This window comes from Nocardia sp. NPDC004718 (genome assembly GCF_053601535.1).
The window spans coordinates 57672-173014 of the sequence record NZ_JBSGCA010000003.1 but is presented as its reverse complement, the minus strand read 5'-3'; the positions used below and the strand labels follow the sequence as shown (position 1 = coordinate 173014).

81 protein-coding genes, 4 tRNA genes and 1 pseudogene (2 of these 86 cut by a window edge) are annotated in these 115343 nt (G+C 67.1%); 45 read left to right on the top strand and 41 right to left on the bottom strand.

All coding sequences use genetic code 11. The features are described from left to right. The 5 genes from lysX to ACWEH3_RS04105 all read left to right on the top strand — a co-directional run. Window positions 1-445, top strand: the end of a protein-coding gene (gene lysX, locus ACWEH3_RS04125; protein WP_450026012.1) for a bifunctional lysylphosphatidylglycerol synthetase/lysine--tRNA ligase LysX. Its footprint begins 2882 nt before the window's first position; the window shows 445 of its 3327 coding nt (coding positions 2883-3327); its start codon lies beyond the left edge, outside the window; its stop codon occupies window positions 443-445. 100 nt (window positions 446-545) lie between these two features. Next, the gene (locus tag ACWEH3_RS04120) at window positions 546-758 is read left to right on the top strand and encodes a hypothetical protein (RefSeq protein ID WP_355073325.1); all 213 of its coding nucleotides are present in this window, start codon (window positions 546-548) and stop codon (window positions 756-758) included. A gap of 140 nt (window positions 759-898) precedes the next feature. Next, the gene (locus ACWEH3_RS04115; protein WP_450026010.1) at window positions 899-1513 is read left to right on the top strand and encodes a histidine phosphatase family protein; all 615 of its coding nucleotides are present in this window, start codon (window positions 899-901) and stop codon (window positions 1511-1513) included. Between the two features lie 119 nt (window positions 1514-1632). Further along, window positions 1633-1926: a hypothetical protein gene (locus tag ACWEH3_RS04110; RefSeq protein WP_450026008.1), complete on the top strand. Its 294-nt coding sequence runs from the start codon at window positions 1633-1635 to the stop codon at window positions 1924-1926. A gap of 219 nt (window positions 1927-2145) precedes the next feature. After that, window positions 2146-2499 carry a hypothetical protein gene (locus ACWEH3_RS04105; protein WP_450026006.1) on the top strand — a complete coding sequence of 118 codons (354 nt, stop codon included), beginning with the start codon at window positions 2146-2148 and terminating at the stop codon, window positions 2497-2499. A gap of 69 nt (window positions 2500-2568) precedes the next feature. On the opposite strand, the gene ACWEH3_RS04100 is transcribed toward ACWEH3_RS04105, so the two are convergent. The 4 genes from ACWEH3_RS04100 to aroQ all read right to left on the bottom strand — a co-directional run bounded on the left by ACWEH3_RS04100 (window position 2569) and on the right by aroQ (window position 11217). Continuing rightward, window positions 2569-3468 (bottom strand): cutinase family protein, encoded by a 900-nt coding sequence (locus ACWEH3_RS04100; RefSeq protein ID WP_450026004.1) that lies wholly within the window; start codon window positions 3466-3468, stop codon window positions 2569-2571. 319 nt (window positions 3469-3787) lie between these two features. Beyond that, window positions 3788-5257, bottom strand: a complete 1470-nt coding sequence (locus tag ACWEH3_RS04095; RefSeq protein WP_355073333.1) for a glutamate synthase subunit beta — start codon at window positions 5255-5257, stop codon at window positions 3788-3790. Next, window positions 5250-9902, bottom strand: a complete 4653-nt coding sequence (gltB, locus tag ACWEH3_RS04090; RefSeq protein WP_450026499.1) for a glutamate synthase large subunit — start codon at window positions 9900-9902, stop codon at window positions 5250-5252. The genes ACWEH3_RS04095 and gltB overlap by 8 nt, the downstream gene beginning before the upstream one ends. Before the next feature lie 739 nt (window positions 9903-10641). Beyond that, on the bottom strand, window positions 10642-11217 hold the full coding sequence (aroQ, locus tag ACWEH3_RS04085; RefSeq protein ID WP_450026501.1) for a gamma subclass chorismate mutase AroQ: 576 nt from the start codon (window positions 11215-11217) through the stop codon (window positions 10642-10644). Window positions 11218-11442: 225 nt separating this feature from the next. On the opposite strand from aroQ, the gene ACWEH3_RS04080 reads away from it, so the two are divergent. Together ACWEH3_RS04080 and ACWEH3_RS04075 are read left to right on the top strand one after the other, a co-directional pair. Then, window positions 11443-13146: a DUF4407 domain-containing protein gene (locus ACWEH3_RS04080; protein WP_452358263.1), complete on the top strand. Its 1704-nt coding sequence runs from the start codon at window positions 11443-11445 to the stop codon at window positions 13144-13146. A 91-nt stretch (window positions 13147-13237) separates the two neighbouring features. Further along, complete coding sequence (locus ACWEH3_RS04075) at window positions 13238-14788, top strand: adenylate/guanylate cyclase domain-containing protein (protein WP_450015840.1); 1551 nt, start codon at window positions 13238-13240, stop codon at window positions 14786-14788. Between the two features lie 134 nt (window positions 14789-14922). On the opposite strand, the gene ACWEH3_RS04070 is transcribed toward ACWEH3_RS04075, so the two are convergent. From ACWEH3_RS04070 to ACWEH3_RS04060, 3 genes are all read right to left on the bottom strand, one after another. Continuing rightward, window positions 14923-15507, bottom strand: a complete 585-nt coding sequence (locus ACWEH3_RS04070) for an isochorismatase family protein (protein ID WP_450015842.1) — start codon at window positions 15505-15507, stop codon at window positions 14923-14925. Beyond that, window positions 15504-16829: an MFS transporter gene (locus ACWEH3_RS04065; protein WP_450015844.1), complete on the bottom strand. Its 1326-nt coding sequence runs from the start codon at window positions 16827-16829 to the stop codon at window positions 15504-15506. The genes ACWEH3_RS04070 and ACWEH3_RS04065 overlap by 4 nt, the downstream gene beginning before the upstream one ends. Before the next feature lie 268 nt (window positions 16830-17097). Next, entirely contained in the window at window positions 17098-18636 is a 1539-nt protein-coding gene (locus ACWEH3_RS04060; protein ID WP_450015846.1) for an MFS transporter, read from the bottom strand. Window positions 18637-18721: 85 nt separating this feature from the next. Here ACWEH3_RS04060 and ACWEH3_RS04055 point away from each other — a divergent pair, with 85 nt between their 5' ends. From ACWEH3_RS04055 to add, 6 genes are all read left to right on the top strand, one after another. Beyond that, window positions 18722-19261, top strand: coding sequence for a TetR/AcrR family transcriptional regulator (locus tag ACWEH3_RS04055; RefSeq protein WP_450015848.1), 540 nt, complete (start codon window positions 18722-18724; stop codon window positions 19259-19261). A gap of 16 nt (window positions 19262-19277) precedes the next feature. Further along, window positions 19278-20150, top strand: coding sequence for a hypothetical protein (locus tag ACWEH3_RS04050; RefSeq protein ID WP_450015850.1), 873 nt, complete (start codon window positions 19278-19280; stop codon window positions 20148-20150). After that, the gene (locus ACWEH3_RS04045) at window positions 20147-21196 is read left to right on the top strand and encodes a DUF4129 domain-containing protein (protein ID WP_450015852.1); all 1050 of its coding nucleotides are present in this window, start codon (window positions 20147-20149) and stop codon (window positions 21194-21196) included. The genes ACWEH3_RS04050 and ACWEH3_RS04045 overlap by 4 nt, the downstream gene beginning before the upstream one ends. A gap of 55 nt (window positions 21197-21251) precedes the next feature. Further along, window positions 21252-22229, top strand: coding sequence for an AAA family ATPase (locus ACWEH3_RS04040; RefSeq protein WP_355073352.1), 978 nt, complete (start codon window positions 21252-21254; stop codon window positions 22227-22229). A gap of 3 nt (window positions 22230-22232) precedes the next feature. Continuing rightward, window positions 22233-23528: a DUF58 domain-containing protein gene (locus ACWEH3_RS04035; protein ID WP_450015854.1), complete on the top strand. Its 1296-nt coding sequence runs from the start codon at window positions 22233-22235 to the stop codon at window positions 23526-23528. 72 nt (window positions 23529-23600) lie between these two features. Beyond that, entirely contained in the window at window positions 23601-24620 is a 1020-nt protein-coding gene (add, locus tag ACWEH3_RS04030) for an adenosine deaminase (protein WP_450015856.1), read from the top strand. Here add and ACWEH3_RS04025 read toward each other — a convergent pair. Beyond that, window positions 24599-25399 (bottom strand): RDD family protein, encoded by an 801-nt coding sequence (locus ACWEH3_RS04025; RefSeq protein ID WP_450015858.1) that lies wholly within the window; start codon window positions 25397-25399, stop codon window positions 24599-24601. The genes add and ACWEH3_RS04025 overlap by 22 nt on opposite strands. A 43-nt stretch (window positions 25400-25442) precedes the next feature. Here ACWEH3_RS04025 and ACWEH3_RS04020 point away from each other — a divergent pair, with 43 nt between their 5' ends. After that, on the top strand, window positions 25443-26468 hold the full coding sequence (locus tag ACWEH3_RS04020; protein WP_450015860.1) for a stage II sporulation protein M: 1026 nt from the start codon (window positions 25443-25445) through the stop codon (window positions 26466-26468). A gap of 807 nt (window positions 26469-27275) precedes the next feature. On the opposite strand, the gene ACWEH3_RS04015 is transcribed toward ACWEH3_RS04020, so the two are convergent. After that, window positions 27276-28691 carry a hypothetical protein gene (locus ACWEH3_RS04015; protein ID WP_450015862.1) on the bottom strand — a complete coding sequence of 472 codons (1416 nt, stop codon included), beginning with the start codon at window positions 28689-28691 and terminating at the stop codon, window positions 27276-27278. 97 nt (window positions 28692-28788) lie between these two features. On the opposite strand from ACWEH3_RS04015, the gene ACWEH3_RS04010 reads away from it, so the two are divergent. Beyond that, window positions 28789-28941: a hypothetical protein gene (locus ACWEH3_RS04010; protein ID WP_450015864.1), complete on the top strand. Its 153-nt coding sequence runs from the start codon at window positions 28789-28791 to the stop codon at window positions 28939-28941. On the opposite strand, the gene ACWEH3_RS04005 is transcribed toward ACWEH3_RS04010, so the two are convergent. The 4 genes from ACWEH3_RS04005 to ACWEH3_RS03990 are packed head-to-tail and all read right to left on the bottom strand — an operon-like array spanning window position 28942 to window position 33197. After that, entirely contained in the window at window positions 28942-29709 is a 768-nt protein-coding gene (locus ACWEH3_RS04005; RefSeq protein ID WP_450015866.1) for an SDR family NAD(P)-dependent oxidoreductase, read from the bottom strand. A gap of 31 nt (window positions 29710-29740) precedes the next feature. After that, entirely contained in the window at window positions 29741-30715 is a 975-nt protein-coding gene (locus ACWEH3_RS04000) for a hypothetical protein (RefSeq protein WP_450015867.1), read from the bottom strand. Continuing rightward, window positions 30712-32151 carry a pyridoxal phosphate-dependent aminotransferase gene (locus tag ACWEH3_RS03995; protein ID WP_450015869.1) on the bottom strand — a complete coding sequence of 480 codons (1440 nt, stop codon included), beginning with the start codon at window positions 32149-32151 and terminating at the stop codon, window positions 30712-30714. Before ACWEH3_RS03995 ends, ACWEH3_RS04000 begins: the two co-directional genes overlap by 4 nt. After that, the gene (locus ACWEH3_RS03990; protein WP_450015871.1) at window positions 32148-33197 is read right to left on the bottom strand and encodes a helix-turn-helix transcriptional regulator; all 1050 of its coding nucleotides are present in this window, start codon (window positions 33195-33197) and stop codon (window positions 32148-32150) included. The genes ACWEH3_RS03995 and ACWEH3_RS03990 overlap by 4 nt, the downstream gene beginning before the upstream one ends. 653 nt (window positions 33198-33850) lie before the next feature. Between ACWEH3_RS03990 and ACWEH3_RS03985 the strand changes: the two genes are divergently transcribed. From ACWEH3_RS03985 to ACWEH3_RS03960, 6 genes and pseudogenes are all read left to right on the top strand, one after another. Further along, a complete protein-coding gene (locus ACWEH3_RS03985; protein WP_450015873.1) occupies window positions 33851-34180 on the top strand; it encodes a hypothetical protein in 330 nt (109 codons plus the stop codon). A gap of 270 nt (window positions 34181-34450) precedes the next feature. Continuing rightward, a complete protein-coding gene (locus tag ACWEH3_RS03980) occupies window positions 34451-36175 on the top strand; it encodes a hypothetical protein (RefSeq protein ID WP_450015875.1) in 1725 nt (574 codons plus the stop codon). Beyond that, window positions 36175-36510: pseudogene (locus ACWEH3_RS03975) on the top strand (WXG100 family type VII secretion target); the annotation flags it as partial. The gene ACWEH3_RS03980 and the pseudogene ACWEH3_RS03975, both read left to right, overlap by 1 nt. A gap of 762 nt (window positions 36511-37272) precedes the next feature. Beyond that, complete coding sequence (locus tag ACWEH3_RS03970) at window positions 37273-56253, top strand: prolyl oligopeptidase family serine peptidase (RefSeq protein ID WP_450016045.1); 18981 nt, start codon at window positions 37273-37275, stop codon at window positions 56251-56253. Window positions 56254-56413: 160 nt separating this feature from the next. Continuing rightward, complete coding sequence (locus ACWEH3_RS03965; RefSeq protein ID WP_450015877.1) at window positions 56414-57796, top strand: hypothetical protein; 1383 nt, start codon at window positions 56414-56416, stop codon at window positions 57794-57796. Window positions 57797-57939: 143 nt separating this feature from the next. Next, on the top strand, window positions 57940-58368 hold the full coding sequence (locus ACWEH3_RS03960) for an ester cyclase (protein ID WP_450015879.1): 429 nt from the start codon (window positions 57940-57942) through the stop codon (window positions 58366-58368). A gap of 96 nt (window positions 58369-58464) precedes the next feature. Here the strand turns inward: ACWEH3_RS03960 and ACWEH3_RS03955 are convergent. Then, window positions 58465-58547 (bottom strand) — tRNA-Leu (locus tag ACWEH3_RS03955). A 225-nt stretch (window positions 58548-58772) separates the two neighbouring features. Between ACWEH3_RS03955 and ACWEH3_RS03950 the strand changes: the two genes are divergently transcribed. From ACWEH3_RS03950 to ACWEH3_RS03915, 8 genes are all read left to right on the top strand, one after another. After that, complete coding sequence (locus tag ACWEH3_RS03950; protein ID WP_450015881.1) at window positions 58773-60176, top strand: FhaA domain-containing protein; 1404 nt, start codon at window positions 58773-58775, stop codon at window positions 60174-60176. Window positions 60177-60381: 205 nt separating this feature from the next. Next, complete coding sequence (locus ACWEH3_RS03945; RefSeq protein WP_014980860.1) at window positions 60382-60849, top strand: FHA domain-containing protein FhaB/FipA; 468 nt, start codon at window positions 60382-60384, stop codon at window positions 60847-60849. Continuing rightward, complete coding sequence (locus tag ACWEH3_RS03940; RefSeq protein ID WP_450015883.1) at window positions 60846-62360, top strand: PP2C family protein-serine/threonine phosphatase; 1515 nt, start codon at window positions 60846-60848, stop codon at window positions 62358-62360. Before ACWEH3_RS03945 ends, ACWEH3_RS03940 begins: the two co-directional genes overlap by 4 nt. Next, window positions 62360-63844, top strand: coding sequence for an FtsW/RodA/SpoVE family cell cycle protein (locus ACWEH3_RS03935; RefSeq protein WP_450015885.1), 1485 nt, complete (start codon window positions 62360-62362; stop codon window positions 63842-63844). Before ACWEH3_RS03940 ends, ACWEH3_RS03935 begins: the two co-directional genes overlap by 1 nt. Beyond that, on the top strand, window positions 63841-65307 hold the full coding sequence (locus tag ACWEH3_RS03930; RefSeq protein ID WP_450015887.1) for a peptidoglycan D,D-transpeptidase FtsI family protein: 1467 nt from the start codon (window positions 63841-63843) through the stop codon (window positions 65305-65307). The genes ACWEH3_RS03935 and ACWEH3_RS03930 overlap by 4 nt, the downstream gene beginning before the upstream one ends. Before the next feature lie 37 nt (window positions 65308-65344). Beyond that, window positions 65345-66865, top strand: coding sequence for a protein kinase domain-containing protein (locus tag ACWEH3_RS03925; RefSeq protein ID WP_450015889.1), 1521 nt, complete (start codon window positions 65345-65347; stop codon window positions 66863-66865). Beyond that, a complete protein-coding gene (gene pknB / locus ACWEH3_RS03920) occupies window positions 66862-68763 on the top strand; it encodes a Stk1 family PASTA domain-containing Ser/Thr kinase (protein WP_450015891.1) in 1902 nt (633 codons plus the stop codon). The genes ACWEH3_RS03925 and pknB overlap by 4 nt, the downstream gene beginning before the upstream one ends. Before the next feature lie 107 nt (window positions 68764-68870). After that, entirely contained in the window at window positions 68871-69290 is a 420-nt protein-coding gene (locus ACWEH3_RS03915; protein ID WP_450015893.1) for a CBS domain-containing protein, read from the top strand. 201 nt (window positions 69291-69491) lie between these two features. On the opposite strand, the gene ACWEH3_RS03910 is transcribed toward ACWEH3_RS03915, so the two are convergent. Continuing rightward, on the bottom strand, window positions 69492-70172 hold the full coding sequence (locus ACWEH3_RS03910) for a RibD family protein (protein WP_450015895.1): 681 nt from the start codon (window positions 70170-70172) through the stop codon (window positions 69492-69494). Next, the gene (locus tag ACWEH3_RS03905; protein WP_450015897.1) at window positions 70169-70813 is read right to left on the bottom strand and encodes an aminodeoxychorismate/anthranilate synthase component II; all 645 of its coding nucleotides are present in this window, start codon (window positions 70811-70813) and stop codon (window positions 70169-70171) included. Before ACWEH3_RS03905 ends, ACWEH3_RS03910 begins: the two co-directional genes overlap by 4 nt. A 97-nt stretch (window positions 70814-70910) precedes the next feature. Between ACWEH3_RS03905 and crgA the strand changes: the two genes are divergently transcribed. Together crgA and ACWEH3_RS03895 are read left to right on the top strand one after the other, a co-directional pair. Then, window positions 70911-71174, top strand: a complete 264-nt coding sequence (gene crgA, locus ACWEH3_RS03900) for a cell division protein CrgA (RefSeq protein WP_039803465.1) — start codon at window positions 70911-70913, stop codon at window positions 71172-71174. Window positions 71175-71263: 89 nt separating this feature from the next. Next, the gene (locus tag ACWEH3_RS03895) at window positions 71264-71749 is read left to right on the top strand and encodes a PH domain-containing protein (protein WP_450015899.1); all 486 of its coding nucleotides are present in this window, start codon (window positions 71264-71266) and stop codon (window positions 71747-71749) included. Window positions 71750-71815: 66 nt separating this feature from the next. On the opposite strand, the gene ACWEH3_RS03890 is transcribed toward ACWEH3_RS03895, so the two are convergent. Further along, window positions 71816-72688 carry a rhomboid family intramembrane serine protease gene (locus ACWEH3_RS03890; RefSeq protein ID WP_450015901.1) on the bottom strand — a complete coding sequence of 291 codons (873 nt, stop codon included), beginning with the start codon at window positions 72686-72688 and terminating at the stop codon, window positions 71816-71818. Between the two features lie 4 nt (window positions 72689-72692). After that, a complete protein-coding gene (locus ACWEH3_RS03885; protein WP_450015903.1) occupies window positions 72693-73220 on the bottom strand; it encodes a peptidylprolyl isomerase in 528 nt (175 codons plus the stop codon). A 106-nt stretch (window positions 73221-73326) separates the two neighbouring features. Here ACWEH3_RS03885 and ACWEH3_RS03880 point away from each other — a divergent pair, with 106 nt between their 5' ends. After that, on the top strand, window positions 73327-73539 hold the full coding sequence (locus tag ACWEH3_RS03880) for a hypothetical protein (RefSeq protein ID WP_450015905.1): 213 nt from the start codon (window positions 73327-73329) through the stop codon (window positions 73537-73539). A gap of 15 nt (window positions 73540-73554) precedes the next feature. Here ACWEH3_RS03880 and ACWEH3_RS03875 read toward each other — a convergent pair whose 3' ends face one another. The 3 genes from ACWEH3_RS03875 to ACWEH3_RS03865 all read right to left on the bottom strand — a co-directional run bounded on the left by ACWEH3_RS03875 (window position 73555) and on the right by ACWEH3_RS03865 (window position 77171). Then, on the bottom strand, window positions 73555-74403 hold the full coding sequence (locus ACWEH3_RS03875; protein ID WP_355073401.1) for an ABC transporter permease: 849 nt from the start codon (window positions 74401-74403) through the stop codon (window positions 73555-73557). Beyond that, window positions 74400-75401, bottom strand: a complete 1002-nt coding sequence (locus ACWEH3_RS03870; protein ID WP_450015907.1) for an ATP-binding cassette domain-containing protein — start codon at window positions 75399-75401, stop codon at window positions 74400-74402. The genes ACWEH3_RS03875 and ACWEH3_RS03870 overlap by 4 nt, the downstream gene beginning before the upstream one ends. Window positions 75402-76232: 831 nt before the next feature. Next, the gene (locus ACWEH3_RS03865) at window positions 76233-77171 is read right to left on the bottom strand and encodes an acyl-CoA dehydrogenase family protein (protein ID WP_450015909.1); all 939 of its coding nucleotides are present in this window, start codon (window positions 77169-77171) and stop codon (window positions 76233-76235) included. Between the two features lie 221 nt (window positions 77172-77392). Between ACWEH3_RS03865 and ACWEH3_RS03860 the strand changes: the two genes are divergently transcribed. Then, window positions 77393-78097 (top strand): YoaK family protein, encoded by a 705-nt coding sequence (locus tag ACWEH3_RS03860; RefSeq protein WP_450015911.1) that lies wholly within the window; start codon window positions 77393-77395, stop codon window positions 78095-78097. Window positions 78098-78141: 44 nt separating this feature from the next. Beyond that, window positions 78142-79326 (top strand): hypothetical protein, encoded by a 1185-nt coding sequence (locus tag ACWEH3_RS03855; RefSeq protein WP_450015913.1) that lies wholly within the window; start codon window positions 78142-78144, stop codon window positions 79324-79326. A 33-nt stretch (window positions 79327-79359) separates the two neighbouring features. Here ACWEH3_RS03855 and ACWEH3_RS03850 read toward each other — a convergent pair whose 3' ends face one another. The 4 genes from ACWEH3_RS03850 to ACWEH3_RS03835 form a co-directional block, all read right to left on the bottom strand. Beyond that, entirely contained in the window at window positions 79360-80178 is an 819-nt protein-coding gene (locus ACWEH3_RS03850) for a C40 family peptidase (RefSeq protein ID WP_450015915.1), read from the bottom strand. A gap of 329 nt (window positions 80179-80507) precedes the next feature. After that, window positions 80508-81299 carry a hypothetical protein gene (locus ACWEH3_RS03845; RefSeq protein ID WP_450015917.1) on the bottom strand — a complete coding sequence of 264 codons (792 nt, stop codon included), beginning with the start codon at window positions 81297-81299 and terminating at the stop codon, window positions 80508-80510. Next, window positions 81299-82024 carry a ParA family protein gene (locus tag ACWEH3_RS03840; RefSeq protein ID WP_450015919.1) on the bottom strand — a complete coding sequence of 242 codons (726 nt, stop codon included), beginning with the start codon at window positions 82022-82024 and terminating at the stop codon, window positions 81299-81301. Before ACWEH3_RS03840 ends, ACWEH3_RS03845 begins: the two co-directional genes overlap by 1 nt. A gap of 310 nt (window positions 82025-82334) precedes the next feature. After that, window positions 82335-82407: transfer RNA gene (locus tag ACWEH3_RS03835), tRNA-Ala, on the bottom strand. A 239-nt stretch (window positions 82408-82646) separates the two neighbouring features. Between ACWEH3_RS03835 and ACWEH3_RS03830 the strand changes: the two genes are divergently transcribed. Both ACWEH3_RS03830 and ACWEH3_RS03825 read left to right on the top strand, forming a co-directional pair. Beyond that, the gene (locus ACWEH3_RS03830; RefSeq protein ID WP_450015921.1) at window positions 82647-83309 is read left to right on the top strand and encodes a TetR/AcrR family transcriptional regulator; all 663 of its coding nucleotides are present in this window, start codon (window positions 82647-82649) and stop codon (window positions 83307-83309) included. Window positions 83310-83409: 100 nt separating this feature from the next. Continuing rightward, window positions 83410-83482 (top strand) — tRNA-Ala (locus tag ACWEH3_RS03825). Between the two features lie 62 nt (window positions 83483-83544). Here the strand turns inward: ACWEH3_RS03825 and ACWEH3_RS03820 are convergent. From ACWEH3_RS03820 to dnaA, 10 genes are all read right to left on the bottom strand, one after another. Then, on the bottom strand, window positions 83545-83805 hold the full coding sequence (locus ACWEH3_RS03820) for an LppP/LprE family lipoprotein (RefSeq protein ID WP_450015923.1): 261 nt from the start codon (window positions 83803-83805) through the stop codon (window positions 83545-83547). Window positions 83806-84944: 1139 nt separating this feature from the next. Next, window positions 84945-85018, bottom strand: a tRNA-Ile gene (locus ACWEH3_RS03815). Between the two features lie 222 nt (window positions 85019-85240). Continuing rightward, window positions 85241-86440 carry a DUF3566 domain-containing protein gene (locus ACWEH3_RS03810; RefSeq protein WP_450015925.1) on the bottom strand — a complete coding sequence of 400 codons (1200 nt, stop codon included), beginning with the start codon at window positions 86438-86440 and terminating at the stop codon, window positions 85241-85243. Window positions 86441-86479: 39 nt separating this feature from the next. Continuing rightward, complete coding sequence (gene gyrA, locus ACWEH3_RS03805) at window positions 86480-88996, bottom strand: DNA gyrase subunit A (protein ID WP_450015927.1); 2517 nt, start codon at window positions 88994-88996, stop codon at window positions 86480-86482. Between the two features lie 70 nt (window positions 88997-89066). Continuing rightward, window positions 89067-91112 carry a DNA topoisomerase (ATP-hydrolyzing) subunit B gene (gene gyrB, locus ACWEH3_RS03800; protein WP_450015929.1) on the bottom strand — a complete coding sequence of 682 codons (2046 nt, stop codon included), beginning with the start codon at window positions 91110-91112 and terminating at the stop codon, window positions 89067-89069. A 311-nt stretch (window positions 91113-91423) separates the two neighbouring features. Continuing rightward, window positions 91424-92335, bottom strand: coding sequence for an alpha/beta fold hydrolase (locus ACWEH3_RS03795; protein WP_450015931.1), 912 nt, complete (start codon window positions 92333-92335; stop codon window positions 91424-91426). A 133-nt stretch (window positions 92336-92468) separates the two neighbouring features. Next, window positions 92469-93038 carry a DUF721 family protein gene (locus ACWEH3_RS03790; protein WP_356963232.1) on the bottom strand — a complete coding sequence of 190 codons (570 nt, stop codon included), beginning with the start codon at window positions 93036-93038 and terminating at the stop codon, window positions 92469-92471. Between the two features lie 350 nt (window positions 93039-93388). Continuing rightward, complete coding sequence (recF, locus tag ACWEH3_RS03785; protein WP_450015934.1) at window positions 93389-94669, bottom strand: DNA replication/repair protein RecF; 1281 nt, start codon at window positions 94667-94669, stop codon at window positions 93389-93391. A 243-nt stretch (window positions 94670-94912) separates the two neighbouring features. Further along, entirely contained in the window at window positions 94913-96088 is a 1176-nt protein-coding gene (gene dnaN, locus ACWEH3_RS03780; protein ID WP_450015936.1) for a DNA polymerase III subunit beta, read from the bottom strand. An 884-nt stretch (window positions 96089-96972) separates the two neighbouring features. Further along, window positions 96973-98901: a chromosomal replication initiator protein DnaA gene (dnaA, locus tag ACWEH3_RS03775; protein ID WP_450015938.1), complete on the bottom strand. Its 1929-nt coding sequence runs from the start codon at window positions 98899-98901 to the stop codon at window positions 96973-96975. Between the two features lie 634 nt (window positions 98902-99535). On the opposite strand from dnaA, the gene rpmH reads away from it, so the two are divergent. The 9 genes from rpmH to ACWEH3_RS03730 all read left to right on the top strand — a co-directional run bounded on the left by rpmH (window position 99536) and on the right by ACWEH3_RS03730 (window position 107484). Then, the gene (gene rpmH / locus ACWEH3_RS03770) at window positions 99536-99679 is read left to right on the top strand and encodes a 50S ribosomal protein L34 (RefSeq protein ID WP_006550910.1); all 144 of its coding nucleotides are present in this window, start codon (window positions 99536-99538) and stop codon (window positions 99677-99679) included. Window positions 99680-99700: 21 nt separating this feature from the next. Further along, window positions 99701-100132: a ribonuclease P protein component gene (gene rnpA / locus ACWEH3_RS03765; protein WP_450015940.1), complete on the top strand. Its 432-nt coding sequence runs from the start codon at window positions 99701-99703 to the stop codon at window positions 100130-100132. Further along, on the top strand, window positions 100129-100527 hold the full coding sequence (yidD, locus tag ACWEH3_RS03760) for a membrane protein insertion efficiency factor YidD (RefSeq protein WP_356963229.1): 399 nt from the start codon (window positions 100129-100131) through the stop codon (window positions 100525-100527). Before rnpA ends, yidD begins: the two co-directional genes overlap by 4 nt. A 4-nt stretch (window positions 100528-100531) precedes the next feature. Then, the gene (yidC, locus tag ACWEH3_RS03755; protein ID WP_450015943.1) at window positions 100532-101611 is read left to right on the top strand and encodes a membrane protein insertase YidC; all 1080 of its coding nucleotides are present in this window, start codon (window positions 100532-100534) and stop codon (window positions 101609-101611) included. 115 nt (window positions 101612-101726) lie between these two features. After that, window positions 101727-102278 (top strand): Jag family protein, encoded by a 552-nt coding sequence (locus tag ACWEH3_RS03750; protein WP_450015945.1) that lies wholly within the window; start codon window positions 101727-101729, stop codon window positions 102276-102278. Between the two features lie 142 nt (window positions 102279-102420). Further along, window positions 102421-103212 (top strand): 16S rRNA (guanine(527)-N(7))-methyltransferase RsmG, encoded by a 792-nt coding sequence (rsmG, locus tag ACWEH3_RS03745; RefSeq protein WP_450015947.1) that lies wholly within the window; start codon window positions 102421-102423, stop codon window positions 103210-103212. Between the two features lie 1250 nt (window positions 103213-104462). After that, window positions 104463-105419 (top strand): ParA family protein, encoded by a 957-nt coding sequence (locus tag ACWEH3_RS03740; RefSeq protein WP_379250117.1) that lies wholly within the window; start codon window positions 104463-104465, stop codon window positions 105417-105419. A 70-nt stretch (window positions 105420-105489) separates the two neighbouring features. After that, window positions 105490-106503 (top strand): ParB/RepB/Spo0J family partition protein, encoded by a 1014-nt coding sequence (locus ACWEH3_RS03735; RefSeq protein WP_356963227.1) that lies wholly within the window; start codon window positions 105490-105492, stop codon window positions 106501-106503. A gap of 252 nt (window positions 106504-106755) precedes the next feature. Then, window positions 106756-107484: a GNAT family N-acetyltransferase gene (locus tag ACWEH3_RS03730; protein WP_450016048.1), complete on the top strand. Its 729-nt coding sequence runs from the start codon at window positions 106756-106758 to the stop codon at window positions 107482-107484. A gap of 71 nt (window positions 107485-107555) precedes the next feature. Here ACWEH3_RS03730 and ACWEH3_RS03725 read toward each other — a convergent pair whose 3' ends face one another. The 6 genes from ACWEH3_RS03725 to ACWEH3_RS03700 all read right to left on the bottom strand — a co-directional run. Further along, window positions 107556-108749: a peptidoglycan-binding protein gene (locus ACWEH3_RS03725; protein ID WP_450015949.1), complete on the bottom strand. Its 1194-nt coding sequence runs from the start codon at window positions 108747-108749 to the stop codon at window positions 107556-107558. A gap of 147 nt (window positions 108750-108896) precedes the next feature. Continuing rightward, window positions 108897-109229: a thioredoxin gene (gene trxA / locus ACWEH3_RS03720; protein ID WP_450015951.1), complete on the bottom strand. Its 333-nt coding sequence runs from the start codon at window positions 109227-109229 to the stop codon at window positions 108897-108899. A 56-nt stretch (window positions 109230-109285) separates the two neighbouring features. Next, a complete protein-coding gene (trxB, locus tag ACWEH3_RS03715) occupies window positions 109286-110296 on the bottom strand; it encodes a thioredoxin-disulfide reductase (RefSeq protein WP_450015953.1) in 1011 nt (336 codons plus the stop codon). A gap of 108 nt (window positions 110297-110404) precedes the next feature. After that, complete coding sequence (locus tag ACWEH3_RS03710; RefSeq protein ID WP_450015955.1) at window positions 110405-111178, bottom strand: hypothetical protein; 774 nt, start codon at window positions 111176-111178, stop codon at window positions 110405-110407. Between the two features lie 102 nt (window positions 111179-111280). Continuing rightward, the gene (gene sigM / locus ACWEH3_RS03705) at window positions 111281-111862 is read right to left on the bottom strand and encodes an RNA polymerase sigma factor SigM (RefSeq protein WP_355073765.1); all 582 of its coding nucleotides are present in this window, start codon (window positions 111860-111862) and stop codon (window positions 111281-111283) included. Window positions 111863-112152: 290 nt separating this feature from the next. Then, window positions 112153-115343 carry the 3' portion of a murein biosynthesis integral membrane protein MurJ gene (locus ACWEH3_RS03700; RefSeq protein ID WP_450015957.1) on the bottom strand. It continues 676 nt past the right edge of the window, so the window shows 3191 of its 3867 coding nt (coding positions 677-3867); the start codon falls outside the window, past its right edge; it ends in the stop codon at window positions 112153-112155.

Genomic DNA, 115343 nt, shown 5'->3' with positions numbered 1-115343 from the left:
AAAGGCCGAGGTGCCCTGTCAGCACGGCTGGGACGCCGGACAGGTGGTGCTGGAGATGTACGAGCACTTGGTCGAATCCCACACCCAGGAGCCGACTTTCTACATAAACTTCCCGACTTCGGTGTCCCCGTTGACCAGACAGCACCGCAGCATCCCGGGCGTGACCGAGCGCTGGGACCTGGTCGCCTGGGGTGTCGAACTCGGCACCGCCTACAGCGAACTCACCGATCCCGTGGAACAGCGCCGCAGGCTCACCGAGCAGTCACTGCTCGCGGCCAACGGTGATCCCGAGGCGATGGAACTCGACGAGGACTTCTTGCAGGCGCTCGAGCACGCCATGCCGCCGACCGGCGGGCTCGGCATGGGCGTGGACCGGATCGTCATGCTGATCACCGGACGCAGCATCCGCGAGACACTGCCGTTCCCCTTGGTGAAACCACGCTGACCGAGCCTTCGTCCTGGAAGGATCCTCATCGAACGAATCGGACCGCTACCCTTGGAGATTCGGCCCCGGGAGGAGGCCGCGACACCAAAGGGGTTCCGATATGTACCTTGACCTGCTGACGAACGCGAGTCTGCTGGACCACACCGTATGGGCCAGCCCCGACACGTGGAACTCCGCGCTCGAGTTGGCCGCCAAAAAGAAGAAGAGCAGGGGCGGCGGCGGGCTGATCATCGGCGCACTCTGCTGCCTGCTGGTGGTCGCCCTGATCATCGGCGGCATCTACCTGCTGACCAAGCGCAGGAAGAACAACTAACGGCAGACACCGACGGCCCGGCTTCTCGATACGAACCGGGCCGTCCTCGCTGTGGTCTCAGGCGCGCTCGGATGCCAGCCGGACGAAGGGTCGATGGGGCCGGATGGAGTGGGCCAAGGGTATGCGGCAGAGTGGGGTGGGTGCAGTTGATTCTCGTTCGCCATGCCCAGCCGGTCCGGATGCTGACTTCGGGTGGGCCCGCCGATCCGGAGTTGGCCCCGGTGGGGCTGGAGCAGGCCGAGCGGGTGCCTGCGGCTCTCGGCCATCACCGGATCTCCCGGGTGGTGAGCAGCCCGCAGCGCCGGGCGCGGGAGACGGCGGCGCCGACCGCCACGAAACTGGGGCTCGGCGTCGATGTCGTCGACGACCTCGCCGAATACGATCGCGATCTACCGGCCTACATCCCCATCGAGGACGCGAAGGTCGAATTCCGCGACGCCTATGACCGGATCAAGGCCGGGCATCTTCCGGTGCAGGTGGACGGTGCGGCATTCAAGGCCAGGGTGTACGCCGCGGTCGCCGATATCGTCGCGGCCACCGATCCGGCCGACACTGTCGTCGCGTTCGCGCACGGCGGTGTGATCAACGTGCTGCTGCAAGAGGTCCTCGGGCTGGAGAGGCCGCTGACCTTCCCCATCGACTACTGCTCGATCACCCGCATCCTCTTCTCCCGCACGGGGCGCCGCACGGCCGCCACCGTGAACGAGAACGGGCACGTCTGGGACCTGTTGCCCCGCAATATCGCCTCGAGCTGAGCACTCACAGAGGATTGCCAGGCCGATCGCACCGGTGTCCCAGTCACGGAAACTGAGATAGGCCACGTGAGCCGCTCCGATCAGCGAAAACTGCTACTCCACTGCGGCGTCTGGCCCGGGTGGCCGTGGCAGGCGCGCTGATCGCACTCCCGCTGGCCGCCATCGCGTCGACCGCATCCGCCGAGACTCCCACGGCCCCTGGCGTGGTACAGGTGGTGGCCGCACCGCAGCAGGTCGCCGACCACGACCGCCCCTTCGACCGTGACGGGCGGCATGACGATCAGGGCCGTGGGCCGAACGACTGCCCCGGGCGCGGACCGAACGACGGCCCCGGCCATGGGCCGGACAACGGCCCCCGGCAGGATGCTCCACCGCCGCAGCAGCAGTTCCTGCCGCCGACCGGATCGAGCTAGCCACCGCCGTTTCGAAAGGGCCCACCTCCGAGTTCGCAGGTGGGCCCTACGTTTTGGGTGCCTGCTCAGACCATGTCGGCGATCCGCTGCTCGCTACGCGCTGAGTTATTCACAGCCGATTGCCAGGCCCGTCGCACCGATGTCCCAGTGACCGAACCTTCGATAGGACCGGTGAGCCGCTGCCGAACGGCGACTCACGGTTCGAGAGAAAGGAATTCCGTGTCGCTCTCCAAAACCGTTACGCCGCTGCGGCGTCTGGCCGGGGTCGCCGCGGCCGGTGCGCTGATCACCGTCCCGCTCGCGGCCCTCGCGGCGACCGCGTCCGCCGAAACCACCGGCGGCCAAGCGCAGATCCAGCTAGTGGACGCGCCGCAGCAGGGCGCCGACATCGACGGCGGACCCCGCCATTTCGAACGTTTCGAACGACATGACGGGCCGGACAACGGGCCTCGTCTTTTCGAACATTTCGAACGGCACGACGGCCCGGACCGCGGGCCGGACAACGGCCCGTGGCGGGATGGCCCGCGGCAGAAGCACTTCTTCCATGTGCTTCCGCCCACCGGGTCCAGCTAGACCCTCCGGCCGCATCGAAAAGGGCCCACCTCCGAGTGCGGAGGTGGGCCCTGTAGTTTCGGTGCCAGGTCAGGCCATGCCCGCGATCCAGTTGTGCATCCAGGAGATCGCCGTCTGGCCGCCACCCACCGGGTAGCTGCCGTACAGGGTGTGCGCCTGCGACTTGTAGAAACGCTCCAGGTCCTTGACTCGTTGCTCGTTGGCCGAGTCGGTCAGCTGCGCCTGCAGGACCGGGACACCGCCCGAACTCATCAGATCGCCGAGGATGTTGCCCGCCTCGATCTGGTAGCGCCACATGTTGGCCGGATTGGCGTCCGACGCCTGGGCGAGGAAACCGGCGAACCGTGTGACGAAGTCCTCGGTCGCGGTGGCGCAGTAGAGATCGTCGAGCGCGCAGATGGTGCGGGTGCGGTCACTGATCCAGCCGAAGCCGCCGACACGGGGACCACCGGCGCCCGCTCCCGGCGCGACCGGGCCGATTTGGATGTCGGTGGGCGAACGACGCGGATCGGAGATCAGGCCCACACCGGCGATGCGGTCGGGCGACACGACACCGAGGCCGGTGCCGATCTCGGCGGCGAGGTCACCGGCGGCGTCCGCGCCCTGGCTGTAGCCGACCAGAGCGATCTTGGTCGCACCGCACTGCTGCGCCATGTTCGCGATCAGGCCACGCGCGTTGTCGACCGCTTCCTTCTTGGAGTTGCCGTAAACCTCGCCCTCCCACGGGAAGGCGGTCGCGGCATAGGTCACGTAGTCGACCTCCGCGGAGGACGGTAGGCCACGGGTGACGCCGGACAGCATACCTGGCTGCGGGTTCTTTTCGTGCCCGGTCTCCCAGGTACCCGGGATCGCCACCACGTACAGGCTCGGGCAGCCGGGGGCGGCGTTCGCCGAACCGCTACCGAGAACCAATCCGGACATCACGGTCGCGGACGCACCCAGAGCCGCGACGACCTTCTTCCACTGCATACCGCTCCAAACCTCGCCCTCGTCGACTTCCCGCCGAGTTGCCGCGTCAATGCTGAACGCACCGGATGTCGTTCCAGTGCACGCCGGGTGAACAGAAGTCACCCGACCGGATGAGGTGCACTCGCAACCACATCCCAAGATCAGCAGTACGCCGGAGATCACAATAAGGCCACGCCCGCCGCAATGCCATTCGAACCCCGTAGTGTGTCGGATTTCCGTTGCCGGGGCGAGTCGAAGCCGGGAAATCGCACGCGAAAAGGCGCCTGTGGACGAGTTGTCCACAGGCGCCTTTCGTTTCCGCTCCGGTAAGAGAGGGGACCTAGCGCTGGGCCACCATGGTGGGGGTGATCGGCGCCGGGAGGGCGGTCTCGCCTTCCAGGTACCGGTCCACGCCCGCGGCCGCGGCGCGGCCTTCGGCGATGGCCCAGACGATGAGCGACTGGCCACGACCCATGTCACCCGCGACGAAGACGCCGGGAACGTTGGTCGCCCAGTTCTTGTCGCGCTGCACGTTGCCGCGCTGGTCGTAGCCGACGCCGAGATCACTGAGCAGGCCCGGCTTCTCGGGGCCGACGAAGCCCATGGCCAGCAGCACCAGGTCGGCCTCGAGCGTGAAGTCGGTGCCCTCCACCTTCTCGAACCGGCCGTTGACCATCTTGACCTCGTGCGCCTCCAGGCCGGTCACCTTGCCGTCCGCGCCGACGAAGCGCTCGGTGTTCACCGAGAACACTCGCTCGCCGCCCTCCTCGTGCGCCGAGGAGACCCGGTACATCAGCGGGTAGGTCGGCCACGGGGTGGACGCGGCCCGCTCCTCCGGGGGACGCGGCATGATCTCGAACTGGTGGATGCTGGCCGCGCCCTGCCGGTGCGAGGTGCCGAGGCAGTCCGCGCCGGTGTCGCCACCGCCGATGATGACGACCTTCTTGTCCTTCGCGTGGATGGGCGGCAGGCCCGCTTCGTCGGTGACGTCGTCGCCGAGCTGCACCCGGTTGGCCCAGGGCAGGAACTCCATGGCCTGGTGGATGCCGTCCAGATCCCGGCCCGGGATCGGCAGGTCACGCGCCAGCGTGGCGCCGCCGGCCAGCACGATCGCGTCGTATTGCTCGCGCAACTGCTCGGCGGTGATGTCGACGCCCACGTTCACACCGGTCTTGAAGATGGTGCCCTCGGCCTCCATCTGCGCGAGACGGCGATCGATGAAGCGCTTCTCCATCTTGAATTCCGGGATGCCGTAGCGCAGCAGACCGCCGATGCGGTCGGCCCGCTCGAACACGGTCACGGTGTGCCCGGCGCGCGTCAGCTGCTGCGCCGCGGCCAGACCGGCCGGACCGGAACCGACGACGGCGACCTTCTTGCCGGTGAGGCGAGTCGGGTAGACCGGGGTCACCCAGCCCTCGTCGAAGGCGTTCTCGATGATCTCGACCTCGACCTGCTTGATCGTGACCGGATCCTGGTTGATGCCGAGCACGCAGGACGCCTCGCACGGCGCGGGACACAACCGCCCGGTGAACTCCGGGAAGTTGTTGGTCGCGTGCAGCCGATCGATGCCTTCCCGCCAGCGGTCCTTGTAGACCAGGTCGTTCCACTCGGGGATCAGGTTCCCCAGCGGGCAGCCGTTGTGGCAGAACGGGATACCGCAGTCCATGCACCGGCTGGCCTGGGTCTGCAAGGTCTGGTGGGAGAAGTTCTCCTCGTAGACCTCTTTCCAGTCCATCAGGCGCAGCGGCACCGGGCGCCGCTTGGGCAGTTCCCGTGCGGTGTGCTTCAGAAAACCCTGGGGGTCAGCCACGAGCGGCCTCCATAATCGCCTCGTCCACGTCCTTGCCGCTCTTCTCAGCTTCGGAGATGGCGAGCAAAACCTTCTTGTATTCGCGCGGCATGACCTTCACGAAGTGGTTCACCTGCTGCGACCAGTCGCTGAGGATGCGCTCGGCCACCGGGGAACCGGTCTGGTCACGGTGCTGGGTGATGATGTCGTGCAGCCAGGTGAAATCGTCACCGGCCAGCTGCTCGACGGCGTCGGCCTGCTCGGGGTTGAGCTTGGCCGCGAAGGTGCCGTTCGGGTCGAAGACGAACGCCACGCCGCCGGACATACCGGCGCCGAAGTTGCGTCCGGTCTCGCCCAGGATGACCACCCGGCCGCCGGTCATGTACTCGCAGCCGTGGTCGCCGACGCCCTCGACCACCGCGGTGGCGCCGGAGTTGCGCACGGCGAACCGCTCGCCGACCACACCGCTGAGGAAGACCTGGCCGCTGGTGGCGCCGAACAGGATCACGTTGCCCGCGATGATGTTCTGCTCGGCGACGAACTCGCCGGGCGCGTTCAGCGACGGGCGCACCACCAAGCGGCCGCCGGAAAGACCCTTGCCGACATAGTCGTTCGCGTCACCCTGCACACGCAGCGTGATGCCTGCGGGCACGAAGGCGCCGAAGCTGTTGCCCGCCGACCCGGTGAAGGTGATGTCGATGGTGTCGTCGGGCAGGCCCGCGCCACCGTAGAGCTTGGTCACCTCGTGGCCGAGCATGGTGCCGACGGTGCGGTTCACGTTCGTGATCTTGGTCTCGAACTTCACCGCCTGACCGCGCTCGAGCGCGTCGCGGCTCTGCACGATCAGCTGCTGGTCCAGCGCCTTGTCCAGGCCGTGGTCCTGCGCCTTGGTGCAGCGGCGGTCCTGGTACATGAACGCCGTCTCGACGTCGTCCAGGATCGGCGAGAGGTCCAGCTTGCTGGCCTTCCAGTGCTGCTTGGCGCGCGAGGTGTCGAGCAGGTCCACCCGGCCGATCGCCTCGTCCAGCGAGCGGAAGCCCAACTGCGCCAGCAGTTCCCTGACCTCCTCGGCGATGAACCGGAAGAAGTTCTCGACGAATTCCGGCTTGCCGGTGAACCGCTCGCGCAGCACCGGATTCTGCGTCGCGACGCCGACCGGGCAGGTGTCCAGGTGACAGACGCGCATCATGATGCAGCCCGACACCACCAGCGGTGCGGTGGCGAAGCCGTACTCCTCGGCGCCGAGCAGCGCGGCGATCATCACGTCGCGGCCGGTCTTCATCTGGCCGTCGACCTGCACGACGATGCGGTCACGCAGCCCGTTGAGCAGCAGCGTCTGCTGGGTCTCGGCCAAGCCGAGCTCCCAGGGGCCGCCCGCGTGCTTCAGCGAGGTCAGCGGCGAAGCGCCGGTGCCGCCGTCGTGGCCCGAGATCAGCACGACATCGGCGTGCGCCTTGGAGACGCCCGCCGCGACGGTGCCGACGCCCGGCTCGGCGACCAGCTTCACGTGGATGCGCGCCTGCGGGTTCGCGTTCTTCAGGTCGTGGATCAGCTGCGCCAGATCCTCGATCGAGTAGATGTCGTGGTGTGGCGGCGGCGAGATCAGGCCGACGCCCGGCGTCGAGTGCCGCACCTCGGCGACCCACGGGTACACCTTGTGCGCCGGAAGCTGGCCGCCCTCACCGGGCTTCGCGCCCTGCGCCATCTTGATCTGGATGTCGGTGCAGTTGGTCAGGTAGTGCGCGGTCACGCCGAAGCGGCCGGAGGCCACCTGCTTGATCGCGCTGCGCCGCCAGTCGCCGTTCTCCTCCGGCTCGAAGCGCGCCGGAGACTCGCCGCCCTCACCCGAGTTCGACCGGCCGCCGAGACGGTTCATCGCGATCGCCAGGGTTTCGTGCGCCTCCGCCGAGATGGAGCCGTAGCTCATCGCGCCGGTGGAGAACCGCTTCACGATCGCCGATACCGGCTCGACCTCGTCGATGGAGATCGGGGAACGCGCGTTGTGCTTGAACTTGAACAGACCGCGCAGCGATGCCAGCCGCTCGGACTGGTCGTCGACCAGCTTGGTGTACTCCTTGAAGATCGCGTACTGGCCGGACCGGGTGGCGTGCTGCAGTTTGAACACCGTGTCCGGGTTGAACAGGTGGTATTCGCCCTCGCGCCGCCACTGGTACTCACCGCCGACCTCGAGCTCGCGGTGCGCGCGCTCGTTGCGGTTCTCCAGGAACGCGATGCGGTGCCGCTGCGCGACGTCGTCGGCGATCTCGTCCAGGCCGATGCCGTCCAAGTGCGACCGCAGGCCGGTGAAGTACTCGTCCACCAGGTCCTGCGACAGGCCGATCACCTGGAACAGCTGGGCGCCGTTGTAGGAGGCCAGCGTGGAGATGCCCATCTTGGACATCACCTTCAGCACACCCTTGCCCGCGGCCTTGTTGTAGTTCGCGACCGCCTTGCGGTAGTCGGCGGCCAGGTCGCCGGTGCTGCCCGGTACCTCGAGCGCGCCGCGCTCGAGCATGTCCTCGATGCTCTCGAAGGCCATGTAGGGGTTGATCGCGGCGGCGCCGAAGCCGACCAGGGTGGCCATGTGGTGCACCTCGCGGGCGTCACCGGCCTCCACGACCAGGCCGACCTTGGTGCGGGTGCGCTCGCGTACCAGGTGGTGGTGCACCGACGAGGTCAGCAGCAACGAGGGGATCGGCGCCAGCTTCTCGTTGGACTCGCGGTCGGACAGCACGATGATCCGCGCGCCGCCGTCGATGGCGGCCGACACCTGGGTGTTGATCGCCTCCAGCGCCCTGCGCAGGCCCTTGCCGCCCTTCTTCACGGGGTACAGGCCACGCACGACCACCGAGCGCAGCTCGGGGTGCGATCCGTCGTCGTTGATGTGCACGAGCTTGGCCAGCTCGTCGTTGTCCAGGATCGGCTGCTCGAGCGCGATCATGTTGCAGGACTCCGGTCCCGGGTGCAGCAGGTCGGCCTCCGGGCCGATGTTGCGCTTGAGGCTGGTGACCACCTCTTCCCGGATCGCGTCCAGCGGCGGGTTGGTGACCTGCGCGAACAGCTGGGAGAAGTAGTCGAACAGCAGGCGCGGACGGGCCGAGAGCACCGCGATCGGGGTGTCGGTGCCCATCGAGCCGAGCGCTTCGCCTCCGGTCTTGGCCATCGGCGAGATCAGCAGGTTGAGCTCCTCGGTGGTGTATCCGAAGATCTGCTGGCGGATCAGCACACGGTCGTGCGACATGTGCACGTGCGGGCGGTCGGGCAGGTCGGCCAGGCGGGAGACGCCCGCGTCCAGCCACTCCTGGTAGGGCTGCTCGGCGGCGAGCAGGGACTTGACCTCTTCGTCACCGACGATGCGGCCCTGGGCGGTGTCGACCAGGAACATGCGGCCCGGCTGCAAGCGCGCCTTCTTGACCACCTTGGACGGGTCGATGTCCAGGACGCCGACCTCGGAGGCCATCACGACCAGGCCGTCGTCGGTCACCCAGATGCGGCTCGGCCGCAGGCCGTTGCGGTCGAGCACGGCGCCGACGACGGTGCCGTCGGTAAAGCACACCGACGCGGGGCCGTCCCACGGCTCCATCAGCATCGAGTGGTACTCGTAGAAGGCCCGCTGCTGCGGGTTCATGTTCTCGTTGCGTTCCCAGGCCTCGGGAATCATCATCAGCACGGCGTGGGGCAAGCTGCGGCCGCCGAGATGCAGCAGTTCCAGCACCTCGTCGAACCGGGCGGTGTCGCTCGCCCCCGGGGTACAGACGGGGAAGATCTTCTCCAGCCGGTTCTTGCCCGCCGAGTCGACGCCGAAGACGTCGCTGCGCAGCAGCGCCTCGCGGGCGCGCATCCAGTTCTCGTTGCCGGTGACGGTGTTGATCTCACCGTTGTGCGCCACCCGGCGGAACGGGTGCGCCAGCGGCCAGGACGGGAAGGTGTTGGTGGAGAACCGGGAGTGCACGATCCCGAGGGCGCTCTCCACCCGGGAGTCCTGCAGATCCAGGTAGAACGCGCGCAGCTGCGGCGTGGTGAACATGCCCTTGTAGACGAAGGTCTGCCCCGACAGGCTCGGGAAGTAGACCGACTCCCTGCCGACCGCACCCTCACCGGCTCCGGCCGACCCGAGCTCACGCTCGACGCGCTTGCGCACCACGTAGGCCCGACGCTCCAGATCCATATCCGACAGCGGATCGGAGGCGTTCTTCGGCGATGCGATGAAGATCTGCCGGAAGCTCGGCATGGCGTCGCGCGCCAGCGCGCCCAGCGACGACTCGTCGATCGGCACCTCGCGCCAGCCGAGGACCTCGAGGCCCTCTTCCTTGACGATCTTCTCCACCCCGTAGGCGGCGCGCGCGGCTTCGCGGCGGGCCTGCGGCAGGAAGGCGATACCGGTGGCGTAGGAACCCTCCGGCGGCAACTCGAAGTCCACGATGGCGCGGAAGAAGCGGTCCGGGACCTGGATCAGGATGCCCGCACCGTCCCCGCTGTTGGGCTCTGCGCCCGCGGCGCCACGGTGCTCCAGGTTCAACAGAGCCGTAATAGCCTTGTCGACGATGTCGCGGCTGCGGCGGCCGTGCATGTCGACGACGAATGCGACGCCGCAGGCGTCGTGCTCGTTCGCCGGGTCGTAGAGCCCGATGGGTCCAGGTGACCGGTGGCCAGGAAGTTGCGTCATGCCTCTGCCTTCAAGAAAGTCGGCCTTCGAAGAAAACGGCCTTTCGTCGAACGCCTCCGTACAAGACTGCGCCCGTACGTTCCGAAGCCAGCCGCGCTGATGGTCTTCGGCGTGCAGTCAGGTCTGCAGTTTTTTCCACCCGCTTCTGTGACGTAGTGGGTGCCCTTCGGTAACGGATCCCTAACAAGATCCTTACCTCCGAGCGGGTGCTCGACCGCTACGCTGAGCACCTGGCTAGGGCTGCCCGAGCGGGCGAGGTAGCCGAACGTTCTGTGTTCGGCGTAAGAGCAAACGATAAGTCAGGTCCAGGGCCCAACCAACTTAGGTTGCGCTAATAACCAGGTTTAGCTGGGCTTCTGCATTGGGTCCTCCACGTGTGCGCGTCGTCCAGTGTAAAGCAGCGAGCGCCATGCGATCGATACCCATGGCACCCGGTGCCAGCTGGGAAAACCGACGCGCGACACCTACCCGAGACCTTCCTCACAAGACCCGGAAACCGCCCTCACCTGCGTCGAAATGGATTTCCCCCGCTGGATGCCCGGCAAACCAAGTGGCGGCGGCTAACTCGGCGCTGTGACCGATGAGAGATTTCCGACAGCTGCGTGACAAGCAATGAATATGATCCGACCGTCCGGACTCTTTTGCCCATTGTGGGGTTCAGCACATATTCAGCAAATATCGGGAAGTGGTGTTGGACACATCTTTCCGCGCGGGGTCGCCCGGCGGGACCGGCCGCGGCCTACGCCGGGCAGAGCGACACGGCGGCCCGCACCAGCGCCGCTCGGTGCAGGACGTCGGCGCGGTCCGCGACGACCACGCCGAAGACGCTGCGCGCCAACTGTTCCGCGCAATCCGGCGCGGTCAGCTCCGCTCGGTGCCCGGCGAGCTGATCGAGGATCTCGACGTTCACCCGGTCGATGACCGGGCGCACCGAGTCGAGTCCCGCCGGCGCGGTGGGCGCCGCAGCCGGGTCGAAGCGCCACCTCGTCATCAGCCCCCGCTGCACCGTCTTGCTGGCCTCGATCTGCCCGAGGAAAACCTGCCGCACCCAGTTCTCCGACAGCTCCCGGTCGTGGCCGAGTCGGACCATGGCCTCGTAGACCTCCGCCTCACGGACCGGATCGTCGATGGTCGGCTCGATGCCGCGCTCACCCGCGGTCGACCACTTCGCGGCGGCCACCGCGTCGGCGGTGTCCAAGCGCTCGACCACGAGGGCGACCAGCCGGTCGAGCGACCGGTCGGCCGGAGCGGCGCCCGCGCTGACCGGCCACATCAGAAGCGCCGCCGCCAACAGCGTCAACCAGACTCCGCGCACGTTGTGACCTCCTGGAATCGCCCACCCCCGATACGAAGCACCGCGCCAGCGTAGGCGAACGAACCGGCCGCGCTCCGCGCTACGCCGGATGATCTGTGAGCCTGGCCACATCCGACCGTCCCTGCTCGCTGCGAACCGGGCGAGCCTGTCACGCTGTCACAACGAATCCGTGACAGTTTCGTCGCGCCCGTGAAAGCGCCTGGGACGTAGAGGATGTGCATTCCGATGACCGTCACCGGCTTGTTCACCTGGCTCGGCGGCGGCCGGCCCAGCGCGATCAGCGATCGTCACGAGCGTGCCGGATACGCCGTCACCGGTGCTGTGGTGCTGTTGTTCGCCACGATCTCCGGTGTGGTCGCCGCCCTGGCCGCGGCCTCGGCGTGGCCCTGGTCGGCCGCGCCGGCCTCGGGCATCGTGGTCGCCGCGCTCACCGGCGCGCTCGCCAGGGCACTGGCCACGGCGCGGCCGAGCGGCGGACCGGATCGGCTCGGGCTGGTCGCGCGCATCGCGGTCGCCGTGCTGGCGGGTGGGCTGCTCGCGGAACTGGCCGCGATCGTACTGTTCAGCGGGTCCGTCGACCGGGTGCTGGCGGAGAAGGCGCAGCGCTCGCTCGATTCCGCGCCGCGGGTCGTCGCGGCGCAGGCGGAACTGGACCGGGCGAAAGCCGACCGGGCCGCGCTCGAACAGGCGATCGCGATGGCCCAGAACGATATCGACCACGCCCTGGTGATCGCGCGCTGCGAATTCAATCCGACCCCGGAGTGCCCGCGGACCAGGATCACCGGCGTGCCGGGCCGTGGGCCCGAAGCGCAGACCGCCAACGCCATGCTCGACGACGCCCGCAAGCATCTCGCCACCGCGCAGGACCGAGTGGACGCGGCCGATCGCCGGATCGACGCCGACCAGGCCGCCCTGTCGGCCGCGCGCACCGCCGCCTTCGACGACGCCGACCGTGGGCTCGGCGCGCGCTGGCAGGCGATGAACGACTACTCCGTGCACGACGCGCTGCCGCTGCGCATTCTCACCATCCTGGCGTTCGTCGCCTTCGCGCTGCTGCCGCTGGTGCTGCGCTGGTGGCGTGGCGAGACCTCGTTCGACCGGCACAACGCGGCGCGCACCGTGCACGACCGCGCCGAGCGGGAAGCCGACGCGGTGATCGCGGTCAAGCAGGCCGAGGTACGCGCCGAGGCCGAGACCCTGCGCGCCGAGCAACAGCTCACCGCCGCTCGCCTCGCCGTCGAGGCGGACACGGCCATCGACCGGGAGCGGCAGCGCACCCGCATCATCGCGGCCATCGGCGGCATCGAGATCGGCATCACCGAGCCGCCGCGCCGCCCCGAACTTCCCGCCGCAACGGCGGACGACCGAAAGGACAGCGCCATGCCCGACGAGGCGACGCCGAACCTACCCGCGCCCACCGGCGTGCACCCGCAGGTGCCCGCCGTCGCATCCGCACCGGCGGCACCGAGCGGCGGCGGTCTCGAGCTGCCGCTGATCGGCACGGTCCCGTTCACCGACACCGCGGCGCGTTTCATCCGGCCGCTCGTTCCTTCCTTCGTCGCCAACGCGATCGATACGGCCACGCATCCGTTGCGCACGGCGCGGCAGGCGTTCGAGGAGGTCGAGGAGATCACCTTCACGCTACGGCGCACCCGCAAGGTCACCGTCGACGGCCAGACCTCGCATCCGCAGGCGGTCGGCTACCAGTTGCCGCCCGGCACGCCCGAGATCGCGCACGCCCAGCACATCGCCGCCACCGTCGTGGACGCCGCGTACTCCGCGCCGCACGCCCCGCGCTATTCCTCGCTTCCGCCCACCGGCGCCGCGGGCTACGGTCTGCCGACCGGCGCCCACCGTGACGAACTGCCGGGCCACCACCGCCCCGAACTCCCCGAGCCCGGCCGCCGCGAATTGCCGCCGGGTCGCTGACCGCACCACCGCCACCCACGGCCCACCCGGCGCCGGATCCGGCCGAGTGCGACCTGCGGCGCTGGGTCGCTCCGCGGCTTACGCTGCACCCATGCAACACAGGGAGGTGACGCTCGCCGCGGCGCCGTGGGGGTCGCGATTGCTCGGGTCCGCCGAGGAGTCGTCGGGGCTACGTCGTATCCGCGTCCAGCTGTTGCTCACCGTGCCCACGCTGTTGGGCAATCTGACGGGCATGGTCGTGTCGATCGTCCTGGTCGGCTTCGTCTTGCCGGGCCCATCGGTGTTCACCCGGGAGCTCCTGCTGCTCGACGTACTCGCCGCACCGCTGTCCGCGACCTGCGCGCTGTTGCTCGGTCTGTGGTGGGGCACCGCCCGCGAATTGCGCGCGCTGCGATGGGCCACCGATCCCGACCGCGTGCCGACCGAGGAGGAGATGGCCGCGGCCACGGCGGTGCCGCGCAGGCTGGTGCGCGACCAAGCGCTGCTGTGGTTCGGCGGGCTCGTGCTGCTGACCACGCTGTACGGGCTGGCCGAACCGCAACTGATCCCGAAGGTGGCCTTCGGCATCGCGATCAGCGCCATCGTGGTGTGCGCGAACAGCTACCTGATCATCGAGTTCGCGCTACGGCCCGTCACCGCCAGGGTGCTGGAAGCCGCGGATTCCGGTCGGCGCCGCGGCATCGGCGTCTTCGGACGCTCGCTCGTCGTCTGGGTGGTCGGCTCCGGCGTGCCGGTGGCCGGAATGATGGTGCTCGCGGTGCTGGCGCTCACGATGGATGACGTCACCAAGGCGCGACTGGCGGTCTGCGTGCTGTCGCTCGGCGGCGCGACACTGGTCTTCGGTCTCCTGCTGATGACGCAGACCTTGGCCGCGACCGTCGCGCCCATCCTCGGCGTGCGCCGCGCGATGCGTCAGGTGGAGGACGGCGATCTCGATGTCGCGCTGGCCGTCTACGACGGCACCGAGCTGGGTGAGCTGCAGAGCGGTTTCAACCACATGGTGGAGGGACTGCGCGAGCGCGAGCAGATCAGGGACCTGTTCGGCAGGCATGTCGGGCGCGAGGTCGCCGCGGCCGCGTTGGCGGGCGACCCGGCGCTCGGCGGTGTGGAAACCGACGCCGCGGCCCTGTTCATCGACATCGTCGGCTCGACGACCATGGCCGCGACCATCCCCGCGCCGGAGATGGTCGCCATTCTCAATCGGTTCTTCGGCATCGTGGTGGACGAGGTGGAGCGCCACGGCGGGCTGGTCAACAAGTTCGAGGGTGACGCGGCCCTGGCCGTCTTCGGCACGCCCGCTCCGCTGGCCGACGCCCCGGGCGCGGCGCTGGCCACCGCCCGCGCGATCCGGGCTCGGCTCGACAGCACCGCGACCGATTTCGCGGCGGCCATCGGCGTGGCCGCGGGCCGGGTGGTCGCGGGCAATGTCGGCGCGCATCAGCGCTACGAGTTCACCGTCATCGGCGACGCCGTCAACGAAGCCGCTCGCCTGTGCGAACTCGCCAAGCAACAGGGCCTGTTGCTCGCCTCCGGCGCAACCGTCGCGGCGTCCGCCGAGTCCGAAGCCGAACACTGGAGACTCGGTGAATCCGTCACCCTTCGCGGCCGTCTCGCGCCGACCCGGCTCGCCCGCCCGGCCTGACGCTCCTCGCTACCGCCCGCTGTTCGCGCGCCCCGACCCCTCACTCGATCGCCGGACACGGCCCGACCTCGCATCGGGACGAGCTGAGCTGCGACCGGCGCCACCACCGAGGCCGGATCCACCTTCTGCCGGGGTCAGTCGCGGGTCTTGGCAAGCGTCTCGACGATCTCGGCGGTGCAACCGGTTTCGCCGAGGAGGGGAAAGATCCGTTCGATGCTGTTGCGGTGCGCCTCCACGTTCAGATCGGCCATGGCATCCGTCGCGAGCGTGACGTGGTAGCCGTGTTCGAAGGCGGCGCGAGCGGTCGACTCCACGCCGATGCTGGTGGTGAGCCCGGCCAGCACGATCTGTGTGACGCGGCGGCGGCGCAGTTGCAGATCTAGGTCGGTTCCGTGGAAAGCACCCCAAGTGCGCTTGTTCACCGTGATGTCGTCCGGGTGACCGGCGAGGTCGTCGACGATGACATCCCAGCCCTCGGGCAACGCACCTGGTGGGCTCGAGATGTCGCTGCGACCTGGAGCGGCATCCGCTCCGTCCGCACGGGCCGTCACCCGCACCAGGACGACCGGGGCGCTGTGCTCGTGGAAAGCACGGGCCAGCTCGACCGACCGGGCGACCACTTCTCGACCGGTATAGGGGACGGTCGGCGCGTCGATGAGGGCGTTCTGCAAGTCGACGAGGACCAGCGCGCTGGACGGGTCGAGTGCGGTGACAGTCATGAATTGTGCCTGGCTTCCTGCGAAACGCTTGCCGTTTGTGATTGAAGGGTTGTCGCCACCGCAAGATCGGGTGCGGAGTCCTGGCGACGGGGTAGCAGCAGCGGGCTGGCGAGGATCAGCAGTCCCGCGACCGTGATAGCCGTGCGCGGGCTGGTCACGTCGGCGAGCAGTCCGCCGAGCGCGCTGAGCCCTGCGATGGAAGCGCTGCTGCTGATCGACCAGGCCGACAGGGTGCGGGCGACGCGGTCTCCGGGTGTGTGCTCGAGTCGATAGGTGGCCAGTACCGGGTTGTACAGGCTCATGCTGATGATGATCGCGAGCTCGACAGCGATCACCGTCGCGAGGCCCCCGACACCGGGTTGGACGAACGCGAGGCCGATCAGCCAGATCGCGCGCAGCGCGCCGACGGTGCGGAGGACCCGGTGCCTGCCGTATCGCTCCACGACATGGCCGGCAAGGCGCGAGCCGATGAGTCCGCCGACGCAGGGGGCGGCGAAGGCGAGCCCGTACTGCCAGGGTGGGAATTCGAGCTCGCGGAGCAGTAGTACGGCCAACAGCGGCTCGGTGGCCATGATCAGTCCGCCGACGAGCAGCTGGTTGAGGTACAGCGCCCGTAATCCCGGATGAGCCAGCAGGTACCGCCAGCCTTCGAGCAACTCCCCGGCCCGCAGCCGGGGCTTGCCGGTTCGCCGCGGGGGTTCTTCCCTGCCGCGAATCGCCGTGACCGACAGCGCGGAGAGCAGGTAACTCAGCGCGTCGGCCACCACGGTGGTGACCGGCCCGGACAAACCGATCGCCGCCCCGCCCAGCGGCGGACCCACGGCGGTGGAACTCCACGTCGTCGACTCGAATCGCGCGTTGGCCACGAGCAGATCCTCCGGCCGCACAAGGGCTTTGAGATAGGCGCCGCTCGCCGCGTTGAAGGCGATCTTGGCCGCGGCGACCACGGCCGAGACGACCAGCAGCTGGACGAAACCGAGTCGCCCGAAGGCATAGGCGATCGGGATCGTCATCATGACCGCGAACCGGGTGAGGTCCATCGCGATCATCACCGGTCGCTTGCGGCGATATTCCACCCACGGCCCGAGGGGCAACGCGATCAACGCGCCTACCGCGGGCCCCACCGCCGACAACGCGGACACCTGTCCGGGGCCTGCGTGCAGCACCAGCACGGCGATCAGCGGCAACGCACCGAACCCCAGACCCGACCCGTAGGCGCTGACCGCGTAGGCCGCCCACAACCATCCGAACTGCCGACCGAGGGATCGTCCGGTCACCAAGCTTCGCACCTCCCGATCGCACAACTCACTGTTGATCGCCATGGATCAAAGCAAGGCGCGGAGGTGTGATCAAACAACCAAACCTGCGGTGATCTACAACTAAATGTTGTGCGTGTCGATCGCAGCGACTATCCGGGCTCCGGACGTGCGGACGCACCAGGCGCCGAGATCCGAGCATCAATGGGCACAGCGCATCCCGCGCACCACCGCGACGGCCGGTTGATCGGCACCGCAGTCCGTCCGAAGCGATGCCGCGCGGCGAACCCCCGAGGTCGCCTTCGGAGGGCTCGCCGCACACAGTCGCGCGAAATCACCCGCGCGCTCGGCGCAACCGGAACGCCACCGCGGCCGCGATCAACAAGATCGCGGTGGTGCCGAGGGCCGCGAAGTGGATGCCCGAGACGAAGGACTCGTGCACCGAGGCGAGGAACGCGTGCCCAGCGGCCTCCGGCAATTCACGTGCGAAAGCCGTGGCTGCGCCCAGGGATTCCGAGGCGGCGGCCATCCGGTCGCCCGGCACGTGCGTCGGATCGAGACCGTTGCGGAAGATCGCCATGACCACGCTGCCGAGGATCGCGACGCCCAGCGCGACGCCGGTCTCGTACGCGGTCTCCGATACGGCGGCGGCCGCGCCCGCGCGCTCCGGCGGCGCCGAGCCGACCACCAGGTCGGAGGAGACGGTGAGGGCGACGCCCACGCCTGCCCCGATGAACAGGAAACCCAGCACGAACGGCGTGGTACTGGTGGCCGCGTCGGGGCCGAGCAGGCCGAACAGCGCCGCGCCCACCGCCGCCGTGATCAGCGCGCCGCCCAGCACCGTGCCCGGCCGCAGCCGCCGCACCAACCAGGCCGCGGCGAGCGAGGCGATCATCCCGGCCGACAAACCGGGCAGCAGCAGCAATCCCGCTTGCAGTGGGGAGCGTCCCAGCACCAACTGGAGGTACTGCGAGCCGAAGAAGAGCACACCGGCCAGCGCGAACACCGCGAGCAGATTGGTCAGCACCGCCGTGCGGAACTTCGGCAGCGCGAACAGCGCCAGGTCCAGCATCGGTTGCTCCAGTCGTCGCTGCCTGCGCACGAACCACACCCCGGCGAGCAGGCCGATCAGGCTGATCACCGCGACCCGGACACTCGGGCCGTGCGCCGCGAATTCCTTCACCGCGTACACCACCGGCACCAGCGCGAGCATCGACAGCACGGCGCTGAGCAGGTCGAAACGACCGGGCCGCGGATCACGCGACTCCGGGATCAGCAGCGGACCGAGCCCGATCAGCACCAGCATGACCGGCAGGTTCACCAGGAAGACCGAACCCCACCAGTAGTGCTCCAGCAGCCAGCCGCCCAGCAGCGGTCCCGCCGCGGCGCCACCGCCCGCCATCGCGCTCCACACCGCGATCGCGACGGTTCGCTGCCGCGGATCGAGGAACATCGACCTGATCAGTGCCAGCGTCGCGGGCATCAGTGTCGCACCGGCGACACCCTGCAGTACGCGCGCCGCGATGAGCATTCCCGGCGTCGGGGACCACGCCGCGAGTATCGAGGCGCCACCGAATCCAGCCGCGCCGAGCAGCAGCAACTTGCGCCGCCCGATCCGGTCGCCCAGGTTGCCCATGACGACGAGCAGTCCGGCGAGCACGAACGAGTAGACGTCGATGATCCACAGCAGTTGCGGCGTGGTCGGCGCGAGATCGGCGCTGATCGCGGGCACGGCCAGATCGAGCACCGTCGCGTCGACGGCCAGCAGCAGCAGCGCGAGCGCCAGCACGGACAATCCCACCCACTCGCGTGTCCCCGCTCGAGGTGGGGCGTCGGTCGATCGTTCGGTGGGTTGCGCGGTCTGGGTGGTCATGACTTTCTCGACTTCCGTCGTCCGTTTTCTTACCGTCCAGACGGTATAGTACTTACATAACCGTCCGGACGGTATAGTCAGCGGGGTGACGGCAGACACCCGCGATCGAATCCTGGACGCGCTCGAGACGTTGCTCTTGGAAAAAGGCATGTCGCACGTGACTCTGGAGAACGTCGCGGCCACCGCGGGCGTCTCCAAAGGCGGCTTGCTCTATCACTTCAAGAGCAAGGACGCGCTGCTCGCGGGCTTGGTGCGCAGACTGGCCGACCGTGCGGGCCAGCAGTTGGACAACTCGGTCGCCCAAGGCGGCTCGGTAGCCGAGTGGTACCTGCAGACGCCGAACCCGGCGGTCGAGGCGGAGGCGGTGGAGCTGGAGCTCTATCGGTCCATGCTCGCGACCATGCGCACCATCGACGCCACGCCCGAGCCGGACGAGGTGCAGCAGGCGCTGGTGGACCTGATGAATTCCTGGTCGGACGGTCTGGACGAGGAGGTCGCCGACCCGGTTCGGGCCGACCTCATCCGGCTGGTCGGCGACGGCGTGTACCTGCGCGCGCTGCTCGGTCTCCCGCCCATCGATCCGGTTCGCTACCGGCACGTGGTGGACCGCTTACTGCGGCGCTGACGGTTAGACTCGGCCCGTGCTGCCAGCCGCCGAACCGGCCGGCGCCGTCGGGGCGGGAACAGATCCGGTACCGGGGTCTCCTGGAACGACGGTGCCGATCCGACCGCTGAGTTTCCGCGAACTGCTCGATGTGCCGTTCGCGCTGATCCAGGCGAACATCCGCGCCCTGGCCGGGTTGAGCGTGACGGGCTTGCTGCTCGCCGAGGCCGTGGTCGTCGCGGTGACCGCGGGCGCCTCCGCGCTCACCGACGGCTCCGACCCCGGCACCGCGTGGGCGGCGATCCTCTCCACCGCCGCCTGCGCGTGGCTGCTGCGGTTCGCGTTACGTGGCACGACCGTGGCCCTGGGGCTCGCGACCGTCGACGGAGCCCCGATCGGCCCGCGGACCGCGCTGCGCCGATTCGGTGGGACGCTCGGTCCGTTGCTGGTCTTCCAACTGCTGTTCACCATGGTGGGCGTCGGCGTACTCGCGGTGGGCGGTCTGCTGATCGTGACGCTGCCGCTCGCGGCGATCTGGCTGGGCCGGCTGCGCTCCCGCCGCTGGGTCGCGGTGCCGGTGCTGTTCGTCGAACGCACGTCGCATCGCGACGGCGTCGCGCGTGCGAAACTGCTCGCCGAAGGCGCGGAGTGGCCGACCACCGGGCTCTGGATCGCCCAGCGGGCCCTGTTCACGCTGCTCGCCATCCCACTGCTCGGCATCCCGCTGTTCGTCTCGGACTTCTCCGGCACCCATCGGTGGCCGGTGATCGTGCTGACCACGTCGGCGGTGCTGCTGCTGACGGCATTCGGCGAAGTGGTCGAGGCTTCGTCGCGGGTGGTGTGCTACATCGATCGCCGCTGCCGGAGAGAGGGTTTGGACATTCGCATTCCCCGGCGGGAGGCGCGATGAGCGATCCCGTGCCGGTGGAGCCGCGAACGGCCGAACCCGCGCCCGGCACCCCGCGGCTCGGCGCCGCCGCCGATCATCGCGCCGCCGCGGAAACAGCCGCCGCGCAACGAGATTTCGACCGCGCCCTGCGGGAACGTTTCCGCGCCGTGCTGCGCGGCCTGGAACAAGGCGGTGTGCTGGAGGTCCGGCGGTCGCGCACCGCGCGGGAGACCGCCGACGACGTGACGACCGCGTTGCCGCTCGAGACCGCCACCGAGTTCCAGCCCGCCGCACGAAGCTTCGACGAGGTGGTCTACGGCGGACGCCGCGCCACCGAGGACGAATACCGCAGGCTGGAATACGCCGATCGGTTCTCCGGGTCCGCGCCGCCCCCCGCACCGGAACCGGTCGAGATCGAGGCGGTCGAGCAGACGCCGCGCACCAGGCGAAAACTGCCGCCGCTGCCGAACCTGTTGCGCGAACCCAGGTTCTGGGCGGTGCTCGCCGCGACAGCCGCGTTGTTGCTGCTGGTCTACGGTGTCGCGCAGTCCTGCGGCGCGCCGATCGCGCCTACCGCCCCGCCGCCGCACCCGCCGCCGGATCTGCCCGACGTCCCTCCGCCGGACCGCCCCGGCTTCGGGGCGGGTGACGACGCGATCTGGGACCGCTTGCCCGCACCGGTCTTCTACGGCGGCGTGCAGTTCCTGATCGCCGCCGCGCTGGTGGTGTGGTGGCGTGCCCGCAGACGGGGCGCTCTGGTGCGCGAACCCCGCCCCGTCGAAGTGGCCGCGAACGAACTGCTCGGCGGCCAGGCCGCGCTGTATCGCCGCTCGAAGGATCACGATCACGTCGCCGGGAAGCTGCGGGCGGCCGCGCTGCGCCGCATCCGCACCCCGCTCGGCCTCACGGCCGACACCCCGCAGGACCGGATCGTCGCCGTGATCGCCGCGCGCGTCGGCGCCGACCCGGCCCAGATCGGCGCCGCCCTGTTCGGCCCGGTTCCCGATCCCGAGACCCTCCGGGTGGTCGCCGCTCAGCTCGAATGGATCGAATCGGAGGTCGGATGAGCAGCCCTCGCCCGATCCTCGCCCGGCTCACCGCCCGCGAACCACAGGAGATGGAATGACCAGCACCGAGACCACCCCGACGGCCGAGCAGGCGAGCGCCGCGTTCCACGCGCTGCGCGCCGAGATCGGCAAGGCGGTGGTCGGCAACGACAACGCGGTCATGTACCTGGTGCTCGCGCTGCTGTGCCGCGGCCACGTCCTGCTCGAAGGCGTGCCGGGGGTGGCCAAGACGCTGCTGGTGCGGGCGCTGGCCACGGCGCTGGACCTGGAGCACGCGCGGGTGCAGTTCACCCCCGACCTGATGCCCGGCGACGTCACCGGGTCGCAGATCTACGATCCGCACTCCGCCGAGTTCACCTTCCGGCACGGCCCGGTGTTCACCAACCTGCTGCTCGCCGACGAGATCAACCGCACGCCGCCGAAGACCCAGTCGGCCCTGCTCGAGTCGATGGAGGAGCGCCAGGTCTCGGTGGACGGGAAACCACGGCCGCTGCCCGATCCGTTCGTCGTCGTCGCCACCCAGAATCCGATCGAACAGGAGGGCACCTATCCGCTGCCGGAGGCGCAGCTGGACCGGTTCCTGTTCAAGGTGGACATCCACCTGCCCGGTCGCGACGACGAGTTCCGCATCCTGCAACGCCACGCCTCGGGTTTCGATCCGCGCGACCTCACCGCCGCGGGACTGCGTCCGGTCGCGGGCCCGGCGCACATCGCCGCCGCCCGCACCGCGATCGCGCAGACCACGATCAGCCCCGAGGTGCTCGCCTACACCGTCGACGTGTGCCGGGCCACCCGCATCTCGCCCGCCGTACAGCACGGCGCGTCGACCCGTGGCGCGACCGCCCTGATGGCAGCCGCCCGCGCGTTCGCCTGGCTCAACGGGCGCGGGTTCGTCACGCCGGACGATGTGAAGACCGTCGCCGTCGCCGTGCTGCGGCACCGCCTGCACCTGCGCCCGGAGGCCGAACTGGACGGTGTGACCACCGAAGGCGTGCTGTCGTCGCTGCTGCTGTCGGTCCCGGTCCCGGTGTAGCCGATGGTCGTCACCGGTCGGCTGGCCGCCGCGGCAGGCATGGCGGCGCTGTTCGTCACCCTGGTCCTGCCCTCGGTGGTCGGCGTGGTCGTGGTGACCTGCGTCCTGGCCGCCGGGCTGCTCATCGATCTCGGCGCGGTGGGGCGGGCGCGCGACCTGTCGCTGTCCCGCGAGGCACTGACCACGGTGCGGCTCGGCCGCTCCGCCGAGGTGGAACTCGTCGCGGTCAACACCGGAGCCCGCAGGCTGCGCGGGACGGTGTGGGACGACTGGCCCGGCAGCGCACGCGCCGAGAACCGCGCGCACGTGCTGGATCTCGCCCCTGGTACCAAGGTCCGTTTCCGCACCACGCTCACGCCCACCTACCGCGGCGATCGGGTCGCGGGCCGGATCACGGTGCGGCTGCTCGGCCCGCTCGGACTGGCGGGCAGGCAGACGAGGCGGGACGTGCCCGCCCGGGTGCGGGCGCTGCCCGCGTTCCGCGCCGAACGGCTGCTGCGGTCGAAAGTCAAAAGGTTGCAGCATCTCGACGGCCGCAATCTGGCCAACCTGCGCGGGCAGGGCACCGAATTCGACTCGTTCCGCGAGTACGTCGCCGGTGACGACGTGCGCGCGATCGACTGGCGCGCCACCGCCCGCGCCACCGACGTTCTGGTCCGCACCTGGCGGCCGGAGCGCAACCGGCACGTGCTGATGCTGCTGGACACCGGCCGGGTCAGCGCGGGCCGGGTCGGCGACGGTACGCGCTTGGACGCGAGCATCGAGGCGGCCCTGCTGCTCGGCGGTCTCGCCGCCGCCGCGGGGGATTCGGTCGACCTGCTCGCCTTCGACCGCCGAGCGCGCGCCGAGGTCCGAGGTGTCGGCGGAAAGGGTCTCCAGCTGAAGCTGATGCACGCGATGGCCGGAATCACTCCCGCCCTCGTCGACACCGACAGCGCCGGACTCGTGCGAGCGGCCATTCAGCGCACTCGCCGGCGCAGTCTGGCCGTCTGGTTCACCAGCTTGGACGGCGCCGCGGTGGAGGAGAACCTGTTGCCCGTGCTGCCGGTCCTGGCGCAACGGCACCGCGTGCTCATCGTCTCGGTGACCGACCCCGATGTCGCCGCGGCGGCCACCCGGCGCGACGACCTGTCCGACCTCTACGCAGCGGCCGCGGCCGAATCCGTGCTCGCCGAACGCGCGCTGGTCCAGGAATCGCTGCGGCGCACCGGGATCGCGGTCGTCGCGGCGTCTCCGGAACGACTGCCGGAGGCCTTGGCGGAGGAATATCTGGAGCTGAAACAATCCGGAGCCCTTTGAGTCTTTTCCGCCGGGCGCCGCGGTCTCGTCGAAGCGCGTCCTCGCGCGCCCGCCGAGGAGGATCATGACCCCATGGCCTCAGATCTCGCCGCCTTCGTCCGCGGATTGCCCAAAGCGGAACTGCACCTGCATCTGGAAGGGACGCTGGAGCCGGAGCTGAAGTTCCGCCTCGCCCGGCGCAACGGCATCGAGCTGCCGGAGAAGAGCGTGGAAGAGGTCGAGCAGACCTACCGATTCCATGACCTGACGTCGTTCCTCCAGGTCTACTACCCCGCGATGCGCGTGCTACAGCGCCCGGAGGACTTCCACGACCTCGCCTTCGACTACCTGCGCCGGGCGCACGGCCAAGGCGTGCGTCACGCCGAGTTGTTCTTCGATCCGCAGGCGCACACCGGGCGCGGGGTCCCGTTCCCCACGGTGATCAGCGGATACCGGTCGGCGATCGCACGGGCGCGGCGGGAGCTGGGGATATCCGCCGAACTGATTTTGTGCTTCCTGCGCGACCATTCCGCGGAGTACGCCATGGCGACGCTGCTGGAAGCGCTGCCGTACAAGAGCTGGATCCTCGGGGTGGGGCTGGATTCCGACGAGCGGGGCAACCCGCCGAGCAAGTTCGCCGCCGTCTTCGAACGCGCCCGCGCGGAAGGGTTCCTGCTGACGATGCACTGCGACGTCGACCAGCCGGATTCGATCGAGCACATCCGCCAGGCGCTGGAGGACATCGCCGTCGACCGCCTAGACCACGGCACCAACATCGTGGAGGACGACCGTCTGGTCGAACTGGCCTGCTCCAAAGGGATCGCGCTCACCTGCTGTCCGGTGTCGAACTCCTTCGTCACGGCGCAGATGAAAGCCGAGGAGATCGTCGGTCTGCTGAACCGTGGGCTGACGGTGACGGTCAACAGCGACGACCCCGCGTACTTCGGCGCCTACGTTGCCGACAACTACCTCGCGCTCGCCCAGCAAGGTGGTCTCGGGACCGATCAGGTGGTCGAGTTGGCCAGGAACTCCTTCCGTGCTTCGTGGATCACGCCCGCCCGGCAGGACGCCTACCTGCGCGAGATCGACGACTACGTGGCGGCGAACGGCTGACCGGCGCGCGGCGGGAAGACCGGGAACAGCGACCACGGCAGCATCCGGCGCTGCCGTTCGGCGATGACCGCGCCGAGAATCTGCGACGGCGGACAACCGGCCGGTGGCGCGACGCGCAGCCGGCCGCACACCTCGGTCACGAGCGCCGTCCCCAGCTGGTGTTGCGCCGCGGGCGTGAGGGTGCGCAAGCGGGTCAGGTACTGCCGCACCGCCAGCGCCAGATCTTCCGGTAGTCCGGACAACTCGAGCTGCGCGCTCCAGCCGGTCAGCCACGGCGGCGCGATCGCGAGCGCGGGCGGCGGCAGCGGGCGTTGCGCGTGCACGACCACGGTGCCCGCGAGCACATCACCCACCCGCCGCGCATGCGGCGAGCACATCGAGGTGAGCACCGCGATGGCGCCGACCCCGCCCAGGATCCAGAAATCGACGATCGCGCCCGCCAGGCCGCGGGTGAGCGCGTGCCGGAAATCGATCGGCCCGCCGTCCTCGCGCACCACCCGCAGCCCGAGCATCAGCTTGCCCAGTGTGCGTCCCCGCCAAGCGGTCTCGCAGGTCACGGGGTACCCGACCAGCACGGTCACGATGGTCATCAGTACGACCACGTCCAACCAGGCCGAGTCGACGCCCGCGGGCAGCAGCAACGTGACGATCGCGAACAACAGCACGAACCCGAGCGTGCACTGGGCCAGCACATCGATCAGGAACGCGGTGGCCCTGGTGGGGATGCGGGCGATCGGCAGTTCCAGGGCCACTGCTTCGCCGGTGGTGAACTCAGCCATGTCGATAGCATTCTTGCGACCGGCGGGAGTGGGAGGCAACCGAATGGACGTGGACGCATACAGCCTGGCGCACCGCAGGGCGTGGGACCGGCTCGACTACCTGTCCAACCGGAGCAAGCTCACCGGCGCGGAGGCGGACGAACTCGTCCTGCTCTACCGCCGCACCTCCCAGCAGCTGGCGCGGCTGCAGTCACACAGCCCCGACCCGGAGCTGATCGCCGGGCTGAGCGCGCTGCTGGCGCGTGCGCGCGGCCGGGTGCTCGGCACGCGAGCCGACACGTGGCAGGAGATCGGACGGTTCTTCAGCCACCGCTTCCCGGCGGCGCTCTATCGGGCATGGCCGTGGTGGGTCGGCGTCGCCGCGGTGTTCCTGTCGGTGTCGGCCGGGTTGGCAGTCTGGGTGGACCGGTTCGATTCGGCCCACGAGGTGCTCGGAATTCCCGAGGACACAAAGAGTCTCACCGCGCCGGGTGGCGCGTTCGAGACGTACTACTCGGAGCATCCGCAGGAGGCCTTCGCCGCGCAGGTATGGACGAACAACGCATGGGTGACGGCGATCGCCTTGTTCACCGGCGTCTTGATCCTGCCGGCGGTCTACCTGCTGTTCATGAACGCGCTCAACCTGGGTGTCAGCGCGGGCCTGATGGCTGATGCGGGGCGGCTGGATTCGTTCTTCGGCTTCATCCTTCCGCACGGCACGCTGGAGCTGACCGCGGTGTTCGTCGCGGGCGGCGTCGGCCTGAAACTCGGTTGGACGCTGATCGATCCGGGTCGGCTCAGCCGGGTGGAGGCGGTGGCCAGGCAGGGCCGGGCGACCGCGACCGTAGCGCTCGGCCTGGTCGGAGTGTTGCTGGTCTGTGGCTTCATCGAAGGTTTCGTGACGCCGAGCCCGTTGCCCACACCGATTCGCGTCGCGATCGGATTCACTGCCGAGGCGTTGTTCCTGGTGTACGTGTTCGGGGTGGGGCGCCGCGCGGTCACGGAGCAGGCGAAGCCGGGTGCCGAGTCATCGGGCGATCATCTGACCACTGTGACGCAGCCAACATTCAGCACACGCTGGGTGAAGTGACTGGGACAATCGACAGCTAAGCGGCGCCAGATCGGTTCGGAAGTCCCCCATTTGAGTTCCGCTGGCCGCAGCGAGTCGCTGCTCTAGCTGCGGCCAGCGTTACCGTCAACTCTACACAACCGTTATCCCTACGCAACCCTCCCTGTCGAGGTCAAGCGTATAAAGCAGCACCCCAGCAAACCCTTGTGACAGCACCTTTCCGCCCCGTGCCAGCTAACTGCATGCGACCCGGGCGACCATGATTTCGGCAACCGGGCACTGCTCCGGCGACACCGCCGGAATAGTCCCGGGGAATTCGTCACGGCAATGAATCGGAACTCGCCTAGGGCGTTAGCGGAGCGTTTCAATAGACCCCTCCATGGTTGCTGACACCCCTTCCCACCTGCACGTTCATTTGCACGAAAGGACAGTTGCCGGTCACCGCCCATGGAAAGAGACCAGAAGTTTGTTTACGCGGTAATAAACCGGGTAAAGACATAGCGGCACGCCGGGAAGACCGGGCAGTTCCCCGACAGGCTCCGCATTAACCAGTGAGTGAAAAGGATCCAGTTCACCCACCCAGCACGCCCGATTCAGCACCGGAGCCGCAACCATAACGAGGCATGTGATCTTCGCCTCACCTGCCGTTACCGAGCGTCGAACCGCGCGAAATCGACGCCGTGACACTCGACTTGGAGTGACCCACGTCACCGTCGACGCATGGCAGGAACCGCAGCCCAATACCCGAACCGGACCGCCGCAACGGCAGTCCGCGACTCGGATCACTCCGCGAAAGCGACCTGCGTCACCTTCAAGGCGACAGGGCGCTCAACCGACGCGCAGTATCCCGGTGACCGTGCCTTGCAACAGACGGCCGTCGTGTGTGATCAACGGTGCGGTCTCCAGCGGATCGTCGACGATGGTGCCGGGCAGCGGATGCGATGCGGTGACCGCACCGGTTTCGGGGTCGAGAACGGTGAACGCGTACCCGTCCACGGGCGTGGTGTGCTCGGAGCCGACGCGAGCGACCGTGTAGAGCGCGCCGTCGGCGGTGGACAGCCGCGGAACGGCGGCACTGCGAATCTTGTTCTCCCACATCACGTGACATCCGTCAGCGGAGACGTCGACTCGCGTCATCCCCCCGGTGAACGCAGCATTCGGCGGCGACGCAGGCCCCGCCCCCTCGGGCAGCGCCGGATACGGGTAGCCGTATGTGCTCGCCACGAAGATCGAGCGGCCGATGCCGACGGGTGAATTCTCGCTTCCGGCCCCGCCTTCGCCGAGTACCGGAACCGTGCACATCAATTCGCCTGTTCCGGAACGGAATACCACGGCATGCACCTGTCCGTCGGCGTTGTCGACGATGGTCAGATAGTCCGCACCGGTCTCGGGACCGAAGTAGGTGGGCGTCGACCCGGTGCCCCAGCTGAGCTGTCCCGGCTTGCGCGCCGATCCCCGGTCGTAGGCCGCGCGCCACGCGATCTCCGGAGCGCCGGACGGGCCGACGCGCAGTTCGTACAGCGCGTGCGTCGTAGCCACCGCGACCTGTCCACGCGGAGCCGCCGAGATGCTGTTCGCCACCTGCTCGCCCGCGGGCAGCGTCAACGCGGTGACCAGCCCGGCCGGGGTGACGAATCCGACCACTCCCCGGCCGGTCGCGAACCACACGTTGCCCGACCAGTCCGGAACGAGTCCCGTCACGTTGTCCCCCGACGGGATCACCGACCCGAGGTCGGCGGACTCTTCGCTGATCAGCCGCCACGCTCCCGCCGCGTCACGCTCGTGCCGGACCCGGAGCAACCGGTCGGTGCCGTCCACGACCACCAGACGGTCGTCCTGATCGAGGTAGGCGTACACACCGCCGAGCAGACTGCCCTTGGTCAACGGCAGCGCGGCGAGCGATGGCGCCAACGGGCCCGGCGCCGCCGGATCGAGCAGATGCACCGTCGGGGTCTGTCCCGCGATCGCGGTGCACAGGGCGACCACGAGCCGGTCCGATCCCTCCAGCAGGGTGGGGCACGCCGAGGCCAGCGGGTACGCGCCGATCGCCGCGGCGCGGGCGTCCGGACCGGCGAGCGGTGTCGCGTCCGAGGACCCCGCGTCACCGTGCATGGTGGCGGTGCCGGTCGGCCCCAGGAAAGGATTCGGCGGCGCGAGCGGACCCCATGGCCCGGCCGCCGACGCGGGCCGAGCGGGCAGCAATGCCAGCACGCAGGCGGCGAGGAGGGTCATCGGCCGACGCATCGCGGTCCCCTTTCGCTGGGCAACGCGGTATCCGAACGGATACCGGAGAGAACAGTATTCGGGTATTCGCCGCGCCACCCGGCACAGCGGCAATGCGATGGCGAAGCTTCCGTTCACGTCGTACGGGTTCACCCTGCGCCCGGTCCCGGAGGTGGTCGCGGCGTTGGAACAGGCGGGCTGCACCGTCGAGCAACGAAGGCTTGCGAGCACGCCGCTTCCGCACCATTTGCTGGTGGCGACGCCCCGCTGACTACATCAGCGCGCCGCCGTCGACCCGGATCTCGGTGCCGGTCATGTATTTGCCGTCGTCGGAGGCGACCATCGCGACCACCCCGGCGATGTCCTCCGGGCTGCCCAGCGCTCCCCCGTTGAGCCATCCGGTCATCCGGGAGAACAGCTGCGGATCGAAACCCTCGGGCTGATCCAGGATGGACTTCGTCGTGATACCGCTGGTGATGCCGGCCGGAACGATGTTCACCGCGCGCAAGCCCTGCTTGGCGTACTCCAGGGCGATGGCGTGTGTGAAGGCATTCACCCCGCCCTTGGACGCCGCGTAGGAGGCGAGGTAGGGCGCCGCGCTGAAGGCCGCGGTAGAGGAGATGTTGACCACCACGCCGCGTCCGGTGTCCAGCAGAGCGGGCAGCGCGGCCTGGGTCATGAGGAAGGTGCCGGTGAGATTCACCCGGATCACCTGGTCCCACACCTCGAGCGGCATCTCGTGGGTGCGCGCGGGCCGCAGGATGCCCGCCGCGTTGACCAGCACGTCCAGTCCGCCGAGGAACTCCAGCGCCGCTGCGGTCGCGGTGCGCACCGACTCCGGGTCGGCGGTGTCGACCTCGACCGTCCGCAGTCGTTCCGCGCCGTCGCCCGACTTCTCCGCGGTGGCCGCCAGGCCCGCCGCGTCGATGTCGGCGGCGACCAGCTGCGCCCCTTCGTCCAGCAGCCGCAAGGCGATGCCCTGACCGATGCCGGATCCCGCTCCCGTCACCACCACGCGGCGGCCGTCAAATCTGCGCATGCCAAAAATTAGAACACGTTCTCATCGAGCGTCAAGGGACTCGCCGTGCTCCCCCGGCTATTCGCAGCACCATCGCCGCCGTCGCGGCGCCGTACGCACGGCTGGCCGAGCCCGGCCGATCCGCCGGATAGTTGGAGCGATGCGTGACGACGACGCCGTTGGGCAGGGTGACCGTCTTGTCCGGCACGGTCGCGACGCAGTTGCCGCCCGCCTTGGCCACCAGGTCGACGATCACCGTTCCCGAGCCGAGCAGGTCCAGCGCGGCCGGTCCGAGCAGGCGAGGCGCCGGGGATCCGCGGTGCACGGCCGTGCAGACGACCAGATCGGGCGGCGTCGCGGCGAGCGTGTCCAGCAGTGCCGCGTTGTCGTCCCGGTTGGGCACGAATTCCCCCGCGCCCGCCTCGATCGCGGCCACTCGTTGTTCGATGCGGTTGCCGACCGCCGTCGGCCGCTCGTCACCGAACGTGCGCGCGGCCGCGATGGCGGCGAGACCGGCGGCCCCGCACCCCAGCACGAAGGCACGGACCGGGCGGGCGAGCCGCCCGGGAGCGAGCAGCCGCCTGCCTTCGGCGTAACCCACCGCGCCCGCGATCCGGCTCATGGTGGACAGCGCGTCGAACTCGGTGGTCGTGTCGTCGCGTGGCACCGCGTCGAAGGCCACCGATTCGATGCCGCGGCGGCGCAACCGGTCGATCTCGGCGCGGCGGTGGTGCGGATCCTGGAAGCCGAGCAGCGTCGTCCCCGCGCGCAGCGGCATCGAGTCGAGTTCGAACGCGGGCGGTTTCACCCAGACGACGATGCCCGCGCGCTCGAACACCGCCGCGCGATCCTCGAGGACGACCGCCCCGGACGCGCTGTAGTCCTCGTCCGTGAAACCCGCGCCTTGTCCCGCGCCTTCCTGCACGAGAACGCGGAGTCCCGCTGTCGACAGCGTGCGCACCTCGTCCGGGGTGAGCGCCACGCGAGTCTCCCGCGACGCGGTCTCGCGCAGCACTCCGACGATCATCGTGCGGCCCCGGGCTCCGCCACCAGAGCGGCCAGGCCGCGATCGGCGAGCGCGTCGCGATAGGTGAGCCCGCCGACGATGTCGCGAATCAATTGCTCCAGCCGGTCGAAGAGTTCCTCGATCAAAGCGGGCGACTCCTGCCGCGGCGCCTTGCGCGGAGCGAGGACGTTCAACCGGACACCGGGACGCAGCGAGCCGGTCCGGTCCAGCGCGACGCTGTCGACGCCGGACACGGCGAGCAGCAGGTCCTCCACCTGCGCACTCGTGTGCACGCCCGCCTTGTCGAGCAGCGCGGGGTCGAACACCACCGAGACGAACATGCCTTCCGGGTTGCCCAACGGTCGCAGCATGTCGGTTCCCAGCCGGGTGTTGATCGCGGCGATCCGGCCGCATGCCCGATCGATCTGCGCGCGCATCAGCGCGTGATTGCGGTCGAAGTAGTCCTCGGAGGTGTGCTCCAGGATGGCGCGGGCCAGATGGGTGGTCTCGCGCTGGAACGAAATCGTGAGTCGTTCCCGGATCCGAGCCAGCCACGCGCCGTCGCCGGTGCAGGCGGCACCCATTTTGCAGGGGCCGAAGGCGTTGTAGCCCTTCGAGTTCCCGGTGATGGTCAGCACCACGTCATACAGCCGCCGGATGCCCTGCTCGGTCTCCACGTGCAGTGCCGCGAGCGGGATGTGCGAGGCCACCAGCCGGTCGAAGGCCATGTCGCAGATCACCGGGACACCGCAGTCGAGCAGCACCCGCCCGAGTTCGGCCAGCTCGGTGGCCGTGTAATCCGCGACGACGGGGTTGCCCGGCAGCGTGAGCAGCACGCCGCACAGTTCGCCCGTCGCCCGCAGTTCCGCGAGGGAGCGGGCCAGCCGGGCCGGATCGATCTTGAACGCGTCGTCCGGAGCCACCGGGCACGAGACGATTCGCAAGCCGAATTTCTCCACGTGGATGCTGGAACTCTTGTAGAAGCCCTCCGGGCACACGATCACCCCGCCCGGCCTGGCGAGGGTGGCCACCGCCTCCTCGAGCAACATCGTGCTCGAGTACGGGCAGACGATCACCTCCTCCGGGCGCACCCGGACGCCGGGCGCCCCTTCCACCGGATGCGATAGGCGCTCGAACAGCTTGCGGGCCGCGAGTTCCCGCAGAATCAGCGGCTGCCGCTTGTCGTAGAGCCTGCCGTCGAGGTACTCCGCCGGGGGTGCGATGTGCAGGCTTTCGCGCCATGCTCGGTCCAGCGCCGCGACCGCGTGCGCGTCCGGAGCCCGGCCGGTTTCGCCGTGGTAGGCGTCGATGACGCCCGAGTAGCGGCGGCCACCGGTCCCGGCGAACCAGGTTTCTCTCGAAAGATGGCCGCGCACTTCACGTTTCCTGGCCTCGGAGCGATTGGTCAGCCTCGCCAGGTCGGCGAGCGGATCGGTGAGCACCTGGCTCTGAGTCACGGAACCTCGCCTTCTGAAGAGTCTCCCGGTGCGGGCATGGTGTTCCATTTCTCCTCGAGTGCGGCGCGGAACAGGCTGCGGCAGTTGCCCTCGGTGAGTCGTTCGAACTCCGCCAGCGGCGGCTGCGCGACGATCTGGTCCACCACGATGGCCGAACCGGCGCGCCGGAGGTCGTAGAGTTTCTCGAACCGCCGGACCGCGAACGCGACGTCGTGTTTCAGCGCGGAGAAGCGCGTCGCGACCCGGGCCTGGCGCGAGTAGTCGTACTCGCCCACCGCGACGTAGCGGTCATCGACTACGAGCATGCTCTGCGCGTTGCGCGCATACTCGCGCTTGACCAGCACGCTTTCCACGCCCGATCGGGCCTGCTTCCACAGTTTGTCGTCGTAGGGCCAGACGTCCGAGATGTCGTCGAGCACATACATCCGCCGTACATCGATCTTCGGTGGATGGGTCAGGTCGGCCAGGCGCAGGATCGCCGCGTGATAGTCGTCGCCGACATCGCCGCCGATCGTGCCCAGGTCCGCGGTGTGAATCGCGCGCACCGACGTGGTGGCCTGCTCCAGGATCGTCAGCCAGTCGGTGACGGTATTCCATTCCCATACCGTCGCGCTGCGCGAGGGAATCTGCGCGAGGATCTCCTCGGCGCGCTCCAATTGCCGATCGGCGACCAAGCGCAGCGGCTCGATCTCCGCCCGCGCTCCGGAGGCATCGATCAGGCTCTGCGCGATACTCAATGCGCGCGAGACCAATTGAGGGTCCTTGCCGAGCAGGACGTTGAATCGCATCCGCAGGTCGTAGTAGGCGCTGCTGGTCGGATCGGCCGCGGGATCGGCGCTGCCATCGGTCGGCAACTCCGCGCCGAGCGCCAGACTCAGACGTTCGCGCAACGCCAGCGGCGGAATCCTGCTGCCGTTCTCGATCTGCTGAATCAGGCTGCGGGAGCAGCCCGCTCTGGTGGCGAGCGAGGCTTGGGTGTAACCGCGCTCCAGTCGTAGCCTGCGGACCAGGTTGCCGACCTGCTCGTCCGAGCCCGAGTCAGCCATTCCGCGCCTCCCATTCTGCGCCTTGCATACGCATGCTCACGGAGTATCACGATGCGACATTTTAGTCGTCAAGTGTCAAGTGGCGGCGGATGTATCGCGTTCGCCGAATTTCGTTGTCAACCAGCAATCCGGCTGGATGATCAATGTCCCGCCGCCGCAGGATCGAAGACGCTCACAAACACGCTTTTCGGACTCCACCAGACAGCGAGGAGCGCAACTTCCGCCGACCAGCGACACGTTCTGAGCTGCATGACTATTGTCCAGCAGAAATGCTCATAAGATATCGTCACGAAGCGCTAAAGCTTCGTTGACAGCATGGGGTGTCACTACCTAGCCTTGGTCTCGAAGCCACCGCAATTCGACTTCGCCGCAGGGGTTTTCCCACCTGCCGCGCTCGGTGGCTCGATAACTCGAGGAGGTGCCGGATACGGATACCTCGTTACCGTGCGAGCCCAGCCGAGCCGGCCGCATCCGTGGCCTTGCACGACAACGCCGCCTTCGACGCTCGCGCCTTCCCTGAGCATCAGTGCACCGAGTAATTCCGGCACGGACGAAGTCATCATGTTCGCGCCGTGGCCGAGCGCGGGTCACCGCACTCCGGGCGAGCCCGGCGGGTCCCGCGTCATACCGAACAGAGTGAATGAGAGCGGATCATGGCACTCGACATCACCGATTCGATCATCACCAGCGATATCACCCCGGAAACGGCGCGGCTGCTCCCCTATTCCTGTAACACCGGTTGGGAACTCAGCTGGCTGCCGACAGTCACTCTTACCCGCGAGCAGGCCGTCAGCGGGATGGTGCTCGACGAAATGCTCAGCGATCCCGGCACACTCGCCAGCGACCTCGCGCTCGAGTTGGCCGCCATGCACGCCGCTGAGCTCGGCATCACCCTGCGTGAGGTGCTGCTCCGGCTGTACGTCCGCATCACCGAACGCGACAATGCACCCAGCTGTCGCGATCACACGCCCCTGCCCGCCTGATCGCGACCCGGCGTGGCCTCGGTCCGGCAGGACGATGGCACACACTACCGATCGGTGCACCGGCGTCACCGACCGTGCGCACGGGATCCGCGCGGCGAACGCTCGACTCGAGCCGACCACCGTGCGATGGCCCACCGTCGATGGACCACGATGCGACGAGGGCGAAGGTTCCTTCCCAACTTCGGGAACAGAGCACACGGGGCCGGAACGATCCTGGCGGACAATGTTCTCTCTCGGTGTCGTTGACGCGGGTGAAGGGTTTACCGGGGCATGGCTCAATCGTTGCGGGTGGACACGGACCTGCTCCGAGCCATCACTCCTGAACTGGCCGCCATCGCCGACACCGCGCAAGGAGAACTGGCGCGCCTGAAAGAAAGACTCGCCGCCGAGGGCAAATGCTGGGGCGACGACGAGCCGGGCCGGGCCTTCGGCGACAGCTACGAGCCGGCGTCCGAAAAAGGGATCACCGGCTTCGAGAACCTGGTCCACAATCTGCACGGGATGAGCAGCAGCGTCGCCGAGGCGGGCGAGGCGCTGCACGACCAGGACCACAACAGCGGCTCCCGGCTCCGCGAGCAGAACCCGTTCGACTCCATGCCGGTCAGCAACACTCCCTACGGCCAGCCGCAGTCGCTGAGTCCGGTGCCGTCGCAGTCCGGCTCCACGCCGAACACCGAGCCGGGATCCGCCGGCGACACCACTGCGCCCACCTCGGCTGACAATCCCACCCCCCAAGCCGACAACCCCGCCACCCAGGTCGACAACCCTACCCCTACGGCGAGTGGCCCTACTGCCGCACAGGGAACAGGACAGCCCGGCTATCAACCGACCAGCAACCCGATCGCGCCCGGCTCGACGAACCCCGGCGACTACGGCCCGGCCGGTACTCCCGACTCGTCCGGGCAGGAGCCGTCCGCCAACTTCCCCTCGACGCCTTCCGTCCAGGACCGGGCGACGCCAACGGCGCGAGACGCCGCGCGAAACCCGGCATCACCGGCCGCTGCCACACCTGCCGCCGCCGAACCATCCCCTGCGGCGACATCCAAACCCGGCGCGTCCGGACCCGCGGCCGTCCCGCGTACGCCGGAGACCCTATGGACGAGGCCGCCCGCTGATTCGCCATGGATGCGAAACACATCCGGCACGCCGTGGTCGCGCAGCCCGGGCGGTCCGGCACAGAATCAGGCCTTCCCGCCACGCCGCAAGGGGCCGAGGCCCGACACGGCGAAACCCGGCAAGGGCCCGAAAGCGCGCAAGCCGAAACCGGCACCGGCGGAAGCGAAGCACTCCAGGGTACGGACGGACCCGGATGCCGTGGCCGCCGCGCGGGCGCTGGCCGCTCGCCACGGCCTTCGGATCGCCGGATTCGAAGACTCCGGTGTGTCGAAACCTACGGTCGACGAGATCTCGGCGGCCGTCGACGGCATCCTCGGCAAATATCCTTTCATTCGGCCGGCCGGGATCGAGGTCACCGACCTGCGGGATGGCACGGTGTCGCGTGTGGTGCCGAGTCGCGCGCCCGACGAGACAGCGGACGTGGTCACCGGCGGGTGGATTCTGCTGGACCGGGTAGCGGTGGCCAATCCCGTACTGCTCGCCGAAAAGGTGGAGGCCGCGGCCGGCTCGGGTGAGCGGGTAGCAGGATCCGCGGACCGGCCGATGTATTCGACCATCGTTCGCGACCTGGGCCGGATACTCGAGGCGGGGGCGGGCCTGCATGTGCGGCAGTCGGCGCACCGGTCGCTGCTCATGGAGTATCGGCGCATCAGCGGGCCGTGGGATCGCGGTGACACGCTGGCCGCGATCGTGCGCGGTTACCGGCAGTGGCGCGCCCAGCTGATCCGCGCGTGCTTCTGCGGTGACCTTTTCGACCCCGGTGCGGCGGTGGTGGAAGGGTTCACCGAAGTCGAACTACGCGGCGACCGCGCCTGCGGGCCCGCGAAAGTACTGCACCGACTGGTCATCGAGCACGCCCGCGGACAATCGAGCGCCTGATGGTGCAGATCCCGGATTATTTCCCCGACTGGCTGACCGACATGGTGCTGGGGCACTTCCCGAAGGGGGACCCGGAGGCGATGCGGCGCGACGCCGACGCCTGGTCGGACGCGGCGAACGCGCTCGTGCCGGTGGCGCATCGGCTCCGCGCGGCGTTGGAGCGGTTGGACGAGGCGGTCGAAGGCGAGACCGGTACGGAAATACAGAAGCAGTACCGCAAGATCCTCGACCAGGTAGAGGCGCAGATCGAGTTCAACAACTCGATGGCCCGGAAACTGTATGCCAACGCCACGGATACCGAGTACGGGCAGTACGTCCTCATCGGCATCGCAGCAGCGCTGCTGGCCCAGTGGATCATCGACATGGCCATGCCGCCGCCCGGCAGCATTGTGAAGGCGATCTCCGATCGCGCCGAGGCCAGGGTGGGGATGGAACTCGCGCAGCGCGACTTGGTGCTGACCATATTGAGCAGGGTCGCGCGGTTCGTCGCGGAGCACCCGCGCCTGATGCTGGCTACGAAGGGTGTGTTCTTCGGGACGGTGATCGGCGGCGGAGTGCCCTATGTCGCACAACGTGTCCAGATCGCGCAGGGCCACCGGGACAAGGTGGATTGGCAGAAGGTCGGGATCGGAGCGGCCGCGGGTGCCGTCGGTGGTCTGGTCGGTGTCGAGGTCGGTCGTCGCGTCGCGCCGTTGGCGATCAAAGCGGGCGGGCGTGTGCTGGGCACCGTGGCGGCCGGCGGCGTGGGCGGTATAGCCGGTGGTCTGGCGGGTGGGCTGACCGCGTGGGGTTTGACGGGCGGTGAACTGCGCGGCAAGGACCTGGCCACCATGGTGTGGACGGGATTCGGCTCCGGCCTCGTCGGTTCGGTCGGGGCATCGGTGCGCGCCGGGCGTGCCGGGGCGAACGCGAGCTCGACCGAACCGGTGCCCTCTCTCGATTCGGGGCCGCCCCCCGACGCGGCACCATCGGCCAGGATTTCCGCGCCCGGGGATGGTCGTCCGCCGCAAACACAGACGGCGACGCCCGAGTCCACGTCCACCACCAGTGACGTGGACGCGCCGCGAGCGAGGCGTCCCGAGTCCGGCGATGGTTCGATGGACCGGCCCGAGGACCTGTCCGAGGCGAGGATGGCCGAGGGCGATCAGATCCTGCGCGACATGGTCGACGACGCCATCGCCCGCATCCTGGGCGGCGAGGGCCCTGGCCAGTCGCTGGACGGCGGCGGCGGAATCGCACCGAGGAGCACGCCCGACTACCCATCGGGAGGGTCATCGCCTTCGTCGTCCCGCGGTGGCGGCACCGGATGGTCCGGCTGGAACATGACCGAGACCACACGAGGCGGTGTCGCCGTGGCCACCCATCCCGAAGGCGGTTCGGCCACACCGATGCCGACCCGCCAGGCACAGATCAGCGATCCTCAGCTGCGCCCGGAGCAGCGGGGAATCACTGTGACCGCCGAAGGGTCCGCCACCCGGCCGGGCACCCCCGAGCCCGGCACCGAAGTCCTCCTCGACGACGGCAGCAGTGCTTTCGCGATCGAACACGGACCTGCCGGAGAGATGTACTTGGTCGCGCCGGAACAGACGGCGGGCCACGCCTCTCAGGACATGGTGGCCCCACGACCGGTCGGCGGCACACTGGACGAGGGGGCGACCACCCACGAGGGACAGCCCCTGCACAAGGTCGATTTCGACGCCGAGATCGCCAAGCTGGAAGCGGAGCTGGCTCAGACTTCACTACCAGCGAGCGCGGATACCACCGCACCATCGGTGGAAGCGCCGATACAAGCCGCGGACACCACACCCCCGCCCTCGACACACGCCGGAACAGAAGACGCCGTGGCGGGGCACGCACAGTCCCTTCCTGATGCCACGCCCCCAACGCTTGTTGATTCCGGTACACAGAATCCCGGCCAGGCCAGTGCTCCGGCCCCGAACACCGCCACCGCAGGGTATGCCTCCGCCACGCCCGAGCCGCGAAACCCCGTTCCCCCGTCGACCGCATCCCCGGCAGCCGGCGCCCCAGTGGCGAGCAATACCTCGCACACCGGCGAGCCCAGACCGCCTGTCGGGCCGACAACGTCCAGCGGCACGCACAGTTCGGGCGGCACCAGCCCGCTCACGGCACCACTGGCGGGCCACACACCGAATGCCAACAACCCCACCGCCCACACGAACGCGCCGACAGCATCGGCTCCGGCGGCAGGATTCCCGTCAAAGGATCTGGGAAACCCTGTCGCTCGGACGAACTCGCCGACAGCATCGACTCCGCCACCGGGTTTCCTGCCGACCCATGCCGGAGAAACTCCCCACTCCGCCGCACCCCCGGCCGCCGCAACCGGCCGACCGGGCGACGACGAACCCGACGCCGATCCAGAGGAGTTCCCCACCCCACCGGGCACCGTCGTGGACGATCCCCGGGAACACAACATCCAAAAAGACCCCCGGGAACACAGCGTCCAACAAGACCCCCGGGAACACAGCGTCCAAAAGAAGCCCGCCGGGGATCACGTGGTCATCCCCGGCGTCACCTACCCACTGGAGGACGAACCACCCGCCGACGCGATACCCGTCATCCCGCGCACCCCCTCTTTGACTCCCCTGCCCAACGATTCCGTCGGCTTGGGGCGCCTCGCCCAAAACCCCGACGACCCCGACAACACCCCTGGCCCCACCTCACCACGCGCTCCGGATATCACCAACCCCCTGTCGGATCGCCATACGGCAGCACCCGAAACCAATCTGGACGCCGGACTCGGCAAAACGCCCGACTCACTCTCCATGCCATCCCAGTACGCGACCGAACCAAGCCCCGACGTGCCCGGCGCGCCCCAGAAACCCGCTGCCCCGCAACTGAACCCGCACTCCCTCGAATACAACGACGACCCCAGCCGCCTGCCGTCCATCGGCGGAGTCCCACACCTGCAACCTGCCCCACCGCCGAAGAAGACGGAGCACAAGCGCCTGGTCACCCGAATGGGCGCCGATCCGGACGAACCCAAACGGCGCAAACGTACGCGCAAACAACAACCACCCCTGCCCCCACCCGAACCGCCACAGCCGACACCCGAGCCACCGGCGCCGGTCCCGAAGCCGACGCCGCAGCCGAAGCCGAAGCCGCGCAGCCAGCCGTCCGCACCGCTTGCCCACGAGGAGTTCGTGGTCCGCGAGGTCGGCGAAGCGATCGGTGAGATCGGTGACGAAGGCCCGCGAGTCGCCGCCGCCAAGGACGCCCGGCGATGGGTGACGTCGCTGCCGGAGAAGCTGCCCTGGCTCACCGCCGACCAGATCGAAACCGCGAAACTGCTGATCTCGGAGATGGTGGCGAATGCCCTGCGGTGGACCGAGGGCAAGGTCGCGGTCGCCGCCACGGCAACGGATACCGACGACACCCGCAAAACCCGATTCACGGTCACCGACGACAGCAAATCCACCTGGTTCGAGCTGCATGGGCCACGTGGCAGTTCCGCCCCTACACGCGCCGGGCATCAACCCGCCACGCGATCGCAGGCATCCGCACCGAATTCCGAACAGCGCAACACGATCGAGCATGCATCGGAATCGCCGGACACTCAGGCGCCGTCCCCCGCGGCGAATGAGTCCGGCGCCGAGAAAACCGCATCCGATAAATCCGGTACATCGGAAGAACCAGAAAATACCGAAGAAGGCAAGAAGAGCGAAAAACTACTGCACCTCGTTCGCAACGACTCGAAACTCGGCATACGCCTCGGCGCCGAGTTCCTCAACTCGGCCGGCTTCGAGATCATGCAGGCGATGACAGGCCTGTATTTGATGGAAGAAGCCGGACCGGGAGTAGCGGGCGCAGTCGTGTGGGTTGTCCAGGTGCCATATATCGGTGGCGCACTGCTCGCTGGACATATGTCCGATCACTACTCGGCCAAGAAGCTGGTGTGGGTCGGTAACGGCTTGGCGGCGGTATCAACTTTTACAGCCGCCGGCGCCCTGAGGGCCGGAACATCGCATTCCGTTCCCATACTTGTCGGAGCAACAATAGCCGAAGCAATCGGCACCGTCATATCCAGCTCCGCTGCCAGCCGCGCATTCCAGGAAATGGTAGGCAACGCGAAAGGAGCGCTTACCCAATTCAACAACTTCAAAATGAATGCCACCCGGGTCCTGGGAAAGGGGCTCGGGCCGATGGTGGCGAGTGTCCCGTGGTTGGCTCCGCTCATAGATGCCAGCACGAACATCGTGAACATTGCTTCTTCGGCCGGGATGCCCGAAATCGCCACCGCTAAGAAGCAGGCCGTGGGCGAATCGATCAGTGAGGGCGTGCGCGCCATCCAGGACCACCCCCTGCGGCGACGTATCAACAACAACAACGCCCTCACCAATCTGTACCTGGGGCTACAGGGGATCGACTTCACATGGCTGGTTGCTCACTACGGCCTCACCGATTTCCAGCAGGGGGCGGCGCTGTTGATCACTCCGCTCGGCGGGGTGATCGGAAGCGCGATACCCAGAAAGTGGTTGGCGAGATTCTCTGTCGATATGCTGCTCACCGCCAGAGCAATGGGAGTGGCGGTGACCGCCATCGTGGAGGCGACCGCACCCAACATCTGGGTGGCCTCTGCGGGATTCGCGGGCACATGGGCCGTGCTCGGTGTGGGTGGAATACCCGTCCGGACCTACCTGACCAAGACGATTCCGTCCGAAATCCGGGGACGGACAGACGCCTTCCAGCTTATTACCACCCGAAGCGCGCTCGCAGTGGGAGGAGGGGTCGCCGGCCTGTCACTCGGGCTAGTGGGGCACGAGCCCACCGCCCTAGGCATCGCCACGGCGTTCGGCAGCCTCGCGGGCTGGTCTCTCCAGCGGCTCTTCAAAGCCCGGAAACTGTTGGACTGCATCAACCAAACTTCCCGAGCAACCTGGGCGCTCGGGCTGGACACCGGTATCAAACCCAAATGGTGGCAGAAAAGCCCCGAACACCTGCAAAGGGCCATCGCAACCCAACTCGTCGACATCGAGTTCGACCCCGACACCGACGACCCCGTCACCAAGACCATCGACGACGTCCGAAACCTCGAAGTCCGAAACCTCGAAGGCAGAGCAGCCGACACCGCCGTCCTGCTGCTCGCCGCCGGCAAGAAGATGCACTCCTTGACCATCACCAACACCGACAACAAACCCGGCGGCAACATCGTCATCTTCGACACCAACATCACCAACCCCGACGACCCCCACACCGACCCCAACGACCCCGAACGCATCCCCCGCGTCCGCACTCTCGACAAATGGAAAGAGACCCATCCCGATATCACCGAGGCGTTCGTTGCCTTCCTGACCACCGACGAGGAGGACAATCTCACCAACCTCCACCCGCACGACCCTGACCAGCGAACTCCTCGCAAGGACGGGAAAGTCTCCGGCCGACTGGGGAGTCCTGGGGACAGCGGCGCGTCGCCCGGCAGAGACGAAGCGTCGGTCTCCGACACCCGGCACGCCTCAACACCTGTCGCCAACAACGAAGATTTCACGGCTCCGGCCGGTTCCGGACATGCCACCGCGGAGATCCAGGCCGCCGCGCAACGGCAATCGGCCGATCCGCCAGCCGAAGAACCGGTTTCGAAACGAAAACTGCTCGTCGTCAATAAACCATTCGCGAACTTGTTGCTCGGCAGGCTTCGTACTCCGGGTGGCGAATTCGGCAACCGGATCGGCACCGTCACCGCGACGTACGCCCTGCCCTACGTGGTGATGGATGCAACGAACTCCCCGATGGCCGCCGGCGTCGCGGGGGCAGCAGTGTGGGCCCCGAAAATTGCTGAGCTACATGCCGGCCCCTCGGCCGATCGTCACAACCGGCAAAAAATGATGTTCTACGCGCAATCGGTCGGTGCGGCAGCAGCAGCCACCGCCACCGGCCTGGTGCTGTTCAAAGTGCCCGATCTCGGACTCGCATTGACCGGGACAACGCTGATCGAATCCACTGCGGCAACCTATTATTTCCGCGCCTACCAAGCGGGCAAACGGGATTTTCTCACCGATGCCCAGAGGAAATCCGGAAACCGACTGACCAATATGTTGGATTCCACCGCCGATATCATCGGTCAATCACTGGGCCCGAATCTGGCCGGAATCGCGCCCGCAGCGCCGTTCGGACTGAACGCGCTCTCCTACTTCATGAATCTCGCGAACATGCGAGGATTGACCTTTCCCGCTCAAGTCCTCACAGAGCCGCGCGGCCTGTTCCAAGATATCGGTAAAGGTGCGCGGGCACTGTGGCGAAACCGATTCCTCCGCGAATCCACTGTGCTCTCCACAATCAACAACGCCGCATTCACCATGATGGCACTCCGCACAGCCATCCTGCTGAACGACGCCGACCTGCCGGGATGGGGCACCAAAGGTGCGGTGGTTGCCGCACCGGCGGTGGGCGGGATGTTGAGCGGCTTCCTTCCGAAGGTGTTCGACAACGCCGAGCCCAGCACCTTGTATTCGGTGGCACTCGCCAATATGGCCGTGTTCTCCATGCTCCAGGCATCGACCGACAATCCGGCCGTGATAGGGGCCGCCGGATTCCTGGACACGATGCTGATGATGGCAATGAACAGCCGATTTGCCACATACCAGCAGGAGGCCTTCCCCACAGAACTGCAAGGCCGAGCTGGGAGTGTGCGAGGCCTATTCCTCGGCCTCGGACCCGCTATCGGCTTCCTCGTGGGCGGCAGCGTGGCGGGCGCAAACGGCGAAACTGCGGCCGCGCTGGCAGCGACTATCACCGCAATCTCTGCCACCGGCTACGGCGTTCTCCTGCTTGTCAGAAAGGGCCGTGTTTTCCTCCGGATCCTCACACGCGGTCGAGGCTGGTTCGGACAGCCCTTGGCCGAGGCCGCAACCAGCCCGGCACAGGCTCGGAAACCGGTCGGCGCAAGCTCGACCAAAGCCGCAACGCCGGGAGCGGTCACCGCGGGTCCGACCCGAACCCCTGATCCGACCGTCATCCGAAACTGCGCCATCCAACTCGCCCGCGTATACCGCGCACTAGCACTCATCAACGACGACACACCCGAACCCGACGACACCAACCGCCAATGGGACTCCAAAAAGAACTGGAAACCCATCGAATTCCACCTCAGAACCCAACTCCGACCCACCGAACACGACGGCGACCCCCGCTTCACCGCCACCGCCGAAACCGTCCGCGACGCCGCAAACACCGGCATCCACATGGCCGTCCGCATCGTCGAAGACAACAACAAAAAAACCCACGCCTACACCTTCGTCAACGCCGGAGACCAAGTCCTCGTCTTCGACACCCTCATCGAAAGCCCCGAACCAGACCCCGACAACCCCGACCCCACCGAATACATCCCCCACGTACGCAACTACGACGGCGACGAAAACGGCCGAAACAAATGGCAACCCAAATACCAAACCATCAAAAAAGTTTTCGCCGCCGACTACATCTACGAAAACGGCACCCTCACCCCAATCCAGCAACCAATCCCCCGGTACCGGCACACCACACACCCACACAAAATCGAAGGACCCCCCAGCGAACAGACACCAAACCCCGAAGACCCGCACGAAGCAGCGGCACCCGCCCCACGGAGCAAGCCCACACCCAGTGACCCAGCCGACCAGCCTGGGTTCGTACAGCCGATGTCCGACAATGTGCCGAGTCACCAGGCAATCGCGAATTCCATCGGTCGCGAGGCGAGAGACATTGCGGACGAACCCGAGGAGCCCGCCGGCAACTCGCAGCCGGAGAGCGACGAGACCACCTCACCCAACGACCCATCGGACAGCCCGCAGAGCGTTCCGAGCACCGCTGTAGCCAGTGCGCCTCAGGACGAGTCCGCCCCTGCCGAATACGAGGTCGCACCACCGCTCGTATCGGAGTTCTATAGGCCGGAGGCGGTCAGAGGCGCCGGGATCTGGAAGCCGACGGTCAGAGACGGGCTGTTCTACGGGCCGAACGGGCTGTACAACACCAACGGTCACGAATATTTCCTGATCGGGGTCGCCCCGGAGGACATCCGGTCGGTTAACTACAGCGAGGTGTTCGACGCCATGCGGCGGGTGGGTACGCCGCACGGCGTGCTGTACAGCACCTATGACAACCCGGACGATGGGCCGATCGCTTTTGGATACTGGAAGATCCGCGACGGTGTGCTGAAGGAGTTGAACTTCACCAGCGGTACGTTCCTGGACGGTCCGAAGGACCTGGCGAAGCAGCTGAAATTCGGTGCGCAACTCCGGAAATGGCTGCGTGCACACGACATCGATCCCTCGGCGGTCGAGGTCGTCAACGGCACCCTGCAAGGCAAGGTCTGGCGACCTTGGGTGGACGGGCCTGTACCGCCCGTCGCTGATTTGATCGATGAAGCCGGAGGCCGGGCCTGGACGGTATTCGGAAGTTCCGGCGATGGTTACTGGGTGGGCGTCGACAACGTGGAGTCGTCCGCGGATCAGTTGTCGATCACGCTGACGCTCAACTTGCTGGATGGCGAAACCGGGAAATTCACTTGGATCCTCACCCGTACGAATGACTCGTACTCGGCGAAGGTTTCGAATATGGGCTGGAGCCCGTCCGCGACCGAACTCACTGCCGCGTTCGACGACCTACACACGAATCTGACCACCCCATGGCTGGCCGAAGCCGGTGTGCATGTGAGCAGCTCCGAGGCGCGGACGTCAGCCGTCGAGCACAGTGACGGGCCCGCGGCGCAGCCCCGCCCGAGCACTCCGCGGGACGGTCAGTCCGATACGGCTCCTGCGCCTCACGACACCGCAGTTTCCAAATCCACGCCCTGGGCAGGAAGAACCGCGCGAAAGGAATTTTCCGAGAATGCGTCCGACCAGCAGACCAATCCCTCCGAACCGGGGTCGAGCGCGGCCGTGCGCTCCACCCCGTGGAACGCCGCGACGCCAACCGCTCTGCCCGCCGAACCACGCACCACTGCAGCACCGGAAGAGCCGGTGCCCAACCCCGCCGAATCAGCCGCCTCCGTAACCGGTGCCATCGCTCCGGCCACCGCGGTCTCCAGAACCACGCCCTGGAATCGCGCAACGCAGGCGGAGCCGGCCGGAGACTCCGCGGCGCCTCCACCACCGGGAGGCGGCGAACTGCCCCGGAACTTCACCGACACGCCCTCGGTCGAGGTAGACGGAAAGATCGTCTTCCAGACATTTTCCGCGGAAAACGCCGAGCGCTTGAAGCGGTCCACGATCAGCGGCCTCGTTACAGAGGTGGCGCAGGAAACCGAGTCCACCCCGACAACCGTGATCGACGAAACGGGAGCGTCCCGAACCACAGCGTCGTTGGTGCTGCACGCGGTCGAAGCACCCGACATCAGCCATCCAGCTCTGGCTTCGAAAGTCGGCGGCTTCGCTCCCGTCACCATCACAAGCGGCGATCTGACGGCGCAGGTGATGATTCTCTATCGAATCCACGAATCCGGATCGGCTGACGCGATGATCATCTACGTTTCGTCGGTACAGGATAACGACAACTTCGACACCGTTCGCAGGCTCATCGATTCTGCTCTGATGCAACGCCTTCCGGGCACCACGATAGCGATCACAGAACTTCATCAGGACGGTGCCGGAGAACCTATCGAGCGCGAACTGCATTACGATCCTCCCCGCCCCGATGCCATACAACTGGTGGCCGAATCTCGTGAGGCGCGCCCCGCCAGCGCGCCACCCGAGCAAAATACCGAGGACCAAGCCGACGCCGCGTCAACGCCGGACGAACCGGCGCGGACGGCAGGAATAGATCTGTCCGTACCGGCCGGGCACACGGGCGTGTCCGAGGCCGCGAACGACGCATCGGAAGCGATCGTCGACCGGATGCCTGCCGAGGAAGGTCCGGCTCCGCGCAATGCCACCTACGCCGATCTTCGTGCCTGGGCCGCCGCACTTTCCGATGAGGACGCCAACAGGCTGCTCCCCCTGCTGCATGCCGAAGCCGTCGAGCATCTGGATGCGCTCGAACGTGGCACACCGCGGCCGGCGTCTGAAGTAGTGGCTACCGGACGGGCACTGACTGTCCTGATCTGGGAACAGAGCCACCGGCTCAGCGCCGCCATGCCCGCGAGCGAGATTCACGACTACGCGACACTGTTCGCCGCCAGCCGACAGCTGGCCGATCAACTTCCGACTGCCCAAGAACTGTACGCGGCGGCCAACACCGTGTTCACCATGGCCGGAGCGTTGACTCTCGACGTGCCCGGCACAGCTGACGCGCGGCGGTCGACCGCGATCCAGGACTTCGAGTTCATGCACAGCCTGCCCGAGCAACTAGGCCGATCGGTCGACGAGATCGAACTGTCCTTTGGTTCCGTACCTTGGTCCGAGGAGTCGTCGCTTTCTCCGCAGGCGGCGGCGGATCCGGGACACCTCGAACGCACCGCCGCCGCGATTGAGCAGGTACAAGGCTTGCAGCTCCAATTCGAAGCGATCGGAGCAACCAGCGGAAGCGACTGGGCGGAGTTCGTCGACAAGTACCTGACGTCGCGGTCCGAGATCGGATTCGATCCAGAACTGGCCCGCGCCATGCCCTTACTGTCCGCGGAAGACGAAGCCTTCACTCGCGCGCGAACCGGGTCTGAACGGGATTTCGCTACCGCCGCAGCGCCTTATCTGGCCGATCTGACCGCAGTGGCCACTCACTATCTGAGCAGGTCTCGCGACATCGGTATAACGTTCGACCTGCTTCATCAGGCCCGTCGCGCATTCACCGCGACTGCCGAGCGTCTGCCTCACCACCTACCGGCGCATCACGCCGCCCAAACCATGGCGTTGCTGCTTGGAACCATTACCGCTGCCTTTCCCGAGCTGCCCGGTCACGAGCTCCCGAAGATGATGCGGAGCCACGCGCAGGTCTGGCTCGCCGAGCGGACCGGGTTCTACCGATCGCTCGAGCAGACACTGCAAGAGCTGCGCCGGCTGGGCGGCCCGAACGCGACGGTGAGTCTTCCAGAACTCCTCGTCGGCGACAGCACGCCCCACCGCATGATGTCCGCCGCCGAATTCGCCGAACAGCTGGCCGAGGCCGAACGCTCCGGGCCGCCGGTGCGGACGGCACCTCCACACATGTTCACTCAGAACAGCGTGACCGAACTGCTCATCTACCCGAACGGTTTCGTTACGGTCGAGAAGACCGGGCTCACCCGGATCAGCCGTGCCGCCGAGATTCTGGCTTCCGCGGTCGGACATGCGATGGAGGCGCCCGTTCCACCGGTGCTTCCGGTCGACGGTGACGATTCCGCCATACGGATGCCGTGGCTTCCCGGCATCACCGTGCGGGCTACCCCCGACGACCCCGGGGCACTGTCCGCTATGGAGGCTCTGCTCGACCATCCGGACGCGGACCAGCTGGGTCTGCTCGACCTGGCGATCAACAACTGGGACCGGCAGAACAATTGGATGCGCGACGGGAACCGCCTGTACGGGTACGACCACGCATTCGCGTTTCGCCGCCCGGTGGATCCGGACTCGAGCCCCTTCTCGCGCCCCTATGTCAGCGACGTAGTCGCCGCAAACGAAGAAGACCCATACCGGTGGGCGTCGAACAACCGCAGCCCATCGCAGCTGGATCAGTACCTACGCAACGTCCATGCGCTGCTGCCGCTGTTCGTAAATTACGAATTTCCCGACTGGCATTCCGGTGTGGTCACCCGGCTGCGCAGCGCCAGACACCACGCCGGCGGATCCACGGCTCCTCCTACAGGCAGTGACGGCGAATTCCCCACCAATCGGAATCCCATCCCCGACGACCGCCGACGATCACTCCCGGAAGGCCCCCGCAAACGGGCAAAACCGATCAATGACATCGGAATCCTCCCTCGCGAGGTCGAGGTGCTGAATCTGACCCTCGAAGGCCTTTCGCGTAATGAGATCGCGGCGAGGCTCGGGTTGACGCCCGAGACGGTCACGAATTACCGCACCACTGCAGCTAAAAAGCTCGGCACCGTGGGCGTGATCAACACCGTGGTCGAGGCCAAGCGCTGGGGATTTCTCACCGAGACCCGCACGGAGGAATCGACTCTTATCGACGTGTCCGAAGAGGATAGAGAGCTGCTTCAGCTGCTCGCCGAAGGGAAGACTTACCAGCAGATCGCCCACAAGTGGCGGGCGTCACCAGAGAGCGTCGAGCGACGCGCTGTGCGGATCGGTGCGGAACTCGGGGTTTCCGAACAGGTGCCGATGGCCATGAAGGCCCTGCGTCTCGGACTGATCACTGTCGATAGCGGTGTGGTCGTAGACGAGGCAACCGGGCGGAGTGCGTCGCACGGTGCCGAGAACGGTGTTATCGCCGGAGCTCCCGCGCCTTTGATCCAACACGTGCTGCCCGCTGACGTGCATGGCGTCCAGATTTCTGACAGTGAGCGCAGCCCGGCGCTCACCGTGCGGTTGACCGCCGAGCAAGCGCTACGTGATCTCGGGCTGCAGAACGAGCCTATCCCGTTGGCGCCCAACGGAGAACCACGCTGGCCGGCGAGTCTGGTGGGCGATACCACCGGCACCGACAGATACGCAGCCGCGGCGTTCGCCCCAGCCCAGGACTACCTCGCGGTCGGTCTCGACGCCAAAGATCACGTGCCGGTGAGCCGTTCCGCGATTCCGGGCCTCGCACAGCACCAGGAACGTTTGCACCTGCGGGACCTCGCTTCCGCGTATCCCGGGATCTATTGGACCCAAGTTCTTGCTTCGGTCAAAGACAACGCGATCGACGTGCAATTCCGGCTGGACGGGACCGAGCTACATCACAACGAGATGGAGGTCACCCTCAGTCCCGACCCTTCGCGCCCCAATTCCGGCTCCTTCGAGATACATCCGGCGACCAAAGAAAGGTCCGCCGCTACACCGGCGCTGTTCTCCGGGAACTTCGACGTCGATGGCGGCACGGTGCTCACCGCGATCACAGTCCGGCACGGCTCCGGCGATCCTTCCCCTGGTCCGAAAATTGCGGATGAACAAGCTCTTCCGGCCGCAACGCCCGTCATGCAAAAGGACGATCCAGGACGTATCGAACCGGAGCCCGAGAAGCAGTCCACCCGCACATCTCCTCGGGTTCGCGAACTGACGCCCGACCGAGACGAGGCCGGTCGTACGAAACCAGATCCCGAGCCGACCACCGCAGCCGGAGGCGAGCCCTTCGGCCATGCGGTCCGAGACGCCACCGCGCCGGAGTCGATGGCGATGCCCACGCAACCGAGCGAGGCCCAGCCGACTACCGCAACCTCCAGCGCATCCGCACACACCGTCGACAAACAATCGACCACCGACACCTCCGCAGCGCGAGGGCCATCCACTGAAGCCGACGAGGCGAGTACGGCAACGGGCCAGCCGCCGGCACAGAATCGGGCCGAGGCCCCCACAACACCGGGCACTCCGGCGCGGCGACCACCTCCGGTGACCTTGTCCGACCGCGAGACCGAGATCTCCGGTTCGTCGCCGGCGGTCGAACGCGCCGCCACTGTGGGCGATCGCCGCCAGTCGGCTGAACCAACCATAGATCCGGCCCGGCAATCCGGCATGCACCTCGGGAATCCGGAAGCGATGGCGGATGACGCCACGGGGTTCGGACTGGATACTCCCGTACGAAAAGCTCGGGACGTCGGGACGGTGCCGCCGCAACGCGGGCAGAAATTCGACCCCGGTCCGGTCCATGCGATCGGCCGCCATCCGGAAGGACGAGCGGTCGGTGGGCGCGGTCCCCGTCCCGAACCTCCGTCAGCGCCCGCCACTCCGGAGGTAAGTCGACCGAATGACCAGGACGACCCACATCTGTGGCTCGAGGAGGTCCACGGCGAGCGGCAGCTGGCTTGGGCGCACGAACACACCCAGCGCACCGTCGACGAGTTCACGTCCACTCAGGAGTTCGATGACCTGCTCGAACAGATTCTGGAGGTGCTCAACAACACCGACCGCGTGCTCACGGTACGCAACAACACCTGGAACATGGACCGGATCGAGAATCCGGCCCGCTTCGGCGACTGGCTCTTCGACTTCCGTCACGACGCCGACCACCCGAAGGGATACCTGCGACGCATCCGATTCGCCGACTACCGCAACGGCGACCAGCAGAACTGGGAAACGCTGCTCGATTTCGGCGCGCTGGCCGTGGCTTCCGACCAGGAGTGGACCCAGGGGAAGTGGGTATTCGGCCAGGTCAAGGTCCTGCAGGACGGACAGCACCGCGCCTTGATCAGCATGTCCGAGGGCGGCGGCGACTTCACGGTGGTCCGCGAATTCGACTTGCACACCAAGCGGTTCATCGAGCCGGCGGCAGGCGGGTTCGAACTCCCCTCGGCTAATAATCGTTTCGAATGGGTCGACATCGATACTCTCCATGTGGGTACCGACTTCGGTCCCGGTTCCTTCACCGAGGGTCGATACACCCGCGTCATCAAGCGCTGGCGGCGAGGCACACCGCTGGATGAGGCGGAGATCCTGGTCGAAGCCGAAGCAGACGATGTCATCGCACGCGTCGGAGACGATATTCCGCCCGGCACGGAACCGCGTCAGGTGCGCCGGTACACGGAGTTCTACGACCACGAGACCTACGCGGTGGCCCGAGACGGATCGAAGGCGTTACTCGATGTTCCGGCGAACGCCAAGGTCACCTGGTCCAACAATCGGATGCTGGTGCAGCTCGCGGACTCGTGGACGGTCGGCGACCGCGAATACCCCGGCGGCTCCCTGCTGGTGACGGCTTTGGACGGCTTCCTGGCAGGCAACCGCGATTTCGATGTCCTGTTCACCTCCGACGCCCACAACGTCTTGTACGACCATGCGTGGACGAAGAATCACCTCGTCGTGACTCGCTTGTCCGACGTTCGGACGAAGATCGACATCTTCACCCCCACCGCGGAGGGCTGGATCCGTCGGCCACTCGAAGGTCTCCCGGAGAATGCCACGGCCAGGTTCATGGGCTCGGACCCGGTGGCCGGTGACGATGACTTCCTGGTCGCCACGACCGGATACACCGCCCCCGCCGGCGTGTACGCCGGGTCGGTGGACGGCGGGTTGCACATGGTCGAGAGCGAGCCCGAGTTCTTCGACGCCACCGATGTCGTCACCGAGCAGTTCGTCGCAACGTCGGCGGACGGCACCGAGATCCCTTACGACGTCACCTACCGCCGAGGCGCGACAGGTCCCCGGGCCACCATCGCCACCGCCTACGGAGGGTTCGGCCGAACAAGGCTTCCCGCTTACGACGGCGTCCTCGGCAGAAGCTGGCTCGAGGACGGCGGCGTCTTCGTCGAAGGGCATATCCGCGGCGGCGGCGCGTATCCGGGTTGGCAGGCCGCCGCGAGAGGGATCCTGCGCTACAAGGGCCACGAGGATATGGCCGCGATAGCCACGGATCTCATCGCCCGTGGCATCACCACCCCCGAATTGCTCGGCGCTATCGGCGACAGTAACGGCGGCCTCCTGATGGGGGCGATGTACGCGAAATACCCGCATCTGTTCGGCGGTGGCATCGTGGCGGACATCCCGTTGCTGGACATGAAACGTTTCCACCTGCTGGGCCAGGGAGCGATCTGGAAAGGTGAATACGGCGACCCGGACAATCCCGAGGAAGCCCCGCACATCTTCTCCCCGTACCACGAGGTCGAGGCGGGCCGGCGGCGTCCACCTATCCTGCTGCGGACCTCCAGTCATGACGACCGTGTGCACCCCGGCCACGCCCGCAAGATGGCGGCTCTGCTGGAAGCGCTCGGTTACGAGGTCTGGTATTACGAAAGCACCGACGGTGGACACAACAACATCGGAGACAACCGCCAAGCGGCCTTCGAACGAGCGCTCGTCTACGCGTTCTTCCGGCAGAAGCTCATGCCCGGGCACCCGGCCGACCAGCCGGATGCCGAACCCCCGTCCACAGCCGGCGCCCGCAAGCCCGGTAGCGGATCTCTGCGTGCAGGTACGCTCGGCGACCGATCGCTGCACGACGCCGCGCATTCGCCGGCCGACGCGCCGACCCGATCGGCGGAACTCGTGGTGCGCGCCGAAAACGGGGAGTTGCACGAAGCCGATACAGCGGTCGCCGCGGCCGAGCGCGCCGCGGCTTGGCTGGCCGCCGAGTTCAACACTTGGCCGCCCCGCGAGGTGCGGGTCGCCCGTTCCACGCTCATGTCGATGGTGACCGACGCGCTGGCGCAGCGTAAGGGCGAGGTCCACATCGTCGCCGAGGAAACCGCCGACACGCTGCGCGTCACGCTGCTCGACACCACCCGCGACCACGTCGCTCCCATGCCCGGCCCGATCGCAGCCGAGGGCGATTCCCCCCTCGTACGGTCCGGTGTCGACTTGTTCGACCGCTCAACACCGCGCTGGCGTCAGGCAGTCTGGTTCGAGATTCGTAACCCACTGCCACAGCCGGGGACTGGCCTTTCCACAGGCGCGCTGACAGACGGCAGGCAGTCGTCCGCGTCCGATCAGGAGCCCATCGTTGGCGGTAGCTGGGCACGTGGCAGCCGACACGAACCGCTCGATCCGACTCTCGTACTCGATCTCCCGGCGCAACGTGCCAGTGGTATGGATGGGCTCGGTTTCGGTCCGCCACCGACAGTGGTGAATCGCTTCGGCGACGCGCCGCCCGGTTTGCCCGCCGGCGTGGTGGCGCATGCCGCGATTGCAGGGGACCCGAATGGCGGCGCGTTCGGCGACGGACGAAGCGAAGCCGAGCGAATCGCCCGCGCTGCGCTGTCGACCTTCCGCGTCGAGGCCACATTCGACGACCTCCGGGATTGGGCCGCACGCCTGTCCGACGACAACCTTCGCCACCTGCTGGCCATGTTCACCCACAAGATCACCGAGCGGATAGCGGCTATTCATCGCGGCGATCCGGCACCGGTGACCGACCATGTGATCGATCCCGCACGCCTGTTGGGCGCGATCGTGACGGAAGCGACTTTCCGCTTCAGCGACAATGTTCCTGCTACCACCCCGACCACTTACCGGGAGTTGTTCGCTATCGCGCCCTGGCTGCAAGCGAACCGACGCACCGTTGCCGACCTGCACAGCGCCATGACCGCCGTGCTCGACGCCGCTTACGCGGTCACCCGCACGTCCACTGCGCACCGCTGGTCTGTGGCTGCCGCGCACCATACGGTCCCGGCACATTTCGCGGAAATAGCACTCCATATCGAAGAAGCCGGTCAGCACAACATCTGGCTCGAGCAGAATCTCTTCGAGACCGGCGCCGCCCTCGATGCCGAACACATGGGGCTTGCCCGGTCCTTCCTGCGGGATGACGTGCGCGACCGGACGGTGGCTCGAATGGTCAGGGAATGGGCCTATGTCATGGACGCGCTGCTACAGCCGCGGTCCAGCAAGACCTTCTCACCGAGGTACGAGGCAATCTTCCAGTCGCTGCCCGTCCACGCCACTGCGCTCGATCGGGCGCGAACCGGCTCGGACCGACTGTTCGCTGCGACGATCGCCACTGCCCTGCCGGATCTACTCGATGCGGCGTTCTACCTGCTCCCCACAAGCCATTCCGCCTCGGGGCTGGGCTACCTGAGGCAGGCCGACGCCCTGCTGGCCGACGCCGCCACTCGCTTCACAGACAACTTCGCCATCTATGCGCTCCAAGACGCCGCCGACAGCGTACACAGACTGTACGAAGACATCGTCGTCGCGCATTCCCACCGTTCGCACGAAGTTCGAGCGCGGCAAATGCATGACATCCTGTCGGGCTATTTCAGCAACGAATTGGACTCCGCCCTCAACCGATCCTTCCGCTGGGGAGTACGGGCGCTGTGGGGACTGGGCAGTCAGAGGCCGGGGATCGACTACGCGCGCGAGTGGCATAGCCTGGATGCCGACCTGCCGTGGGACTGGGATACCACCGATGACGAGCGTGCCCTCGCCGCAACCGCATTGGACTTGCTACAGAATATGCACGGACCGGAAGCCGACATCCAGTCCTTGCTACGCCACAGCGATTCCCCCGATTTGGTCGAGAGCATCTTCGACAGCGTCGGGAAGAACATGCGATGGTGGTACCGGCTCGGAAGATGGACCAGCGGGCACGTGCCGATCGGCACCCTGCTGGCGGGAGCCGCGGACTTCTCGGTAAACCAGATACAGCTGGCGGTGCTGAGACAGTATCCCCACATCATCGGGGCTGCCGGGGGCATCGAGTACCGGGCGCGGGACCTGGCGAATCGGCTATCGCTCGCCCGTGACCTCGCATCCCCCCGCCTCACGCCCCAACAGCGGGATGAACTCGCCGTGCTGCGCGACCAGTTGGCGGAGGTCAGACGAGGTGCGCACGGACTCGCCATCCCCGGATCCAGCGCGCCACCGGTACTGCTGGTCTCCTATGATCCCGTCGTGCGAGGCGGCACGGGCCGAGCTGTCGTCTCGATCGGCGAAGCCGACAGCGCGTCCTTCATGGCGTTCAACGTCACTGGAGCCGACACACCTTTCACCGATCTATCGGAATGGTCGATTGCCGCCTGCCAGCAGTACAACGAAGCGCGGCAACATGCGCCCGACTCCCACCTGGCGATCATGTTCACGGCCGGTAGGGTCCACGCGCCTTCGCGCCCCGCTGGGCCGGACGCCATGCCGATGGACAACGTCGTCGAAGCCAGAGACTTCGCCGGGAAACTCGCGGCACGGGAACTCATCACCTACGACGCAACCCGCGAATTGGCCTTGGACGGCAGCGACGAGAGCTGGTCTCGGATTCTGCGGCGGTCCACCGCGATCGGGCACGGCGACGGCATCGGTGTGCTGCGCTCGGCCGCCGACACTCTGCGTCTGGACCGAGCTGTGGACCAGATCGTTCTCGTTCCCGACTCGGCCGGCGACCGGCTTCCCACTGCGACTCAGCTCAATATCGGCGCCGAAGACGTGTACACGCTCAACCCCCACCGCGACCGGAACGGCGATCCGAAGACCATAGGACTGATCGTGGTCGGACACGGCGGGGATATCGAATCCGCACCCGAGGCCTCCAACCTCTCAACCGCCCCCCTGATCGACACCCCGACCACGGTTCGCGAAGTCTCCCAACTGCTCTTTGCACACGAATACCGACCACTCGACGGCCGCCGGGGAATAACCATGACCCACGATGAGGGCCTGACGGTGTACCGAGCGGCGCAGCCACTGCTCCATGATGCGCTGAAGGGGACCTACAACACGACGGTCGTCCTCGAAGAACTCGGTTTGGTACTGCGCATCGGTCAACCCGGTACCGACAGCTACGATCCCCGTTTCGGGCCCGAGCACAGCACCCTCCTCGTCATCTCTCAATACGTTCGGAACGCACCCCAACTGCTGAAAATCCTCACCGGCCGCATGCCGGACGGACGCGTCATCGACGAGTCGGCGCCGGTTCTCATCGAAAGACTCGCGCGCGGAAACAATCTCGCCGAGACATTCCGGCGAGCCGACCGGAGAACGATCCGGTCCCATCAGGGGCTGATACTGCGGACCTTCGCGAGCATCCACGAACAGCTGCGCGCGATGCCGGAGAACCATCCGCTGCTGTATCGACTGACACCACCAGGCGTCGGGAAGGATGACACCGGCGGGTGGTACCTGAATCATATCGATTGGTACAAGGAGAATCTCTATCGACGACACTACGAGCGCTTCGGTGATCTGTTCGACGAGTTCGGCTTGCTCCGCGGCGACCCTTTCGCACCGTTGATCGATGAGGCTCGATCGATGCGGGAGTCCCGCCACCACATCCTGCATGCCGACCCGAACGCGGGTAACTTTCTCATCAGCAACGAGTTGCGCGTGACACTGCTCGACTGGGAGCTCGCCGTCACCGGTCCGAGCGCCTACGACTGGGCCAGGTTGGGCCACCTCATCCCAGGGATCGAGGTGCCTCGCGAACTCGGCGGCCCCGACATGGTCAAGTTCGCCCGAGTCGAGAAGTTCAAGCGGGTCATGAACGACACCGTCAAATTGGCGCCACTGGCTGCCGCCGGACAACTCACCCCGCAACTGATCGAATTCATCGAGACCGAATTCAGTGAAGCCGTGATCCAGGTACGTCAGCTGTCGGGTCACACCGACCTGCTGCCGCCACGCGCCGAACTCGAGATTCTCCGCTCCTGGCGACCGTGAAAGCGGATGGCGAACCCCTCACGTCGTCTTCCCCACGCCGGACGTTCATGACCTGTTCGGGTCCGAAGTGGTCCAGCTATCTTCGACGTTCACGCTGCCACCGCAGACGGGCAACGCCTATCCGACGCGTGCAGTGCCCGACATCGATATGGAGGACGACGTGGCGGACGAACCCGGTGGACTGACCGCCGAACACCCGCTCGCTCGTGCGCTGGCGGCGCACGCGCCGACGGGCTGGCAGCGGGTGGACGCGGTGTTCGCGGTCACGGTGGTGAGTGAGATCGCCCAGCTCGTGTATACCGTCGGCGGACAAGGCGTATCGATCGACCCACCGGAGCCGGTGCTCGCCATCGTCCGGGAACACCGCACGATCTCGGCCGGTTCCGCTGGGCAGCCGTGGTGGCGGATGCTGATCGCGATGACCAGTGCGGGCGAGGTCGAGGTCGCATACGACTACGGCGACGAGCCCTTCCCGGACGGTCAGCTGTTCGTGCCGGAGGCGTACCGCGCCGACCTCGAGGCGTATCCGCGCCGAAAAGTACCTGTGTGGTTGGCCGCGTATATCGGCCACGGCGACCGGCAGCGGCGCACTCCACAGCAGGCCGCCGCCCAAGCGCGCGCCGACCGAGCCGAACAGGTGTGGGCGGTGCTCGCGGAGAACGAGTTCCCGCCGTTCCCGCAGATGTGGGCCCGTTGGACGACCATCGCGGCGGCCTTCGTGGCAGCGAAGTCGGAATGGGGTCCGCGGATGCTGCCCTGGGTCGGCGTGTTCGAAGGCACCGCACGCGGTGGATCGACGTTGCACGCGCTTCCGGCCGGGCGAGCCGTGCTGTCCGGCGGAGTATGGAATGCGCCGACCTTGGACGCCGTGTACAACGCGGGCGCACCGATGCCGGAGCTGTACGGCGGCGCGCCGGACTGGGTCGCCGACCCGGTTTTGAATCCGCGGGCTGCTTCGGGCCTGCTGTCCTTCTGCTACTGGTGGGAAGCGGGGCGCTGGTACCGCGGGCAGTCACCGTCCGCGCAGGAATGCGCGCCCGCGGTGCCGGGCGTGTGGACGCGGGAAACGACCATCAAGATCGTGGCGGGCCTGTTCCCGGGCCAGGACGCGTCGGAGGCCATCGGAGCCTTACTGTCCGCCGCCGAGACGGGAGGGGTGACGCGAGCGGCGCTGATCGCCGTCTTCGGCGATGACGGCCGTTTCGACCTCGACGGCGCGCTCTACCAATTCTCGGCCGCAGGCCTACTGTCCACGGCGCCCGAGCCGATGCCCGCCGAACAGGCGATCAGCCGCGTACGCGACTACGTCACCGGTCGGCACCTGGACACCACCGGATACCCGCTGGCCCGGCTGACCGCCGACCGCTTGCGCTTCGGCTGGATGGTGCGCGTGCCCGCTCCCGAGAACACACAAGCCCACCGGGCGGTCTTCTATATCGCCGACGACGGCGAATTCGTGCACGCATCGTCGGCCATCGATCATGAGCAATTCGTCGCCGCGTTCGAACAGCGCTTCCTGGACCGCCACGGACTGGTGGTCTGACTCGGCGCCGGATATTTGCTGACAGTTCGCCATAAATCTTCCTGGGTATGCCCATCTCGAGTGGGATAGGTTGCTGCCACGCGACGCGAGACTCGGCGAACCGCCTCGGCGGTTCGCTCGACCCGCGAGGAGGAGGCCCGATCATGTCGCTGGAAACCAACAAGGCACTGGTCCGCAGGTTCTATCGGGAGATCGACACGGGAAACATCGACGCCATGGACGACCTCGTCGCGGAGGACTACATCGATCACTCGCCGCCGCCGCTTCCCGGCATCGGCCCCGGCCGAGAAGGCCTGAAGCAGGCATTTCGCATGTTCTGGGCCGCCACTCCGGGGCGGCACGAGATCGAGGACCAAGTCGCGGAAGGCGACCGGGTCGTCACGCGGCTGACCGCGTACGGGCGTCACACCAGGGACCTGCCCGGCATACCGGCGACCGGGCGCGAACTGACGGTGACGGGTACCGCGATCCACCGGATCGCCGACGGCAAGCTCGCCGAGAAGTGGTCCGACAGGGACGTGCTCGGGTTCTTGCAACAGTTGGGAGTGCTACCCGCAGTGGGAAGACGCTGACCGGCCCGGGTCGGGACATCCGTCACACGATCGACGCGGCCTCCCGACTACAAAAGAGAAACCGCGCATCAGCACTTGATGCGCGGTTTCCGTCTGTGGGCGAAGGGGGACTTGAACCCCCACGTCCCGAAGGACACTGGCACCTGAAGCCAGCGCGTCTGCCATTCCGCCACTCGCCCGAGCGACTGGGAGACAGTATCACGGCCTCGCGCTGGATACGAAATCGCCATTTCAGAGGCTTGACCGGGGGGCTGAACGGGTACGGGAACCTGGGGCCGTGGCCAAGAGTTACAGGTGTGGACGATCGTGGATATCATGCAATGAACGTGGTCGATTAACGACACGCCATACACGCGTGTCGTTGTTACGAATCAGGAAGAGACGCGCACCGAAGGGAGGCCGAGATGGGCATCGTTTCGCGATTCGAGCGTCGCCTGCAAGGCGCCGTCGGTGACGTGTTCGCCAGAGTCTTCGGCGGCAGTGTCGTACCCCAGGAGGTGGAGGCGGCGCTGCAACGCGAGGCCGCCGATCATGTCCAGGACCTGGGCGGCGGGCACCTGCTGGCACCCAACAGCTATGTGATCACGATCAACACCTCCGATCACCAGCAGCTGGATGCCGACCACGACCTCACCACCCGCGCATTCGCCAAACATCTACAGGACTACATCCGCGAGCAAGGCTGGCAGACCTACGGCGAAGTACACGTGGCGTTCGAGGCATCACCTACGCTGCACACCGGACAGTTCAGGGCGAGTGGCCGCGTCGATCCCGACGCCGGACACAGAGCCAGCGCGGCTCGCGGCCCCGAATCACCGCCACAACGACCTGCACACCCGCAACCAGGAGCTGGCCCCATGACGCAGAACTCAGGCTACGACCCGAGCCGTGAGCCCGCGGAGTCCGATCCACGCAACCGCGGGTACGCTCCACCGCCTGCCGGACGCGGCGGCCCGCAGAACGGCGCGTACCGCGACGACTACGGCCGTGGCGGCGCATACGGGGCGGATTACCAGGCGCCGGACGCGCAGCAGGGTTACGGCGACTATCAGAACGGCTACGACTACCCGCAGGGTGGCCAGGGCTACGGGCAGCAGGGTGGTTACGGCGAGTCCGGCTACGGCGGCCAGCAGGGCGGGTACGGCGAGTCCGGCTACGGCGGCCAGCAGGGCGGGTACGGCGAGCGCGGGTACGGCCAGCAAGGCTACGGCGACCAGGGCTACGGCCAGCAGGGCTACGGCGACCAGGGCTACGGCCAGCAGGGCTACAGCGACCAAGGCTACGGCCAGCAGGGCTACGCCGACCAAGGCTACGGCCAGCCAGGGTACGGTCAGCCCGGCTATGGGCAGTCGGGGTACACCGATCCGAGCTACGGCGATCAGAACTACGCCGACCAAGGCGGCTACGCTCAGGACGACCAGGGCGGCTACGGCCAGGCATACTCACAGCAACCGGGGTACGGCGCGCAGCAAGGCTACGCGGGCGGGCAAGGCTACGGCGCCGCGCCGCAGGCCGGTTCGGGCTATTCGGCGACGCTCCAGCTGGATGACGGCAGCGGCCGCACTTACCAGCTGCGGGAAGGCAGCAACATCATCGGCCGCGGCCAGGACGCGCACTTCCGGCTGCCCGACACAGGCGTCTCACGCAGGCACATCGAGGTGCGCTGGGACGGGCAGACCGCGATGTTGTCCGACCTCGGCTCCACCAACGGCACCCTGGTGAACGGCTCCCCCGTGCAGGATTGGCAGCTCGCCGACGGCGACGTCATCCGTGCCGGGCACTCCGAGATCCTGATCCGTATCGTCTGATCCCGTAAGCTCGCGGTGCAGGTCACGACATGGCTCTCGAGGGATTCGTCGGTCGTATCGTGATCGAAATCGACCGACGGCCCTATGATGCTGCCAACACACGCGCGGCGCCGACCCAGGGGCCGGCAAGACCAGCAAGCTGGTGGGGGTGGTCGAACCGCACCTACGGCACCGACGTACACGGTCGAACAGGAGGTGGAGCGCCGTGCAGGGACTGATCCTGCAACTGACCCGTGCGGGGTTCCTTCTGCTGTTGTGGTTGTTCGTGTGGGCTGTGCTGCGCACGTTGCGCAGCGACATCTACGCGGCATCCGGCATTCGGATCCAGCCCAGGGCCGCACGCGGTTCCGCGGTGCTGCCTTCCTTCAGCCGGGGCCAGAAGGGCGCCAAATTTCTTGTGGTGACTCAGGGTTCACTCGCCGGCACTCGCATCTCGCTCGGCACCCAACCGGTGCTGATCGGGCGTGCGGACGACTCCACGCTGGTACTCACCGATGACTACGCCTCGACCAGGCATGCGCGACTGTCTCCGCGTGGTGACGACTGGTACGTCGAGGACCTCGGCTCGACGAACGGCACCTACCTCGATCGCGCGAAAGTCACCACCGCCGTCCGTGTTCCGCTCGGCACGCCCGTCCGTGTCGGCAAAACAGTGATCGAGCTGCGATCGTGACACTTGTTCTCCGCTACGCAGCGCGCAGCGACCGCGGTCTCGTCCGAGGCAACAACGAAGATTCCGTGTACGCGGGCGCCCGGCTGCTCGCACTCGCCGACGGCATGGGCGGCCATGCCGCGGGAGAAGTCGCGTCCCAGTTGATGATCGCCGCGCTCGCCCACCTCGACGACGACGAGCCCGGCGACGATCTGCTCGGCAAGCTCGACGCGGCCACCCGAGAAGGCAACGCCGCCATCGCCGATCAGGTCGAGGAGGAGCCCGAGCTCGACGGCATGGGCACCACGCTCACCGCGATCCTGTTCGCGGGCAAGAAACTCGGCCTCGTGCACATCGGCGACTCGCGCGCCTACCTGCTGCGCGGCGGCGAGCTCGGCCAGATCACCCGGGACGACACCTTCGTCCAATCGCTGGTCGACGAGGGCAGGATCACACCGGAGCAGGCGCACACGCACCCGCAGCGCTCGCTGATCATGCGCGCGCTCACCGGCAACGAGATCGAGCCGACGCTGATCATGCGCGAAGCGCGCGCCGGTGACCGCTACCTGCTGTGTTCCGACGGTCTCTCCGACGTGGTCAGCGACGAGACCATCGCGAACACGATGCGCGAGGGCAGCACCGACGAGTGCGCCGACCGGCTCATCGAGCTGGCGTTGCGCAGCGGCGGTCCGGACAACGTGACCGTCGTCGTTGCCGATGTCATCGACCTGGACTACGGCCAGAGCCACCCGATCGTCGCGGGCGCCGCCTCCGGCGTCGACGAGGACACGCCGCCGCCGAACACCGCCGCCGGCCGTGCCTCCGCGTTGCGCCCGCCGCGCGCCGCGCCGCGCCGGGCCGCCGCCGCGCCCGAGCCGCCCGCGAAGAAGTCGCACCGGCTGCGCTGGATCGTGCTCGCGCTGGCGCTCATCGTCGCGGTCTGCGTGGGGCTCGTGGTCGGCTACAAGATGATCCGCAGCAACTACTACGTCGGCGCCGCCGACGGTTCGGTGGTGATCCTGCGCGGGCTGCCCGGTTCGATCATCGGTTACTCGATCCATGACGTGAATCTCGTCGGATGTGTGACCCGCAACGGGGAACTCACCCTGACCGAGCCCGGCGAGAGCGTGCCGTCGGCGTGTAAGCCGCTGAAGGTCACCGATCTGAAGCAGACCGGCCGCGAGCAGGTGGACAAGGGCTTGCCGCCGGGCTCGCTGGACAAGGCCAGGGACTCGATGACCTACCTCGCCCAGCGAGAACTGCTGCCGCCGTGCCCGGTCAAGGAATCGGCGCCGCAGCCGGGTGTCGTCCCGTCGCCCGCCGAGACCGCGGCCCCCGCGCCCAACGGCGCTCAGCCCGCTCCGGCCACCGCCGCGCCCGCGCCTGTTCCGGCGCCGGCGCCGGCGCCGGAACAGGGTGACGCCAGGGGCACCGAAATCAAGACACCGACGAAGTCGGAGGCTCCTGTCCCGCCGTCGAGCACGTCGACCGCCCCCCAGACCGCGGGGGAGAACTGCCGGGTGACGGACTGATGTCCGCGCCGGCACCGCCGTCGGCTGGGGCTTTTCCCAGTCCCCCGGGCGGCTTCGCTCCCGCGCCACCGCCGAGCACCAGACGCAACGTCGAACTTCTGCTGCTCGGGGCGGCGGCGGTGATCACCACGGTGTCTTTGTTCCTGGTCGAGGCCAGTCAGGAACAGTCGATCACCTTGGATATCGCCAAATACGGCTTGGCCTACCTGGCGTTGTTCGCGGTGGCGCACCTGGCCGTGCGGCGGTTCGCCCCGTTCGCAGACCCCCTGCTGTTGCCGATCGTGGCGTTGCTCAACGGACTCGGTCTCGTGCTGATCCACCGGCTCGACCTGGCCGACCAGCAGACCGCCGCCTACAACTCGTGGGCGACCCCCTCCCCCGACGCCAATCAGCAGATCTTGTGGACCGCGCTGGGCACGATCGTGTTCATCACGCTGCTGATCGCGCTGCGCGACTACCGCACCCTGGCCCGCTACAGCTACACCCTCGGCCTCATCGGCCTTGTCGCGCTGGCCGTTCCGGCTCTGCTGCCGAGCGCGTTCTCCGAGACCAACGGCGCGAAGATCTGGATCAGGCTGCCCGGGTTCAGTGTCCAGCCGGGTGAGTTCGCGAAGATCCTGCTGATCATCTTCTTCGCCTCGGTCCTGGTGGCCAAGCGCGAGATCTTCACCGCCGCCGGTCGCCATGTGCTCGGCATGGAGTTCCCGCGCGGCCGCGACCTCGGACCGATCCTGGCCGTCTGGGTCGTCTGCATCGGCGTGCTCGTGTTCGAGAAGGATCTCGGCACCTCGCTGCTGATCTTCACCACGGTGCTCGTGATGCTCTACATCGCCACCGAACGGGTCGGCTGGCTGGTCATCGGCGGCGGACTGCTCGCGCTCGGATTCGTCTTCGCCTACCAATTGTTCGGCCACGTGCGGGTCCGGGTGGAGACCTGGCTGCACCCGTTCGACGACTACAACAACACCGGCTATCAGATCTCGCAGTCGCTGTTCGGCCTGGCCACCGGCGGTCTCGCCGGGACCGGCCTCGGCAGCGGCAGGCCGAACCAGGTGCCGTTCGCCAAGACCGACTTCATCGTCACCACCATCGGCGAGGAACTCGGCCTGATCGGGCTCGCCGCAGTGCTGGCGCTGTTCCTGGTATTCGTCGTGCGCGGGCTGCGCACCGCCCTCGCGGTGCGCGACAGCTTCGGCAAATTGCTCGCGGCCGGCCTGTCGTTCACCATCGCGATCCAGCTGTTCGTCGTGGTCGGGGGTGTGACCAAGCTGATTCCGCTGACCGGTCTCACCACCCCGTTCATGTCCTACGGCGGGTCTTCGCTGCTGGCCAACTACGCGTTGCTGGCGTTGCTGATCAAGATCTCCGACGCCGCCCGCGCACCCGCCCCGGTGCGCAAGAAGGAACCGGCGCCGATCGCCGACGCGCAGACCGAACTGCTGCGGCGCGATGGCGCGCGACCGGAGGCGGGGCCGCTGACATGAACACTCCACTACGCCGAGTCGCGATCGCGGTGATGGTGATGGTCGTCGCACTGCTGGCGAACGCCACCTACGTCCAAGTGATCAAGGCCGACGACCTGCGCTCCGATCCGCGCAACTCCCGGGTTCTGCTGGACGAGTACGCCCGCCAGCGCGGGCAGATCTCGGCAGGCGGCACCGTGCTGGCCGGCTCGGTCGCGACCGATGACCGCTACAAGTACTTGCGCACGTACCCGAGCGAGCCGAAGGCGTACGCACCCGCCACCGGGTTCTACTCGATGCAGTACGGCAGCACCGGACTGGAACGAGCCGAGGACTCGGTGCTCAACGGCTCCGACAGTCAATTGTTCGGCAGCCGCCTCGTCGACCTGATCTCCGGCCGCGACCCGCGCGGCGGCAACGTGGTCACCACGCTCAACCCGTTGATGCAGCAAGTGGCCTACGACCAGATGACCAGCAAGGGCTACACCGGTTCGGTGGTGGCGATCGAGCCGAGCACCGGCAAGATCCTGACCATGGTCTCCACGCCCAGCTACGACCCGAACCTGCTGTCCGGGCACGACGGTGCGCGCGGCACTCAGGCGTGGGAAACGCTGAGCGCGGATCCGCACCACCCCATGCTCAATCGCGCCATCTCGCAGACCTATCCGCCCGGATCCACGTTCAAAGTCGTGGTCACCGCCGCCGCGCTGTCCAACGGCGCCGCGACTCCCGACGACCAGTTCACCGCCGCGCCGAACATCACGCTGCCCGGCACCAGCACCACGCTGGAGAACTACAACGGCTCCACATGCGGTCCCAACCCGACAGCGTCGCTGTTCGAAGCGTTCCGTCGCTCGTGCAACACCGCGTTCGCCGAACTCGGCGTCAAGGTGGGTGCCGCGAATCTCAAGGACGAGGCGGCCGCGTTCGGCATCGGCCCGCACCGAGGGATCCCGATGCCGGTGGCGGAGAGCACCGTCGGCACCATCTCCGACGACGCCGCCCTGGCCCAGAGCAGCATCGGGCAGCGCGACGTGGCGTTGACCCCGCTGCAGAACGCGGTCGTCGCGGCGACCATCGCCAACGGCGGCGTCCGGATGGAGCCCTACCTGGTCGATCAGTTGCAGGGCCCGGATCTGAGCGAGCTGTCGAAGACCAAGCCGGTCTCGGTCGGCCAAGCCGTCAGCGCCGATGTAGCGTCGACCGTGACCAACCTGATGATCGCGTCGGAGGGCAACACCTCTGGAGGTAACCAGACCCCTTATCAGATCGCGTCCAAGACCGGCACCGCGGAGCACGGGAGCAACCCGCGCAACACGCCGCCGCATGCTTGGTACATCGCGTTCGCCCCCGCGCAGAACCCGAAGATCGCCATCGCGGTGATCGTGGAGAACGGTGGGGACCGGGCGCTTGCCGCGACCGGTGGCTCGGTCGCCGCGCCGGTGGCTCGCGCGGTTCTCGACGCCGGTCTTCGAGGGGGCTGAACGATATGGATGTGCGAGTGAAGGTACGGGGACCTCGATGCTGAACAACGGTGCGATGATCGCCGACCGGTACCGGCTGCAGCGACTGATCGCGACCGGCGGCATGGGCCAGGTCTGGGAAGCGCTGGACACCAGGTTGGACCGCAGGGTCGCGGTCAAGGTGCTGAAGTCGGAGTTCTCGGCCGACCCGACGTTCCGGCATCGATTCCGCACCGAGGCGAAGACCACCGCCCAGCTGAATCACCCCGGCATCGCGGGCATCTACGACTACGGCGAGACGATCGACCCGCAGGGCAGCGAGATCGCCTACCTGGTCATGGAATTCGTCCAGGGTGAGCCGCTGAACACGGTGCTCAACCGCCTGGGCAGGCTATCGGTCGCCCAGGGCCTCGACCTGCTCGAGCAGACCGGCCGTGCCCTGGAGGTGGCGCACCGCGCGGGCGTGGTGCACCGCGATGTGAAGCCGGGCAACATCCTGGTCACCCCGACCGGTCAGGCAAAGATCACCGACTTCGGTATCGCCAAGGCGGTGGACGCCTCACCGGTGACCAAGACCGGCATGGTGATGGGCACCGCGCAGTACATCGCACCGGAACAGGCGGTCGGCGAGGACGCCACCGCGGCCAGCGACGTCTACTCCCTCGCCGTGGTCGGCTACGAAGTGCTGGCAGGCCAGCGGCCGTTCACCGGCGACGGCGCGCTCACCGTCGCCATGAAGCACGTGCGTGAGACGCCGCCCCCGATGCCGGCCGATCTGCCCGGCAACGTGCGCGAACTGGTCGAGATCACGATGGAGAAGGACCCGGCGCGCCGCTACGCCAGTGGCGGCGAGTTCGCCGACGCGGTCGCCGCGGTGCGCGCGGGCCGCCGTCCGCCGCCGCCGAGTGGTACCCATCCCGCCGCGCCCTTGACCGGTGCTACGCGGGTGCTCCCGCCGGGCCCGACCGCCGTTATCCCCTCCACGCCACCCGACTTCGACGGGGCGACGGTGCGCTACTCGACGCCCGCGGCCGGCGCGGTGGGCGCGGCGAATCGCGCGGGCACGATCGCGGCTCCGGCCACCGTGCTGAGCCGTGGCACGGCGGGCGATCAACCGCCCGGTGGCGACAAGCGGTTCACCACCGCCCAGAAATGGCTGACCGTACTCGGCATCGGCGCCGTCCTGCTCGCCGCGCTCACGGCCTACCTGCTCTTCGGTGGCGACACCAATCCGGATTCCACGCCGTCGCCGACCGCGACGGTCGCACCGAACCCGAAGCCGGTCCCGCCGGTGGCCACCACGACCACTCCCAAGCCCGCACCCGCGCCGGTGGAAACCGAGACCTACGAACCGACCACCACCGAGCCGAAGACCACGACACCGGAGCCGACGACGACCACCGCGCCGCCCACCACCACGGCACCGAGCACGACGAAGCCGACGACCACCGCGCCCACTGCCACCGCAACGCGCCCGCGCATCCCGACTCTCGACCTACCATTCCCAGAGATTCCCGGTGCCCGGGGGCCTTCGGCCACTCGCAGCGGATCCGCCACTTCTTCGCAAGGACTGCCATGACGACCCCGAAGAATCTCTCGTCTCGCTACGAGCTGGGCGAGATCATCGGGTTCGGCGGTATGTCCGAGGTGCACAAGGCCCGCGACATCCGGCTGAGCCGCGACGTGGCGATCAAGGTGCTGCGGGCGGACCTCGCCCGCGATCCCACGTTCTACCTGCGGTTCAAGCGCGAAGCGCAGAATGCCGCCGCACTCAATCATCCGGCCATCGTCGCGGTCTACGACACCGGTGAGGCCGAGGTGGACGGCGGCCCGCTGCCGTACATCGTGATGGAGTACGTCGACGGCGACACACTGCGCGACATCGTGCGCGGCAAGGGGCCGCTGCCGCCGCGCCGAGCGATGGAAATCGTCGCTGACGTCTGCGCCGCCTTGGATTTCAGCCACAAGGCCGGGATCGTGCACCGCGACATGAAGCCCGCCAACATCATGATCAATCGGTCCGGCGCGGTGAAGGTGATGGACTTCGGCATCGCGCGCGCGATCGCCGACAGCTCCAACCCGATGACGCAGACCGCGGCGGTGATCGGCACCGCGCAGTACCTCTCGCCGGAACAGGCGCGCGGAGAGACGGTGGACGCCCGCTCGGACGTCTACTCCGTGGGTTGTGTGCTGTTCGAAATCCTCACCGGGGAGCCGCCTTTCACGGGTGACTCCCCGGTCGCCGTCGCCTACCAGCACGTCCGGGAAGATCCGCGGCTGCCCTCGCACGTGCACCCGGGGGTGCCCCGCGAACTGGACTCGGTCGTGCTCAAGGCGATGAGCAAGAACCCGGCCAACCGGTATCAATCCGCAGCCGAGATGCGCGCCGACCTGATCCGGGTACTCGGCGGCCAGAAGCCCAGCGCCCCCATGGTGATGACCGACGAGGACCGCACCACCTTCATGAGCGCGGACGAGCCTCCGCCGCGGAACTACCGCACCGTCGAACGCCACGACGACACCGCAGAGCAGGACCCGGCCGAACCGAACGGCCAGCGCCGAACCGCCTACATCGCGCTCGGCGCCGTCGCGGCCGTCGCCGTGGCTTTCGCTTTGTTCTGGGTGCTGCTCGGACCGGGCAGCAGGCCGGACCAGGTAGCCGTTCCCGATCTGTCCAACAAGTCCTCGCAGCAGGCGCAGGACGCGCTGCAGAAGCTCGGCTTCACGGTGGCGATCCAGCAGAAGCCCGACGGCAAGGTCGCCACGGGCAACGTCATCGCGACCCAGCCCTTGGGCGGCTCACGGATCGATGAGGGAAGCACCGTCACGGTTCAGGTGTCCTCCGGGCCCGCCCAAGTGCAGGTGCCGAAGCTCACGGGGCTGACCCAGGAGCAGGCCGAACAGGTGTTGAATTCCAAAGGCCTGCGGATCAACTCGAACATCGAGCGCAAACCGTCGAGCACCGCCGAGAAGGATCAGGTGATCGAGCAGAATCCGTCGCCGGGTTCGAAGGTCGACGTGGACTGGGAAGTCGTCGTCACGATCGGCACCGGCCCGGAAGCGGTTCGCGTTCCCTACGTCGTCGGCCAGACGATCGACGTGGCTCAGCCGAATATCGAGGGCAACGGTTTCAAGGTTGTCGTGCAAGAGGTGCAGTCCTCGAAGCCGAAGGGCGAGGTGGTCGCCTCCAGCCCGGCCGGCGGCAGCAACGCGGAGAAGGGCTCCACGGTTACCGTCCAGGTGTCCGCGGGCGATCTGAAGATGCCGTCGCTGGTCGGCCTCACTGTCTCGCAGGCGGTGGAGAAGCTGCGCGCGGAAGGTTGGACCGGCAGCACCAGCCAGATCAGCCAGTCGCCGCAGGGAACCTTCGACGCGGGCAATGTCGGACGCATACTCAGCCAGCAGCCGTCCGCGGGCAGTTCGATCCAGAAGAACAGCGCCATCCTGGTCGGTGTGGGGGTACTGGGTCCGCCGTGATCGGGCGTGGTCACCGGTATCCAGAAAACGAGACCATCCGGTGTGAATTGCGGGAGAATGATGCTGCTCCATCCCAATCAGCGCAGCTGAGCACGAGGAGGTAGCTCATGACCACTGCCAGGGACATCATGAAACCCGGCGTTCAGTGGATCTCCAAGGACACGACTGTCGAGCAGGCCGCGCGCACCATGGCCGAACTCAACGTCGGGTCGCTGATCGTCTCGGACGACAACGAACGGATGTGCGGCATCGTCACCGACCGCGACATCGTGGTGAAGTGCATCGCTCAGGGCAAGAGCCCCGCGAACTGCCGGGTCGAGGAACTGTGCGAAGCGACGCCGCGGTGGGTCGATGCCAACGCCGACATCGAGGAAGTCCTCGATGAAATGGAGAGCAACCGGGTCAAGCGCATGCCCGTCATCGAGGACAAGCGGCTGGTCGGCATGATCAGCGAAGCGGACCTGGCCAGGCATCTGGACGATAACCAGCTCGGCGAGTTCGTGACCGCCGTCTACGGGCGTCCGTAGATTTCGAACCGCTGCGGAGGGCGGTACCCCACCGCCCTCTCGGATGGGTCTGCCACCGGGCTCCCGCCCTGCGATGCGAACTCGACGCAGTTAGGGCGGGCGGCACAATCCGGTCGAGGTGTGGTGTGAGCCGACGCCCGGCCGCGGACGGCAGGCCGTCGTCCGCGGTGCGTCGCCCCTCGTCGTGGCACGACCCCGGCGTCAGATCCGGTCGGCCTTCGGCAGATACCGCAGCACGGCGACATCGCCGACTTGCGTCACGCCCGCCAGCCGCATCCTGCGGTGGGGCGCCCCCGGGAAATCGGCCGGGTCGAGGAACCGCGGGGCCGCGACGTCACCCACCAGGATCGGCGCCACCGCGAGGTGCAGTTCGTCGGCCAGATCGGCGGCGAGGAACGCGGTATGGACGCGGGTGCCGCCCTCCACCATGAGACGGTCGACACCCCGGCGGCCCAGATCGTCCAACAGCGCACCGAAGTCGAGTTCGGTGCCGAGATCCACCACATCGGCCAGTCCGCTCAGCCGGGTGGTGAGCTTCGCCGCGCCCGCCGCGGTGGTGTAGACGAGCTTGCCGCCGCCGTGGTGCCAGAACCGCAGTTCGGGATCGAGCTCGCCGCTCGCGGAGACCGTCACCTTCAACGGATACTCCGGCTTGCCCGCGGCGAGACGGGCCGCCCTGCGCTCGGCGCTGCCGACGAGCAGTCGCGGATTGTCGCTGCGCAGGGTCTGCGCTCCGACGAGGATGGCGTCGGAGTCCGCGCGGACCTGGTCGACCCGATCGAAGTCCGCCGCGTCGGACAAGCGCAGTCGCTCGGGGCTCGCGTCGTCGATGTACCCGTCGATACTCGTCGCGACCGACAGGAGCACATGCGGACGGGTCACTGCAGCACCAGCGCGGCGACCTCCGCCTCCAGCTTCTGCACCAACCCTTCGGCGGGACGCTCACCGCACACGCCCAACCAGTTCGCCAGCATTCGGTGCCCGCCCTGGGTGAGCACCGATTCCGGGTGGAACTGCACACCGTGGATGGGCAACGTGCGATGCCGCATCGCCATCACGATCCCGCTCTCGGTGCGCCCGAGCACCTCGATCTCCTCCGGCAGGGTGTCCTCGAGCACGGTGAGGGAGTGGTAACGCGTGGCGGTGAACGGGTCGGACAGACCAGCCAGCACGCCCGCACCGATGTGGAAGACCTCGCTCGTCTTCCCGTGCAGCAACTCGGGAGCCCTGGTGACCGTGGCGCCGAAGGCCGCCCCGATCGCCTGATGGCCGAGGCATACGCCCAGCAGCGGGACGTTTTCTTCCGCGCAGGCGCGCACCAACGGGATACTGGCGCCCGCACGGTCCGGAGTGCCGGGGCCCGGACTGATCAGAATGCCGTCGAAGTCACGGACCACCGCAGCGACGTCGGCCAGATTCGGATCGTCGTTACGCCAGACGACCGCGTCGACACCCAGTTGACCGAGGTACTGCACCAGGTTGAAGACGAAGCTGTCGTAATTGTCGACGACCAGAACACGCATGGCATCGAGATTACGTGCCCGCCCGGCACCGCGTCGCATCCATTACCTGTTGGGATAGCCTAGAGACCACGACCTGCACGCCGAATACGAGGACGTCATGCCCAAGTCGAAGGTCCGTAAGAAGACCGACTATACGATCAACCCCGCCAGCCGGACGCCGGTGAAGGTGAAGGCCGGGCCGTCGCCGGTCTGGTATGTCGCCATCATGCTCGGATTCATGCTCGCCGGGCTGGCCTGGCTGCTCGTCTACTACTTGGCGGCCGAGCAGATCAGCTGGATGAACGATCTCAACGCCTGGAACTTCCTGATCGGCTTCGGTCTGATGGTGGTGGGCCTGATCATGACGATGCGCTGGCGCTGAGCGGCGACATCGCGCAGATTACAGACGTGTCATTCATGCACACCTGTGGATGAGCCTGTGGACAACTCGAGGAGCGATTGGGGAGTGCCGTGAGTTCGGAGTCCGCGGTCCCCGGCTCGCCGGACCATGACGAGCCGAGCCTGGCCTGGACCACGCCCACCTCCGCGCTCGTCGCGGTCGCCGTGGGCGGCGTCGCGTTGGCCGTCGCGGCGGTGGTCACCAACGAGGCGGCGAGCCGCCTGCTCGTAGGACTGGCAGCGGCCGGATTGCTCGCCCTCACCGCGCTCGGGTTCCGGCAACGCCCGCGACTGTCCGTGGTGCCCGGCGCGCAACCACGCATGGTGGTCCGCACCCTGACGGGACCTGACGAATACACCCCCGAGCAAATCGTGCGCGCCCGTGTGGTGAGCTACCGCCGTCTCGGGCGGAAGATGCCGATGCTGGAACTAGACGTCCAGCACGACGGGATGGACCGGCTGCTGATCTTCGGCCGCTGGGATCTGGGCGCCAACCCCGAGTTCGTATATCAAGACCTTGTCCAAGCCCTCCGGCTCACCCAGGACAAGACCCGCTGACGACGCCGCGGCCGGGACATTCGGCAAACCCGGCCGCGAATGTTTCACGTGAAGCGAATCCCGCTGTCAGGCAGTCGAAGTGATCGCGCCCACAGCCACCAGCCCCAGCGCCGCGAACGCGACGAGCGCCACCGCGATCCAGCCGACCGTCCGTGCCGCTTGCGGAGTGCGTACTCGCAGCCAACCCGGCAGGAACAGAATGCCGAGCGTGGCGACGGTGCCCGCGGCCAGACCGCCGAGATGACCCCAGAGCGAGATGCCGGGCAGTGACAGGCTGATGAACACGTTGATGCCGATGATGATCAGCATCTGATTCGGGTTCTGCCGCAACCGGAGCAGAATGATCGTGATCGCACCGAACAGGCCGTACACCGCGCACGACGCACCTGCCGTGAGACTGTTCTGCGACAACAGCATGACCCCGGCGGAGCCGCCGAGCAACGAGACCAGGTACACCGCCAGGTAGCGCAGCCGGCCCAGCACCAATTCGGCATCCCGGCCCACCACATACAGCGCGAACATGTTCAGCAGCAGGTGGATGGGACCGTAGTGCAGGAACCCGGAACCGAGCACCCGCCACCATTCGCCGTCCGCGACCGCCGGTGCGAACAGCACCCAGTCGAAGAACAGCGCGGAGCCGCGCTGGTTGTCCATCAGGCTCTTGGCCTGCGCCGCGGTGATCGCGTAGATCACCACGTTGAGCGCGATCAGCACATAGGTCACATAGGGTGCGGACATCCGGGGCGCTGCCGCGCCCGAGACCGTCCGCACCGGCGCGGCGTCGCGCTGATCCACGCGCAGACAGTCGACACAGTGCTGACCGACGGCCGCGGGTCGCAGGCACTCCGCACAGGACGGCCGCCCGCACCGCGTGCAGGCCAGGCCGGTCGGGCGATTCGGATGGCGGACGCAGGTGGGTGCGGGCGGCTGGGGATTCATAGTCTCATTCGATCGTGATCTTGGTGATGACGACGGGCTCCATGGGCCGGTCGTTGCGATCGGTCCTGGTGGTCGCGATGGCGTCGACGACCTTCCGGGATTCCGGGTCAACGACTTCACCGAAGATGGTGTGCTTGCGGTTGAGGTGCGGCTGCGGACGAACGGTGATGAAGAACTGGGAGCCATTGGTGCCCGGCCCCGCGTTGGCCATCGCCAACAGGTAGCCACGGTCGAACCGCAGCTCGGGGTGGAACTCGTCGCCGAATTCGTAGCCGGGGCCGCCGCGACCGGTCCCGGTGGGGTCGCCACCCTGAATCATGAAACCGGCCATCACGCGATGGAACAGGGCGCCGTCATAGAACGGACCGCTGTTGCCTCCGCTGGCGTTCGCCGTGGTGTACGGAGCCGAACCGTCGGCGAGACCTAGGAAGTTGCGGACCGTCTTGGGCGCGTGGTTACCGAAAAGCGCGAGCTTGATATCGCCGTGATTCGTGTGCAGCGTTGCCACGGATGTCTGATTCGGTGAGGTCACGCCGCCCATCGTGCCACGGTCGGCGACGCGGCCGCGGAACTGGGCCGGACCGTGCTGTGAGCTGGGCCTCCTGCGCGAATCACCGGGCTGTGCATAGAGTGGTCCAATGACCTCTGGGCGCCTGCATGTCTCGTCGCGTTCACGTAATCGGCTCCTTCTCGCCGCCGCCGTCGCGCTGACGGGTGGCGTGGCCTATCTGGCCCGCACCCGGCGGCCGCAGCCGCCGGAACCCGCGCCCGCGCCGCCGCGCATCGGATACTCCCGCAACGGCTCCACGCCGACTCCATTGGCGGAGACCGGCGTGGAGACCGAGCGCTGACGACACAGCGGCGGATCAGCGACTGACCGTCTTCTTGTACTGACGCAGGGCCAGCGGCACGAACACCACCAGGATCACCACCACCCAGGCCAGCGAGGTGATCACCGGGTGCTGCAACGACCAGGCATCCGGCGTCGGCGCGAGCGGGCTCGTGTTCCCGAACAGTTCACGCGTCGCCTGGGTCAACGCGGACACCGGGTTCCATTCCGCGATCACCCGCAGGACGGTGGGCAGTTTCTCGCTGGGGACGAACGTGTTGGCGATGAACGTGAGCGGGAAGATCACCATGAAGCTGGCGTTGTTGAACACCTCCGGCGCCCGCACCAGCAGCCCCACCACGGCCATGATCCAGGACACCGCGTAGGCGAACAGCAGCAACAGGATGTAGGCCAGCACTGCGTCCAGGAACGAACCGCGGATGCGCCAACCCACGAGCAGACCGGTCAGCGACATGACGGTCAGGCTGACCACGTTGATCACCACATCACTGATCGTGCGGCCGACCAGCACCGCCGACGAGGCCATCGGCAGCGAGCGGAATCGGTCGATGATGCCCTTCTGCATGTCCTCGGCCAGCCCGGCGCCGGTGAAGGTCGCACCGAACACCACGGTCTGCGCGAAGATGCCCGCGATGAGGAACTCGCGATATCCCCCGGAGAGACCCGGCACGTCGATGGCCGCGCCGAAGACATAGGCGAACAGCAGCACGAACATGATCGGCGAGAGCGTGGAGAAGATCAGGACGTCGGGTACCCGCTTGATCTTGATGACGTTGCGTTTCGCGATGGTCACACTGTCGCTGACCACTATGGACAGGCGCGCGCCCAGCGAGGGCCTGCCCAGGACCGGGGCGGTGGCGGTCATCGGATCGTTCCTTCCGTAGCTCCCAGCTCGTCGTTCGCCGCGTCACCGGCGGCGATCGCCTCCGCCTCATGACCGGTGAGGGTGAGGAAGACGTCGTCCAGCGACGGGCGGCGCAGACCGACGTCGTGGATCTGCACGCTGTGCTCGGCCAGCCGCCCCACTGCCTCCACAAGTGCCTGCGACCCGTCGGAGACCGGGACGATGATCCGGCGCAACCCCGGTTCGAGATGAATCTCCCCGTCCGCCAAACTCTTCAGCGCGGCCTCGGCCGTCGCGAGATTGTCCACGCGATCGACGGTCAACTCGATGCGGTCGCCGCCGACCATGGTCTTGAGTTCGTCCGCGGTGCCCTTGGCGATCACCTTGCCGTGGTCGATCACCGCGATCGAATCGGCGAGCCGATCCGCCTCCTCCATGTACTGGGTGGTGAGCAGCAACGTTGTCCCACCCGCGACCAGTTCTTCGATGACGTCCCAAAGATCCAGGCGCGCACGAGGGTCCAGTCCGGTGGTGGGCTCGTCGAGGAACAGCACGGGAGGGTTCGCAACCAACGCGCCCGCCAGATCGAGGCGACGGCGCATGCCGCCGGAGTAACCCTTGACCGGCCGGTCCGCGGCGTCGGTGAGCCGGAATCGATCGAGCAATTCGCGCGCGCGTTCCTTACTTCGCTGCACCCCCATGTGATAAAGACGTCCCACCATTTCCAAATTCTCGAAACCGGTGAGGTATTCGTCGACCGCGGCATACTGTCCCGACGCCCCGATGCGGGAACGCAACATCTGTGGATCGCGCAGCACATCGATTCCGGCGACCGTCGCGTGTCCGGCATCCGGGACCAGCAGGGTGGTGAACACGCGGACGGTGGTGGTCTTGCCTGCGCCATTGGGTCCGAGCAGTGCGGTGACGGTGCCTTCCGGGACTCGCAGATCGAGTCCGTCGAGGGCCACCAGCTGGCCGTATCGTTTGACCAGACCCTCGGCGACTATTGCGTCGGGCATGATTCTCCTGAAGTTGACGAGTTCGGTGCGAATGAGTGCGACCCCGGGAGCCCCGGGCGCGGATCAATTCGCTGGATCGGATCACCGGCCGATACCCGGCACAGTATTGTCCCGCTCGCCGACAATTTCATCCGATTTGTTTCCGGAGACCTGTCTGCCCTGGAAGGACGACTCGTGCAACGCGAGAAGGCCGCATTCCGATCCGGTCGGTGCTCGGGGGTACCGGATCGGAATGCGACCGGTTCGATGATCCCGCGCGTACGGGTACCTGAGCGCGCGTAGCGGACTACCCGAATCGCCGAGGTCCCGTACTCGGATGACGGAAATTCGCATGCGCGTTGTCGCGGCGGGCGGGGGCGCTCCGCGCGAACAGTCCGGTCGGTGATCACGAACACATGTTCGCATCGGGGTACGACACATTCGGCCCCCGCGCGGGGCGGCACCACGCCCCCGAATGGCGGACACGCCCGAGCGTTCTCGTGGATTCCTTTCTTCGGCGACCGGTCGGCATGTTGTGCACAACGCGTATCCGCAGCAGGTCATGCTGCCGTACAGCCATGGAAACGCTTGCTTTACAACACTTTTGGCAAACACTAAGCCAACAGGCAGGAATGGCGTGGGTGACCGAGGGGCCAGGGACAACTGCCATGCGACATCCAGAAAGTAAGCCCAACCAAAAAAGACTTGGAGCGTGGCCGTCCCCCCGCACACACAAACGCACATCATCGAGTAGCATCGTTCTCGTCGGCCCCTCCCCCCCCGGGCCGACCCTACGCGGGCCTCGGCTAACTCCCCCCCTTCGCCGAGGCCCGCTCCCCATTTCAGACCAGGTCAGACCCCTGTCCCCGCTTGGCCGTCGCCCGGTTCGAGCGCCTGCCACGCGGCAGTGAGGCGTTGCGCGCGCACGCGCCCGGCGGTGGCCAGCAGTGGCCGGTCACGCTCCCACCGCTGCCGTGTCACGGGGTCGGCGGACTGCCACAAAGGCTCGAGTTCGGCCAGCACGTCACCGAACGAATCGAAGACCCCGCCGAGGGCGACGTGCACCCCGGCAGCACCCGGTGCATCGATGTCCAGACCGCGCACGGCGGCCACCAGTGTCAACAGTCGTTGCCGACTCGCGCGCGGCCACTGCGACACCCGAGCCACCCGCACCAGCCAGCCCAGCGTGGCGGCCAGCACGTGGATGTCCTCGATCGTGCGGAACGGCTTGAGGTAGTCCAGATATCCGTCACCGGGAAGCGGCAACGCCGGCACGCCGGTCAGCACGACCGACGCGTGCGGGACCTCGGGCGCGAACGACAGCGCGGGATGATCGGTCAGGCGCACGCCTGGTTCCCCCGTCTCGACCGTGCAGGCGCGCAACCGGTTCCGCCCGTCCGGCGCCGTGCCGACACTGGCGATCACCACCAGCTGTCGCGCGTAAGAGCCCATGGTCGCGAACGACTTGGTGCCGTCGAGCAGCCAGACCCCGTCCCGCTCGGTGAGCGTGGTGCGGATCGCGGCGGGGTGACCGCCGCCTTCCTCGGTGGCGCACATCGCGACCAGGTCGTCGTCCGGCAGGTCCGGAATCAGCGTCCGCAGCGCTTCCTGATAGCCGGACAGGAAGGCGAACCCGAGCCGGTCGGCTCCGAAGCCACCCGCGATCGACACCTCCACCGGCTGCTCGAAACGATTCGCCGCCACGCGATGTCGCGTCCACGCCGCGGCGACATCATCGAGCGGCGCGGCCGCCACCGGCTCGGTCAGCAGGAAGTCGAGCAGAGTATCCACCTCAGCACGGTAACCGAGCAGCGACTCGCTCGGGAGGGCTCGGTCCGGACGGCGGCCCGCCGACCAGGGTGAACGGCGCTTCGATATCGCGTGGGAGCATGCGTCGACGGAACGCCCGGAAGACCGGCGATCTATGAGCAACGGTCGGCCCTGCGTAAGCCGATTCCGTCGACGAGCCTGCTTGACTGAACTGCCGCGCCGTACCGGAAGGAGTTCGACCTGTGCCGGAACTGGAAGAAAGTCGCAAGAAGGCACTTTTCGATTCCGAAGCCAGACTGTCCTGGGTCCTGGCGGCACTCGCCGGGTTGATCGGTGCGGCGGCGTTCATGCACACCGCTGGCTATTTCGTCACTTTTATGACGGGCAATACCGAACGGGCCGTCCTCGGGTACTTCCACGACGAATCGGACATGGGTTTGGCGGCCGCGGGATTGCTGATGTCCTTCCTGTCCGGTGTCGTGGTGGCCTCATGGTGCCGCAGACGCTACTGGTCCGGGCACCCACACGGGCCAACTCTGCTCACCACTGTCTGCCTGGCGCTGGCCTCGGCCGTCGACCTGCTCGAATACCAGACGTCCAGCAAGCCGATCGGTCTGCTGCCGATCTTGTTCGTCGCCTTCGGCGTCGGCGCGCTCAACACATCGTTCGTCCGCAACGGTGAGGTCTCCATACCGCTCAGCTACGTCACCGGGACGCTCGTCAAGCTGGGTCAGGGTATCGAACGCCACCTCAGCGGTGGCGACTACGCGGACTGGCTCGGGTACTTTCTGCTCTATGCCGGTTTCTCGCTCGGCGCGCTGCTCGGCGGACTGCTGAGCCTGCTGGTCGCCGGCTGGGCCATGCTGATCACCGCGACAGTCGTGTGCCTGCTCGTCACCGGCTACACCTATCTGCACCTGGATCGGCACGGTCCCCTCACGCGGTAAGCCACCGCCGGGTGACCGCGGGACTTCGCGACTACCGTGGCCGCGTGCAGAATATCGAAGACGAAGCCGCCGCCTTCGCCGCGCTCGTCATGCAGCATCTGGCGGCGCTGGGCGAAACCGATGTCGAATACGACCAGGACGAGTTCGCGATACGGATCGGCGATCTGTTTCTCGACCTGCACAACATCTTTCGGGAAACGCGTGAGCTCGATGCCACGGAGCGCGACGTCCGGGTCGCGCAGCACTGCGACGCCGTGCGTGAGCTAAGCGCCCCCGCGCCTGGCTGGCCTTCGGTGCGGTCCATGCTGCGGCCGGTATTGCGTCCCAACAGCTTCGGCGCGGGCGTCGAACCGGAATCGCGGCCGATCGCTCGCTCCGCGTTTCCATTCGTGGACGAGATGGTCGCCATCGATATGCCCCACACCCGGTCGATCGTTACCTACGCGTCGTTGCGCGAATGGGACGTGAGTCCCGAGGAGGTTTTCGCGGCGGCGCGCGAGAACCTCGGGGCGATAGTAAGTTTCACCGACATCGAGGAAGACGGCATCCTGCAATTCGTCGACGACGGCGACGGCTACTGCACCTCGTGGCCACTGGTCCCCGGCTGGCTCGCCGGTTCCGGCTTCGGAACCCGACCACCTGTCGCCTTCATGCCCGACGTCGACACGCTCATCATCGCGACCGGTGCGGACGATCTCGAGCCGATCTTCGAGGTGGTGGAAGAGCAGTACCGTGACGCGTCCCGGCCGGTCTCGCCACAGGGGTACACCGTGGACGACAGTGGCGCGGTCATTCCGCTCGATCGTTCACCCGCGCACCGCCACCTGCCCGCCGTGCAGCGGGCCCGATGCGGTTTGGCGGTCACCGAATACGACGCGCAAGCTCAGATTCTCAACGAGATCGTCGAGCGGGATCTGGAATTCACGCCCTATGACCTCGAGTCCGCCTATGTCGGTTCGGTCATGTACGGCCACGGCGACAACGGCCCCTTCACGATCACCGTCTGGGGGGAGGGTGTCGACTACTTGCTCCCGGAGGCCGACTACGTCGCCTTCTGCCGTGACGACCGAGGTGAACTGGAGCGTCTTTTCGAGGTCCCGTTCGATGCTGTCGTCGGACTGACCGGCCTCACTCCGGTCCCGGATCTCTCACCTCGCCGCTACGAAATCCGCCACTGGCCGGATGCCGAGACGCTGGCCGCACTGGAAGCGGCGGCGGTCTCTCCCTGACGTGCGAACTGCGGTGCGACTGCACCAGAGGAATCAGAATCGGCGGGCGCCTGTCACCGGCATCGAGGAGAGGGGGGAAGTGGTCACGCCCGTGCCGTAAGTCGATGCGTGGATGACTTTGCCGTCGCCTGCGTAGAGGGCGGAGTGGCTTCCGCCGTAGAACGAGACCATGTCGCCGGGACGCAATTCGTCGAGCGGTACCGGCGTTCCGGCGGCGAGCTGGTCGTAGCTGGTGCGTGGCAGCTCCACGCCGGCCTGCTCGTAGGACCACTGCACCAGCCCGGAGCAATCGAAGGAGTCTGGGCCGACGGCGCCATAGCTGTAGTCGGAACCGAGTTTGGTTCGTGCCGCGTCGACGGCCATCTCACCGGCGGTCCTCTGCGGTATCACCGCGGCGGGCGGAGTGGGCGCCCGAGGCATGATCTGCGGGAGGTCGCCGAGGAAGGGGAGCTCGATCTCCGGAAGCACGCCGATCAGTGGGATCTCGATCGCGGGCACAGTCGTCGGTAACGGCAGCTCGATTACGGGAATGTTCACCGAAACCGGGGACTCGATCGCCGGGCCGAGCGCAGCAGGCGCGATCTCGATCTGCGGAACCGGGGTACTCGCGATGTTCTCGATATCCGAGAACCCTGCGGTCACCGGAGATTCGGTAACGGGGAGTATGGCGTTGTTCAGGGGAATGTAGTCGGAAATCTCGAACGTTCCCACGCCCGGAATGGTCACCGGCTGGGCCGATGCCTCCCCTGCGTTGCACAACACGCCGATGAGTGCGGCCGCTCCGGTGGCGAGTGCCCAGAGCACAGCACGTCGCAGGTAGCGGATATATCGGTCGTCGGTCGATGATGCCATGATGCGGTCCTCCGATGCTCATATCGCCGGCCTCCGGCGGAGCCATACGACGCCGCCATGCGTGGCGCGACGGACTTCACCAAAGACCTCGAATTGATTCGAAAACCATCACGGTGCTTCGTCAGTCCAGCGGATCCGATCCGAGTATTCACCTTTCGGCATAGTTTGCATCACGTAAAGCACAACACACCTTTATTTCCATAACGAAATAATAACTCGTTCCGGCACGTGACTCGCAACGATAATTCCGCGTCTCGCAATTCATTCCCCCGATACGCAACGACCCCGCAGGGAAAGATTCCGCCGCGGGGTCGTCGCCGACTGCGATTTCACGCGGTGATCTGTTCCTCGATCTGCTCGGCGATCGTACGGAGCTTTGCCGCGAATTCGCGCGCCGCGCGTGGGTCGTCGCTGGATCCTTTGACCACGCGCTTCGTCAGCGCCGCGAGCCGGGTTTCCATGGCGGTGAAGATGTCGGCGGAGCGATCGGTCGGGTCGCCCGGCAGTTCGCCGCGCAGCCACGCTTGGAGACGCTCGACCACCACTTCTTCGTCATAGCGTTCGGGCAGCAGGGCCACCGCCTGCCGGAGCTTTCCCGCGGTGACCTTCACGTCGGCACCCGCCGCCACGGTGGTGTAGATGGTGACCGCCGCGTCTTCCCCGTATTCGGCCGCCACCGGCAGCAGTTCGCGGACCTGGCCCTCGTTGATCGCCGGCGCGACCGGCTGCAGCCGCGCGGCGAGCGGCCAAGCGCGAATCAGCTTGTGCGCGTATGAGCGCTGCATATCCCACCGCTGTTCCACGTAGTCGTCGAACGTCTCATGGCTGTCGCGGTAGAGCCTGCCGTCCCGCACGATCTGCAGCGCACGCCCGGCGGCCCAGAATGCGATCCGCAGCGTGTCGATCGACGACTCGCACGCCGTCAACTGCGCCCGTTCTCGGTCGCTCAGGGGTCCGTCGCCCGCGTCCGGCACCGGCATGGTCAAGACATTCGGGCTCTCGGCCGGCTTCGACCGTCGCCATTCGGCGTCGCGCAGCGGGGACACCGGTGGCGTGTGCTCGGCGCCGTCGGATAGCGGATTGGCCCCGCCGATCGAACCCTTCCTGCGTTGTGGAGGCATCAGGCAGGCACCTCCATCAGGGCGCGATACGCGCTCAGCAGTTCGTCGCCCACCTTGCGGTACTCGCCCAAATCCTCGATCGGATTCTCCGCGCCCTCCCCCACCTCCCCGTCGGCTGCCTCCCGATACCATTTCCAGGCGCTCAAATAGGAATCGAATACGTCGTAGCCCGCGCTTTCCAAATGTCCCCGCTGGGCACGGTATTCGGTCGAGACATTGACGCCTTTCTTCATGATCACCGGGACTTTGGTCATCAGCACCCGCACCCGGATTTCCCGGTCGGTGTCGGCCGCCGCCTCCTCCGCGGCTTTGAACGTACTCGGCACACGTTTGACTTCCGACGGGCTCACACTCGTCAACAGCAACAGCTCGTCGCTCTCCGGAACGGCGGCCTTGAAGATATCGGCCGACTCACCCCCGGCGTCCACGATGATGACGTCGAAATCGGCGGCATTGTCGGTGATGCAGTCGCCGACATGCCGCGACGGGAACGCGACCAGATGGAACGGCACTTCGATGCCCCCCTTGACCAACCGCCGGTACCAGGAGTAGCCGGTCTGGCTGAGCGGGTCGGCGTCGATCACGAGCACCCGCAGTTCGTGAACCGAAGCGAAGTAGCTCGCCAAGAAGAACGCTGATGTCGTTTTGCCGACACCGCCCTTGAGATTCCCCAGCGTGATGACCAGAGGTTCGGGCAATTCGAGTGGCGCAACAGAATTCGTCATAGACGTTCCTCCGAGGGTGAGGAGTGTATTACTGTGCCGGGCCAGTCTGGCACAGTATCAACGAATATCGTCTGATTGCGGCGACCTGTCGCGGCTGTGCCGCTGCCGCTCTGTGTCCAATTGGACACAAAGGTTCAGGTTATCCGGCCGGAAATTTCGGCACCTCCGCCGGGCCGGGCGAGCCCGTGTTCCCGCTGCTACCGACTCGGAATTCGTCGGGAGGCACCCGTTATCCCTATCGGCCTCGAAGATCGGGTGCGCACACCGACGCACCAGCGGTAGGCGGCCGCACCGGAACGAAGCGCATCAGTGGAGCCTAGGGGAATCGAACCCCTAACCCCTGCCTTGCAAAGGCAGTGCTCTACCAATTGAGCTAAGGCCCCTCCCAGGATCAGCGGGTGGTCACCTCGTGCCACATGTCCGCGTCGCTGCGCTGGCGCAGCTTCGAGATGCCGAAGAGAACCAGAATTACGACACCGGCGGTGAGAAGAAGTTTCATGGTTTCCACCCTACTGCGGTGCCCGAAGCCCGCCCAGAAGGACTCGAGCCCGGCCTCTGATGGATTCGTCAAGACTGAACAATGAGTTATCATCATCGAGGCAGCGGCAGGGAGAGGAGCGGCATGACGGAACGGACCGGGGCGGAACCCAACCGCCTGGAGCGCCGCAAGGCCCGCACTCGCGCCGCCCTCATAACAGCGGCCCAGTCGTTCATCGCGAGCGGGAAGCTGAACGCGCCCATCCTGGAGATCACCCAAGCCGCCGACGTCGGCATGGGGTCGTTCTACAACCACTTCCAGAGCCGGGAGGACCTGTTCCACGCGGCGGTCGAGGAAGCGCTCGAGAAGCACGGTGCCGTGCTCGATGCCCTGACCGAGGGGCTGGACGACCCAGCCGAGGTGTTCGCGCAGAGTTTCCGGCTGACCGGGCGCATGCACCGGAGAATCCCGACGCTGAGCAAGGTGTTGCTCAACAACGGCCTGACGCTCACCGCCTCGGAGAAGGGACTCGCACCGCGCGCTCGCCGCGACATCGAGGCCGCCGCTCGCATCGGCCGTTTCCGCACGCGGGACGCCGAACTGGCCATGACGATCGTGGCCGGAGCCGCTCTGTGCCTCGGCCAGTTGTTGCACGAGCACCCCGACCGTGACGACGCCGCCGCCACCGATCAGGTCACCGAAGACCTGCTTCGGATGTTCGGCGTTCCGGCTGACGAGGCGGACGAGATCTGCTCGCGTCCCCTGCCTTCCCTCGCCACGGTGCTCGAGCCCGCCGACGCCGCCTGACCCGGGCGTGCGGCCGACAGCGCTCGGCTTGACGCGACAACCTGACGTTTTGACCATCTCAACGGCGAGAAGGTAACGTTCTGCAGGCGTATGTACGCGCGGGGCCTTAGCTCAATTGGCAGAGCACTGCCTTTGCAAGGCAGGGGTTAGGGGTTCGATTCCCCTAGGCTCCACTCGTCGAAGGCTCATGCTCGCGGAGCGTGAGCCTTTTTCGTGTGGTTCCGGTGTGGGCCGTTCAGTTCTCCGGCGGGAACTGCCCGTTCGCCTGCACGGTGGTGCCGTTCAGGGTGAATGTCACGACGCTCGGTCCTCCTTGCGGGCAGCACAGCGCGTCGTTCTTCAACGGCCAGCGGTACTGCACGGACACGGTGTCGCGGGTCTTGCCCAGAACTGTCGTGTACCCGTATGGCCGCGCGCTCGCGGTCCCGAGATACTTCCCGCCGGTGAAGAAGAGAACGTGTGTGCCGGGATGAATTCCCGGCCATTCCACCGTCATCCACGACAGCACCCCGGAACATCCCGCCGCGATGGGATCCTCGCTCGCCCCTTGGATCGTCCACGACCCGCCACCTGGCGGCGCGGCCAACGTGGCGACCGCGGACGCCGCGAGCGCCGAGTTGGCGTCGAAGCACAGGCCGTGGCCGCTACCTTCCGGCGCCGACTGCGTAGCGGGAGACGGGGTCGCCGCGACGGATGGTTCCGGGACCGCGGTGGCCCCGGGAGCCGGTTGTTGCGCCGTCGCCGGCTGTGGCGCCCCTCCCGGTTGTGGCGCCGCCCCCGGTTGTTCGCCGATCGCTGTTGTCCGCGTCGCCGCCGGACCCGCCGATGACGCAGTGGTCGTACTTCCCGCCGACGTCGCTGACCCGGCCGATGTGCTCGAGTCGGTCCCGCACGCGGCGGTTGCGACCACAACGGTTGCCGCGATCGACAGCACAGCCGATAGCCTGACGTTCATTGCGCACCCCTCGAAATTGCTGACCGAGCTTCGGTTTCGATATTCGTTCGTGCCCGCGATCACCGGCGCGCCGAAGCGACGCATTGCGGCCGCGCAATGCTACGAATGTTCTTGTCCCTCAACTGTTGTCAGAGATGTCGGACCGGCCGCCCTTGGTGTTACAGGGGTGCGTCCAGCGGTGAGTCTCCGGTCTGAACAGCCCCGCGGGGGTGTACCACCAGACCGGTTGGTAGCCGCCCCGCGACGAAATCGCCTCGGCCCAGAACACCGTCCCGCAGGTGGTCATGCTGGGCCGGGGCAGCGTGCAGGGGGTCAGCTGATCTGGGTGCCCGACCAGCCGAAGCTGAAGCTGTGGCCCTTCGAGGTACAGATCAGAGCGCCTCGACCGCCTCCGGTGCAGCTGGCGCCACCGTTGGTGAGGGTGCCATCGATCGGCGGGCTACCGGCCCGGCCGTGCGCACCGCTCAGGCCGAAGGTGGGATGGGCGGGCAGGAATGGCAGGTCGATCGCGAGGTCGTAGACGGTGAAACCGAAAAGATTGGTGCCGAAAGGGATGTCGCATCCCCGGGTCTACAGGAACGCGGCGAAGTTTGCGGAAATCGGCGGACGGCCGGTTGATGACGCAGCGGTAGATCGGCCCGAGAAGACCGGAATGGTGCCTGACCTGGCACTGAGGGAGGTGGGCCTAGGAGGACTTGAACCTCCGACCTCTTCGTTATCAGCGAAGCGCTCTAACCGCCTGAGCTATAGGCCCGTAGTTTGTGTTGTTTGCATGAACAACGACGTGTAGAGACTACACAACACCTATCCACTGAACCAAAACAGCTGGTAGAAGCCTTAGCGAGGCGCACTTACAGCGGCAGCGACAGCCGCTGTCCAGCGCCGCCGCTATGACAGTCCGTCAGGCGACAGTACCCACGAAAACGGCCGGCACTCTGCCCGCTGGGCGAGTGCCGGCCGTCTGGACGTTCCGGGACTAGTCGGGGTCGGCCAGGGTGACCTGGATGCCGCCGACGAGGTCGCAGCACTGGTTGTAGATAAAGGTGCCGACGGTGCCGAGCGCGGTGAACAGCACGACGTTGATCAAGCCGATCACGCCCGCGTACCCGAACACGGTGCCCGCGTCGATCAGTCCCACCGAACCGCTGTCCTGGGACACCATGTCGGTGAACGTGTTGTTCAGCCGCTCCCACACGCCCATGCCCTCGAGCACGATGTACAGCAGGCCGACCGCCAGCATCCACACGAAGAACATCGCCACACTGATGACCAGCGAGATCTTCAGCGTCGACCAAGGGTCGATGCGACGGATCTGCACGGTGGCCCGCAGCGGCTCGCCGGAGGCGACCGCCGCGACCGCGACCGGAACCGCGGGCGAAACCGGCCCGGGCTGCTGGCCCGCGGCTTCGGCCTGCGGCAGCGGATGCCGGATCTCGGACAGGTCCGGCATGTCCTTGATCAGTTCCGGCCGCGCGATGCTGCGGGTGGGGCCGTCGATGCCGACGGACTTCACCATCGCCGCTTCCTTGCGCGCCGCCTTGGCGGCCAAGTCGGCGGTGGTACGCGCGTTGGACGTGCTACTGCCGAGGCCGCCGCCCGCACCGCCCGAGGTCGGGCGGCCGGTGACCGGGGCCTGCCCCGGGCGGTACAGGTTGGACTGCGGCTCCCGCTGCGGCAGCTGCGCCCACCCGTCCTGATACGGCGACTGCTGTCCGCCATTGGGGGCGCCCACCGGCTGCTTGTCCTCGCTCTCGGGCGCGGACTGCGGGGCCTGGTTGGGGATCCGGGTCGTCTTCTGGTCGAAGCGATCCTGGCCGTCGCCTCCGGGCGCCTGGTCGGGCGCGCCCTGCTGCTGCGCGACCTGCGGATCGCGGATCTCGTGCGGCTGGTTGCCGCCGGGCTGATTGCCCGGCTGGCCACCCGGATGACCGCCGGACTGCGGCCCGTTCGACTGGCCCTGCGGCCCACCCGGCTGCGGCCCACCCGGCTGCGGCCCACCGGGATGGCCGCCACCAGGGTGACCGCCCGGCTGGCCGCCGCTCTGCTGGCCTTGACCGTTCTCGGCCGAGGCGACCGGCCGTGGGATCGGCCGCGGCGGAATCGGTGACGGTGCGATCCGCTCGGTCACACCGTTCGTCTGGTGCCGCTCGTCATTCGGCTGATTCGGAGTGGTCAATGGGAATCCTTAGATCCGTTCGTTGCCGCCGCTGTTGGGTTACTTCTCGGAGGAGCCGGTGTCGCCGCCACCGAAGACCTGATCGGGATCGGGCTCATCGGCATTGCGCGCGATCGCAAGCAAGGTATCGCCCTCGGCGAGGTTCATCAATCGCACGCCCTTGGTCTGTCGTCCAGCCTTACGAACCTGCTTAGCCGCCGTCCGGATGACGCCGCCCCCGGAGGTGATCGCGTACAACTCATCTTCGTCGTCGACGATGAGCGCCCCGACCAGGGTGCCACGTTTCGCGTCGAACTGGATGGTCAATACACCTTTACCACCACGGCCCTGCGCGGTGTACTCCTCGATCGCGGTCCGCTTCGCGTAGCCGCCGGACGTGGCGACCAGCAGATATGTTCCGTCGCGAACCACGTTGAGCGACAACAGCGCATCGCTGTCGTTGAACCGCATGCCCTGCACGCCGGAGGTGGCGCGACCCATCGGACGCAACGCCTCGTCGGTGGCCGAGAACCGGATCGACTGGCCGAGCGCGGAGACCAGGAGCAGATCGTCGTCGGCCGAGCAGAGCACGGCGCCGACCAATTCGTCCTCGTCGCGCAGATTCACCGCGACGATGCCGCCGCTGCGGTTGGAGTCGAAGTCGGTCAGTTTCGACTTCTTCACCAGGCCGTTCTTGGTGGCGAGCACGAGGTACGGCGCGTCGTCGTAGGACTTGATCTGGATGATCTGGGCGATCTTCTCGTCCGGCTGGAAGGCCAGTAGGTTGGCCACGTGCTGGCCGCGCGCGGTGCGGTTGGCCTCGGGCAGTTCGTAGGCCTTGGCGCGGTAGACCCGGCCCTTGTTCGTGAAGAACAGCAGCCAGTCGTGCGTCGAGGTGATGAAGAAGTGCTTGACGATGTCGTCCTGCTTGAGGCCTGCGCCCTGCACGCCCTTGCCGCCGCGCTTCTGGCTGCGGTAGAGATCGGTCTTGGTGCGCTTGGCGTAGCCGGTCTCGGTGATCGTGACGACCACGTCTTCGCGAGCGATCAGGTCCTCGTCGGCCACGTCACCGTCCGCCGAGACGATCTGGGTGCGCCGATCGTCGCCGTACTTCTCCACGATCTCGGCCAGCTCGTCGCGCACGATCGCGCGCTGCCGCTCCGGCTTGTCGAGAATGTCCTTGTAATCGGCGATCTCGGCTTCGATCTTGGTCAGATCGTCGACGATCTTCTGCCGCTCCAGCGCCGAGAGCCGCCGCAGCTGCATGTCCAGGATCGCGGTCGCCTGGATTTCGTCGATGTCGAGCAGCTGCATCAGGCCGGTGCGCGCGGTGTCGGTGTTGGCCGAGCGGCGGATCAGCGCGATGACCTCGTCGAGCGCATCGAGCGCCTTGACCAGGCCGCGCAGGATGTGCGCCCGCTCCTCCGCCTTGCGCAGCAAGTACCTGGTGCGCCGGACGATGACGTCCAACTGGTGGTTGACGTAGAACCGGATCATCTGGTCCAGCCGCAGCGTGCGCGGCACGCCGTCGACGATGGACAGCATGTTGGCGCCGAAGCTGGTCTGCAGCTGGGTGTGCTTGTACAGGTTGTTCAGCACGACCTTGGCGACGGCGTCACGCTTGACCGTCACCACGATGCGCAGGCCGACGCGGTCGGAGGACTCGTCGTGAATGTCGGCGATCCCGGCGATCCTGCCATCCTTGACCTGCTCGGCGATCGCGTTGATGAAGTTGTCGGTGTTGACCTGATAGGGCAGCTCGGTGATGACGATCGTGGTGCGCCCGCGATTGTCCTCCTCGATCTCCACGACACCGCGCATCTTGATCGAACCGCGGCCGGTGGTGTACGCGTCGTGGATGCCCTGGGTGCCGACGATCAGGCCCGAGGTCGGGAAGTCCGGGCCCTTGATCCGCTCCATGCACGCGGCGAGGGTGGCCTCCTCGTCGGCGTCGTGGTTGTCCAGCGCCCAGTAGATGGCGGCGGCGAGCTCGGTCAGGTTGTGCGGCGGGATGTTGGTCGCCATGCCGACCGCGATGCCGTTGCTGCCGTTCATCAGCATGTTCGGCACGCGGCTCGGCAGGACCACCGGTTCCTGCGTCTTGCCGTCGTAGTTGGGGATGAAATCGACCGTCTCGTGGTCGATCTCGCGCAGCATCTCCATCGCCAGCGGCGTGAGGCGGCACTCGGTGTAACGCATGGCCGCCGCGCCGTCGTTACCGCGGCTGCCGAAATTGCCCTGGCCGTCCACCAGCGGGTAGCGCATCGCCCACGGCTGCGCCATACGCACCAAGGTGTCGTAGATCGCCGAGTCGCCGTGCGGGTGGTAGTTACCCATCGTGTCCGACACCGGGCGCGCGGACTTCACGTATCCGCGATCGGGCCGGTACCCGTTGTCGTACATGGCGTAGAGAATGCGGCGATGCACCGGCTTGAGGCCGTCGCGCACCTCGGGTAGCGCGCGGCCGACGATCACGCTCATCGCGTAATCGATGTAGCTGTTCTGCATCTCCAGCTGGATATCGACCGGTTCGACGCGGTCGCCCGCGCCGTCCGGTGGCAGGGTGATGTCGGTCATGAAGTCTCCTTAACGGGCTGACGTGCGAAAACTGCCGGGCGCCACCGCCATCGGCGGCGCCTCGGGCAGGTCACACGTCGAGGAAGCGGACGTCCTTGGCGTTACGGGTGATGAAGCTGCGGCGGGCCTCTACGTCCTCGCCCATCAGCACGCTGAACAACTCGTCGGCCGCGGCCGCGTCGTCCAACGTCACTTGACGAAGCACCCGGACACTGGGATCCATGGTGGTCTCCCAGAGTTCCTTCGGATTCATCTCGCCCAGACCCTTGTAGCGCTGGATGCCGTCGTCCTTGTTGATCTTCTTGCCCGCGGCGAGACCGCGTTCCAGCAGGCCGTCGCGTTCCCGGTCGGAGTAGGCGAACTCCGGCTCGCTGCGCTGCCACTTCAGCTTGTACAACGGCGGCTGCGCCAGGTAGACGTGCCCGTGCTCGACCAGCGGGCGCATGAAGCGGAAGAGCAGGGTCAGCAGCAGCGTGGAGATGTGCTGGCCGTCGACGTCGGCATCGGCCATCAGCACGATCTTGTGATACCGCAGCTTGCTGATGTCGAACTCGTCGTGGATGCCGGTGCCGAAGGCGGTGATGATCGACTGGACCTCGTTGTTCTTGAGGACCTTGTCGATGCGCGCCTTCTCGACGTTGATGATCTTGCCGCGCAGCGGCAGGATCGCCTGGTACATCGAGTCGCGCCCGGACTTGGCCGAGCCGCCGGCGGAGTCGCCCTCCACGATGTAGATCTCGGACTTGCTCGGGTCCTTCGACCGGCAGTCGGCCAGCTTGCCGGGCAGTCCGCCCAGGTCGGTGGCCGACTTGCGCCGCACCAGCTCGCGAGCCTTGCGCGCGGCGACCCGGGCCTGCGCCGAGGACACCGCCTTGTTGACGATGGTCTTCGCGTCGGCCGGGTTGGCCTCGAACCAGTGGGTGAGGTGCTCGTTGCAAGTGCGCTGCACGAACGACTTCACCTCGGTGTTGCCCAGCTTGGTCTTGGTCTGGCCCTCGAACTGCGGCTCGCCGACCTTGACGCTCACGATGGCTGCCAGGCCCTCCCGGATGTCGTCACCGGTGAGGTTGCCGTCCTTCTCCTTGATGAGCTTCTTGTCCTTGGCGTACTTGTTGACCACCGTGGTCAGCGCCGCGCGGAAGCCTTCTTCGTGCGTACCGCCCTCATGGGTGTTGATGGTGTTGGCGAAGGTGTGCACCGACTCCGAGTAACCGGAGTTCCACTGCATCGCGACCTCGAGTTCGTGGCCGGTGCCCTTACCGGTGAACGCGACGACCGAGTTGTGGATCGGCTGCTTGGTCCGGTTGATATGGCGGACGAAGTCCTCCAGACCGCCCGGGTAGTGGTAGGTCCGGGACTTCACCTTGTGCTCGGTGGGCGCTGCGCCCTCCTCGGCGTGCTTGGGCGCCTCGGCGGTTTCGCTGACCACCTCGTCGGTGATCTCGGTGTCGCTGACCCGCTGGTCGGTGAGGACGATGGTGAGGCCCTTGTTCAGGAACGCCATCTCCTGCAACCGGCGCGCGACGGTCTCGAAGTTGAAGGTGGTGGTCTCGAAAATGTCCGGATCCGGCCAGAACCGGATGGTGGTACCGGTCCGCTTCGTCGGCTCGCCTTGGATGAGCTTGCCGGGCTTCGCGTCCTTGTATTCCTGGGTCCAGTGATAGCCACCGGTGTCGATCTCGGCCTCCAGCCGCGTCGACAGCGCGTTGACCACGGAGATGCCGACGCCGTGCAGACCACCGGACACCGCGTAGGACTCGGAGTCGAACTTGCCGCCTGCGTGCAGCTGGGTCATGACGACCTCGATGGTCGGGATGCCCTGCGCGTGCATCTCCACGGGGATGCCCCGGCCGTCGTCGATCACTTCGACGCCGCCGTCGGCCAGCAGGGTGACCTCGACCTTCGTCGCGTATCCGGCCATCGCCTCGTCGACGGAGTTGTCGACGACCTCCCAGATCAGGTGGTGCAGACCGCGCTCGCCGGTGGAGCCGATGTACATGCCCGGACGCTTGCGAACCGCCTCGAGTCCCTCGAGAACCGTGATGGAGGAGGCACCGTAGTCCTGCTTCCCGGTCGCTCTGGTCGAACCCGATGCGTTGGAGTCTTTGGCAGCCACTGGTCGGTAGCTCTCCTTACTTGCTGATCCCGGCATAGAGCGATCGGACAGCACACGTGGGGCCCTGGTGATGCCTGCTGGAGAATTAGGGTCCACGCGCGGACTGTGCGGAACGCGCCGAAGGTATCGCCGCTAGTTACATCACCATCCTACTGGTACAGCCAACTTACAACCCACCTCCGACACCCCTCACGGCGGCGTGGATGCGAGAAATCGGTATCCGGCGACTCGGTTCCGCCTCCCGCCGGTTTCGATCCATCAGGAGTGGGCTGAGAGATGCGTTGGCAGGTCGTTCTTTCGGGCACCCCGGATCAGCGAACAGCGTCGGCCCGGGCGATGAACGCGGCGGTGTGGCGCGCCAGCTCCGCTGGATGTGAGATCGGCGACCAGTGCCGCGCCGGGATCTCGACCCGGCTCAGACGGGGCACCCACCGGTCCGCCTCGGCGTTCACCACGGGCCGCACGGCGCGGTCGCCGGTGGCGACGATCAACTGGACGGGCACCTCGATCGGACGCGGTCGGGGATGACGCAGGTGGGTCCGGATGTTCGCTCGATAGAGCTTCAGGTTGTTGACCATATCGGTGCGCAGCGTCGGCGCCGTCTCCACCAGCGCGGGGTCCAGGCCGTCGAAGAACGCGAGGAAACGCGGCCAGCGGCTGGACAACGCGCGCAGTACCGGATCCGGCAGCTTGGGGATCTGGAAGGCGACGGTGTAGGCCGAGGCCACGGCTTGGGCCAGCGCGCCGCGCAGCCGCGCCGAGGTGAGCGGTCCACGCAGATAGGCGCCGAGGAAATCCAGATTCGGGCCGGACACCGAGGTGAAGGACGCGATCACGGATGCGGCGTCCGTATCGGCCACCAGCTCCCACCCGATCACCGACCCCCAGTCGTGCCCGAGGACGTGCACCCGTTCACCGGGCGCGACTGCGGCGATGACCTCGCGAACATCCGCCGCGAGCTCTTCGATCCGGTAGGCCTCGACCGCTTCCGGCGCCGAACTGCTCCCCGCGCCCCGGTTGTCGAAGGCGATGACACGATGACGGCCGCCGAGCAGGCCCGCCACCCGGCTCCACAGCAGATGGGTATCGGGCCAACCGTGGATCAGCAGCACCGGAATACCCTCGGGATTGCCGCACTCGTATACCGCGAGCTCGACGTCGCCTCGGTGAACCGTCCGGGTCGCGGTCGCGGGGAACGGGCCGACCGAGGTGGTGATCGTCATCGAGATTCCTTCTGCGCGGACGCTTTCGATCCGACGCCGCGGGCTTCCGATGGGACGTCGAACCGGGGCGTTCCACGTGAAACGCCGCGTTCGAATAAACGTAACACTCGGTATCAGATACTGGCCACCGTGGTCATCCGTAGGTGTCGCGCGGTCCGCGACCTTTGATATGACGCTCGCCCTTGCGCCAGCTCGGCGCAGCGGGCCCCGAGATCTTCAGCGAGGTCACCACGCCCTGCCCGACCGCGGCATTGATCTTCGCGAGGATCTGGCTTTGCAGCATCCGCAGCTGCGTCGCCCAGGCGGTCGACTCGGCGGAGATACTCAATACGCCGTCCTTCAAGGTGACCGGTGTGGCGTGCGCGGCGATGTCCTCGCCCACCACGCCCGCCCAGCGACCGAAGACCATGCCCTCGGCGACTCGGCCCGACCAGCCGCGGCTCCTGGCGATGGAGCCGGCCAGCTTGGACAACAACTGTGGATCGCGATCGTCCGGACCCGCGCCCGACCATCCGGTTCGTCTGCGGCCACCCGTTCGCAGCCTGCGCTGAGGCGAGGAACGCCCCTGACCGACGGATTTTCCGCTCGCCCGTGCCGCCGCACGCGCTTCCTCCAGGGCACGCCGGGCCAGGTCGATTCCGCGCAGTTCGGGTTCCGGTCCGGTGGATTCGGCGGATCCGGGCTCCGGAGGCTGATCGCTCATCGCCCCCCTTTCTCCGCGTCCGATGATTTGTCCCCAGCTTCGATCGAGTTGTCCCCAGCCGTCGCACAAGGTTGCCTGCATCGAGAATCCTGTCTACTGCCTGCCGCAGGCAGCAGTTTGCACGCTCTGTTCCCCGCCCAAACTGGCTTTTTCCGGCAAAGTTCGATGACTTGCTCAGCTGTTGCTGGGTGAGGTTTCGGGGAAGCGGGCAAGCGTGACCGGACGAGTTTTCCACAGGTGTTGGGGAATCGGTCTCAACTGTTGAGAACTCGATCGACAATCCCGATGAGAGGTCACTGTAGTGGACCGGGGCGGTGTATGGCGATTCTGTCCACTTCGCCTGTGGATGGCTACGGCGCCCGCGACTCCGTCGATCCGGTGACCGGATCACGTTCACCCCCGGCTGCCGGAGGCGTGGCATGGTCCTGCCGTTGTTTGCCGTCGAAACCTCCGCCGGCGGACCGATCCTCGGCGAGGATCCGCGAAACGCGGCCGTCGGGCCCACCCGCCGTCTCGACGCGCAGCGGCACCGCGGCGAGTTCGCCGGGCACGTCCTCCGGCACGGCCGCTGTGATCAGCACTTGTTCCGCGCTCGCGGCGACGGCCGCCAGCGCGGCGCGGCGACGCCGGTCGAGCTCGGCGAACACGTCATCGAGCAGCAGGACCGGTTCGGCACCGGTGGCGCGCAGCAGTTCGAACGCGCCCAAGCGCAAAGCCAATGCGAACGACCAGGACTCGCCGTGACTTGCGAAGCCCTTCGCGGGCGAATCGCCCAACATCAGGTCCAGGTCGTCGCGGTGCGGACCGATCAGGCAGACACCGCGTTCGAGTTCCCTCGAACGCGCGGCGGCGAGTTCACGCAGCATGATCGCCGCGAGCTCCTCCGTGTCCTCCGGGCGCGGAGGCCTGGCCGGATCCAGGAACTCGGGGGGAAGCGCGGCGCTGCGATACGCGATCGACGCGGGCCGGGATTCGGGGGCGATCGATGCATAGGACTGGGCGAGATAGGGCGCGAGATCGTGCACCAAACGCAGCCGTTGGGCGAGCAGGACGGACGCATGCTCGGCGAGGTGCCCGTCCCACACGTCCAGAGTGCTCAGGTCGGCCTTCGACCTGGCCTGCCGCCCAGCGGTTTTCAACAGCGCCGAGCGCTGGCGCAGCACCCGGTCGTAGTCGCTGCGGACCGCGGCCAGCCTGGGGAGGCGAGTTGTGCACAACTCGTCCATGAATCGACGGCGTTCCCCGGGATCGCCGCGGACCAGAGCGAGATCCTCCGGGGCGAACAACACCGTCTGCAGGATCCCCAGGATCTCCCTGGTCCGGCGGACCGGCGAGCGGTTGATCTGCGCGCGGTTCGCACTGCCCTGATTCAGCTCGACATCGATGCGCAGCTCGCGGCCGGCGTTGACCACCGTGGCGCCGATCCGAGCGCGCTCGGTCCCGGTCCGGATCAACGGAGCTTCCGTGGCGACGCGATGCGATGCGAGCGTGGCCAGGTAGCCGATCGCTTCCAGCAGGTTCGTCTTGCCGTTGCCGTTCGATCCCAAGAAAACGGTTCGACCTGGGGATAATTCCAGTTCGGCATGCTCCCACGAGCGGAAGTCACGCAGCGACAGAGCTCGGACGAACATCCGCTATCGCGCCCCTGCCTGCGTCGAAGCGGACATCTCCGCCGGTGGAAGCATCGCCGCCGCGTCGTGCGCATGCCGCTCGGCGAGCCACACCCCTGTGGAACACCTGTGGATAAAGTGGATCCTCCGTTTTACGGAGACCGATTTCTCTGGCGTCGCCGGGAATTCTCCAGCGACGTCACCGCTCACCCGCGCTGGATCACGCGGAGCGGATCCGCCGGGAACCAGATCCTGCACAGGCGATCAGCCCGGGAGCCGGACCGGCATCAGCAGATAGATGTACGGGCTCGACAGCGCCGCGAAAGTCCCCGAGTCGAGTACCTCGGGCTCTTCCTCCGACGCGGGCAGCAGCACGGCGGGCCTGCTCGGCGTGGTGAAGCCGAAGGTGACCCGGTCGGCGTGCAGCGCGGACAGGCCGTCGATGAGATAACCGGGATTGAAGGCGATGGTCAGGGACTCGCCGCGGAAATCCGCCTCCAGCCACTCCTCGGCCCGGCCTGCATCGTCACCGCCCGCCGACAGCAGCAGGCCGTCGGCGGAGAACTCCAGCCGCACCTGCGCGCCGCGTTCGGCGACCAACGCGACGCGCTTGATGGCTTCGGTGAGCGCGGCGACGGCCAGGGTGGCGATCGAGGTGTGCTCCTTGGGGAGCAATTGGCGGAACTTGGGGAATTCCGCGTCCAGCAGGCGGGTGGTGGTCCGGCGGCCCGCGTTCACGATGCCGAGCAGCCCGTCCGACCCCGCACCGGTGCCCAGGGACAGCTGGACGGGCGCGTCGGAGGGTCCGAGCGTCTTGGCGGCCTCCGACAGCGTCCGGGCCGGAATGAGTACCGAAGTCTCGATATCGGCACGCGCGGGCTGCCATTCGATGTGCCGGACGGCGAGGCGGAACCGGTCGGTGGCCGCGAGCACGACCTGCGATCCCTCGATCTCCACCCGGATACCGGTCAGCATGGGCAAGGTGTCGTCGCGGCCGGCGGCGACGGCGACCTGACCGACCGCCTCGGCGAAGACATCAACGCTCAGTGCACCGGTCTGCTGAGGCACCTCGGGCAGTTGGGGATAATCCTCCACCGGCATGGTCGGCAGGGAGAACTTCGCGCTGCCACAGGTGATCAGCACGCGCGTGCCGTCGACGGAGACGTCGACGGGCTTGTTGGACAGCGCCTTGGTGATGTCGGCGAGCAGACGACCGGAGACCAGCACCTGACCGGGACCCGCGACCTCGGCCGCGACCCGTACCTGTGCGGAGACCTCGTAGTCGAAGCCGGAGACGGTCAAGCCGTCCTCGTCGGCGACCAGCAGCACACCGCCGAGTACCGGAACCGGCGGCCGGGACGGAAGACTGCGCGCCACCCAGGCGACGGACTCGGCGAAATCCTCGCGGGCGACCCGAAACTTCATGCTTGCAAGCTCCATCGCCCGATCTGTCCTCTCCCGGTTCCGTGATCTGTTGTCGGCTCGTCAGTGTCGGTGCTCGAAAGGGTCCTGCCGAATCGGCCGCCTTCGAAGTCTGGCACAGGCGACCGACATCAAACCGTACCCGCGCGAGGGACGTGCACCTAGCCCGACCCTCCGGTGCCGCCGATGGCCGAGCCACGGGGCGGACGCAAGCGGGGCGGCGAGAGAGATCGGGCCGGGCGTGCGGTGGGCGGACGGACGCCGCACGGCGGTCGGTCGTCGGGACGGGGATCCCGCTCCGGGTCGGTCCCTCTTCCTTGCGGGAAACCGGGAGCGGACGGCGAAGTGCGTCGCTCGACCGACTTTCCACACACCCTGTTTTGAAGGGAGATCTCTAATGAAAAGAACTGAAGTAGTAGTAGGCGCTGTGGATTCTGTGGACTGCGGCCGAAACCGCTGTTCAGGGGGCGTGGTGCCGTGGGGATGGCCATGGAGTGTCTCGAGGATGAACACGAGGCGTCTGTGGAGGTTCCGTGGTTGTCCCGGATTCATCCTCGAGCGCTCCTCGAGTTGTTCCACCGGATTCACCCGGTTGTTCACACATGTGCACGAGATCGTGGACAGCTCGAGGAATCCTCGAGGACTCCACACGGACTCCTCGAGGATTCCACAAGGCCAGATCCGGACACTCCCTGGTCAGCGGCTGTGTGCAACTCTGCCTGGGGAAACTGTTGAATTCGCCCTGTGAGGGAACTCGAGGGAGCGGTTGCCCCGACCTGTGCACGGATCGGTGGACAAACCGGTGGATTCCTCGAGGACTCCACAAGGATTCCTCGAGGAATCCACAACCCACAAAAAAGCACCGCCCCAGGTCAGGGGCGGTGCTCAGGTGTGGATAGCGCTCAGCGGGAGCGCTGCTTGATCCGGGCTGTGAGTTCTTGCACCTGGTCATAGACGCGGCGCCGCTCGGTCATCTCCTTGCGTACCTTCTTCTCTGCGTACATCACCGTGGTGTGGTCGCGGCCGAATGCCTGGCCGATCTTCGGCAGGGACAGGTCGGTCAGCTCGCGGCAGAGATACATGGCGATCTGCCTGGCTTGGGCCAGCGGCCGCGCTTTACCTGGACCGGTGAGTTCTTCGAGTGTGGTGTTGAAGTACTCCGCCGTGACGGCCATGATCGTGGCCGCGTTGATCTCCAGGGCCGCGGTGTCCGGCATCAGATCGCGCAGCACCACTTCCGCCAGCGGAAGGTCCAGCGGCTGGCCGTTCAACGAGGCGAACGCGGTCACCCGGATCAGCGCGCCCTCCAGCTCGCGGATGTTGCGCTCCACCCGGCTGGCGATCAGTTCCAGCACGTCGTGCGGTACGTCGAGCCGGTCCATCCGCGCCTTCTTCCGCAGGATGGCGATGCGCGTCTCCAGCTCCGGCGGCTGTACGTCGGTGATCAGTCCCCATTCGAATCGGGTCCGCAGCCGCTCTTCGAGTGTGGCCAGTTGCTTGGGCGGACGATCCGAGGAGACGACGATCTGCTTGTTGGCGTTGTGCAGGGTGTTGAAGGTGTGGAAGAACTCCTCTTGGATGCCTTCCTTGCCCTCGATGAACTGGATGTCATCGACCAACAGGATGTCGGTCTCGCGGTAGCGGCGCTTGAACGCGACCTTGCGGTCGTCACGCAGGCTGTTGATGAAGTCGTTGGTGAACTCTTCGGTCGAGACGTACTTGACCCGCATGCCGGGGAAGAGACGCTGTGCGTAATGGCCGGCCGCGTGCAAGAGATGGGTCTTGCCCAACCCCGATGCGCCCCAGACGAACAACGGGTTGTAGGCCCGAGCCGGGGCTTCGGCGATGGCTACGGCCGCGGCATGCGCGAAGCGGTTGGACGCGCCGATGACGAAGGTCTCGAAGGTGTACTTCGCGTTCAGGCTCGCCGAGGACGTCGACGGAGCGGGTGCTTCCTGCGACTTGGCGAAGTAAGTGGGCCAGGAGTTGCGGACATTTACCACGGGCTCGTCGTCCTGGTCGCGGTCACCCACCGGCTCGCGCACCGGATCGTGCGCCAAGCCCGTGTCGTCGTCGGTGGTCTCGCGCATCGGCGCACGCAGCGGGCCGCGCACACCGCTCGGCGACGGCTCCGGATTGAACAGCGACTCCTGCCCCGGAGGGATGGCGGGCTCTCGCCGCGGCGGAAGCCCGGGTTCGCGGCGCGGCGCGGCGTCGGGCCCGGACATCATGGGCAGCTCGGCGGTCGTGGCGTACTCACCGCGCGGTGGATAGTCGGCGTGCGCGTACTCCGGCTGGCGGTACTCCTCCGGCGGGGCGAAGTCCTGCCCGTATTCGGCGCCCGGGTAGTCGGAGCCGTCGTGGTACGCGGGCGCCGCAGGAAAGTCGGTGGGCTGTGCATAACGTGGCCCCGGGTAGGCATCGCGACCGGGGAACTCCGAACCCGGGTAGGCGGCGGGAGCACGGCCCTCTCGGTTGCGCTCCGGCCTGCTCGTCATCCGCGCGTGCCGCGGCGTGTTGGTCTGCCGGTCGACGGTCGGGGTGGTCGGGGCGGCGATGCGCACGCCGAGCCCTTCCACCTGAGGTCCGAGCCGACGGCCGAGAGAACGGAGGATGGGCTCGCGCAGATCGCGTTCGATGGCCTCCTGGGCCAGCGACGAGGGCACGGAGAGCAGCGCGAACCCCTGTGCGACCGTCAGCGGCTTGACCAGCTTCAGCCAAGCCTGCTGTGCTCGGGTCACCGGAGGAATAGCGCCGTCGGGCGACCCGGTGGTCAGCTCGGTGACAACCTCGGGCCACACCGTCGCCAGCACGTTCTGCTCGTCGTCCATGCAGTTTCCTCCCCGGAGTAGGTCGATAGGAGCAGACGGCCGGGGCACGCGTGGAATGTGATGCTCGGGATGGATCCCGTGATCCTGCGTACGTCCGTAACCGGTTCGGACGCTGCCCGGGTCCCCCATCTGGACAGCGGCGTGGCACCGTCGGCCCTACGAATATGCCACTCCAGGGGTCTTTCCACACAATTATCCACAGATGTGGAGAACCCTCGAGAACTGTGAAACGCGCGTACGCGCGGGAAGGGCAACGCCACGACCTGGGGTTCTGCAGCAATCGCCTGGCTACGTACCTTAGTGGCGCGGGGTGCGCGATGGCTAGGGGTGTGGACGAACTCACGGTCATTGCCAGAATGCCTGACTCCGGCGAGCCGATTCCGCCTGGTCGCCGGGGCGAGCGAAGCGATGGGGCGAGTTTGACCCGCCCCGGGCCGATCAGTACCCTCGTACAGTCACCCCTTGGTGCGGTGGCGGTCTTGTGCTGACCGCGTTTAGGTCGTGATCGACCGACTGTGCGCCAGGACCGACGCGCGCCGATGATGACCAGACCTGCGATTCATTCGCGCAATATACGTATCACCGACAAGCTTCGGGCACTACCTGGTGCCCGCCTACTCGAGGAGTGTTGACCGTGGCCAAGGGCAAGCGGACGTTCCAGCCGAACAACCGTCGTCGGGCGCGGGTTCACGGCTTCCGCCTCCGGATGCGCACCCGTGCGGGCCGCGCCATCGTGTCGGCGCGTCGCCGTAAGGGCCGCGCCTCCCTCACTGCCTGATCCTCGCTCTCGGACGCTCGGGTGTTGCCTGAGCCGTATCGGTTGCATCATCGTGCCGACTTCTCCCGGACGGTGCGCCGCGGCCAGCGAATCGGGAGGCGTGATCTGGTCGTACATGCGCTCGCGCGCGGGTATGACGGAATCGTGGGCGCGAATGGACGACACGATCAGGTCCCGGACGACGTGCTGATCCGCGTGGGCGGACCGCGCTTCGGGCTGATCGTCAGCAAGGCGGTGGGCAACGCGGTGATTCGACATCGCGTCGCCCGCCGCCTGCGTCATATGTGTGCCCAGGTGGTCGACGAATTGCCCGCCGAGACCGATGTCGTCATCCGCGCGCTTCCTGGCGCCGCTACAGCGTCGTCGGAGGACCTGCTGCGCCAGCTGCGCACCGCACTGCGCAAGCTCGGCGTCGGCGCTCAGGCGGGTATGTCGACGGGTGGCCTGGCATGAGCCTCTGGGCGAAGATCGCCAGACTGCCCGCGAACGTGCTGATCTTTTCGATCGAGCTGTATCGGACCTACGTCTCCCCTACCCGCATGCCGGTGTGCCGATTCACCCCGACCTGTAGTGAGTACGCGGTGACCGCATTGCGCACTCGTGGCCTGTTCATGGGGCTCTTACTGACGGTCGTGCGCTTGGCCAAATGCGCGCCCTGGCACCCTGGTGGGTGGGACCCCGTCCCGGAGCGGAAGCGAAGTACGCATCGCGCCGAGCCGGCGGACGGGGCAGCGACCGACGCGACGTCGCAGGAAACGAGCCTGCTCACCGGACCGCGGTCGGAGCCGAAAGCTTGTAAAGGATCGCCGCACGCGGTGATCGGCGACACGAACGACGGGAGTGCATAGAGCCGTGCTCGACTTCATCTATTACCCGGTGTCCTGGATCCTCTGGTTCTGGCATCGGGTCTTCGGGTTCGCGTTCGGCGCGGACAACGGTCTCACCTGGGCGCTGGCCGTGGTGTTCCTGGTGTTCACCTTGCGCCTGGTGCTCTACAAGCCGTTCGTCAAGCAGGTGCGCACCACCAAGCAGATGCAGGAACTGCAGCCGCAGATCAAAGAGCTGCAGAAGAAGTACAAGAACGACCGTCAGAAGATGGCGGTCGAGATGCAGAAGCTTCAGAAGGACAACGGCTTCAACCCGCTGATGGGCTGCCTGCCGATCCTCGCTCAGGTGCCGGTGTTCCTCGGACTCTTCCATGTGCTGCGCTCGTTCAACCGGACCGGGCACGGTATCGGCCAGCTCGGAATGACGCCGGAGCAGAACGCGAACACCGCGAACTACGTCTTCAGCGCCGCCGATGTCCAGTCCTTCCTGAGCGCTCGCATCTTCGGTGCGCCGATCTCGGCGTTCATCACCATTCCGCCCCCCCAGTTGCAGGCCTTCGCCGACTACGGCGGCGTGCCGACCAAGTTGAGCATCGCGCTCGTCGCGATTCCCTTGATGGTCATCGCCGGTATCGCCACGCACTTCAACGCGCGTGCTTCGGTCGCGCGGCAGACGCCGGAAGCCGCGGCCAACCCCCAGGCCGCGATGATGAACAAGCTCGCGCTGTGGGTGTTCCCGCTCGGCGTGCTCGTCGGTGGCCCATTCCTGCCGATCGCCATCCTGCTGTACTGGGTCTCCAACAACATCTGGACCTACGGGCAGCAGCACCTCGTGTTCGGCCGCATGGCGAAAGAAGAAGAGGCCAAGAAGCAGGCGAAGCTCGAGCAGCGCGCGCAGAACGCGCCCAAGCCCGGAGCCAAACCGGTCAACGTGAAGAAGAAGCCGGCCACCGCCGCTGCCGATGCCACGTCGGACGAGGACACTGCTGTCGCGTCGACGAACGGCACCGCGAAGCCGCCGAAGCAGTCGGCGGGCCAACGGCGTCCGGCCGGGCAGAAACGGCCGGGTAACCGGGGCAGGGCGAACCAGAAGCGCAAGCGCTGATCGCACCATCGGTGGGCCGAGCCGCCCACCTCGATCGCTGAGCAACCCCCTTGATCGCGAATACCGCCCGGCGGCGATTGCCCGGCGCGCGCGATGAGCAGATGAAGGAAATCAAATGACTGTTGAGACCGACGGAGGGGACGCCACCGTGGCGACGACGACGGCGAACGCCGGAGCGGACACCGACGATGTCGTGAATGATGCCGAGGAAGCGCTCATCGAGGAAGGCGAGATCGCGGGCGACTATCTCGAACAGTTGCTCGACGTGCTGGACTTCGACGGCGACATCGATCTCGACGTGGAAGGCGATCGCGCCGTGGTGAGCATCGACGGCGGACGTGACCTGACCAAGCTCGTCGGACGGAACGGCGAGGTGCTCGACGCGTTGCAGGAACTGACCCGGCTCGCCGTCCAGCAGGCGACCGGAGTGCGGAGCCGGCTGATGCTGGACGTGGCGGGTTGGCGGGCCAAGCGGCGGTCCGAGCTGAGCGAACTCGGCGCAGCGGCGGCGCAGCGCGTACTGGAGTCCGGTGAGCCGGAGTCGCTGGCGCCCATGACTCCGTTCGAGCGCAAGATCGTGCACGATGCTGTGGCGGCCGTGGAGGGCGTGAGCAGCGAGAGCGAAGGTGTGGAACCGAACCGGCACGTGGTGGTCGTTCCCGGCTGAGTCGCGACATCCCCAGAGCGGGCGGCGTGTTTCGCGGCCCGGATGGGTAATGGTTGGATAGGGCCTCTGGTCTTCGGACCGGGGGCCTTGTTCGTGTCCGGAGCCCGATTGCTCGTTCGTAGATCGACCCGAGTTCGGAAGGATGTTTCACGTGGAACGAGATCTCGGTGGAACCACCGCGGACCCCGCGGAGGTGGAGCCACCCGCGTCGGCGGCGACCGTCTTCGGCGACCGACTCGATCTCGCGCGTCGATATCGCACGGCGCTCGCGACCGCGGGCGTGGAGCGCGGACTGATCGGCCCGCGCGAGGTGCCCCGCCTCTGGGATCGCCACATTCTGAACTGTGCGGTGCTCGGCGAGTTGATCGCCGAGGGCGCGTCCGTGGTCGACATCGGCAGCGGTGCGGGCCTGCCGGGCATCCCGCTCGCCATTGCGCGTCCGGATCTCCGGATCACTCTCGTGGAACCACTGCTGCGCCGAACGATCTTCCTGAGCGAGTTCATCGAATCGGCCGGACTGGACGTGACCGTGGTGCGGGGGCGCGCGGAGCAGTCGGGCGTCATGAAGGAGGCCGGTGGCGCGGACGTGGTGACGTCCCGCGCGGTGGCCCCGCTCGGGAAACTCGCCCAGTGGTCCCTTCCCCTCCTCCGCGACCACGGGCACATGCTCGCGCTCAAGGGAGCGAGCGCGGCCGAGGAACTCGAACGCGATGGCGAGGCGCTGACGAAGGCCGGCGCGGGTAACGCGGTCGTCCTGGAATGTGGCGTCGGTCTGGTGGCGACGCCCACGATGGTGATCAGCGCAGAGCGCCTCCCCCGCGCCGAGCGAGCCACCCGACGGCGCGCCGAACGAGCGGTCGAGCGTGGCGGAAAGGCTGTCCGCGCCGCGACGACGGAGCGTGCGCGTAAGCGTGCGGCACGCAAGGCCAAGTAGCAGCTTCGATCGCGAAGGCTCGACCGTCGACCTCGGGCCTGGGATCGTTTCGTCACTCTGACGGAATGGCCCGGTTGAACGCGCTTGATTTGCTTCCTTTCGATCCGTCGGCTGGGTCCCGTGCGGCACCTCCGTCTGGCGTGCGGCACCTCCGTCTGGAACGGCGTGGCCGCTTGGTGGCTGAAGTCGAGGTTGCCGTCTGCCGTGGCTGGGGAAAGAGATTGCTACTGGCGTCGCGGTTGGCTCAAGTCCGTTGTGTGTCGGGTGAGAAGTCGTCGGGTTGTGTGCGCGTGGGTTGCACAGATTCCCACGCGGATTGGATTCACGTGAAACATCGGCGGGAAGGCGGTCCGCGGCGAGCCTGGAGCGAAACCCGAAGTTCTATGTGAGCGTGGCCGAGTCACACTCGACTTCATCGAGGTGCGTCTCGAACTACATCCCGAGCCTGAGACAGGGGTGGGTTGCGGATCTAGCGGGCGCTTCTCGGATCACCAGGCTGCGGCCCGTGTTTCACGTGAATCAAAGCCCCTCCGAACGAGTCCGCCGGAATCCTGAGCGCGTCTGGAATTGTCACCCGATGTTTCACGTGAATCGGTTTCGCTCCGCTGGAGACGCGACCAGTCTCCGACCACAGCTGAGGGGCAATGAGTGTGGTCCTTCTGGTCGCCGCGCCACTCTCGAAGCGCGGCAACACATACCCCGGTGTCGTCAAGCCTGTCGATACGCGACCGAGCTCAGTCCATTCGAAGTAACGCGGGGCTGTGTGCCGGTCCGAGGTTTGTCAGCCGAAGCATCTGAACCAGGTCGGTCGAACAGTCAGTGCGAGTAATCATCCACTATCCGCGCTCGGTCACGCGGCATGCCTGCTGTCCCACGCACCGTCCGACGGCAATGTTTCATGTGAAACAGCGTGCGCGTCGAGGCGAATTCGTGCGGATTTGCGTGTCGCTTTGCGCCTCGCCGCGATTCAGCTTTCTTAAACCGCTCAGTGCTGGCAAGCTAGTGTGCGTCGGGCGTGAGCGTAGGTGCCACGAGGGATCTGGTTGTCACAGCGGCGCGCAGCTCCGCTCGGTCGATCGGGCGCCGCGGAGCCGGTTGTGCATCGTGTTCGAACCGACAAAGGCTGTTGCAGATACGACGCCGACCCGTCCCGTCGCGCGCACGTGTTCTGAAGTTTCTCGGGTTAGGAGCTGTCTATGTCGAGCGGTCCGGCGAATGTTTCACGGGAAACAACGTCGCGCGTGCCGGGGATGCTGGACTCCAGCAATTTCGACACGGAGGCATTCGGAAGTACGCCGTTCGGGCACATCTCCCCCAGCGAGACCCCGATAGCCGCCGAAGCCCAACGTGCAAGTCAGGTCCTCCATCCAGGAAAGGTGACTGTGCCGAAACCCCACGAGCAACGGATCATCACGATCGCCAATCAGAAAGGCGGCGTCGGGAAGACGACCACCGCCGTGAATCTGGCGGCCGCCTTGGCGCATCAGGGGATGACGGTGCTTGTGATCGACCTGGATCCGCAGGGCAACGCCAGCACCGCCCTGGGTATCGAGCACCACTCGGGTGTCCCCTCCAGCTACGAGCTGCTCATCGGCGAGGTTTCGGTCAGAGACGCTATCCAAACGAGTCCGCACAGCGAACGCCTCCTCTGCATCCCAGCGACCATCGACCTGGCGGGCGCCGAGATCGAACTCGTATCGATGGTGGCCCGGGAGGGGCGCCTGAAAGCCGCTATCCAAGAGGCGAATATCGCCGGATACGACATCGATTACGTGATGATCGACTGCCCGCCTTCCTTGGGCCTGCTGACGGTCAACGCGCTAGTCGCGGCGAAAGAGGTGCTGATTCCGATTCAGTGCGAGTACTACGCGCTGGAAGGCGTGGGTCAGCTACTTCGCAATATCGGCTTGGTGCAGGCGCACTTGAACCCGGAACTGCACGTCTCGACCGTGATCCTCACGATGTACGACGGGCGCACCAAGTTGGCCGACCAGGTCGCCGAGGAGGTTCGCGGGCACTTCGGCGATGTCGTACTGCGGTCGGTGATTCCACGCAGCGTGAAGGTGTCGGAGGCGCCTGGTTACGGCATGACGGTGCTCGATTATGATCCAGGCTCCCGGGGCGCGATGAGCTACCTGGACGCCGGACGCGAAATGGCGGCCCGCGCGGTGGCCCCGCGCGTCGCCGCGACGAAGTCGGCGGAGTGACTCGGCCTGCCGGGTCGACGCTCGGCACAGTGCGGTTCGGTAGCGGAATGAGGAAGGGGTCGGTAGACCGATGAGTCAGGCGAAGAAGGGTGGTCTCGGGCGCGGTCTCGCCGCGCTGATCCCGACGACACCGACGGCATCACCGGGCCTCAGTAGCGCTGCGGCGAGTGTCATCGGTCTGGATCCGGTCGGGCCGCAGCCACCCTCGGCCTACCTGCACCGGGTACCGGATCCCGCCGACAACGCTGAACTGGAAGCAGGCGGCGCCGTCTACCGGGAAATCCCGCCGGACCAGATCGAGCCGAATCCCAAGCAACCGCGCACGGTCTTCGAAGAAGACGCGCTGGCCGAGCTGGTGCATTCGATTCGCGAATTCGGGTTGATGCAGCCGATCGTGGTGCGCCGGACCGAACCGGGTGTGGACCGCTACCAGCTGGTCATGGGCGAGCGGCGGTGGCGGGCCTGTCAGGAGGCGGGCCTGGCCGCGATTCCCGCCATCGTCCGGGAGACCGCGGACGAGTCCATGCTGCGCGACGCCCTGCTGGAGAACATCCACCGGGTGCAACTGAACCCGCTCGAAGAGGCGGCGGCCTACCAGCAGCTGCTGGAGGAATTCGACGTCACTCACGAAGAATTGGCTTCGCGAATCGGCCGCTCTCGCCCCGTCGTGACGAATATGATCCGTCTACTGAAGTTGCCGATCCCGGTGCAGCGCCGGGTCGCGGCGGGCGTACTGTCCGCCGGGCACGCGCGGGCACTGCTCGGTCTCGAAGCGGGTGCGGACGCCCAAGAGGTGCTCGCCGCCCGGATCGTCGCCGAGGGACTCTCGGTCCGGGCTACCGAGGAAGCCGTCATGCTGGCGAACCGAGAGCAGGACGCGGCCGCGCCCTCTCCCGTCGCTCGGCGCAAGCCGATCGAGATGCCAGGCCTACAAGCCGTGGCCGAACGGCTGTCCGGTTCCTTCGACACCCGGGTCCTCGTGAGTATGGGCAAGCGCAAAGGCAAGATCGTCGTCGAGTTCGGGTCGGTCGAAGACCTCGAGCGGATCGTCGCCCTGATGGAGCAGAACGCACCCGCAGTGTGACAGAAGTGACGAAATTTAACTTGTGGTTTCGATAGGTGCGGCTACCCCGCCGAAACGTCACTGTGACGGCAGGGGTACCGCAACGGCTGCGAGCGTGCATCGCTCCCGGCGGACCCACCCAAGTTCTTCCGACCAACAGCACAGCGACATGGAATGAGGCAGGTTCCCGTTGATCGCTTATTCTTGCTGGCGAGCAAACATTGATGCGACGTGAGCGTGGATGAATCGGACAGCTGGAGGCTGAGCAGAGCGGTGTCGACCAGCGTCACAGCACTAACCCTCGGCGGACTGGAGAAGCTTCCCGCGCATGCGCGGCGCTGTGTCTTCTGGGAGATGGACCCCGCCGTGGCCGAGGACTCGCGCAACTTCAGCGATCCGGTGTTCGAGAAGGAAGCCTGGCTGTCCACGGTCATGCTGGAGTGGGGTTCGTGCGGGCAGGTGGCGAACGTCGACGGCAACGTCGCCGGCTGCGCCTTGTACGCGCCACCGAGTGCCGTGCCGCGCGCCACCCTCTTCCCCACCTCCCCCGTGAGTCCGGACGCGGTCCTGTTGACCACGCTGCGGGCCGAATTCCCCTATCAGGATGCCGATGTCGCCCATCGCCTGGTTCAGGGCGTGGTGTCCGATCTGGTGCGTCGCGGCGTGCGCGCCCTGGAGGCTTTCGGTATCCGCACCGACCCGACCACGCAGGCACTCTCGGAGCGGTCCGGCTCGATGACACTGCTCGAGCGGATCGTCGCGCCGATCAAGAATGCGAACCCGGCGGGCGCGGCGACCGAATGCTCACCCGAGAGTTGCATGATCGACGCCGACTTCTTGGAGGATGTCGGCTTCGAGGTCGTGGCCCCGCATCACCGATTCCCGCGCTTGCGGTTGGAGCTCGCCTCCGATCACGGCTGGAAGGAAGACGTCGAACGGGCGCTGGATCAGCTGCTCGCGGCGGCGTCGATGACCGCGCCGACCCGTATCGGAGCGCGTTGAGCTGAACATCGAAGCGCCCCCTGCCGAGCTCGAAAGGGCTGGGGGCGCTTCGACTTACGAAAGACCGATGGCTACATCCGGTCGGCGGCAGCCAGCTCTTCGGCCAGCAGTTCCGCGAAAGTGTATGTGCCGGTGGGCTGGTCATCCTGACCGAGCAGGTACAGCCGCTTCACCGAGATCAGAATGGCTTCGGCGATCACGTCGCGCATGCGCGGGTTGGTGAGCACCGAGGCATCGTATTCGTTTGTCATATAACCGATGTCGACCTGCACCGTGGGCATCTTGGTGAGACGCAGCAGATCCCAGGTTCGCGCGTGAGTGCGGCAGTCCTGCAACGACGTTCGGGCGACGACCTCGCGCTGGATGAACCCGGCCAGCACCTGCCCGATCATGGACACCGAGCCGTGTGAGTTGCCGAAGTAGAACCCGGCAACGCCGTTGGCGAGCGGGCTCGGGTTGGCAGCACAGCGCAGGGAGATCATCAGATCGGCGTCGAAGGCGTTGGATGTTTCCGCGCGTTCGGCGTCGGTGGGGTTGGCGCCCCACGGCCGCGACAGGAAGGTCTCCATGCCCGTGGCAGCCATCCGCCCCTCCAGACGGCTGGCGAGATCCCACAGGATCTCCGACTCGTAGACGTCGCCGTACTCGGTGGGCACGGCACAACCCTTGTCCGGACCGCCGAGACCCGGGTCGATGACGATCCGCTTGCCGGTCAGCTGCGGCCCAGCCCGGTGCACGACCTCTTCCTCAGCGATCCGGTGTGGATTGCCGCCGGTGACCCTGGCGCCGAGCAGGTCGAGTGAGCGCAGCGTGTCGGGACCGCAGATGCCGTCGGCCGACAGGCCGATCTCCCGCTGGAAGGCGGTCAGCGCGTCGTGGGTGTGCGGACCGAAGTAGCCGTCGACCCGGTGCACGTAGAAGCCGAGGTCCTGCAGTCTGCGCTGGAGCGTGGCCACATCGTCGCCGTACAGCGGCGCGGACAGCTGATAGATCAGCGTGCGCGCGCCGAGTCGATAGGACGCTTCCTTCAGTGCCCGGTAGGTCGCCGGACCGACCACACCGTCGACGAGTAAACCGCGATGCTGCTGAAACGCGCGAACCGCGGAGTCGAGGTGATGGTCGAAGGACACTTCGGTGTCCTTCCAATATTCGCGTGCGTCCGCGGTGTCGGCAGCGACGTGCGCGTGTAGGAACCCGAGGCTTGCCAGGGTGCTCCGAACCTCTGCTACGGCTGGACCGGAATCGCCGTGACGAAGTCGGTGCATGCGTGAGAGCCCTTTCCTTCCGTCAAACCCGCGGGTACCCACTCATGCGATGGGATACACCTTCGCACGACCGGAGCGTCGGTCGATTGTCTCAGACCCGGACCGGGTTTCGACAATCCCCGGGTCCAGGCATCCTACGGCGCGTCCTCAGATGACGTCTTCGAGTTCGCGCAGAAGAGCCGCTTTGCCCTTCGCTCCGACGATCTGCTTGACCGGCTTACCGCCGCGGAACAGCATCATAGTGGGCAGCGAGAGGATCTGATAATCGCGGGCGGTGCTCGGGTTGGCGTCCACATCCAGCTTCGCGACGGTCAGCTTGTCCGCGTGCGCACCCGCGATCTCCTCCAGGACGGGCGCGACCATCTTGCACGGGCCGCACCAGTCGGCCCAGAAATCGACGAGGACCGGCTTCTCACTCAGCAGCACGTCGTCGGCGAAGGACGCGTCGGTGACGGTGACCGTGTGGGCGGACTCGGACATGGGTGTTCTCCTTGCGATACAGCGAGACGGAAAGGTATGGCTCGTCCAGCGCGAGCTCAGTTGGCGGCCACCGACTCACCCGCGTGGGCGAGGGTGTTCGAGGTGATGTCGCCCTGCTCGGCCAACCAGCGCTCGGCGTCGATGGCCGCACGGCAGCCCGTGCCCGCGGCGGTGATCGCCTGCCGGTAGGTGTGGTCGACGAGATCGCCCGCGGCGAAGACGCCGGGGATCTCGGTCGCGGTCGTCGGGTGCTGTACCAGCACGTATCCTTCGTCGTCCAAGGCGACCTGGCCCTTGACGAGTTCGCTGCGCGGATCGTGGCCGATCGCGACGAACAGGCCGGTGGCGGGCAGCTCGAAGGTTTCGCCGGTCCGGGTGTCACGCAGGGTCAGATGGGTGACGCTGTTCTCCCCGTGCACCTCGACCACCTCGGCGTTGAGCACGAACTTGATCTTCTCGTTCGCCTTCGCCCGTTCCAGCATGATGCGGGAGGCACGGAACTCCTCGCGGCGGTGCACGATGGTGACGCTGGAGGCGAACTTGGTCAGGAAGATCGCCTCTTCCATCGCGGAGTCGCCGCCGCCGACCACCACGATGTCCTGGCCCTTGAAGAAGAACCCGTCGCAGGTGGCGCAGGCGCTGACACCGCGGCCGAGCAGCCGCTGCTCGCCCGGAACGTTCAGGTAGCGCGCGGCCGAGCCCATGGCGAGAATCACGGCGTAGGCGTGGAAGGTCTCGCCGCCGACGACGACCTTCTTGATGGGGCCGGTCAGGTCGACCGCCTCGACGTCCTCGGTGCGGATGTCCGCGCCGAACCGCTTGGCCTGCTCGCGCATCTCCTCCATGAGATCCGGGCCCATGATGCCGCCGCGGAAGCCGGGAAAGTTCTCGACCTCGGTGGTGGTCATCAGCGCACCGCCGAACTGGGTCCCCTCGAACTGCAACGGCTGGAGCTCGGCGCGGCCCGCGTAGATGGCGGCCGTGTAGCCGGCGGGGCCGGAGCCGATGATGATCAAGTCGCGAACTGGCGTGCCGGTGTCGCTTTTTTGCTCGCTACGCTCGCTCATGAGGCCCTTCCGGGGAGATTCGATCGGACGTGTCGGTCAACAACAGGGTAATGGCTGTTGTTCCCGCGTCGGCGGGGTCACACCGCGCGGGTGGCCCAGATCGCAAGGTCAGCCGATGTCCTGCAGCGCCTTGCGCTGGGGATCGCCGGTAGCGCAGCCGGTCCCGACGACCAGCGCGGTGATCTTCGGCGGGTGCGGGCCGTTCAGCAGGATGAGCACCGCCTTGCCGCCCTGGAATCGGATGTCGGTCGAGCCGAGGATCGTGCGGTCCAGACCGTTCGCCCGGACGCAACGCTCGAGCGCTTCCGGGCCGGCCAGGGCTCCGGTGACGTTGTGCCTGCCCAGCGCGCCGAGGGCCACGGTGGCGGTGAGATCGTCACCCCAGTCGTCTTTTCCCGAGGTCGGCTGCGCCGTGGGCGCCGGGTCGTCTCCGCTGCGCATTGTCGAAGCCCAGACACCCGCGCCGATGACGGCGACGATCGCCGCGGCCGCCGCGGCCAACCAGCGCAACCTGCCGCGGCGGCGCTCATCCAGAGCCACCGGCGCGGATGCGAAATCGTCTGCGTCTGCGACGGATTCGCTTACCTGCCGGGGCGCAAGCTCATGCACCGTGGCGCCTTCGGGTGGCTCCAGCTCGTCGACGAACCGTGCGAGCCGGGCCGCCACGTCGTCCGGCATCGGATGGACGATGCGCTCGTTCCCGCCCAAGGCACGCAGCTCCGCACGCACGTCATCCAGCGCGCGCAGATACCGCACCGCTTCCGGGTCGCGCGAGACGATCGGCCACAACTGCTCGCGCTGCGCGGGCGTTACGTTGTCGGCATGTAGGTCAGCCAGCAATTCGGACGCGAACGGAGGCTGCGGCACGGACTCGGTAGCCATCGCACCTCCGTTGTTCGCATCGGACATCGCGGGGACCCCCTCGCCTACGGGGCCTGTCTCTGATTCGTTCAGTGGTTCGTCACTGTTAATGACGCATCCCAACTACCCCCGGTTCCCCGGATCACGCAGAAAATCCAATCGCTCTTTCAACCGCTGCCGCGCACGAGCGCACCGGCTCTTGATCGTCCCCTCGGGCACGCCGAGCAACGCCGCCGCTTCGGCAACGCTATACCCCTCCACATCCACCGCTACCAACGCGGTCCGCTGATCCGGCGGCAACGAGAACAACGCTCGATCGATGACCAACGACATCTCCACCTCGGCCATCTCGTCGCGGGTATCCCTCGGCTCCGGCATCGACTCCGGTGCCAGCGACAACGCCCGCCTGGTCTTGTTCCGCCGGATCCGGTCCAGGCACGCGTTCACCACGATCGCGTGCAACCAGCTGCGGACCTCCGCCTCCGCCCGGAACGAGCCCGCGGTGCGATGCGCCGACAAGAGCGCGTCCTGTAGTGAATCGGCCGCATCCTCACGCGTGTAGGAGGTGCGCAGCGCGGTCTGCCACAGATGATCGTTGTGTCTGCGCAGTAACTCCGCGAACGCGTACCGCTCACCGGCGACGTGCGCCCGCAACAACTCCACATCGGTGCGTTCACCGAGTTCGAAGGCGCGCTCGCGACACATCACCGGCTGCGACGCCCCCCTGCCGAGCTCCTCGTTCACTTCGGACGACAAATGCCAACCCCTTGGACAGCCCTCACGGCGGCAACGGGCATGGTTGACCATCACCGGACTTCGCAGCATCCAGGATCGAACGCCGAAACCTGGGAAGCTCCCCTGCTGAGAGCGCGCGAAGATCATATCGCCCGTAACGTTTTGGCAGCAACCGAGTGATCGGTCCGGATACGGAGGAATGCGCGGCGTTCAACGCCGCGTGACGAATGGCCCGCACGACCGATGCGCGGGCAGCCGGGCTACGGCGCGGCGTCGAAACGGATGTCGGCGATGGCGGTCTGGAACTGTCCTCCGGAATTCCCCAGTCCGGTGATCCAGACGAGCACGTAGCGGGCGGCTTGGTCGGCGCGCACCGGGATGTCGGTGACGCCGTCGTCCAGCCGGGCGGAACCGATCAGCTGGGTCTGATCCAGCGTCGGCGAGCCGGTGGGCGACGTGCGGATCTCCACCGATGTGCCCGCGCTCGGCGAGTTGATCGAGACGTTCGTGAGCTTCGCGGGGGCTGGCAGCGTGGCGAGCAGACCGACCCCCTTCTTGAGCGCCGGAAACTGCTGGAAGTACTGATCGGTGCGCCACTGGGTGCCCGGATCGTTGTCCAGCACGGCGTGGACGTTGGCGACGCCGTCGGCGGTGCCCTCCGGCGAGAACACCGACACGCCGGTCACCGGAACCGGCGCACCGGTCGAGGTGAGGCCGGGGCCCGCGGCGGCGGGCGTCGGTACCGGCTGGTTGTTAGTCGTCAGGCCGATATTGCGCTGTTCGTTCAGCGGCGCGTCGGAAGCGCTCGGTGCGAACACGCTGACCATCCACCAGATCACGACGCCGACCACCAGCGCGGCGAGGATGCCGAGGCCGACCATGATCCACATCATGCGTTGCGAGCGTTCGCGTTCGGCCGCGAGCAATTCCGGATCGGCGAGCGAGTCGTCCATGTTCGCGGGAGCGCGCTGGCCCAGCCGCAGCACCGGGATGAAGTCGGTCTTCTGATCGACCACCGACGCCTGCTCCAGCACGTGCTGGACCGTCGCCGCCGTACGCACGCCCTTGTTCGACTCCAGCGAGCGCACGGCGACCGCGGAGATCTCGAACGGCACTTCGGGACGGATCTGGCGCGGTTCCACCGGCGTGCCGTCCGGTCCGAAATCGGCCAGCCGCAGCCCGCCGACGGTCGCGGCGGTGCCCGTGACGCCGCCGGAGCGGATCGGCCAGCGGGCGGTGATCAGGGAGTAGAGCATCGCACCGAGACCGCGGACGTCGGACTGCGCGTCGGAGTCCGACAGCGTGCCGGGGAAGGCGAGCACCGCGTCACCGGACGCGCTGATGCGCACCCGGTCGGGATGGTCGATGGACAGCGATCCGCCGCCACGGTGCGCCAACTCGGCCGCCGAGGCGAGGGCGCGGATTGCCCGCGCCGCGCCGATCGGCGACGGCACCGTATCGGCCATCTCGCGCAACGAACGACCCGGCGTCCATTCCGCCACCACGATGCCGCCGGAACTGCCGCGCACGACGTCGAGTACGCGGGCGAGGCCGGGCGAGTTGATCCGGCCGAGGCGCAGCGTCCGGGACAGGATCGCCTGGGGGCCGTCCTGCCCGGAGTTCTCCGTCGCTTTCTGGTCGGCGTCGACGAAGGTCAACGCGACCTCGCGATCGAGTTTGATGTCCAGCGCCTGCCAGAACTTCAGGCCGCGCGCGCCGCCGTGGCTCGCCAGCAGGCGGTAACGCCCGCCTGCCACCGACGCGCCCGGAATCAACTTGGGGCCGCGCGGGATCCGCCGAGCGCCCAGGTTCTCGCCACCCATCGGCGGCATCTCCGGCGAGCCGACGGGGATCATCCCGGTGTCGTACATCGGATCGCGCGGCGGCAGCTGGTTCTCCTGCGGTCTCGCCGCGGCCTGCTCCGGTCCGGCCGTGCCCGGTCCGTTGTTCGCGTACGCGGGATCCAACGGCTCCCCCGCGGTCGGCGGTACATCGGTGGACAGTCCGCCGGGCGTGGTCGCAGAAGAATCGGCGGCTGGGACGCCGCCCACCGCGTCGTCGCTCACCCTCGGTCCTCCTTCGCCCTGGTATGTCGAGGTTCCGGCGAATTCGCCACTTGTGCTTCTCTGCCGAACAGGGTACGGGAACTCACCCTTGCCGGTGCGGTCAACGGCATCGGGTCGGATCACAGGAAGCACCATGGTCTGGGCGTCCATGTACGAATCGAACCTCGGGTATGCCAAGTAGGGATCAGGCCTGCGGAGCACCTGCGTGACGTAGGGATCTTCGACCGGGCTCTCCAGGTCGAGTTCCGGCGCGGGCGGTGTCCAGCCGAGGCGCCGCGAGACTGCCACGGTGATGGCGACGATCTCCGGAATACCGGCGAGTCGCATCAAGCCGAAGGCCACCGCGAACATCACGATCGCGGTGATCGCCACCCGGATCAGCGAACCGGGGCCGCCGAAGGACTCGGTCAGCCGATCCAAGCCGAGTACCCGGTCCACGATCCACATCACCGCGCCGCCCGCGAGTGACGCAAGTACGACACGGGTCACCGTTCGGCCGACGTTCGCCATACGCAGGTCGCCGAGACTGCGGTGCAGGAGGAAACCACCCACGACGGCGCCGACCGCGAAGCCGAGGCCGTTGGCGACACCGAGCGCGACCACCACGTGTTCGGCGTCGGTGACCACGGGAGCAAGTGCGGAGAAGACGATCTTGGCGGCGGTGATGCCGAGGATGATCCAAGTGGGAATCCACGCCTGCTCCCTGGCGTAGAACACGCGCAAGTGGATCAGCACCAGCGAGTACGGGATCAGTGCGAACGCCGACCAGCTGACCGCGAGACCGAGACGTTCGGCGTCCGATCCGAAGTTGCCGTAGCCATAGAGGGCTTGTCCGACCTGCGGACCGGCCAGCGTCAGGAAGGTGACCACGGGTACCAGAGCGATCATGGTCAACCGGGTGGCGGCGGAGAGATCGTCGACCACCGCGGGCGTGTCGTCGGCGGCGGCGTTGCGGCTCAGCCGGGGCATGATCGCGGTCAGCACCGTGACACCGAGGACGCCGTACGGCAGTTGCAGCAGCAGCCACGCGTTGTTGTAGATCGCCGGACCTGCCGCGTCGGCATGCGAAGAGATCCGGGTGGCGAAGACGAAGCCTGCCTGGCTGATGAGCACGTACAGGATGATCGCCGCGCCCATGCCGCCGAACTGCTTGAGGCGATCATCGATGCCCCACAGCGGGCGCAGGTCGATGCCCGCCCTACGGATCGCCGGAAGGAGGCTGACGGCCTGCACCACAACGCCGACCGTGACGCCGACGCCGAGCACCAGCAGCTTCGGGTCGCTCATGCGGACCGGGTCGAGCGTGATCTCCCCCGGCATCAGGACGTACAGCCCGAGGACGGTGAGCACCACCAGGTTGTTCAGTACCGGCGCCCAGGCGCCGG

Bases quoted from the DNA above. Each gene is read 5' to 3' on its own strand.
- ACWEH3_RS04120 (WP_355073325.1), top strand. From the start codon at position 546: ATGTACCTTGACCTGCTGACGAACGCGAGTCTGCTGGACCACACCGTA.
- ACWEH3_RS04100 (WP_450026004.1), bottom strand. From the start codon at position 3,468: ATGCAGTGGAAGAAGGTCGTCGCGGCTCTGGGTGCGTCCGCGACCGTG.
- gltB (WP_450026499.1), bottom strand. From the start codon at position 9,902: ATGACGCAACTTCCTGGCCACCGGTCACCTGGACCCATCGGGCTCTAC.
- ACWEH3_RS04080 (WP_452358263.1), top strand. From the start codon at position 11,443: ATGACCGTCACCGGCTTGTTCACCTGGCTCGGCGGCGGCCGGCCCAGC.
- ACWEH3_RS04075 (WP_450015840.1), top strand. From the start codon at position 13,238: ATGCAACACAGGGAGGTGACGCTCGCCGCGGCGCCGTGGGGGTCGCGA.
- ACWEH3_RS04070 (WP_450015842.1), bottom strand. From the start codon at position 15,507: ATGACTGTCACCGCACTCGACCCGTCCAGCGCGCTGGTCCTCGTCGAC.
- ACWEH3_RS04065 (WP_450015844.1), bottom strand. From the start codon at position 16,829: ATGGCGATCAACAGTGAGTTGTGCGATCGGGAGGTGCGAAGCTTGGTG.
- ACWEH3_RS04060 (WP_450015846.1), bottom strand. From the start codon at position 18,636: ATGACCACCCAGACCGCGCAACCCACCGAACGATCGACCGACGCCCCA.
- ACWEH3_RS04045 (WP_450015852.1), top strand. From the start codon at position 20,147: ATGAGCGATCCCGTGCCGGTGGAGCCGCGAACGGCCGAACCCGCGCCC.
- ACWEH3_RS04040 (WP_355073352.1), top strand. From the start codon at position 21,252: ATGACCAGCACCGAGACCACCCCGACGGCCGAGCAGGCGAGCGCCGCG.
- ACWEH3_RS04035 (WP_450015854.1), top strand. From the start codon at position 22,233: ATGGTCGTCACCGGTCGGCTGGCCGCCGCGGCAGGCATGGCGGCGCTG.
- add (WP_450015856.1), top strand. From the start codon at position 23,601: ATGGCCTCAGATCTCGCCGCCTTCGTCCGCGGATTGCCCAAAGCGGAA.
- ACWEH3_RS04025 (WP_450015858.1), bottom strand. From the start codon at position 25,399: ATGGCTGAGTTCACCACCGGCGAAGCAGTGGCCCTGGAACTGCCGATC.
- ACWEH3_RS04020 (WP_450015860.1), top strand. From the start codon at position 25,443: ATGGACGTGGACGCATACAGCCTGGCGCACCGCAGGGCGTGGGACCGG.
- ACWEH3_RS04015 (WP_450015862.1), bottom strand. From the start codon at position 28,691: ATGCGTCGGCCGATGACCCTCCTCGCCGCCTGCGTGCTGGCATTGCTG.
- ACWEH3_RS04010 (WP_450015864.1), top strand. From the start codon at position 28,789: ATGGCGAAGCTTCCGTTCACGTCGTACGGGTTCACCCTGCGCCCGGTC.
- ACWEH3_RS04005 (WP_450015866.1), bottom strand. From the start codon at position 29,709: ATGCGCAGATTTGACGGCCGCCGCGTGGTGGTGACGGGAGCGGGATCC.
- ACWEH3_RS04000 (WP_450015867.1), bottom strand. From the start codon at position 30,715: ATGATCGTCGGAGTGCTGCGCGAGACCGCGTCGCGGGAGACTCGCGTG.
- ACWEH3_RS03990 (WP_450015871.1), bottom strand. From the start codon at position 33,197: ATGGCTGACTCGGGCTCGGACGAGCAGGTCGGCAACCTGGTCCGCAGG.
- ACWEH3_RS03985 (WP_450015873.1), top strand. From the start codon at position 33,851: ATGGCACTCGACATCACCGATTCGATCATCACCAGCGATATCACCCCG.
- ACWEH3_RS03980 (WP_450015875.1), top strand. From the start codon at position 34,451: ATGGCTCAATCGTTGCGGGTGGACACGGACCTGCTCCGAGCCATCACT.
- ACWEH3_RS03970 (WP_450016045.1), top strand. From the start codon at position 37,273: ATGGACCGGCCCGAGGACCTGTCCGAGGCGAGGATGGCCGAGGGCGAT.
- ACWEH3_RS03960 (WP_450015879.1), top strand. From the start codon at position 57,940: ATGTCGCTGGAAACCAACAAGGCACTGGTCCGCAGGTTCTATCGGGAG.
- ACWEH3_RS03950 (WP_450015881.1), top strand. From the start codon at position 58,773: ATGGGCATCGTTTCGCGATTCGAGCGTCGCCTGCAAGGCGCCGTCGGT.
- ACWEH3_RS03935 (WP_450015885.1), top strand. From the start codon at position 62,360: ATGTCCGCGCCGGCACCGCCGTCGGCTGGGGCTTTTCCCAGTCCCCCG.
- ACWEH3_RS03930 (WP_450015887.1), top strand. From the start codon at position 63,841: ATGAACACTCCACTACGCCGAGTCGCGATCGCGGTGATGGTGATGGTC.
- ACWEH3_RS03925 (WP_450015889.1), top strand. From the start codon at position 65,345: ATGCTGAACAACGGTGCGATGATCGCCGACCGGTACCGGCTGCAGCGA.
- pknB (WP_450015891.1), top strand. From the start codon at position 66,862: ATGACGACCCCGAAGAATCTCTCGTCTCGCTACGAGCTGGGCGAGATC.
- ACWEH3_RS03915 (WP_450015893.1), top strand. From the start codon at position 68,871: ATGACCACTGCCAGGGACATCATGAAACCCGGCGTTCAGTGGATCTCC.
- ACWEH3_RS03905 (WP_450015897.1), bottom strand. From the start codon at position 70,813: ATGCGTGTTCTGGTCGTCGACAATTACGACAGCTTCGTCTTCAACCTG.
- crgA (WP_039803465.1), top strand. From the start codon at position 70,911: ATGCCCAAGTCGAAGGTCCGTAAGAAGACCGACTATACGATCAACCCC.
- ACWEH3_RS03890 (WP_450015901.1), bottom strand. From the start codon at position 72,688: ATGAATCCCCAGCCGCCCGCACCCACCTGCGTCCGCCATCCGAATCGC.
- ACWEH3_RS03880 (WP_450015905.1), top strand. From the start codon at position 73,327: ATGACCTCTGGGCGCCTGCATGTCTCGTCGCGTTCACGTAATCGGCTC.
- ACWEH3_RS03875 (WP_355073401.1), bottom strand. From the start codon at position 74,403: ATGACCGCCACCGCCCCGGTCCTGGGCAGGCCCTCGCTGGGCGCGCGC.
- ACWEH3_RS03870 (WP_450015907.1), bottom strand. From the start codon at position 75,401: ATGCCCGACGCAATAGTCGCCGAGGGTCTGGTCAAACGATACGGCCAG.
- ACWEH3_RS03850 (WP_450015915.1), bottom strand. From the start codon at position 80,178: ATGGCATCATCGACCGACGACCGATATATCCGCTACCTGCGACGTGCT.
- ACWEH3_RS03845 (WP_450015917.1), bottom strand. From the start codon at position 81,299: ATGCCTCCACAACGCAGGAAGGGTTCGATCGGCGGGGCCAATCCGCTA.
- ACWEH3_RS03840 (WP_450015919.1), bottom strand. From the start codon at position 82,024: ATGACGAATTCTGTTGCGCCACTCGAATTGCCCGAACCTCTGGTCATC.
- ACWEH3_RS03830 (WP_450015921.1), top strand. From the start codon at position 82,647: ATGACGGAACGGACCGGGGCGGAACCCAACCGCCTGGAGCGCCGCAAG.
- ACWEH3_RS03820 (WP_450015923.1), bottom strand. From the start codon at position 83,805: ATGACGGTGGAATGGCCGGGAATTCATCCCGGCACACACGTTCTCTTC.
- gyrA (WP_450015927.1), bottom strand. From the start codon at position 88,996: ATGACCGACATCACCCTGCCACCGGACGGCGCGGGCGACCGCGTCGAA.
- ACWEH3_RS03795 (WP_450015931.1), bottom strand. From the start codon at position 92,335: ATGACGATCACCACCTCGGTCGGCCCGTTCCCCGCGACCGCGACCCGG.
- ACWEH3_RS03790 (WP_356963232.1), bottom strand. From the start codon at position 93,038: ATGAGCGATCAGCCTCCGGAGCCCGGATCCGCCGAATCCACCGGACCG.
- recF (WP_450015934.1), bottom strand. From the start codon at position 94,669: ATGTTCGTCCGAGCTCTGTCGCTGCGTGACTTCCGCTCGTGGGAGCAT.
- dnaN (WP_450015936.1), bottom strand. From the start codon at position 96,088: ATGGAGCTTGCAAGCATGAAGTTTCGGGTCGCCCGCGAGGATTTCGCC.
- dnaA (WP_450015938.1), bottom strand. From the start codon at position 98,901: ATGGACGACGAGCAGAACGTGCTGGCGACGGTGTGGCCCGAGGTTGTC.
- yidD (WP_356963229.1), top strand. From the start codon at position 100,129: ATGAGCCTCTGGGCGAAGATCGCCAGACTGCCCGCGAACGTGCTGATC.
- ACWEH3_RS03750 (WP_450015945.1), top strand. From the start codon at position 101,727: ATGACTGTTGAGACCGACGGAGGGGACGCCACCGTGGCGACGACGACG.
- rsmG (WP_450015947.1), top strand. From the start codon at position 102,421: ATGTTTCACGTGGAACGAGATCTCGGTGGAACCACCGCGGACCCCGCG.
- ACWEH3_RS03740 (WP_379250117.1), top strand. From the start codon at position 104,463: ATGCTGGACTCCAGCAATTTCGACACGGAGGCATTCGGAAGTACGCCG.
- ACWEH3_RS03735 (WP_356963227.1), top strand. From the start codon at position 105,490: ATGAGTCAGGCGAAGAAGGGTGGTCTCGGGCGCGGTCTCGCCGCGCTG.
- ACWEH3_RS03725 (WP_450015949.1), bottom strand. From the start codon at position 108,749: ATGCACCGACTTCGTCACGGCGATTCCGGTCCAGCCGTAGCAGAGGTT.
- trxA (WP_450015951.1), bottom strand. From the start codon at position 109,229: ATGTCCGAGTCCGCCCACACGGTCACCGTCACCGACGCGTCCTTCGCC.
- trxB (WP_450015953.1), bottom strand. From the start codon at position 110,296: ATGAGCGAGCGTAGCGAGCAAAAAAGCGACACCGGCACGCCAGTTCGC.
- ACWEH3_RS03710 (WP_450015955.1), bottom strand. From the start codon at position 111,178: ATGGCTACCGAGTCCGTGCCGCAGCCTCCGTTCGCGTCCGAATTGCTG.
- sigM (WP_355073765.1), bottom strand. From the start codon at position 111,862: ATGTGTCGCGAGCGCGCCTTCGAACTCGGTGAACGCACCGATGTGGAG.